Genomic DNA, 115,343 nt, shown 5'->3' with positions numbered 1-115,343 from the left:
CAGTACTTAATTTTGCTAATTGGAATCCGTTTAGTCCAACGAGTCCACTAAATTTCATGCGGCCCGCAGAAACTTTAGCGGTCCATATTTGGAAAATTAATTCTGAAGGTATTATGCCAGATGCGAGTGCCGTTTCAGCCGGGGCTTCGGCTGTGCTCATTTTGGCTGTTTTGATTTTTAATGTTTCAGCGCGCTGGTTAGGAAACCGAATTTATCGAAAAGTAACAGCATCTAAGTAAGGCGGGGTGACAAAAATGAAGACTTATAATTTAGAAGAAACTTATATTCACAAATTTGATCCGATTGAGACACCCCTCGGTTTAGAAACCAAAGACTTACAGGTGTTTTATGGAGACAATCATGCCATGTATAACGGTTCGCTCCAGTTTCCTAAAAATGCTATCACAGCTTTAATCGGGGCATCTGGATCTGGGAAATCAACTTTTTTACGGAGTCTGAATCGTATGAATGATGATATTGCGACGGTAAAAGGAAAAATTTTGTATCAAGACGTGGATATTAACGCTTCTGAAATCAACGTTTATGAAATGCGCAAACATGTGGGGATGGTTTTCCAACGCCCTAATCCCTTTGCAAAATCGATTTTTAATAATATTGCTTATCCCTTACGTAAAGCGGGGATGAAATCTAAGTCACAACTAGCAGAACGTGTGGAGAAAAGTTTGGTCCAAGCTGCCCTTTGGGATGAAGTCAAGGATGATTTAAACCGCAGTGCACTTGCGTTATCAGGTGGGCAACAGCAGCGTCTTTGTATTGCTCGCGCCCTAGCGATGAATCCGGATGTCTTGTTGTTAGATGAACCGGCCAGCGCCTTAGATCCGATCTCTACAGGAAAATTGGAACAGGCACTTTATGACCTACAGAAGCATTACACCATTATTATGGTTACCCATAGTATGCAACAGGCTTCACGCGTGAGTGATTATACCGCGTTCTTTCATATGGGACATATTTTGGAATTTGATCGGACACAAAGAATTTTTACACGTCCGCATATTCAGGCCACAGAAGATTATATCTCAGGTAATTTTGGTTAGGAGGCAACAAATGGCAAATGTGATGACAGCGCGGAATCTGCGCTTATATTACGGCAAACACGAAGCATTACATGGCATTGATTTAGACTTTCCGAAGCAAAAAATCACCGCTCTAATTGGTCCTTCGGGTAGCGGTAAATCTACTTTTTTGCGCTGTATGAATCGTATGAATGATCTTGTGGCTGGTGTTACGATTACTGGTAGTTTAAAATTAGATAATAAGGATATTTATAGTCCGAAAACTGATGTAGTTGATTTGCGGAAGCGTGTAGGAATGGTCTTTCAACAGCCGAATCCCTTTCCCTTTTCCGTATTTGATAACGTCGCGTTTGGGCTGCGTCTAGCTGGAATTAAAGATCGTGCTTTGATTCAAGAACGTGTCGAAACTAGTCTTAAACAGGCGGCAGTTTGGGATGAAGTCAAGGATAAGTTGAACGAAAATGCATTAGCGTTTTCAGGCGGACAGCAGCAACGAATCTGTATTGCCCGCGTTTTAGCAGTTCAGCCGGAAATCATCTTGATGGATGAGCCAACCAGTGCCCTGGATCCAGTATCTGCTGGAAAAATTGAAGACTTATTATTAAGTATCCAAGACAAATTCACAATTGCGATTGTCACGCACAACATGCAACAAGCTTCACGCATTTCTGATCAGACAGCCTTTTTTCTGGACGGCAAATTGGTAGAAGTGGGTTCTACAAAACAGCTATTTATGGCACCACAAAAAGAAGAAACAAGTGACTATCTAAATGGAAAGTTTGGTTAAACTGGAGGGAACTAAAATGCGCGGAATTTTTGAGGATGAATTAAAACGGTTGCATGGTAAGTTTACAGAGATGGGAATTAATGTGAGTGAGGCCATTTATCGGGCATCTAAGTCATTCATTGATCACGACAAAGCTCTTGCCCAACAAGTCATTGAGCATGATGAAGAGATTAATGAAGAAGAAATCAAGTTAGAGGATGAGGCATTGATGTTAATTGCCCTTCAACAGCCGGTTGCTGCTGACTTTAGGCAAATTATTATTGTGCTTAAGGCCAGCTCGGACTTGGAACGGATCGGTGATCATGCGGTCGGTATTGCCAGAGAATCAATTGAATTAAAAGGTGAGCAACGTGTTCCAGAAATTGAAGATGATATTGGCGAAATGACAAACAATGTGCGTTCAATGTTGGAAGAAGTTTTGGATGCCTACGTTAAGGAAGATGAAGTCGGGGCCAAACAAATCGCAATTGCAAATCAACAAATCGATAAAGCGTATGCCAATGTACGTGAGAAGACAATTGAAATGATGAAACAAGATTCCAAGGTCATTACAGGTAGTGCCAGCTATTTGATGGTGGCTAGCTATTTGGAACGTATAGGAGATCATATTAGTAATATTGCTGAATGGGTTGTTTATAATAAAACCGGACATTTAGCAGAACTGACACCCGACCATCATCCCGAAGAAAACTAATTAAAAAGATTGACTTGATAGGTGAAAGTTTAAGAATCTATCAAGTTTTTATTTTTAAAGCTTTAGTTTGCCAATTAGTTGCTCCAAGCTGTAGAATATAAGTAATTAACAACTTTGAGGTGAATAATATGAAATCAAATTCTAAACGAAAATTTGCAAAATCGAATCGCCGAATGGTGAGTGGTGTTCTAGGCGGAATTGCTGATTATTTTGCTGTTGATGCCTCTATTGTGCGTATCGTTTTTGTCGTTCTAACTTTGCTCACGCACGTTTTTCCTGGTATTTTGGTATATGCTTTGTTGGCTTGGTTAATGCCAGAAAATCCAGAGCCGCGGACAAATGGATTTACTGAGAACTTCTTCACGGGATTTGGACAACCGGGACAAGAAACTAAAACACGTAAACGAAAAATCATTAAAAATGTCCAAGAAGAAGACGATCCATCTTCGAAGCATCATGAATAAGACGCACTAATTTAAAGGAGTGAAACCAAGAATGAAATTTTGGCAAAGAGTTATCGTGGATGCCATCTTATTTATTGCATTGGCCGGTTTTTACCGTAATAGCGGTAATTTTGTGGTTACAAATGTGTGGGTTGCGCTCGGGGCAAGCTTGGTTTTGGCACTGCTTAATGCTTCCATCAAGCCTTTTTTGCAACTTATCTCACTACCAATTACAATTTTGACTTTAGGGTTATTCAGTATTGTGATTAACGCGGTCATTTTACAATTAACTTCATTTTTAGTGGGACCGACAAGTTTCTATTTTTCATCGTTTGGAATGACGATGTGGATTGCGTTATTGATGTCCATTTTAAATGCCATCATTTCAAACTATTTTATGAATCGATAAATTGCCACCAATTGGCAGGAGGTAAGTATTTTGGCAGATAGTGTAAAAGTTGCAGAGTTAGTAAAATCCATTCGCTTGGATGTATACTCAGGCAAAGAATTTTTGGATCAACGTGCCATCACAGTTAGCGATATTTCAAGACCCGGTTTGGAGTTAACCGGGTATTTTAATTTTTATCCCCATGAGCGGGTGCAATTGTTCGGTAGAACCGAAATTTCTTATGCGAAGGGAAGTATGACGAGCGAGGAACGTCAAGATGTCTACCAGCGTATGTCGCACGATGATACACCTGCGTTTGTGATTTCGCGTGGATTGCCCATTCCGGAGGAGTTAACTAAAGCTGCCAAGGCCAAAAATATCCCTGTGTTAGGTTCGGCGTTACCAACGTCACGCTTGTTGAGTAATATGACTAATTTCTTGGAAGGAAAACTAGCAGAGCGTCAATCAGTTCATGGCGAATTAGTGGACATATACGGTTTAGGGGTCCTAATTACTGGTGATTCTGGCGTAGGTAAAAGCGAAACAGCCTTAGAGCTTGTCAAACGCGGGCATCGCTTAATTGCGGATGATCGGGTTGATGTCTATCAACAGGATGAACAGACCTTGGTAGGGGAGGCACCCAAAATTTTACGGCACTTATTGGAAATTCGTGGTGTCGGAATTATTGATGTGATGAACTTGTTTGGTGCCGGTGCGGTTAGAACAGAGACGGATATTAATTTGATTGTCCACTTGGAAAATTGGGATGATGACAAGCAGTTCGACCGTTTAGGCAATGGGCAACAAACACGTAAGTTCTTTGACGTTGAAATTCCACGAATTGCGATTCCAGTTCGTACAGGACGTAACTTGGCCGTCATTATTGAGTCAGCGGCAATGAATTTCCGTGCTAAAAATATGGGTTATGATGCGACCAAAGTGTTTGACGAGAACTTGAATGAATTAATTAAAGATAATTCGAAGAAAAACTAGCAGGAGATGACGGGTGTGAGGTTATTATTAGGCGCATTGAATCCAATTGCTTTAAAATTAGGACCTTTCGAGGTTCATTGGTATGGCGTAATTATTGCAAGTGCCGTGGTGATTGCAACAATCCTTGCCGTGCGTGAGGGAAAAAGGCGGCGCATCAATCCTGACGATATTTATGACATGATTTTGTGGGCACTTCCGGTAGCCTTGATTTCGGCACGCGCATATTATGTCATTTTCGAGTGGCCATATTATGCGCAACATCCGGATCAAATAATCGCCATTTGGGATGGTGGTATTGCCATATATGGGTCTTTGATTGGGGCAGGTTTGGTGGTTTACTTTTTCTGTCGCGCCAAGTGGATTCCTGTTTGGTTGATGTTAGATGTGGCAGGGCCAGTTGTTTTAATGGCACAAGGCATTGGTCGGTGGGGCAATTTTATGAATCAAGAAGCTTTTGGCCGGATAACGTCCCTACAATTTCTCCAAAATTTACATATACCACATTTTATTATTCAACAAATGTTTATTGATGGCGCGTATCGTCAACCTACGTTTTTATATGAATCCATTTGGGATCTATTAGGTTTTGTTCTTTTAATGAGTTTTCGTCATCGGCACCACTTATTTAAACAAGGCGAAGTTTTTCTTAGTTATGTTATTTGGTATTCGTTTGGACGTTTCTTCATTGAAGGAATGCGCACTGACAGTTTAATGATTGGTAACATTTTGCGGGTATCACAGTTATTGTCTGTAATTCTTTTTGTAGGCGGAATCATTCTATGGTATATTCGTCGTAAGAGGAACCAAACTAACCCTTGGTACTTGGATGGAAATGAATTAAATCCGCGGAAAAGTTGAGTAATCGCTGTGAGTGTTAGATAATAGAAAAGTAGATCAGAAAATGATTAATTATAAGGAGTCATATTAATGTCTGAGAAAATTGCGGTATTAGGTGCTGGTTCGTGGGGAAGTATTTTAGCTAATCTTTTGACGGAGAATGGAAACGACGTTCGCGTTTGGTCCAATGCTCCCGAACAGGTTAAAGAACTAAATGAAAAGCATACTAATGAACATTATGTTCCAGGATTCAAGTATTCAGATAAGTTAGTTGCTTATGATGATTTAAAAGCTGCTTTAGACGGGGTATCAGTTGTTTTGTTTGTGGTTCCGACTAAAGTAATGCGCCTAGTTGCCAACGAGATGGTAGCTGTTTTAGAAGAAACAGGCAACAAGCCAATTATCGTACATGCTAGCAAGGGATTAGAACTAGGAACACATAAGCGACTTTCTCAGGTTCTGGAAGAAGAGATTCCTGAGAAAAATCGCGAGGCAATTGTGGTCTTATCAGGACCTAGTCATGCTGAAGAAGTTGCTAAAAAAGATATTACTTTAGTTACAGCAGCAAGTGAAAACGCTGATGCTGCCAAGAAAGTTCAGCAACTCTTTATGAACAAATATTTCCGTGTTTACACTAATCATGATGTGATTGGGGTTGAAATGGGAGCCGCTTTGAAGAACATTATTGCACTTGGAGCGGGGGCTTTACATGGGTTAGGTTATGGTGATGATGCCAAAGCCGCTTTGATGACGCGTGGATTAGCTGAAATTAGTCGTTTAGGGGTGGCATTAGGTGCCAAACCATTGACGTTTATTGGTTTATCTGGTGTAGGTGATTTAATTGTGACGGCAACTAGTGTCCACTCACGAAATTGGCGAGCTGGTAATGAACTCGGACAAGGCATGCCTCTAAAAGAAGTGATTGATACCATGGGAATGGTGATCGAAGGAATTCCTTCAACACAGGCGGCTTACGAGTTAGCTGAACAAAATCACATTGATATGCCAATTACACGTGCTATTTATGACGTTTTGTATAATGGCAAGGATGTCAAAACAGTGATCGGTGAGTTGATGGACCGTGAAGGCAAACCAGAGATTGATTAAGGTATTTAAATAAAAATTTTTTATACTAAAGGAGCGTTATTTATGTCAGAAAGAGTTAGAAAAGCGATTATTCCAGCAGCCGGATTAGGAACAAGATTTTTGCCAGCTACAAAGGCTTCGCCAAAAGAAATGTTACCAATTGTGGATAAACCAACTATTCAATTTATTGTTGAGGAAGCTCGTAAATCTGGAATTGAAGATATTCTGATTGTGACCGGAAAAGGAAAACGGGCTATTGAAGATCACTTTGACTCCGTTCCTGAATTGGAAAATAACTTAAAAGCTAAACATAAAGACAATCTTTTAAAGTTGGTCGAAGAAACGACCGATATTAATCTTTACTTCATTCGTCAGTCTCACCCTCGTGGTTTAGGTGATGCCGTATTGACCGCTAAAGACTTTGTGGGTGATGAACCATTTGTTGTCATGCTGGGTGATGATTTAATGGATGATAAAGTGCCATTGACCAAACAACTTATGAACTCTTATGAAGAGACCCATGCTTCTACTTTAGCTGTTATGCAAGTTCCTCATAAAGAAGTTTCTAAATACGGCGTTATCAAACCACAGGCAAAAATAAAGCCTGATCTCTTTAACGTGGAAAGCTTTGTTGAGAAGCCAAGTCCAGAAGAGGCACCTAGCGATTATGCCATTATTGGGCGCTACCTGTTAACTCCTGAAATCTTTGATATTCTCGAACATCAAAAGCCAGGTAAAAGTAATGAAGTTCAATTAACAGACGCCATTAATGAATTAAATAAAACACAACGCGTGTTTGCTCATGTCTTTACTGGCGAGCGGCATGATGTAGGAAATAAATTTGGCTTTTTGAAGACCAACATTCAGTATGGTCTCCAGCATCCGGAAGTTCGAGATGATCTTCGTGAGTATATCAAGCAATTAGGTGCACAACTCATCGAAGAAGATAAGACAGATAAGAAAAAGAAGTAGATTGGTTTTTTAAATAGTGTTTCTAGGAACTGGCAATTACCGGTGATTTACTGGCATTGCCAGTTTCATTATTTTATAATAGTTGCAGCTAACTTTTTGTAAGCAAAATAGTAGACATTCTGGTAAGAAGATAGTATATTTATTATCAAAATAGGAGAGAGGGGAAGACATTTGGCAAAAGAGTACGACGTTATTGTAATTGGCGCAGGGCCGGCAGGAATGACAACCGCTTTGTACGCGTCACGGGCAAACTTATCTGTGCTTATGTTAGACCGTGGTATTTACGGTGGGCAGATGAATAATACGGCAGCAATTGAGAATTATACTGGATTCAAATCTATCTTAGGACCGGATTTGGCAAAAGATATGTATGACAGCTCGATTCAATTTGGTGCCGAGTATGCATACGGCAGTGTGCAAGAAATTGAAGATCACGGTGATTTTAAAACGGTTAAAACGGATACGGATAGTTTTAATGCTAAGGCTGTGGTAATTGGCACGGGTTCAGAATATAAGAAGTTAGGCGTAACCGGAGAGGATACTTATAGTGGCCGCGGTGTTTCCTACTGTGCGGTTTGTGATGGAGCCTTTTTCAAGGGCATGCACCTGATTGTGGTTGGTGGCGGTGATTCTGCGATTGAAGAAGGTATCTACTTGACACAGTTAGCTTCTAAAGTCACGGTTATTCATCGGCGGGATCAATTACGTGCGCAAAAGATTAGTCAAGAACGTGCTTTTGCTAATCCGAAGATGGAATTCGTTTGGAACAGTAATGTGACTGAAATTGTGGGTGATGATCAAAAGGTTACCGGCGTGAAGGTCAATAATAATAAAACTGGTGAAGATAGTTTTATTGATGCTTCTGGTGTTTTCATTTATGTGGGAAACCATGCAATGACCGATAATTTGCATAACTTACCAATTCTAGATGAAAATGGCTGGATTCCAACTGATGACCATATGCAGACAAACGTCCCTGGCATTTTTGCTGTCGGAGATGTTCGTCAAAAAGATCTCCGTCAGATTGCAACTGCAGTTGGCGAGGGTGGTATTGCAGGACAACAGGTCTTCTCGTATATTCAAGATTTAAAGGCTAAAACAACAGTTAAATAATTCTTAAAGTTTCGTGGAGTGAACTCTGCGAAACTTTTTTATTATTAAAAAATAGATAGGCTGCTGTAAAGGTGAGGAAAACGTTTTAATCCTGGGTGTGAAATGTTGTATACTTAAAGTGTTGAAAAATTTCGCCAATATTTGGGGGTAATGACTTGGATTGGAAAGATACATATCAAGAGTGGACGACACGTCAGGATCTAGAGCCGAGTTTAAAGGCTGAATTAAACGAATTAGCAGGACAAGATAAAGAACTTGAGGAAGCTTTTTATGCGCCAATGGAATTTGGTACGGCAGGTATGCGTGGTGTAATGGGCCCCGGAATTAACAGGATGAACATTTATACAGTTCGTCAAGCAACCGAGGGGTTAGCTAACTTCATGGATGAATTGAATAACAAAACGAAACAACGTGGCGTCGCGATTAGTTTTGATTCAAGATATCATTCAGAAGAGTTTGCACATGAAGCAGCTCATGTTTTGGGAAAGCATCAAATTCCTAGTTTTGTTTTTGATGATATGCGTCCGACACCCGAACTTTCATTTACGGTTCGCCATTTACATGCTTATGCTGGCATCATGATTACGGCCAGTCATAATCCTAAACAGTATAATGGTTATAAAATCTATGGACCTGATGGCGGCCAGATGCCACCAACAGAATCAGATAAAATTACCCAGTATATCCGTAAGGTAACTGACATTTTTGATATTCCAGTTGCTCGTGAACATGAGCTGAGACAAAACGGGCTTATGACACTAATTGGTGAAAATGTGGATGCCGCTTATCTTGCAAAAGTAAAGACGGTGACCATTGATACTGATCTAATCCGTAAGTACGGTTCGGATATGAAATTGATTTATACACCTTTACATGGAACTGGGAAAGTTTTAGGCAATCGTGCTTTACAAAATGCTGGATTTAACGATTTTACCATTGTGCCAGAACAAGCAATTGCAGATCCCGAATTTATCACGACGCCATTTCCCAATCCCGAATTTGCGCAAACCTTTGATTTAGCGATTAAATTAGGCAAAAAACAGCAAGCTGATTTGTTGGTGGCCACAGATCCAGACGCCGATCGATTGGGAGCGGCAGTGCGGCAGCCTAATGGTGACTATCGCTTGCTGACAGGAAATCAAATGGCGGCGTTGATGCTGAACTACATTTTAACAGCACGGCAAAAAGCGGGAACTTTACCTGAAAATGCCGTGGCAGTCAAATCAATTGTTTCTAGTGAATTGGCAACTAAGATCGCAGAAGCGCATGGGGTTGGCATGGTCAATGTGCTGACAGGATTCAAGTTTATTGCTGATCAAATTCAGCACTATGAAGAAACGCAGGCACACACTTTCATGTTTGGCTTTGAAGAAAGCTATGGCTATTTGGTTAAACCTTTTGTACGCGATAAAGATGCAATTCAGGGTATTGTGTTATTAGCTGAAATCGCGGCTTACTATCGCAAACAAGGCCAGACTTTGTATGATGGTCTCCAAGCGCTTTTTGAGACGTATGGCTATTACGCTGAAAAAACCATTTCCAAAGATTTTCCTGGGGTGGACGGTCAACAACAAATGGCGTCCTTAATGACCAAATTCCGTGAGGAACGTCCTACTGATTTTGCTGGGCATCGAATTACGGCTTTAGAAGATTTTGAAAAACAGTTAACAATCTTTAGTGATGGTAGCAGCCAAAAAATTGCCTTGCCTGTCGCAAATGTGCTTAAGTATCAGTTAGATGATGGTACTTGGATTGCCATTCGGCCGTCTGGAACGGAACCTAAAATTAAGTTCTATGTGGGGACTGTAGGCAAAAGTAATCAAGAATCAAAGGAAAAGATTGCTGCTTTTGAGCAAGCGATTGATCAGTTCATCAAAGCATAAATAAGAATTGTTAAGCAGAGGTTCAGTTTAGTTAAGGAGGCCACTGATGGGAATTCATCAATACATCAAAAGTTTAAGTAACTTAGAGACTTTAGTACGCGCGCCGGGAATTTTTAAATATCAAAAGCATTCGGTTGCTGAACATTCATTTAAAGTTACGCAGATTGCCCAGTTTTTAGGGGATGTTGAAGAAAATAGTGGTCAAAAAGTAAACTGGAAATCATTATATGAAAAAGCACTGAATCATGATTATAATGAACGTTTCATTGGTGATATCAAAACACCGGTGAAATATGCCACCCCTAAATTACGGGCAATGCTAGCCGACGTGGAGGACTCTTTATCCGAAAACTTTGTTAATAATGAAATTCCAAGTGAGTTTCGTAAGGCCTATCGTCGCCGTCTATCAGAGGGAAAGGACGGAACGCTAGAAGGAAAAATTTTGTCTGTGGCTGATAAAATTGATTTATTATACGAGTCTTTTGGTGAAATTCAAAAGGGAAACCCTGAAAAGACTTATGAAGAGATCTATAAGGAGAGTTTAAGTACAATTGTGCAATTCAAAGATCTGGCATCCGTGCAGTATTTCTTACATGAAGTTTTGCCTGATTTGTTGAAAGAAAAGTTTACTGATCAGGCCAAATTAGGCGAAATTACTCGAAAAATTATCGATTAAACAAGTTGATGGCGAAAGTATGTTCGGTGTGTTAAAATTGAAACATTGTTTAAAAGGGAAGGCAATTGCTTTCCTTTTTTTGTGAACGAAGTGGAGGGCTTTGCAAATGATAGATCGTACTGATAATAATAGGTTTGAGCTGATTTCTCACTATAAACCAACGGGTGATCAGCCTAAAGCAATTCAACAATTAGTTTCAGGAATTAATACCGGAGAAAAGGCACAAATTCTCTTAGGGGCGACCGGTACTGGAAAAACGTTTACCATTTCCAATGTGATTCAACAGGTCAATAAACCTACTTTAATTTTGTCCCATAATAAGACTTTGGCAGGGCAACTTTATGGAGAGTTTAAGCAATTTTTCCCGAATAATGCCGTTGAATACTTTGTCAGTTATTACGATTACTATCAGCCCGAGGCCTATGTGCCATCCAGCGATACTTATATCGAAAAAGACTCTTCAATTAATGATGAAATTGATAAATTACGCCATTCTGCGACGAGTTCTTTATTAGAACGCAACGATGTTATTGTGGTGGCATCTGTTTCAAGTATCTTTGGTTTAGGTGATCCCAAAGAGTATAAAGATCATACCGTTTCGTTACGAGTGGGACAACAAATTGAACGTAATCAGTTACTACGAAAATTAGTGGACATTCAATTTGAGCGTAATGATATTGATTTTCAACGGGGCCGTTTTCGTGTCCATGGTGATGTGGTTGAAATCTTTCCAGCCTCTCATGACGAACATGCGCTTCGTGTGGAATTTTTTGGGGATGAAATCGACCGTATCCGTGAAGTCGATGCTTTAACTGGTGAAGTGGTTGGTGATCGAGAACATGTGGCAATTTTCCCAGCGACCCACTTTATGACGAATGAGGATCAAATGGACGTTGCCATCCGAGGCATTGAAGCCGAACTTAAAGATCGGTTGAAAGTGTTAGAAGGGCAGGGAAAATTACTTGAGGCTCAGCGACTAAAACAACGGACAACTTATGATGTGGAAATGTTACGAGAGATGGGCTATACAAATGGCATTGAGAACTATTCAAGGTTTATGGATGGGCGAAAACCAGGAGAACCACCGTATACATTATTAGACTTTTTCCCGAAAGACTTCTTGATGGTTGTGGACGAATCCCATGTGACGATGCCCCAAGTGCGCGGAATGTATAATGGTGATCGCGCCCGCAAACAACAACTAATCGATTATGGTTTTCGTTTGCCGAGCGCTTTAGACAATCGACCCTTAACATTACAAGAATTTGAAAAACACGTGAATCAAATTGTATATATGTCAGCGACTCCTGGACCTTATGAAGAGGCACAAACTAATCATGTAGTTGAACAAATTATTCGACCAACCGGGTTATTAGATCCGGAAATCGAAGTACGTCCTATTATGGGACAAATGGATGATTTAGTTGGAGAAATTAATAAGCGCGCAGAACGTAACGAACGTGTTTTTGTCACGACTTTAACGAAAAAAATGGCTGAAGATTTAACGGATTATCTAAAAGAGCTTGGCATCAAGGTCGCTTATCTACACAGTGACATCAAAACTTTAGAGCGAACCAGGATCATCCGTGATTTACGTACGGGTAAGTATGATGTTTTGGTAGGAATCAATTTGTTACGTGAAGGGATTGACGTTCCCGAAGTATCATTGGTTGCCATTTTAGATGCCGATAAGGAAGGCTTTTTACGCAACACCCGCTCTTTAATCCAGGTGTCTGGGCGTGCTGCTCGTAATGAGCATGGACGCGTGATTATGTATGCAGATACGATTACTGACTCTATGCAGGCAACCATTGATGAAACCGCAAGACGACGTAAGATTCAGGAAGCCTATAACGAGGCCCATCACATTACGCCGCATACAATCAAGAAATCAATTCGTGACTTGATTGCACCCACTAAAGAAACTGAAGATACGGGCAAAAAAGATAATTTCTTGGAAACTGATTTTGAAGACATGTCTAAGAAGGATCAAAAGCAAATGATCGCCAATCTAACCGAGCAAATGCGCTCAGCGGCTAAAAAACTTGACTTCGAGACGGCAGCGACTTTGCGTGATACAATAATGGAACTAAAAGCTGAAATAGGCTAGGGGGAATTGAATTGGCGAACGATAAAATTGTCATTCATGGTGCAAGAGCACATAATTTAAAAAACATCGACGTGACAATCCCAAAAAATAAAATGGTTGTGATTACCGGGTTATCTGGTTCGGGAAAGAGTTCATTGGCGTTTGATACATTGTACGCTGAGGGACAACGGCGGTATGTTGAAAGTTTGTCTGCCTATGCACGACAATTTCTAGGACAGATGGATAAACCCGATGTAGATTCGATTGATGGATTGAGTCCTGCAATTTCTATTGATCAAAAAACAACTTCCAAAAACCCACGTTCAACGGTGGGGACGGTCACTGAAATTAATGATTATCTACGTTTGTTATGGGCAAGAGTGGGTCATCCTATTTGTCCAAATGATGGGACGGAAATTACGAGTCAATCTGTTGAACAGATGGTGGATCGTGTTTTAGAATTGCCAGAGCGAACTAAATTACAAATCATGTCACCAATTGTGCGCGCTAAAAAGGGACAACATAAAAAAATCTTCGAAAAAATTAAACGCGAAGGTTTTGTTCGCGTTCGTGTGGATGGTGAAATACATGATATTGAAGAAGAATTAGATCTCAATAAAAGTAAAATGCATACTATTGAGATTGTCATTGACCGAATCGTAGTCAAAAAGGAGATTCGTTCTCGCTTATTTGATTCTTTTGAAGCTGCCTTACGATTAAGTGGTGGTTATGCGACAGTGGACGTAATTGGCGGCGAACCATTACTTTTCTCAGAACACTATTCGTGTCCAATTTGTGGTTTTACGGTTGGCGAATTGGAACCACGTTTATTTTCGTTTAATGCACCATTTGGCGCTTGCCCAGATTGTGATGGGTTGGGAATCAAATTAGAAGTGGATATGGATTTGGTTGTTCCAGATCCAACCAAAACCTTGCGTGAGGGCGCTTTGGCACCTTGGAATCCAATTAGTTCCCAGTATTATCCTAGTTTATTGGAACAGGCATGCAAGGCTTTTAAGATCGATATGGATACACCTTTCGAAAAGCTGAGCAAGGCTGATCAAAAGTTTGTTTTACACGGATCAAATGGTAAGAAATTTCATTTTCACTATGAAAATGATTTTGGCGGAGTACGTGACGTGGACGTTGCATTTGAAGGTGTGGTTGAAAATGTGGCGCGTCGTTATAAGGAAACAAATAGTGATTTTACACGTGATGTGATGCGCAGTTATATGCGCGAATTAACTTGTCAGACATGTCATGGCTATCGATTGAATCGAAAGGCACTCAGTGTTAAAGTGATGAATCAGCATATTGGTGAAGTTTCTGCTTTGCCAATTGATGATGCAATCGATTTCTTTAACCACGTGACCTTGTCTGAACAAGAAACCTCAATTGCAAAACCTATTTTAAAAGAAATTCGTGATCGGCTGACTTTCCTTCGAAACGTGGGTTTAGAGTACCTTACATTGAGTCGTGCTTCTAGGACACTTTCTGGAGGAGAAGCTCAGCGTATTCGTTTGGCAACCCAAATTGGATCTAATTTATCAGGTGTTTTATACATTTTGGATGAGCCTTCGATTGGACTCCATCAACGTGATAACGACCGTCTGATTGGGTCGTTAAAAAAAATGCGTGATTTAGGGAATACTTTAATCATCGTTGAACATGATGAAGATACTATGCGTGCGGCTGATTATTTAATTGATATTGGTCCAGGAGCTGGTGATAATGGCGGTGAGGTTATGGCTGCTGGCACACCAAAACAGGTGGAAAGAAATAGAGCTTCCTTAACGGGACAGTACTTAGCTGGTAAAAAATTCATTCCTGTTCCTCTTGAACGCCGAAAGGGAAATGGAAAAAAGATTACAATTAAAGGCGCAGCAGAAAATAACTTGAAGAAAATTAATGTAGATTTTCCATTAGGAAAGTTCATTGCTGTGACCGGTGTTTCTGGTTCGGGAAAATCGACACTTGTGAATATGATTTTAAAACGGGCGTTAGCACAAAAGTTAAATCATAATTCAGAAAAGCCTGGCAAATACCGCTCAATTGCGGGTGTCAACAATATTGAAAAGATCATTAATATTGATCAAAGTCCAATTGGGCGTACACCGCGGAGTAATCCCGCTACCTACACGAGTGTTTTTGATGATATTCGAGGGTTATTTGCGCAAACAAATGAAGCAAAATTACGAGGATATCATAAAGGCCGCTTCAGCTTTAATGTGAAGGGCGGCCGTTGTGAAGCATGTAAAGGCGACGGTATTCTAAAGATTGAGATGAATTTTTTGCCTGACGTTTATGTGCCCTGTGAGGTATGTAAAGGGAAACGCTATAACTCTGAAACTTTAGAGGTCAAATACAAGGGAAAGAATATTGCGGAAGTTTTGGAAATGACTGTTGAAGAAGCCTTAAACTTCTTCGAACCAATTCCAAAGATTCGTCGTAAGCTACAAACAATTGTTGACGTGGGTCTAGGGTATGTTCAACTTGGACAGGCGGCTACAACCCTGTCTGGTGGAGAAGCTCAACGAATGAAGTTAGCGTCTGAACTACACAAACAATCTAGTGGTAAAAGCTTTTATATTTTAGATGAACCAACAACTGGCTTGCACACAGATGATATCAAACGCTTATTGGAAGTTTTGCAACGCTTGGTTGATAAGGGCAACACGGTGTTGGTAATCGAACATAATTTAGATGTTATTAAAACGGCCGACTACCTGATTGATTTAGGACCAGAAGGTGGTGCTGGTGGTGGTTCTGTAGTCGCGACCGGTACACCTGAGCAAATTGCGCAAGTTTCAGAAAGCTATACAGGAAAGTATTTAAAACCTGTTTTGGAACGCGATAAGCAACGGACAATGGCAGTATCTACAAACAACAAAAAAGTTTCAAATTAGATGCTTAAAAGAGTTGAGACTGGGGAAATCCCCAGTCTTTTTCTGTTTCTGAATCTCAATAGTCGAAATCGAGGGCAACCGGATGATTCGTTGTTTTTTTAGACTTTAAAAATAAATAAGTAATATTTCAAAAAATGGCACGCCCGGTGTGTTATAATTAGCTATCGCGAATGGGGGATAAAAAAATGACAGACGAAAAAATGCAATTAGTGATTGTGACCGGAATGAGCGGTGCCGGTAAAACGGTTGCCATGCAAAGCTTTGAAGATTTAGGCTTTTTCTGTGTGGATAATATGCCACCAGCACTTTTACCCAAGTTTTGGGAACTGGTTAAAGAGTCAGGGAAAATCAATAAAGTGGCGTTGGTTGTCGATTTACGTTCCCGTGCATTTTACGATCAAATTCTGCACATGCTAACCGACGAAGATAATGAACTGACTGGCATTCAATCCCAAATCCTGTTTTTAGATACTTCTGATCAGGAACTGGTTTCGCGTTACAAGGAAACACGGCGTTCACATCCTTTAGCCATGGAGGGTCGTGTGGTTGATGGTGTTCGAAAAGAGCGAGAACTCTTAGCGCCAATTCGTTCAAATGCGAAATTTGTGATCGATACAACGGCAATGACGCCACGTGAATTACGTGAACAAATATTTGAAGCGTTTGGTTCAGATGGTGTTGTTGGCAAATTTCATATTGAAGTGGTTTCGTTTGGCTTCAAATATGGCTTGCCAATTGATGCTGACATTGTGATGGATGTCCGTTTTTTGCCTAACCCTTATTATATTCCCGAACTAAAGGCAAAGTCTGGTTTAGACCAGCCGGTTTATGATTATGTCATGAACCAGCCAGTTACCGAAAAATTTTATAATCATTTTATTTCGCTACTGCGATATGTCATGCCTGGGTACCAAAAAGAGGGTAAATCAACCGTTACGATTGCAATTGGCTGTACCGGTGGACAACATCGTTCGGTGGCGATTGCGCAAAGAATTGCAGATGATTTAACTTCAGATTATACTGTTCACGTCCAACATCGGGATGTGAAAAAACGAAAGGAAACTGTGAATCGATCATGACAAAGAAACAGGCAGCACGGAATCGCCCTAAATTTGTGGTGATTGGTGGAGGAACCGGGTTACCGGTGATCCTTAAAAGTTTAAAAAAACAAAATGCAGATATTACAGCCATTGTGACTGTTGCGGATGATGGTGGCTCATCGGGCGTCATTCGAAATTATGTGAATGTGGTTCCGCCTGGTGATATTCGTAATGTCATTGTGGCGTTATCAGAACTTCCAAAGATTAATTTGGATATTTTTCAATACCGGTTTAAGAGTGATGATAGTTTCTTGGCTGGGCATGCTATAGGTAATTTAATAATTGCGGCCTTGTCAGAAATGAAATCGGGCATTTTTTCAGCCGTACAGGAACTTTCAGAAATGATGAAAGTTGATGGTCACATTTACCCAGCTTCAAATGAGCCCTTAGTTTTACATGCGGAATTTACAGATGGGACACAGTTGGCTGGTGAATCTGAAATTACCGCGGCTCACAAAACGATTAAAAGAGTATGGGTAGAGCCAACTTCTTGGAATGCGGGACAAAAACCACATGCTGTCCAAGAGGCGATTGATGCCATTTTAGATGCTGATGAAATTGTTTTAGGACCGGGGAGCCTATTTACAAGTATTTTACCCAACCTTATGATCTCAAACATTGGGGATGCCGTGCTCAAAACAAAAGCAGAAGTGGTCTATATCTGTAATATCATGACCCAGAAGGGTGAGACAGATCATTTTACCGATTCGGATCATGTAGCGGTCTTAAATCGACATTTAGGACAAAATTTTGTGGATACAGTGTTGGTGAATACAGCTAAAGTACCTGATAATTACATGGATTATAATCGTTATGATGAGTACTCGACTCAAGTACGGTCCAATTTTAAGGGCTTACGGGCGCAAAATTGTCGTGTGGTTTCTGATAACTTCTTGTGTTTACGTGATCATGGGGCGTTTCATGATGGTGACCGCGTGGCACAGGAATTGTTTAATGTTGCGGGGAATCCCAAAGCGTGTGATTAAACTAACTTGAAAGGAGGGGCTTTCGTGTCTTATGCAAGTGAAGTGAAAAAAGAGTTAACTGGCTTGGACGTTCGCTCGAAAAATGCCAAGGCAGAGTTAATGGCGTTGATTCGAATGAATGGGTCAATTAATTTGGCTCATCGCCAGTTAGTTTTAAGTATTCAAACCGAAAACCCTGCCATTGCAAGGCGAATTTATGCACTTTTAAAGAAATTTTATGACGTTGAAGCTGAATTGATCGTCAGACGTAAAATGAAATTGAAGAAAAATAATTTGTACATTGTACGTTTAATGACCAAGTCCCAGTTTATTTTAGAAGATTTAGCCATTTTGGCAGATGGGTATCAAATTAATGAAAAGGTTCCGGATGAATTGTTGACTACAGAAGGCGAAATTCGTTCTTATTTGCGGGGCGCATTTTTGGCGGGTGGTTCAGTCAACAATCCGGAGACCAGCCGTTATCATTTGGAAATTTATTCCCTGTATGAAACGCATAATGCCATGTTGATGGAATGGATGAATCGTTACGATTTAAATGCGCGATCGACGCAGCGCCGTAGTGGATATATTGTCTATTTAAAAGAGGCAGAACGTATTGCAGACTTTTTGTCTTTAATCGGCGCAACCAATTCTATGCTCAAATTCGAAGATGTTCGTATTTTACGCGATATGCGTAATTCTGTGAATCGGTTAGTGAATTGTGAAAATGCAAACCTAACCAAGGTAGCTAATGCTTCTACTAAGCAAATTAACAATATTAAATATATTGATGAGGTGGTTGGTCTGAACAACTTACCTCCCAAACTACAAGAAGTGGCGCGTGTTCGGTTAGATAATCAAGAAGTCAGCTTAAAAGAACTAGGGGAGTTGATTCCTAGCGGTGCAATTTCAAAATCTGGGATCAACCATCGACTTCGTAAATTAAATGAATATGCGGAAAAGTTACGCGCATAACTTGATACAAAAAAATGGTGCACCCAGTTTTGAGTGCACCATTTTAATTTGTCTATTATTTTAACTCAGCGTTGTTTTCCATAATCGCATCGATGAGACCGTAATCTACAGCTTCTTGAGCTGAGAAGTAATGGTCACGTTCAGTATCACGATTGATAGTTTCCAAAGGCTGACCAGAATTGTTTGCCAAAATTTGGTTTAATTCTTCACGAGTCTTCAAAATTTGAGTTGCTGCAATTTCAATTTCAGTTTGTTGTCCTTGGGCACCACCAGAAGGTTGATGAATCAAAACTTCTGAATGTGGTAAGGCAAATCGTTTCCCCTTTGTTCCAGAGGATGCCAAGACACTTGCCATAGAAGCTGCCATTCCCATAACAATGGTTTGTACATCCGACTTAATAAAGCGCATGGTGTCATAAATGGCAAGTCCTGCAGTGACAACCCCACCTGGAGAGTTGATGTACAGATAAATATCTTTATCTGAATCCTGAGCATCTAGGAATAACAATTGGGCAATAATTGAGTTAGCAACATCATCATCAATCGGGCCAGAAAGCATAATAATGCGATCCTTTAGTAAACGAGAGTAAATATCATAAGCACGTTCGCCACGTGATGATTGTTCAATAACTGTTGGAACCAAGTTCATAACTTAGTAGCCTCCCTTTAATTTCATCTTTAGTTTTATTAGCTCATCACTAATATGTTTACAGCTTACCGCTAAGGTCAATAAAGGTCAAACAATTTAACTTGTAATTCAAATTTTGATTCATAATGGGGTAAAGTGAACTTATCCCATCGAAAGATATCACTTATAAATGGTTTTGGTTGACTTATAGTGTCCTGTGCTGAATAATTAATTAAGTAATGAATCCCTTTTCATGACGATCATCGACTTTCAATCTAAGCAGATGATCAAAAAAGTTATAAATTACTTAAATGAGTGTACAAAAAAATGCGCCATGCGGGAGTCGAACCCGCGTTTCAAGAACCGGAATCTTGCGTGCGATCCACTACACTAACGGCGCAAACTACTTCATTAATTTTACTGTATTAACTTTAAAAAAACAAGTTTATTTAAGCGAGGTGAGCAACATGGCGCTTCAACAAGGCCTACATCAACAACAAAAACAAGTTCAGCGTTTGGCAATGACTCAGACGTTGCAACAATCGATTCAAATCCTTCAATATAATGTTGAAGAACTTCAAAAATTTTTAGACCAGAAGGCGCTAGAAAATCCTCTAATTAGTGTCACAAATAGCCGTGAAGAATCGGCTATTCCGGTTCACCACAATATGGTGGATGATAATTATATGAGTCAAATTCCTGATGATAGTCGACGCTCACTTTTTGAATATTTGCTAGATCAAATTCACTTAACCATGCGTGACACGCCATTGCGCAACCTTGTATTATTTTTGCTAGAGTACATTGATCAAAATGGATATCTAAAAATTTCGATTGATGAGGCTATCCAAAAAACAAAGGCTAGTAAAGTCGAGGTTGTCGATGCCATTACGTTAATTCAACAGCTTGATCCACCTGGTGTTGGGGCTAAAGATTTACAAGAATGTTTGTTACTACAAGCAGAGAATGACGACTGGGCGCCTGCAGCAGCCGTTGAAATTCTTAGAGAAGACTTTGAAGCCTTAGCTAATCGAAAGTGGCAGCAAATTGCTAAGAAAAGAGAAATGGACTTAAAAGAAGTTCAGAAGGTTTTTGATTATGTTCGGACGTTAACACCTAAGCCTGGTGCACTGTTTCATTCAGAAGCTTCTCAATATGTCTTTCCAGATCTTATTGTCGAAAATGATAATGGGGAGTTAAGTATTCGGACGTCAAAGGCAGCCAAACCACAGGTCCATTTCCAAAAACGTTATTTTCAGCAAATGTTGCAGCGCAAGGATGATGAAGTCACAGACTATGTGAAAGAAAAGAAACGCGAATTTGATTGGATTGCGCGTAGTCTGGATCAAAGAGAAAGCACAATTTTGCGAGTAGGTCGTGTATTAGTCTCTTATCAGCGAGACTTCTTCTTGGAGAGGACGAAAGAATTACGTCCACTACTTTTACAAGATGTGGCGTTAAAGTTGGGGTTACATGAATCAACAATTAGCCGTTCGGTCAACGGTAAGTATCTGCAAACACGCTTTGGAACTTTTGAGTTAAAATCATTCTTTAGTAGCGCGGTTGCCAAAACAGATGCTTCTCCTGAGGGCTTGTCTGTTGATTCAGTAAAGCGCTTATTACAAAAATTTATTCATGAAGAGGATAAAAGAAAGCCGCTTTCAGATGCCAAAATTGTTAAAAAATTGGCAGATCAAAAGATTGAGGTTTCGCGTCGGACGGTTGCCAAATATCGTGAGAGTCTGAACATCGCTTCCTCGTCGGCACGCAAACGTTTTGAGTAATGGCAGTATTGTTTTGAGTTGCATTGAAGGGCAGCACCTGATATAATACAGTATGTAAGTGAGAGGTATACAACTAAAGAATTTCGGCGGTTGTGTGCCATTTATTTTGAATTTGTTGGGTCGTCTAATGACACATATGGTCGTTTTATGTCCCGATTAGGAGCAATAAATCATGCAAAATGAGTTGAAATGGCTAGAAGCAATTGCGCCTGACATGGTGGATGTGTTTTTAAAGCGTTTTTCAGTTCTACGAAGTATTGCTTTGATGGCTCCGATTGGTAGGCGCGGCTTATCTTTGCATCTTAATATGAGTGAGCGTGGGTTACGAACACATACCGACATGCTTCGACAGTTAGGATTAATTGATATTTCGCCTGCTGGGATGACATTGACTAAAGAGGGCACATCTGTCTTAGAAGGTTTAACTGATTTAGTTAATGATTTGCTCGGATTGCAACAGTCTGAACGTGATTTAGCAAAAATCTTGGGCATTGACCGGTGTTTTATTATGACAGGCGATTGTGATTTTCAAGATCGTGTGTTAGATAATATGGGCACAATTCTAAATGATACACTTGCAAAAATCTTGCCGGAGGGTAATAATGTAATAGTGGTGATGGGGGGTCATACAATGGCTCAAGTTGCTTATCAATTTACCCCCGAGCTATCCACGAAGCGACAACTTACATTTGTTCCCGGACGTGGTGGTATGGGACAATCACTTGCTATGCAAGCTAATACAGTTTGTTCAATTATGGCTGATCGTACACATGGTGAAAGCCAGTCGATGTATGTGCCTGAAACGCTAAGTGAAAAAACCTATCAACCGTTGTTAGAGGAACCAAGTGTTCAAATGGTTTTAAAACTAATTGAACAAAGCAATGTTGTTGTTCATGGAATTGGACGAGCCGATGAGATGGCTGAAAGAAGAGAAGTTGATCCTAACATTATGCATCTTCTTGAACAAAAGAAAGCTGTCGGTGAAGCATTCGGATGTTTCTATAATCAGGCGGGTGACATCGTCTATAAGGTACCTCGAATTGGATTACAATTAGAGCGTATCCATTCAATCGATCATGTATTTGCAGTTGCGGGTGGTCATACGAAGGCGCAGGCAATTGTATCTTACATGAATTTAGCACCACATCAGACATGTTTAATAACTGATGAAGGTGCCGCAAACTTGATTTTAAAAAAGTAATGTTTGGTTACAAACGTCACTTTTTAAAATAAAAATTATTTTTTAGATTCCTAAAGGAGGAAATCTTAGTATGACTGTAAAGATTGGTATTAATGGTTTTGGACGTATCGGTCGTTTAGCTTTCCGTCGTATTTATGAATTAGGCGCAAAGTCAAATGATATCGAAGTTGTGGCTATCAATGATTTGACAAGTCCAGCAATGTTGGCACACTTATTGAAGTATGACTCAACACATGGTACTTTCCCTGGTGAAGTTAGCGCAACAGAAGACTCCATCATCGTTGATGGCAAGAAATACCGTGTTTACGCAGAACCTAAAGCACAAGATATTCCATGGGTTAAAGAAGACGGTGTTGACTTTGTTCTTGAATGTACAGGTTTCTATACATCAAAGGCAAAATCACAAGCTCATTTGGATGCTGGCGCAAAACGTGTTCTGATTTCTGCTCCTGCTGGTAACGACCTTAAGACTGTTGTTTACAACGTTAATGATGACGTTTTAACTGCAGATGACAAGATTGTTTCTGCTGGTTCATGTACAACAAACTGTTTAGCACCTATGGCTTACTTCTTAAACCAAGAATTTGGTATTGAAGTAGGTACAATGACAACTATCCATGCTTACACAAGTACACAAATGTTACTTGATGGCCCAGTTCGTGGTGGAAACTTACGTGCTGCTCGTGCTGCCGGTGTTAACACTATTCCTCATTCAACTGGTGCTGCAAAGGCTATTGGTCTTGTAATCCCAGAATTGAATGGTAAGTTACAAGGACATGCACAACGTGTTGGTGTTGTTGATGGTTCATTGACTGAATTAGTATCTATCTTAGGTAAGAACGTTACAGCTGACGAAGTTAATGCTGCAATTAAGAAACATACTGAAAACAACGAATCATTTGGTTACAACGATGATGAAATCGTATCTAGTGACGTTATCGGCACAACATACGGTTCAATCTTCGACCCAACACAAACTGAAGTTACAACCGCTGGTGACAAGCAATTAGTTAAGACTGTTGCTTGGTACGACAACGAATACGGCTTCACTTGCCAAATGGTACGTACTTTATTGAAGTTTGCTACTCTCTAAGATTAAATAAATCTTTAAGTTTGTAAATTTCAAAACCGTCTAACGGTTTAAGGCGGAGGGAGGCAAACTTCCTCCGCCTTTTTTAATAGAAAAAACTAAATTTCTTAAACAGGAGGAACAAATTTTGGCTAAATTAACAGTTTCAGATTTAGACGTTAAAGACAAAAAAGTTTTAATGCGTGTTGACTTTAATGTCCCTGTAAAAGATGGTGTGATCGGCGACGATAACCGTATCGTTGCAGCATTACCAACAATTAAATACATTATTGAACATGATGGTAAAGCAATCCTATTTTCACATCTTGGTCGTGTAAAGACTGAAGACGACAAGAAAGCTTTGACAATGCGTCCAGTTGCACAACGTTTGTCAGACTTATTGGGCAAACCTGTCACATTTGTTCCAGCTACACGTGGTAAACAATTGGAAGATGCCATTGCTGACATGAAAGATGGCGATGTGTTGTTATTTGAAAACACTCGTTTTGAAGATCTTGATGGTAAAAAAGAAAGCGGAAATAACACTGAATTGGGTCAATACTGGGCTTCACTCGGTGATGAATTCGTCAACGATGCCTTTGGTACAGCTCACCGTGAACATGCTTCTAATGTGGGAATTGCTACAGCTATGAAGGCTGAAAATAAACCGGTTGCTGCTGGTTTCTTAATGGAAAAAGAAATTAAATTCTTGGGTAATGCCGTTGACAATCCTAAGCATCCATTTGTTGCTATTTTAGGTGGTGCTAAGGTTTCTGATAAGATCGGCGTCATCGATCATTTACTTGATAAAGCTGATAAAGTGATTATCGGTGGTGGTATGACATATACCTTCTATGCAGCTAAAGGTCTTAAAATTGGTAACTCACTTGTTGAAAAAGACAAGATTGAATTAGCAAAACAAATCTTAGAAAAGGCTGGCGACAAGATCGTCCTTCCTACAGATAATGTTGTTGCAGAAAAATTCGATAATGATGTGCCAAGCAAGGTTGTCGAAGGTGATATTCCTGATGGTTATATGGCACTTGATATTGGACCTAAATCAGTTAAAGCATTCGAAGATGTCTTGAAAGATGCTAAGACTGTTGTTTGGAATGGCCCAATGGGTGTCTTCGAAATGAGTAACTATGCTAAAGGAACTCTTGAAGTAGGTAAATTCTTGGGTACTTTAACTGATGCAACTACAATTGTTGGTGGTGGTGACTCAACTGCTGCTGTTAAACAACTTGGTGTTGGCGATAAGTTGACTCATATTTCTACTGGTGGTGGTGCTTCCCTTGAGTACCTTGAAGGTAAGACCTTACCAGGAATCGCAGCTATTTCAGACAAATAGATAGCAGCAGGCTTGAAAACTTTTTCAAGCTTTTTGCTGTTATATAAACATGGTTTGTCATATATGAAAGGAAGTATTATTGTGCGTACACCAATCATCGCTGGAAATTGGAAAATGAATAAGAACCCTAAGGAAACAACTGAATTTGTTAATGCTGTTAAGGATCAACTTCCTGAAAGCAATAAAGTAGAATCAGTTATTGGTGCTCCTGCGGTTGATTTACAAGCTTTATTAGATGCTGCTAAAGGGTCTAATTTAAAGGTTGCTGCTGAAAATTGTTATTTTGAAGATGAAGGTGCTTTCACAGGTGAAACTTCACCTAAAGTTCTTTCTGAAATGGGTGTTGACTATGTCATTATCGGCCATTCAGAACGTCGTCAATATTTCAAGGAAACAGACGAAGATATTAATAAGAAAGCCAAAGCAATTTTTGCTAACAACATGTTACCAATCATTTGCTGTGGTGAGACTTTAGAACAACGCGAAGCCGGTCAAACTAATGACTGGGTTTCAGGCCAAATCACAAACGCACTTAAAGGTTTATCAGCAGAGCAAGTGGCTTCACTTGTTATTGCTTATGAACCAATCTGGGCAATTGGAACTGGAAAGACTGCTTCAAGCGATCAAGCACAAGAAGTCTGCCAAGTTCTTCGTGAAACTGTTGCTAAGTTATATGACCAAACAACGGCTGATAAAGTTCGTATTCAATACGGTGGTAGTGTAAAACCTGCTAACGTTAAAGAATTGATGGGTAAAGAGGATATCGATGGTGGCTTAGTCGGTGGTGCAAGTCTTGTCCCAGATTCATTCTTGGAATTAGTTCGTTTTAATGCTTAATTTTAAAGCAGTTTTGTAATACAATTAAGTTGTAACAGAATTTACTAAATTTAGTGAGGAGAAATTACAATATGTCACTTATTACTGATATTTATGCACGTCAGGTTTTAGATTCACGTGGTAACCCAACTGTTGAAGTTGAATTATACACAGAAGATGGCGGCTTTGGTCGTGGAATCGTTCCTTCTGGTGCTTCAACTGGGGAACATGAAGCTGTTGAACTTCGTGATGGCGACAAAAGCAAATTCATGGGCCAAGGTGTCACCAAGGCTGTTGAAAATGTTAACAAATTAATTGCTAAGGAAATTGTTGGTTATGAAGTAACTGACCAATTAGCAATTGACCAAGCTATGATTAAGCTTGATGGTACTCCAAACAAAGCAAAATTAGGTGCTAACGCAATTTTAGGTGTTTCTTTAGCTGCTGCTCGTGCTGCTGCTGATGAACTCCAAATTCCTTTGTATAACTACTTAGGTGGATTCAACGCACATGTTTTACCAACACCAATGTTGAACGTTATCAATGGTGGAAAACATGCTAATAACGATGTTGACTTCCAAGAATTCATGATTATGCCTGTTGGTGCACCAACAATTACAGAAGCAATTCGTTGGTCTTCAGAAACATTCCACAACTTAAAGAACTTGTTAAACGAACAAGGTTACTCTACAGCTGTTGGTGATGAAGGTGGATTTGCTCCTGACTTGAAGAACAACGAGGAACCATTTGAAATCCTTGTTGAAGCTATCAAGCGTGCTGGTTACAAACCAGGAAAAGATATTGCAATTGCCTTTGACTGTGCTGCTTCTGAATTCTATAATACAGAAACAAAGAAGTATGACTTAAAGGGTGACGGCAAGTCATATACTGCTGAAGAATTTGTTGACTTACTTGATGGTATCGTTGACAAATACCCAGTTGTTTCTATCGAAGATCCTTTGGATGAAAACGAATGGGAAGATTGGCAAATGGCTACTGAAAAACTTGGTAAGAAAGTTCAAATCGTTGGTGACGACTTGTTCGTTACAAACACTGACTACCTTGCTAAGGGAATCAAGATGGGTGTTGGTAATGCTATCTTGATTAAATTGAACCAAATTGGTACATTAACAGAAACTGTTAATGCAATTGAAATGGCTAAAGAAGCTGGCTACACAGCAATCGTTTCTCATCGTTCTGGTGAAACAGAAGATACAACCATTGCTGACTTAGTTGTTGCTTTGAACGCTGGCCAAATCAAGACTGGTTCAATGAGTCGTACGGAACGTATTGCTAAATACAACCAATTGATGAGAATTGAAGATCAATTAGGTGAAGTTGCACAATACAAAGGTATCCATGCATTCTACAACTTAAGTGAACAAGCACGTAACGCAATTACAAACAAGTAATTTTGTGCTTACTTAGAAAAGTTCTCAAAGAGAAAATTCTCTTTGAGAACTTTTTTGTTTATCAAAATGTACTAACAAGGTGTCAGCTAGATTAGTTAGTGTGATTTAATGATGGTGGTTAACTAATCGTTTATTTGAAAATAGATATTCATACTTTTGATTAGCTTTAAAAAGTGTAGAATTATATTAGATTACAATAAGCAGGTGAATGATAATGTCAGAAAATTTGGCTCTGTTGGATTTTGATGATCAACAAAAAGCTGTTTTAATGCCAGATCATGATGGTCCCTTTGAGTTTCATGCTAAGGCGATTTTTCCATTCTTAACGGATTTAGAAATTACACAATTTGTTAGAAACCATCATGGCCAACAAATTGGCTTTTTTGAAACGATTACCAAAACTTATGCCGTGTATGAGTGCCGTTATCATGATGAGTGGATTACTGTCGCACAGGCGCCACTTGGGGCTCCGGCGGCTACCCAATTCTTAGATTTTTTAATTTATTTTGGCGTTCAAAAGGTGATTAGTATTGGTAGTTGTGGCGTCTTGACCAATATGCCTGAGAATCAATTTTTAGTACCCACAAGTGCCTTACGTGATGAGGGAACTTCTTTTCATTACGTAGCCAAAAGTAATTTTATCCAACTAAATAAGGCCGTTGTGAATCAAATTGAAGGAACGCTGTCGACCTTGGCATTACCTTTTTGTGAAGTGAAAACTTGGACAACTGACGGTTTTTTTCGTGAAACACCTAACTTAGTACGTAAACGTAAAGCACAAGGATGTGAAGTTGTGGAAATGGAGTGTGCGGCATTGGCTGCCTGTGCTCAGTTCCGAAAAATTTCGTTTGGACAAGTGTTTTTCACAGCGGATTCATTGAGTGACCTTGAAAAGGATGAACCACGAAATTGGGGATTAGGTGCTCATGAAAAAAGCCTTACTTTGGCGGCAGATTTGGTAACCAATTTAAATTAAGAATTGAGGTTTTTAGATGATGGAGAAATATATTTTATCGATTGATGAGGGGACCACAAGTACGCGCGCAATTATCTTCAATCATCAGGGGCAAAAAGTGGTTGAAGCACAACGAGAAATTACCCAGATTTTTCCCAATCCAGGTTGGGTTGAACATGACGCAAATGAGATTTGGGAAGCTGTGTTGTCTACAATTGCCAATGCACTAATTAAATCACAAATCCGACCTTCCCAAATTAGCGGTATTGGAATCACAAATCAGCGTGAGACGACTGTGATTTGGGATAAAGCAACCGGCTTACCCATTTACAACGCTATTGTGTGGCAATCTCGGCAAACAGCTGATATCGCAAACCAATTAATCTTAGCGGGTTATCAAAAGCAAATTCATCAAAAAACGGGTTTGATTGTTGATGCTTATTTTTCGGCCACCAAAATTCGCTGGATTCTAGATCGAGTGCCTAATGCGCAAGAACGTGCTGAAAACGGTGAATTATTGTTTGGCACGATTGATTCTTGGCTGGTATGGAAATTGACAGGTGGTGCAGTTCATGTCACGGACTTCTCAAATGCGAGTCGTACAATGTTATTTAACATTCATGATTTGAAATGGGATCAAGATATTTTGAAATTGTTGAATATTCCTCAAACACTCTTACCAAAAGTTAAATCTAATTCTGAAATTTATGGGTACACCAAAGACTATCATTTTTATGGGAGTGAAGTTCCGATTTCTGGGATGGCAGGAGATCAGCAAGCGGCACTGTTTGGGCAAATGGCTTTTGAACCGGGAATGGTGAAGAATACATACGGTACGGGGGCTTTTGTAGTTATGAATACGGGCAAGCATCCTCAATTATCCGATCATAATCTCCTAACTACGATTGCCTATGGGATTGATGGGCAAATCTATTACGCCTTGGAGGGCAGCATTTTTGTAGCAGGTTCAGCAATTCAATGGTTACGAGATGGTATGCAGTTACTTAAAGCTTCATCTGAATCGGAACAGGCTGCTAATGCGTCTACTGATCATAATGAAATTTACGTAGTACCCGCGTTCACAGGGCTGGGTGCACCTTACTGGGATTCCGTTACAAGAGGTGCTGTCTTTGGAATTACTCGGGGAACAACGAAAAATGATTTTATAAAAGCGACGTTACAAGCATTGGCGTATCAAACACGAGATGTTGTAGACACAATGAAAAGTGACGCGAACATCAACATTCCCGTCCTCAAGGTAGACGGTGGCGCTTCTCACAATAATTATTTAATGCAGTTTCAAGCAGATATTTTAGGCATTGAGATTGATCGTGCCTCAGATCTGGAGACAACGGCACTTGGCGCTGCTTTTTTGGCCGGTTTAGGGGTTGGTTTTTGGCGAGACATAGCGGATATTAAAAAGGTATTTCAGCCTGGAAAAATTTTTTTACCGGCAATGAATGAAGCGCAAAGACATAACCTGTACGAGGGATGGCAGGAAGCCGTGCAGGCGGCACAAATGTTTAAACATCAGCCTTATCGAAAAAAATAAATCATAAGACTTCAAAGAAGAGCGAACTCATTTTTGAAGTTTTTTTGTGTGCAAAATTGATGGTACACTATTAGATATAAGAAAAAAAGAATTGAGATGGTATGATGCAGTGGAAGGGGACCAAAAGTACTCAAAAAAATAAGCCCGATCAGACGAGATTGCTCTCTATTTTAAAAGGTTGTCTAATAGGGATTTTGGCCGGGTTTGTGGTGAGTGCTTTTCGACAAATGATTGTGCAAAGTTTGAACTTTGTGGTGTTTATGTATAAGCAAATTGCTTTAAATTGGTGGTTATTACCAGTTTGGATAATTTTGATGATTAATTTAGCGATATTTGTCGGATATTTGGGGAAACAATTCCCTGAAATCAAAGGATCTGGAATTCCACAGGTTGAGGGGCAACTCTCAGGGAACCTTGAGTATGCTTGGTGGCCTGTACTGTGGCGAAAGTTTGTTGGCGGTATTTTAGCAATTGGGCCCGGTCTTTTTTTGGGTAGGGAAGGCCCTTCAATTCAGTTAGGGGCCACCATTGGTCAAGGGTATGCCGAGCTATCTCACGAATCAGAAGTAGACCGCCGTGTATTTATCGCAAGTGGTGCTGCTGCCGGATTGTCAGCAGCTTTTAATGCTCCCATTGCAAGCACGTTGTTTGTTTTGGAAGAGGTCTATCATAATTTTTCGCCTCTAATTTGGACTACGGCTTTGGCAAGTGCGATAACTGCCAATTTTGTGTCGACCGGTTTCTTTGGGTTAACACCAGTTTTACATATTGTTTATGCAAGAGCTTTACCACTGACCATGTATCCTCATGTGTTATTATTAGGAATTTTCTTAGGTGTGATGGGATTTGTGTATCAGCGCGTACTATTAAAAATGAATGATTGGTATAAGGCACTTTTGAGATTTCCGGACTGGCTTTTTGGGATCGTCCCATTTTTGTTAGTCATTCCACTTGGATTTTTAGTTCCCCAACTTCTGGGGGGTGGTAATAGTGTCATTTTACAAATTGCGACACAACTGCCAGGACTAAGTCTTTTAATTGGTATTTTTCTCATTCGCTTTATATTTTCGATGATTTCGTATGGTTCTGGTCTTCCAGGTGGTATTTTTTTGCCAATTTTATCACTGGGTGCCATTTTAGGTGCCATTTATGGCCAGACAATGATTTCGTTAGGCCTCTTTCCGCCTGCATATTTGACGAACTTCATTGTTATTGCAATGGCTGGCTATTTCGCGGGAATTGGAAAGGCACCATTTACTGCTATTCTGCTAATTACGGAAATGGTGGGAACTCTGCATCACTTAATGCCTCTTGCAGTGGTGTCCATTACGGCTTATCTCGTGGTGGACTTGTTAGGTGGTGCTCCAATTTATGAGTCTTTGCTGCATCGAATTGTGAAGCCCACAATGCCGCATAGTGGTGGAAAATTAGATCGAATTGAATTCCCTATTTTTGCTGGCTCTTATTTGGCTGGACACCAGGTGAGAGATTTTAAATGGCCCCAAAACAGCCTCTTAGTTGCTGTGCGTCGTGGAGAGCGAGAAATTATTCCCCACGGAGATACGTTACTTTTGGCTGGTGACACTCTAATCATTTCAACTGATCATCGAAATCGGGGACATCTATTTCATTTGCTGAACCAGCTACCAATTGAGACTGGCTAGTCAAACCAAGAATAAAGTTAAGGGTAAGACTGGAAAAAAACGAAAACTGTGATAAAATATAGAGGATATACTACAAGTTTAGGTAGGAGGTCGCTACTTGTATAATTTATTAATGACTATCTTATTAATCGTTTCAGTTTTGATTATCATTGCGGTGATGATGCAACCGGCAAAGACTGATAATGCCCTATCCTCTCTTACGGGTGGTGCGGATGACCTTTTTGCCAAATCAAAGCCACGTGGATTTGAAGCATTTATGCAAAAAGTCACGTTAGTTTTAGGAATTGTCTTCTTTGCGACTGCAATTGCAATGGTTTACGTTTCCTCACACTAACGACTAAGCCTCCTGTAATTTTTGCAGGGGGCTTTTAATTAAGTAAAAAACACTAAAAAATTTGAGGTAAAGTATGGAGACAAACAAATTACAGGCTTCAGTAAGTCACTTTTTGAATCAACACCCTAAGGAAAGTTTCACAGCTGAAGAAATCTTTCAAAATCTAAATTTAGAAGGCGCTAGCGTCTTTAACATTTTGGTCAAGGAATTGGCAATTATGGAACGTTCAAATCGTGTTCATATTACGGAACAAGGCAAATTTTCTTTGCCAATTCAAGCAAATCAACAAGTTGTCCATGGTGTATTCCATGCCAATGATCGTGGTTTTGGTTTTGTGGCGGTCGATCCCGCTGTTCCTGATATTTATATCAGTGATGAGCATACAGCGTTTGCCCTTAATCAGGACGAAGTAGATGTTCGAATCACTAGAGCTGCTAAACCGGGAGACGATCGTGGCCCAGAGGGTGTTGTGACCAAAATTACGGAACGACACTTTACGCAGGCAGTGGGTGTTTTTCAAAAAAGTGGTGCTGATCCTGAAAAGGGCATCATCGGTGAAATTGAATTAAGAGATAAAAAATTAGCGTCTTACCATTTTGATGTGTTGTCTTCTGGTATTAGTCCACAGGAAGGTGCCGTTATTACGGCAACTGTGACCCAATATCCTAATCTAAAACATCCTAAATTAATGGCTGGAGTGGCCACTGAAACAATTGGTTTCAAAGACGATCCTGGTGTTGATATTCTGCAAGTCATTTATCAACATGAAGTTCCGTATGAATTTCCAGACGATGTTAAAGAAGAAATCAAGGCAATTCCTGATGTCGTGACAGATGCCGAAAAAGTTGGACGAAAAGATTTAACAGGTGAAACTGTGGTCACGATTGACGGCGACGATTCTAAGGACTTTGATGATGCTGTTGGTGTTTATAAGATGGCTAATGGGCATTATCATCTAAGCGTCAATATTGCCGATGTGAGCCATTATGTGAAGGAGGGCTCTCCCTTAGACCATGAGGCCTATCGACGCAGTACGAGCGTCTATTTGACGGATCGTGTGGTGCCAATGTTGCCTCGCAAGTTGTCTAACGGTATTTGTTCTTTAAATCCTGACGTAGAACGTTTAGCCATGACCTGTGAAATGGAAATGGATAGCGAAGGGAAAGTTGTTGATCACAAAATTTATCCAAGTGTCATTAAATCAGACGCACGGATGACTTATTCAGATGTCAATAAAATTTTGGAATCTCATGATGAAAAAACACGTGCCCGGTATGCAGATTTAGTACCAATGTTTGAAACAATGGCTGAGTTACACAAGCTCTTGCTGAAACGTCGTAAACACCGTGGCGCCATTGAATTTGATGATAACGAAGCTCAAATCATTGTGGATGAAACCGGACATCCTATCGATATTAAGGTCCGAGTTCGAGGCACTTCTGAACGCATGATTGAGTCCTTTATGTTGGCAGCAAACGAAACGGTTGCTCGTCACTATTCAGAATTAAAGGTACCATTTTTGTATCGGGTGCATGAAACACCAGATAGTGAAAGAATGCTTAGTTTCTTTGAGTTCTTAACCAACTTTGGCTATTCTGTAAAAGGTAGCTCTAAAAACATTAAACCTAAAATGCTCCAAAGTGTTCTAAAACAGGTTTCAGGAAGTAAAGAAGAGACCATGATTTCGGTTATGATGCTGCGAAGCATGAAACAGGCTAAGTATTCTGAAGATTCTCTTGGTCATTTTGGATTAGCAGCCAAGTACTATACGCATTTCACTTCACCAATTCGACGTTATCCAGATATGTTTGTGCACCGCTTGATTCGCCATTACGCTGAAGATGGTATCGGTGAAGATTCTCAAGCGCAGTATGTGGATAAGATCCCTGAAGTAGCTGCCCATACTTCCAAATTAGAGCGGCGTGGGATTGATACTGAACGAGATGTGGATGGTATGAAAAAAGCAGAGTATATGGGTGACCACATTGGTGAAGAATTCAAAGCGGTGGTTAGTTCTGTCATGAAGTTTGGCTTGTTTGTAGAACTTGATAATACGGTCGAAGGACTTGTGCATATTAGTCAGATGAAGGATGACTATTATGAATATGTTGAGAACCAAATGGCATTGGTTGGGCGTAACACCCATCGGACTTACCAAATTGGCCAGGAGCTTGAGGTTAAACTTTTGCGAGTGGATAAAGATCAAAGTGAAGTTGACTTTGCTCTCCTACATCCTGAAAAGACACCTACTAGTGAAATTCAATTACCGCCACGACAATTTAGAAACGGTGGTAACTACAAATCTGGCAGTCGGCAAGGCAGTCATAATAAAAATTTTCACAAGAAGACAACTTCCACATATCGAAATAATTCAGCTAAGAAATTCCACTCAACAAATTCGCATAAGCCTTCGTCAACTTCAAAGGCGTATGATCGTAAAAAGTAGGAGTGATGTAAATGGCAAAAGCCAAACAGAAGCAAACATCAGCCTTAGCTCAAAATAAAAAAGCACGACATGACTACTCGATTTTAAAGACGTACGAGGCAGGCATGGTTTTGACGGGGACTGAGATTAAGTCGGTACGAGCTAGCCGGATCAACTTAAAAGATGGCTATGTCCAGATTAGGAATGGAGAAGCAATTTTGATGAATATTCATATTAGTGAATATTTAGAGGGAAATCAGTTTAACCATGATCCCTTAAGAAATCGAAAGTTGCTCCTGCATAAAAAGCAGATTGCGGAGTTAGCTGAACAGACACAAAATAAGGGCATTACCATTGTTCCTTTAAAAGTGTATCTGAAACACGGTTTTGCTAAAGTTTTAATTGGCGTAGCTAAAGGTAAACATGAATATGATAAGCGTGAGACAATTAAGCGACGTGATCAAGAGCGTGAAATTGCTAAAGCGGTCAAGCGTTATCGTTAAAGAGGCTGGGGGAATCTCCTGGTCTTTTTTTGTCTCTGAATTTTAATAGTCAAAACCGAAAAAGGCTAATTTTTCCACTTAGCTATGAAAAAAGCGCTGCAAAGGAACGACTCATTTATTTTCTTAGGCTGCCATAGTTTTAGTAATCTTAGTTGCATGCGTAACGTCGCCTGTGCAAAGTCAAAACATCTTTTTCACTCTCCAATTTAAATCATATTTGTGCGATGACAGTGGGGGATGGCTTTTTGTGTTTCGGACTCGAAGTTCTGGAGAGCTTGGAACAGTCTTGACTTTACTTTCAGTATAAACAAAAAGTTCTGAAATTAATCAAATGTCATTGATTAACTTCAGAACTAATCTTAGATTGTTTTAGTTAGGCCTATTTTCCTTTAGCTTGTTGACGATGTGCAATGGCGGGCATGATAAGTCCTAAGGCCAATAAAATGAGTGGCGTGACAATATTCATAATCAGCTCTTGCCAGTAGGTAAATGAAGTTGGTGGGACATCTTGTGGGAACACACCAAACGTGGCAGCTGCGAACGTCACAATAAAACACCATAGTGCAACCAAGTAAGCTGCACGGTCATTTTTTATGAACACGTAGTCTGACTGGAACTTGTGAGAATTCTTACGCATTTGCATAAATGCAAAGAAAATCCAACAAGTGACGTAGGGAGAAACAATACCATTTAAATTTAATAACCAATTGAAAATTTCATTCATATCTGGTAAGAAAACACCCATAAGTAAAATTCCAGCTGATAAACCGGATGTCAGAATGTACCCATTAATCGGTCGGCCGTTTTTATTCAATTTTAGAAGTTGCTTCGGCATGAATCGTTTACCAGTATCCAGTATAAGCATTCGTGTCATGGCATCTAGAAGTAAAGCAAGGAGGGCAAACATATATAAAAGCTGTGCAATCGAAAATAGGAACATCATCGAGTGACCTAATCCAATATGGCGGCCTACATAATCAAAAGCGTAGTAACTGCCGTTCATTTTTAAATCTACAGGCAAATGATGATCATTAAAGAACACTCCAAGGGAAAATGAACCAAAGATAGTCAAAAATCCTGCCATGATGGTTAACATCATGATGGCTTTTGGAAAATCTCGTTTTGGATGACGCATTCTGGTTACATATGGTGCAACCAATTCGGAACCACTAGTTGCATAAATCAGGAGCCCCAAAGTTGAAAAGAAATGCAAATTAATTTTGGGGGTAAAACTGGATACATGTAAAGGAGCAGAAGCAATAGATTCCCCGTGCATTAAATTGACAACGGTGAGGACCACGAAAAGAATGGTCATAATGAACATGGCGCCACCGCCAAGGGCGTTTAAAAATTGTAACGAGTTTTTGATACGGTTTTGCAACACTATAAAAATGATAAAAACTAAAAAAGTTAAGAATGCAAACATGGCGTTGGACATATGCTGTTCCATTGAATTATCGCCATTGATTAACCATCCGAAAGCTACGACTACTGTATTAGCAGTATCAACGACGTATGGAATACTGGCTGCCCAATATGTCCATGCCGTAAAATAGCCGAGCACGTCGCCACTAGTTGCGCGCACCCACGAACTTAAACCGCCACCGGCATTACTGAAAGTGGAACCGAGTTGACCAACCATGAGGCCATAGGGGATAACATATAAGGCAAATAGAATAACCCATGTGGTAATCACACCTAAACCCTGGTTTTTAAAGTTGTAAATAATATCGTCAAAACCAATGACGTTAACAAAGGCCATAAGTCCTAAAACTGGCCAACTAATATATTTTGTATTTTTCATATCCCAAATCCTATCTCAAAAATCATTTAATTTTAGCATAGTTTGAATCCAAAACGCTATAAAAACTTGAGGCAAAAAAATAAAATTTTCACCTCAAGTTTTTGAGTCGTTCAGATTCAATTAGGAATTTATTAAACGCGTTTTTTTAGATGATAATAATGATGGTTAGCGACCACTTGCACGCGCTCATTTTTGAAACCAACACGTTCATAAAGCTTGGCAGCCTCGGGGTTCTCGAAATCAACCAGCAAGCCAACTTCTTTAGTATGTGCTTGTTTCGCCACAGTTGGTAAATAATTGAGTAGTTTTGTGCCAATCCCTTTTCCACGATGGGCTTCAGCCACACATAAGGTGTTCAGATACCATTCATCTGCATCCGCTTCAGGCTCCCAAAAAATTTTTGTGGTTTTAGGAATTTGTAGTGCGGCATAGTAACGAGGAAAAACGTCAAAGAGTTGTTGCTCGTACTTTCCTACGTAGCCAAACATCATGCCAAGAACCTCGTCGTCTTGCTTTGCTACTATAAGATCAGCGAGTTGTCCTTGATACTCTGGTGAAGAAAATGTCTTTTCAAATAACTGGGTGAGTTGACTATCAGATAATTCATGAAGTGCGGGAAGTTCCATCTCTTCTAAAACCACTTTTACGAGTTCGATGATTTGTGGGACATCCTTGAGTTGTGCTGCTTGAATTTGCAAAATTTGACCTCCATTATTCAGTTAATTTATTTTTATTTGGTTTCTTTTCGTGAATGTTATTGAAACTTGTTTCGCCATTGGATAACCGCCAACCCGGAATTGAAGTTCTTTTTTTGAGCCCGGACTTTGAAGAGCCACGGAACCAATGATCTAAAATAGCAGCCACGCAAATGCAAACGGGTTCGGTGGATTGCCGATTGATGCTTAATTCATTATACAAGGCGCCGTTCAAATTAACCGGTGTCACCGTCATGATTGATTGACCACCATTATAAACGTGGTGGCGGCCCGTTCGCAAGTTGCCAGTAATAAACCATTTCAAGGTTTTAACGTACATAAATTCGTGAACGAAACCACAAGTTTTTGAAATGGATCCTACTTTTTGGCCATTAAAAAAAATATCGAACTTAGGGAAAATTCCCACTGAGGTTTGTTTAATTTCAGCTAATAGGTGACCATCTATTGCATAGACGGACAAAGCATCATGCCTAATTCCCCATTTGCCAACTAGTAAATAACAGGCGTTGTTATGATCATCACGTACCACAGTTGCACCTTTATTACTGGCGTCTTGGTGTCTTACATAAAGTTTGCGCATAAGTTTCCTACCCCCACACCCTCAAACTTTACTGGCGATTAGTTTTGAGTTGCTCTAGAATGGCTTTTCCAACACCATTTTCGTTATTTGTGACCGTTAAATGGTTAGCAATCTTTTTGATTTCTGGAATGGCGTTTCCCATGGCGTAACTTGTGTCCGCAATTTTTAACATTGAGGCATCGTTTAAGTTGTCGCCAATAGCCATGACTTGAGACATGGGAATATTTAGTTCATCCGCATAATGCTGCAGCGCGATTCCCTTTTGCGCACGAATATTATTGATTTCAATATTAGTCTCAGAAGAGGAGGTGATAGCCACTTCAACTTTATCGTTGATTTTGTTTGCGACTGTTTGTAATTTTTTTTGACCTTCATTAGCAAACGCAATAATTTTTAAAATGCGAACGTTATGATCATCAATTAATTCTTGATAATTATCTACGTAAGAAATATCCATTAGTTCTACACGAGCGGAAGCCAACGAAACGGCTAGCTTAAACGGCGTTTGTGGATTTAAATTTGATAATAACTGAGCCAAATTTTGAATATGCATGGCCCGACTGTTAGAAACCACACCATCTGCAGTAACCACTTCATAGTACAAATCAGCTAAATTAAGCTCACGCATAATTTGAGTAACGGTTGCGCGGTGCAGGGGAACCATATCTAGTGCTTTACCATCAACATCATAGACAGCAGCACCATTTAACGTAATCATAGGTACTTGAATACCAAATTGTTCAATTAGCGGCTGAGCTTCAGAACGTTGACGTCCCGTCGCTACAATGAAATGAACACCCTCACTTTGTGCCTGCTTGATTGCAGCAGCATTTTCTTCAGAAATTTCCATTTTTTCGTTGAGCAACGTTCCATCCATATCAGAAGCAATTATTGAAATCATATTTTCACGTCCTCATAAGGTTTTTTATATCTTCAGTTTAACATGAACGGGTGTATTTTTTTAGTCATAACTCGTGGCATTTAATGTTATTAAAACAATTATGGCTATGCTAGAATATGGAGGTGAGGTGTTAAAATGAAAACGTTTATTCATAATGACTGGCAACAAGTTTTAGGGCCTGAATTTGAAAAGGCCTATTACAAAGATTTACATGATTTTTTAAAGACAGAGTATCGTACGCAACTAATCCACCCAGATATGTTCCATATTTTTGAGGCTTTTGAATGGACGCCTTTTGATCAAGTTAAAGTGGTAATTTTAGGTCAGGATCCTTATCATGAGCCTCATCAAGCACATGGGTTGAGCTTTTCCGTTTTGCCTGGTGTAAAAATTCCGCCGTCGCTACAGAATATTTATAAGGAATTACAGGATGACTTAGGAATTAAACCCGTATCGCATGGTTATTTGGAAAAATGGGCCAAACAAGGAGTTCTAATGCTGAATACGGTATTAACGGTTCGTAATGGCCAGGCTTTTTCGCATAAAGGGAAGGGCTGGGAACAATTAACTGATGTGGCCATTGAAAAACTTTCCGAGCGTGAAACTCCCGTCGTGTTTATTTTATGGGGAAAAGCAGCCCAAGAAAAAATTAAGTTAATTGATACAAAACGAAATATTATTATTAAGTCTGCTCATCCCAGTCCTTTTTCTGCTCGCTATGGCTTTTTTGGGTCGCATCCATTCTCAAAAACAAATGCGGCATTAAAGGCACTTGGCGAAGAACCAATTGATTGGCAGTTACCAGAGCATGTTGAAATTTCCGATGAAGCCAGCAATCATTATCAGCAAACGAGGTAGAATATGTTTACAATTAAGACAACAACCGCACAGCAAACAGAAGATATTGGCTTAAAGTTAGCCTCCTTAGTGACACCTAATGATGTTATTTTATTGGACGGTGATTTGGGTGCTGGAAAAACGACACTGACGAAAGGGCTTGCCCAAGGGCTTGGTATTAAGCGATATGTTAAAAGTCCAACCTTCACGATTATTCATGAATATCATGAGGGACGGATGCCACTATATCATATGGACGTTTACCGGCTTGAAGATGGCGGTGGTGATGATCTAGGCTGGGATGAATACTTCTTTGGTGGAGGTGTTTCGGTCATTGAGTGGTCACAATATATCCAAGACTATTTGCCTGATACTTTTCTACGCATTAAACTCGAACGACGAGATGAGCAGGCGGATGAACGGCAGTTAACTTTTCAGGCGCAAGGGACACATTATCAGCAATTACTTGAAACCATAAAGGAGCAGCTTCATGAGTGAAGAAGTCACAATTGCTCAAGCAACTAGTGAGGATGCGCAACAAGTTTTGACACTGTTAAAAAAGTTGGATCAGCAATCAGATACTTTTGTGGTTGAAGAGGACTTAACACAACTTACGCCGGCTTACGAAAGTCAACAACTGCAGTTGATTCAACAAAGCCGTGAAAATCTCATTTTATTAGCCAAATATGAGCAACAGGCGATTGGCTTGGTTAGCGTCATCAAGAATGAAGAAAATGACTTAGGTGAAATTGGTGTTGCAGTTTTGAAGGAGTTTTGGAATCAAGGTTTGGGAACAGCGTTAGTTGAAGAGGCGATTACTTGGGGTAACACCTTTAGTTGGTTAGATGGGCTGTTTCTAACTGTCCAAGAGCGTAATGCTGCAGCTTATCATATTTATCAAAAATTAGGGTTTACAGAAATTAAGCGTCAAAAAATGGGATTCCGCAGTAAAAACGGGATCCCATATCCAACAATTGACATGCAATTGCGATTTAATTTGCAACCCTAACAAACGGTTTGAGTTGCTCAGCACCAAAATTGTTGGCTTCGTAGAGAAGAATGTTGGCGCAAGCTAAACTGTCATCGAGTGCGTTGTGATGATGTTCAAGTTCAATGCCCAGATGTTTGCAAACTGTATCTAGTTTATGATTTTCAAATTCCGGAAAAAATTTGCGACTGGAACGGACCGTGTCCAAGGTTAGGTAGTGGCTACGTTGCAAATCATAGTGTTCCAAACAACTTTTTAAAACGCCATTATCAAAAGGGGCATTGTGGGCCACAATTAACTGATTAGTCTGAAATAAGGGATTGATAACTTGCCAGATTTCAGGAAAGCTGGGAGCATCAGCGACATCTTCTTCGTGAATGCCATGAATTTGGACATTACGCCAGCTAAATTCTGTGTCAGGTTTAATTAAAGAGTAAAATTCATCCGCAACTTGATTATTACGGACAATAGTTAGGGCAAGTGAACAAGCGCTATAACGTTTGGCAGAAGCTGTTTCAAAATCCATTGCAACAAAATTCATAAGAAAAATCCTTTCAAAAATACGTTCTTAATAAAGTGGGTAATCACCGAAAGTTACTAGTGCATTCATTATAAACGGTCATTTGTGAGAAAGATAGTATTAAAACTTGTGTGAGGCTTTGGGGTAAGTTTAGTTAAAGGGTAGGAGGCTACTAGGATGAAAAAAATTGGAGTTATGGGACTTGGTAATATTGCCCAAAAAGCATATCTCCCTGTAATGACGAAGTTGCAGGATACTTATGAGTGGCATTTTTGTACGCGCAATGCAGTTAAAAGAACCCATCTGCAACATCAATATGGGATAACACACGGTGAAGCTGATTTAGAAGAACTGCTTGATCAACAGCCAAAAGCAGTGTTTGTCCATACACCAACAGAGACACATTATGCGATCATTAAAACTTTACTGCAACACGGTATTCATGTTTATGTGGATAAGCCGGTTTCAGAAAATTTTGCTGAAGTTGAAGAGTTATACCGTTTGGCTGCTAGCAAACACCTTATTTTGACTTGTGGATTTAATCGTCGCTTTGTTCCTTTCAATCAGCGGCTAAAGGCATTGCCAGACAAGCAAATGATTCAAAGTGCTAAAATTCGGGTTCAAGATCCACAAGAGGCTAAATTTGCCATCTATGATCTTCTCATTCATGTGGTGGATACAATTTGTTATTTGCTTGATGAACCTGTCCAAAAGCAAACAACTAAGTTATTTACGGATGGTTCAGATTTGCGGCAAGCAATTGTTGCATTAGAGACGGCACACAGTCTGGCAACTGCTGAAATTAATCTCATCGGTGGTGTCAATCAAGAAACGACGACAGTTCAAACCGAACATGGGTTGGCAACGGTAGAAAATTGTCAAACTTATAACATGAAGACACCAGAGGGTGAGCAAAAAATGCTTTCTTCAGATTGGCAATCAACATTAGTGACACGCGGATTTGAACCACTTATTAATCAATTCTTAGCTGCAATTGATGGGAAACAAGCTAATCCAGTTTCGCCAGAGTCTTCATTGCTCAGTCACCGAATTTGTCAAGATGCCGTTTCTCACTTGGAAGTGGTAAAATAGAGCTTAATTGTAATTTGTAATTGAAAGGAACAGAATGATTTTGCAAACGATAACGGAAACATTTCCAAACATCCAGATTCTTCAACATGAACCATTATCTAAATATACCAATACTAAAACGGGTGGTCCTGCTGATTACTTAGCCTTTCCACAAACTGTGACACAAGTGGAACAATTATTAGATTGGGCAAATCAACAACAGATGCCGTTAACCGTTATTGGTAATGCCAGTAATTTAATCGTTCGAGATGGTGGTATTCGTGGGTTAACTGTCATTTTGACTCGTATGAAAACTATTCATGTCCTGGGCAATCAGGTAATTGCAGAAGCTGGGGCAGCCTTAATTCAAGCAACCGAAGTGGCTTATCAAGCAGGGTTGACGGGAGTTGAATTTGCTGCTGGTATTCCAGGCAGCGTTGGTGGGGCTGTTTTTATGAATGCTGGTGCGTATGGTGGTGAAATTAGTGAGGTTGTGAGTGAAGCAAAAATTTTGACGCGCAAAGGACAAATCAGAACTTTAACAAATCACGAATTGAATTTCGGATATCGACACAGTAGTATTCAGGATTATAACGACATTGTGTTGTCCGCAACCTTTAATTTAAAACCTGGAGATAGCGAAAAAATCCGTGCCAGAATGGATGAGTTAAATCGTCTAAGGGCTTCTAAACAACCTTTGGAATATCCGTCATGTGGCAGTGTTTTTAAAAGACCAACCGGGTATTTTACAGGTAAATTAATTCATGAGTCTGGTTTGCAAGGCTTTCAAATTGGTGGCGCACAAGTCTCTAAAAAACATGCTGGATTTATTATTAATGTTGGTGGTGCAACAGCAACCGATTATTTAAACGTGATTCATCATGTACAAGAAACAGTTTTTGAAAAGTTTGGGGTTCATTTACAAACGGAAGTTCGAATTATTGGAAAAGCTTAAAATCAATTGTCCCACTTAAAATGAGTCGCCAGAGCTGAATGTTAATTCAACTTTGACGACTCATTTTGATTTCCATTAATATTTAGAATTGCGAATGACACGTAAAACTAAGTAAATCGTGCTTTGTAAAAGAGTCATAAGGATGACAAAGGCCAGCATCTGCCAGGACCACATATTAAAAATTGGTTTCAACACCCATTCTGGGCTGATTAATAGGTAAATGGAGTGCAACCTTAAGAAACGACCGATGAAAATACCAACTGAGGATAACGTTGTAAAAATTCCAACAATTCCAATTTCAAACCAATGTCGAAAATGATAACGACTCACGATTGAGCGGGTAACTTGAGTCATGCTCCACATACCTAGTAAAACACTTGGAATGACAGCAATTAACATATAAATATAATAAATCCACATCGAAATGGAAAGTCGAATTAGTCCAGTATCTGCATAGGGATGCAAGAGACTCAGATGAAAGAGATCGGTTAGCAGATAAGGTGCATTAGGATAAAATAGCAACCAGATTAAAATGCCTAGCCAAAATAAAAGCGTATTTTGGGGACGTTTGGAACTAATATGAAAAGCTAGTTCGATTGGAATATAGGCCAAAAAAGTGTTAAGAAGTAAAAAATGATAAGGCGGCTGTACGAATAAGGAGATATAGAGTAATCCCAACCCGTAGCAAAGCCGGATAATCCACTTAGTTTTTGTTGTCATAATTGTTTTCCTCGCTGGCTTTATTGTAGCAGATGAAACAATTAATTTGCCAGATTTTCGCCTAAAATTCACTTAATAACAAACTTTTATTAAGGACCTCTGTGCTATAATTATTTTTGTATTGGTTTGGAGGAAAAATAAATGGATTTTGCTTGGGATCGACTGATTACTTTACACAATTTTATGAACCTAATTGACATTCTAGTGGTTTGGTTTGTTATCTATGAATTAATCATGTTATTGCGAGGAACAAAAGCCGTTCAACTTTTTCGGGGAATTATTGTTATTATCCTGATTAAAGCGGTGAGTGTGTTGCTTGGTCTTAGCACCGTCTCATGGATTATGGACCAGGTTATTAACTGGGGTGTCATCGCTATGGTGATTATTTTTCAACCAGAAATTCGACGCGGGCTGGAGCATTTGGGTCGAGGATCAATTTTTACGAAAAATAAGTCCCAGAATGAGGCTGAAATGAAAATGATTGGGGCGTTAGATAAAGCTATTCAATACATGTCTAAACGACGAATAGGTGCTTTAATCACAATTCAAATGGATACAGGACTAGAAGATTATATTGAAACTGGAATTGCCTTAGATGCAGATATCACGGGTGAGCTCCTAATCAATATTTTCATTCCCAATACACCATTACACGATGGCGCTGTCATCATCAAGGATAATAAAGTGGCTGTGGCAGCCGCTTATTTGCCACTTTCACAAAGTACAATGATTCCAAAAGAATTAGGGACTAGGCACCGAGCAGCAGTGGGAATCAGTGAAGTGACGGATGCAGTGACAGTTGTGGTTTCTGAAGAGACTGGTGAAGTGTCAATTACCAAGGACAATGAGTTGTTACGAAACATGACACAAGAAGATTATTTGCGTTATTTCCGTGATCAATTCTTAAGTGAAGAGGAACCAGAAAATCATAATATCCTTCAAGACTTCTTGGAAGGTTTGGTTACTTTCTTTAAAGGAGGTCCCAAAAAATGAAAAATTTTTGGAAAGAACGTTGGGTATATCGAATTCTAGCTTTAGTTTTGGCTGTGCTCCTATTTGGCTACGTGAAGTCGGATCGAATGAATTCTGGAAATATCTCTTCAGGTAGCGGCTCAAATGAAACGACTTTGATGGCAAACAAGGCAAAAACGTTGACTGTTCCTCTCGAACTAGATGTGAATAGTAGTAAATACCTTGTGAGTGGGTATCCTTCTAAAGTTAAGATAAGAATCGCCGGACCAAGTGCGCTCGTGACAACAACGACTAATACGCAAAATTTTAAAGTTTATGTTTCTTTGCGCAAACTGGGAGTTGGTAAGCATAAAGTGCAGATTAAAGAGGAGGGGCTAAACAAAGAGCTTTCTTATAGTTTTGACCCCGCCACAATTGAAGTGACAATTGCAAATCGCCGGACGAAAACTTTTGCCATTCAACCTGAAGTCAATCAAGATGCGATCGCTAAAGGTTATGAGAGCAAAGCTGCTATTTTACGGTCTCAAACGGTTTCGGCAACTGGATCGGTTTCTGAAATTAACCGAATCACGCAGGTTGTGGCCAAGATAAACTTACCGAATAATACGAAACAAGACTTCACGAGTCAGGTTTTGTTACAGGCAGTTGATAATCAGGGAGATACGGTAAATGTGATTTTAAATCCACAAACAGTTAGTGTCACGATTCCAGTTCAAAAATCCACGAGTTCGTCCAGTAGCAGTGGTTCGAATTCGGAATCGTCTAGTGAACCAGCAGATAATCAGCGCACAAAAAGCTCGTCAGATTCCAGTTCGAAAAGCACAAGTGCTTCTTCAACAAGTGAATCCAGCGATAAGAGTAGCGAAAATAACTAAAAATCAATTAATAAAGAAGAGGAATAGATAATTATGGCTTTGAAATATTTTGGAACAGATGGTGTACGTGGAATTGCAAATGAAAGTTTAACGCCTGAATTGGCTTTTCAGTTGGGACGTACTGGCGGATATGTATTAACGCAACATGCAGAAAATGCCAATGAAGGTCCGCGAGTTTTGGTCTCACGTGATACTCGTATTTCCGGACAATTATTAGAATCCGCGTTGATTTCTGGTTTACTTTCGGTAGGAATCGAAGTCTTAAATATGGGTGTTGTTACAACTCCTGGCGTAGCTTATTTGGTTCGTAAGCAAGAAGCTGATGCGGGTGTCATGATCACTGCATCTCACAATCCAGTTCAGGATAATGGTATTAAATTTTTCGGATCTGATGGCTATAAACTTTCTGATGAATTAGAGGGTGAAATTGAAGTTTTGCTTGATAGAGAAACGGATAGTTTACCTAGACCGTCAGCTGAAGGTTTGGGAACCGAAAATGATTACCCCGAAGGAGCTTTGAAATACACACAGTTTCTTGAACAGACTATTCCAGATGATCTGACAGGTTTACACATTTGTGTAGATTCAGCGAATGGTGCTACTAGCGGTTTTGTATCACAAATCTTTGCAGATTTAGGTGCCGACTTTGATACTATGGCAACTACGCCTAATGGTCTAAATATTAATGCCAATGTTGGTTCAACCCATCCAGAACAACTCCAAAAATTTGTGGTGGAAAAAGGGGCCGATCTTGGTGTGGCTTTTGATGGCGATGGCGATCGCTGCATTGCAGTTGACGAATTAGGTAATATCGTTAACGGAGATAAGATTATGTACATCTGCGGCAAGTATTTAAGCAAGCGTGGACGTTTGAAGAAAGATACAGTTGTGACGACTGTTATGAGCAATTTGGGCTTATACAAAGCACTAGAGGCTAATGGGTTGCATTCTGTGCAAACAAAAGTTGGTGACCGATATGTCGTTGAGGAAATGCTTAAAAATGGGTATAACGTTGGTGGCGAACAGTCTGGTCACGTAGTTTTCCTTGACTTCAATACAACCGGTGATGGGATGCTGACAGCTTTACAACTGATGCACATTGTCAAAAAAACAGGCAAAAAGCTATCCGAGTTGGCTGCCGAAGTGAAAACTTATCCACAAAAATTAGTGAATGTGAAAGTTCAAGATAAGAAAGCCGCTTTAAATAATGAAAAAATTCAAGGCATTATTAAAACGGTCGAAGATGAAATGCATGGGGATGGTCGCGTGCTTGTCCGTCCTAGTGGGACTGAAGATTTATTGCGTGTAATGGCTGAAGCACCTACTAAAGAAGAAGTGTCGGCGTATGTTGATCGTATCGTAGCAGTTGTTAAATCTGAGGTTGGTACCGAAGCTTAAGTATGAGTTTGAAAAATTCCGGGTCTGAAAAGATCACGGAATTTTTTTGTCAGCATTTATTTTCATACCAATCATGAATAAAACCAATACCAAACAGTTTTTTTAATTTGACATTCCTATTATTGTGAGGTAAATTTATAGATATTCAGTGTATACCAATTTGTGAAATTTATATATACCAATTATAACTTATTTGTAAAGGATGTTGACTATGTGCGGAATTGTGGGAGTAACAGGACGATCAGATGCAACGGAAATTTTGATTTCAGGATTAGAGAAACTTGAGTATCGTGGTTATGATTCAGCGGGCATTTACTTAAATAATGCTCACAAAGAAGACCATTTAGTAAAAACGCAAGGAAAAATTGCAGATCTTAAAGCCAAACTAACTCCGGAAATTAAGGGAACCACTGGAATCGGGCACACAAGATGGGCTACTAACGGTGCACCAAGTGTAAAAAATGCGCATCCACAGTTTTCAACTGACGAACGCTTTTACTTGGTGCATAATGGTGTGATTGAGAACTATGAGGAATTAAAAGCGCAATATTTGAGCGATGTTCGTTTAGTCAGTCAGACCGATACTGAAGTCGTGGTTCAGTTAGTGGACCATTTTGTAATTCAAGATCAGATGACCACACAACAGGCATTTGAAAAGACGATCAGTTTGTTAAAGGGGTCTTCGTACGCGTTCTTGTTGATGGACCGGGAAGATCCAGAGACGCTTTATGTCGCTAAGAATAAGAGTCCTTTGCTAATTGGACTGGGTAAGGATTTTAACGTGGTATGTAGTGACGCGTTAGCTATGCTAAACGTCACAAAAGATTTTCTAGAACTTCACGATGGTGAAATGGTCGTTGTGACACCTAAAACGGTAAAAATCACCAATCAAAGTGGCCAACGTGTTGAACGAAAAGCTTTTCATGTTGATTTAGATCCTAAAGCGGCAGATCGCGGTGCTTATCCCTATTACATGTTAAAAGAAATTGATGAGCAGCCGGCTGTTTTACATCGGATTCAAGAAACCTATTTGCAGGATTCTGGAATACCTGTTTTAGATCAGGAAATGCTAAATGCGATGGCAAAAGCGGATCGGATTTATATTGTGGGTGCAGGAACAAGTTATCACGCGGGGTTAGTCGGGCAAACATTATTCGAAAAATTGGCACAAGTACCAACCCAAGCTGTTTTGGCCTCGGAATTTGCGTACACGGATCCAATTCTTTCTAAGCATCCATTTTTCATTTTCTTAACTCAAAGTGGTGAGACAGCAGATAGCCGCCAAGTTCTAGTACGGGTCAATGAAGAATGGCAGGCACCAAGTTTAACGATCACCAATGTTGAAAACTCGACATTGTATCGAGAAGCCAGTTATCAATTGCTCTTACAAGCAGGACCAGAAATTGCCGTTGCTTCGACAAAAGCTTATACAGCTCAAATTGCGGTTGAAGCTGTTGTTGCCAAGGCTCTTGGTACTCGTAAGCAGGTTCCGGCCGCTGATGCTTTTGATTTACAGCACGAGCTGAGTCTGGCTGCAAATGCCATCCAAGCAATTGTTGACGATAAAGCCCAAATTAAAACTGTGGCTCATAAAGATTTAGCTACAACCAGAAATGCTTTTTACATTGGTCGAGGTGTTGATTATTTCGTGGCTTTGGAAGCAGCTTTAAAACTTAAAGAAATTTCTTACATTCAGGCTGAAGGATTTGCTTCTGGAGAATTGAAACATGGCACGATTGCATTAATTGAAGACCAAACGCCGGTAATAGCGCTGATTACGCAAGCACGGACCGCCAGTCACACCAGAGGAAATATCCAAGAGGTTCAGTCTCGCGGGGCACAAGTGCTGACCATCGTCTCTGAGAATTTGGCCAAAACCAGCGATCAATTGGTTATTCCATCAATTTCAGAATTATTGATGCCATTGATTAGTGTTGTGCCGGCTCAACTGCTAGCCTATTATGCCAGCCTAGAACGTGGGTACAATGTGGATCAACCAAGAAACTTAGCAAAGAGTGTGACCGTAGAATAATAAATACAGGAAATCTAGTTGATGGACACGTCAACTAGATTTTTTTAATTTAACCAAAATTTAGATGCTACAAATGTTAAGTTTTTATTACAAGTAAAAAAAGTGTGTTGCTAAAGCTTGATATAACAGGTTTTTAGGAATGTGGTTAATATTCGTATATTTCAATCCAGTTAAAGGCATTAAGATTTAGTGGATTTCATTATATACTAATACTAAGATCATTAAGATACGGGGGAATGAGCATGCATAAACGTTGGTTACCATTTGTCTCATTAATAATTTTATTTTCGACAGTGGCCGGCTTTGGATTTCATTCAAAGACTGTGCACGCAGACTCACCACAGGGCTTTATTTCGCGGTTAACGCCCGATGTCAGAAGCGTTTCTTCCAAATATAATTTATATGGATCTTTGATGATGGCACAAGCGGCTTGTGAAAGTGCTTGGGGTCAAAGTCAATTAACAGTTAAGGCAAATAATTATTTTGGAATAAAAGGTACATATAAGGGTAAGTCGGTCACGATGCGAACGGCTGAATATACAGCTGGTGGCACGTTGTATTACACTAATGCAGCATTTCGTAAATATCCAAATGCTAAGGCTTCTCTGAATGATAATGGTAATCTGTTACGTAATGGGTTAGCTTGGAATCATTCTTACTATAAGGGAACTTGGAAAGAGAATGCCAAAACACCTGAAGCTGCTGCCAACTATTTGACAGGACGTTATGCGACGGCACCAACTTATGCAAGAACTTTGATTAGTTTAATTAAAGGTTATAATCTTCATAGCAAGCTAGATGGGACGGCAGTCAAATATACTAAAAAGAATTTACGAATGCAGGTTAAGTTGAATCCGGGACATAACTTCTATAATCATATTCCTGGAAGCACCTATTCATCTAAGCTTAAGCACTATGGTAAGACGTATAAGGGTAAGACCATTACGATTGATAATCAAGGCGTCAAAAAGGGTGCTAAAACGCCGTATTATCGTTGTTATTATAATGGTAAATTAATTGGTTGGATTTATTCAACTGCAGTTGTACAGGTGGCTACATATAAGACCGTGTATAAAGTGGCTACAGTGAGTACAAACCCTAAAAATGACTTCTATAACCATTTGACTTACAGTGTTTATGCCAATAAACGATTGCACTACGGTAGAACTTACAGTGGTCAAAATATTACGATTGATAAGCAGGCACAGCGCGCAGGTACGAAAACACCGTACTATCGCTGTTTTGTGAATGGTAAAGAAATAGGTTGGATTTACGGCGGCGCTTTAGACAACGTCCGCTTTTTAGATACCAAGTATACAGCCACAACATTAACCAAAAAGGTGAAGGCTGTACCTGGGCATAATTTCTTTAATCATGTCCCTAAAAGTAGTTATACAGCTAAACGCAAAAATGATGGAAAAAAGTATGCAGGAAAAGCGGTTCAAGTTGATATGACAGCTAAATTAGAGGGTGTGCGTACTTTGTACTACCGTTGTTACTATAATGGCAAGCTGATCGGTTGGATTTATGGCGGCGCGCTGACAGATTAAGATTATTAGATAAAAATAAGAAAAAGTTAAAATGATTATAGACTTATGAGAAAAAGTGGCGTATATTATAGGTACCATTTATTTACTTCCTCTCCCTGTTTACCCCAAATGAACACAGAAGAGGGACATCTCTATGGTGTATACATCAGATGGCACGGGATCGAAAGCAATTTCGATCCCTTTTTTTGTGTAATTGAGTTTTGGAGACAACAAAAAAGCTCAGTCTTAGTTAAGACTGAGCTTTTTATCTTTACTGCTCCGGCTGGGTTCGAACCAGCGACCTCTTGATTAACAGTCAATTATTCTACCACTGAACTACGGAGCAATGACTATGCTTAACATTATATTATGAAAACCACAGATTTGTCAACCAAATTTTAATAATTTCTAATTTGCACATTTAAACTACTGCTAGCATTTAGGAAATGTGATTTTCTTTTAACACAGCATTAAAATCAACCATTATTTTATCATCTTTTTCCCATTCTTCCCAGTGGTCCATATCTTCATCGGGAATGGCATAGCGTTCATTAATATAATTTTCGTAGTTAATGACGTGAGCAGAATGGGGAATATTAAGTTGCAAAATCCGAACTTCTTCAATAAAACCGCGTTCGGCGGCTAATTCAGCGCGACCGTTCATGACCATATTGGCAATTTCAAGGTACTTTGAATGATCTTTACGCGTGATTTCCTCAATTAAAGTAAAAATTTGATGTCCCATAGCTATCAGCCTCCGTCTCCCTAGTATAGCGAAGACTGGCAGGAAGATGCAAGCTAGAATTAGTGGTCTAAATAAAAAAATGTGTTCTGAACAACTGTCCAGAACACACTTTTTGGCATAAGAGAGAAAGAGAATTGATTAAAGGTAGAGGAGATGCACTACTACCTTTCAAAGTTAAGGATACCTTTTTATGTAAGCGGTGTCAAATGTTTTTTCTGAAAATTTTTAAATTTAGCAAAAATAAGGAAATCCTTTTCAAAATGTGATAGTATATACTAAAAAGTACATACTATTTTGAAAGGGTGGATGCCATGCAAGAAGCAAAGTTCAAACAAGTAGCCAAAGTCATTAAAAATCGTGTAGACAATGGTACTTATGGCACAAAACAAAAGCTGCCTTCAGAGTATGATTTAGCAGATGAGTTCGAAGTAAGTCGCCTCACGATTCGTAAAGCAGTTGCAGCGTTAATCAATGCGCAAGTTTTGGTCAAGAGCCGTCAAAAGGGAACCTATGTGATGGAACATCCCAAAGTAGAAAGCGGTCGTCTGGGCTTGCAGGGGTTTACAGAAGTTTCTAAAGCATACGGTAAAAAAAGTCATACAGAAGTTCTAGAATTCAAGCAATTAATCAATCCTGACAAACGAATTTTAGCTAAGTTAGAGATGAATGAGGGATTATCTGTACCGATTTACAAGCTTGTTCGCCGACGCTACTGGGATAGTGAGCCAATGACGGTTGAACAGATTTACATCCCGGAACCTTTAGTTTTCGGTTTAACGCCTAAAGATTTTGAAGGATCCCTGTTTGCTATTATTGAATCTCATGAACAAATTGCTTATTCACAACAAGAAATTGAAGCGCTTCTTGCACCAAGAAAAATGGCCGATTTATTGCAGGTTTCAACACAAGAGCCGTTGATGAAAGTGGAATCTGTAACTTATACTGCGGAGACTAAGCCGATTTTTTTTGATACTTCGTTTTATCGGGCTGATAAATATCGCTTCAAGACGACCTTAGTTCGCCATAAACTATAGAATAGGGGGTAAAAAATTGGCAATAAAGATACAGACTATGATTGCTCAACATGAAAATGAGTTTTTGCGAGATTTACGGAAAATGATCCAAATCCCAAGCGTGAAAGGTCCTGCCAAAGAAGCAATGCCATTTGGAGAAGGGCCTCGACAAGCTTTAAATTTGGCGCTCAAGTTTGGACAACAATATGGATTTAAAACAGGAATGGTTGATGATGCTGCCGCATATGTGCAGTGGGGAAATGACGATCAAAATTACGTGGGAATTTTCGGGCATTTAGATGTTGTTCCAGCTGGCAGCCATTGGTCTGTGCCACCGTTTGATTTAACCAAAAAAAATTCTCGGTTATATGGGCGTGGCATTTTGGATAACAAAGGCCCTAGTATGGCTTCCTTGTTTGGCATGAAGCTTCTAAAGGATATGGGCATTCAACTTCCTTATACAATTCGGTTAGTTTTTGGATCTGACGAGGAAAGCGGCAGCGCGGACATGCGACGTTATCTTGCTAATGAGGCCGCACCAACACTTGGATTTACTCCTGATGGCAAATATCCAGCAGTGTATGGGGAGCGCGGCATTGTTAACTTTATCGTACGTACGCCAATTCCAGCTAATCAGCTTAGTCGTTTTGAAATTTTAAATCCTGAAGAACAATCTTCAGATCATGTCCCTGATTCTGTCATCGCCTCTGTTGGTGACCAGGTCATTCATGCGCATGGAAAAAGGTCACCATCCAACGCTCCTGACTTAGGATGTAACGCATTGACAATTTTAGCTCAAGAGATAGATACAAGACAGGTTTTGTCGGATGAAATTGGTGTTTATTTCCATTGGCTGGCCAACCTTCATGATGACCACTATGGCAAACAACTGGGAATTGATTTTGCTGATGTAGACAGCGGCAAATTGATTATGACGCCCTATCAACTGCAAAAGGCCGGCAATAATCTTGAACTTGCGATTGCAGTTCGCTATCCAGTTTCAGTTACGGAAGAACAGGTTATAAGCAATGTTAAGCAACATCTCATCACACAAAGTAAGCTTAAAATCGTGCGCTCGATACCTAGTGTGATGCATGATAAAACCTCATGGTGGATTCGTAAGTTGTCACAGGCCTATGAGCAGGTAACGGGCTTAGATGGCACGCCAGTGACGACCACAGGGGCAACTTATGCACGGGTGGTGCCTAATATCATTGCCTTTGGGCCATCATTTCCTGGACAAAAAGGAATTGCACACAAACAAGATGAGTATATGGATGAAAAGGATCTCTTAATGAATATGGAAATAGATATGCGCGCGATGATCGCATTAGGACAAAGAAAGGATGATGATTAGATGACTTACGGCACAATTGCAACATGGCGGATGGCACATGAAGGTGTGATCAAGGCGACTGAATTGTTAAAAAAACAAAAATCTGCTGGAGATGCGGTCGAAACCTTGATTAATAGGGTTGAAGCTTATCCGTATTATAAATCGGTGGGTTACGGGGGCCTTCCCAATGAACAAGGAGTAGTGGAAATGGATGCCGCATTTATGAATGGAGACGATCTAGCAATCGGAGCAGTTGCTGGTATCCAGAATGTGAAACATGCGGTATCGGTAGCCCGTAAGTTAAGTAAATTACATTTTAATAGTTTTCGTGTCGGAGAGGGAGCCACCCGTTATGCCATACAAAATGATTTTGAAATGGTTAACATGCTGACTCCGCGTGCAAAGAAAATTTGGCAAAACCGACTTTTGGAAATACAAGAAAAAAAACTTGATCCTTATGACGGACACGATACTGTGGGGGCGATCACCTTAGACCAGCAGGGGTCCATGGCGGCTGCTACATCAACCTCAGGGTTATTTATGAAAAAGCCTGGACGTATTGGCGATTCACCGCTTTCTGGTTCCGGTTTTTATGTTGATAGTGAAGTTGGCGGTGCAGCAGCAACCGGATTGGGAGAAGACCTCATGAAGGGGTGTTTGTCCTATGAAATTGTGCGGTTAATGGCAGAAGGCAGGACACCGCAACAAGCTTGTGATCAAGCCGTCTACCCGTTTATTGAAAAGCTCCAAAAAAGATATGGGAAAGCAGGCGAATTTTCATTAGTAGCTATGAATAAGGCCGGTGCTTGGGGGGTGGCTACCAACGTGGAATTTACATTCAGCGTTGGTAATGATAAACAAGTTCCTGTGATTTTAATGGCTAATCCTGGTCCAGATCAGACCACTTGTATTGAACCCATTACACAAGCCTGGTTAGATGCCTACGAAAAACGGATTAAAGCACCAATTAAGTCCCTGTAATATAAGGAGGAGGTGAGCATATGAAAGTTATTGTGATCTTAGACCAAATTCAAGCAGGATTAGGTGGCAAAGAACGCGCAGACACACCATTGGGTGGCAAACGCCTAGCAATGGGCAGTGCAGACACGCTCGAAAAGAGTTTGAAAAAGATTGATGGTGAAATTATTGGTACCTTTTACTGTGGCACAACCTATTATCAAGATAATGCCGATTTGGTTCAGGAAAAATTCGCTAAAATGGCTGAAAAAATGGCGGCTGATGTTGTGGTGATTGGTCCTACTTATGATTATCCAGAGTTTTCGAAGATGGGGTGTGAGCTTGCAACTTACTTTAATGAGCATACTAGTGTGCCCGTATTAGTAGCTACAGCGATAGAAAAAAATGAAGCTTTAATTACGCAATATAAAGCTTCATTGATGATTGTAAAAGTGCCTAAGAAAGGTGGTACGGGACTGTCTTCAGCTTTGAACCACCTAGTTGAAGGCTGCCAGTTGGCGACTAAAAAGGAAGATATGCGTGAATTTAAACAACAATATTGTTATTCATAGATTGGAGTGAGATAAATGCAAAATAAAGCTGAAAAAATCTTAATGCCGATTGCCACGAAGCTTGGTAATAACGTTGTTTTACGTTCGTTACGAGATGGCTTTTTGATCATTACCCCATTAATCATTGTCACTTCTTTTTTCTTATTAATTGGAAATTTTCCAATTCCAGGTTGGAATGAATTCTGGACGGGTGTTTTAGGTTCTAAATGGAGTGGATGGTTTAGTGCCGTCTCAAATTCCGTTTTTAGTTTTACTGGATTACTTGGTTGTTTTGGTATCTCTTATGCGTATGGGAAAAATCGCGGCTTGCAGGCCGTAAATGCCAGCGCAGTTGCAATCATTTCTTTTTTGATTTTGACACCAACCAGTTTGACGGTGGGTAAAAAAACGGTTAGTGCCATTCAAACACTTTACTTAGGTCCTAATGGCATCTTTTTAGGCATTTTCATTGCTTTAATCAGTGTGGAACTCTATCGTTTTGCTTTAAAACGTCATTGGACAATTAAAATGCCAGAGGGAGTCCCACCGGCAGTTTCGCAATCTTTTGATGCGCTATTGCCCAGTGCGCTAGTTATTTTTGCCTTCTTTCTGATTCGCATTGTTTTTAGTTTAACTAGTTTTGAAACGGTTTATAACTTTATTTATACTTTGCTTCAAGCTCCACTCAAGAATGTCGGCAACACGTTGCCATCTGCACTTTTGTATAACTTTTTAGCTAGCTTACTTTGGTGTTTTGGTATCAATGGGCCAACCATTACCAATTCAGTTTGGTCACCAATTTTCTTTGTTCTTACTCAGGACAACTTACAGGCTTTCCAAAATCATTTACCTTTACCACATGTTTTTACGCAACCATTTATTGATATCTTCACAACATATGGTGGCGGCGGTAGTACGTTATCACTTTTAATTGTGATGCTGATTATTTGTAAATCTAATCGTGTTCGTCAATTAGGAAAACTGGCTATTATTCCGGGAATTTTTGGCATTAACGAACCAATTATTTTTGGATTACCAGTGGTTTTAAATCCAATCATTGCCATTCCGTTTATTGTGATTCCAACCTTGAATACCTTGATTTCTGGGCTAGTGATGACTTGGGGATGGGTTCCACATACTAATGGTGTCTTATTGCCATGGACCACACCACCTATTATTTCAGGGTGGCTGTCCACGGGAAGTTGGACAGGATCAGTCTTGCAGTTATTTGAAATCATTTTAGGCATTTTAATTTACTATCCATTTATTAAAATGCTAGATAATCAGTATTTACGCGAGGAGGCTGCAGCTTCTAAAGATTTAGATATTGATTTTAGTGAAGTTTAACGCTTAAGCAAACGCAAGTGAATTTAGTAGGTACGTTATTAAAAATAAGCAATTAGAAAAATCTGGAGTCAAGGACTTGAGATTTTTCTAGTTGCTTATTTTTGAAGTTCAGTTGATTACATTAGGAAATTTATGAACACACTTTGTTTTCCTGAAAAATGTTAAATATTTGTAGTTATTTATTAAATATTAATATCAAATGATAGTGTGAAAACTATCTTTCTTTGATATAATGGAATCATCACAAGGAGATGATGGGATGACAATTACTGTTAAAAATCTAGGTAAAAGCTATGGCAGCCTTAAAGCGTTGGATATTGATCAGTTAACAATTGAACCTGGTCATACGTATGGCATAGTTGGTGCCAATGGGGCGGGGAAAACAACTTTTTTCAAATGTTTGACTAATATTATTACGGATTATTCTGGAGAAATCATTTTTGATGGACATGATCCCAAAAAAGAAAATGCTATTTTAACCAAAATGGGTATTGTCCTGGATGATCTTTCGGTGTATAAGGACTATACGGCGAGATTCAATATTCAATATTTTGCTGGTTTGCGTGGACTTTATGATGTCAAAAAGGTTGAACAGATGGCAGACGAGATTGGCTTGTTGTCTGTTCTAGATCGTCCTGTTAAAACTTTCTCATATGGTATGCAGAAAAAATTGGTGCTATTAATTGCGTTGGTGAATTCAGCGGAAGTTTTGATTCTAGACGAACCCTTTCGCGGGTTAGATCAGGATACAGTTAAATGGTTTCAGACATATTTACGGCAGTGGACTAAACAGGAAGCACACACTTTGCTAATTTCTAGTCATGTCCAATCTGATTTGGAGAGCTTGTGTGAAACAGTTTTTGTGATTGATCACGGACGAATCATTGAGACATTGGACTTGACGGCCCAAAGTACACATGCTTACCGTTTAATTGCAACTAATAATGACGAAGAGTTTGAAAATCTATTGGCTTCTGAAGCTGTTTCCTTTGTCAAGACAGAAAAGGGTATCAAAATTGATATTAATTCTGAGTCTTGGAAAAAGTTGTATCCACAATTGGCGGAACATGAGATTGTCATGACGTCAATGACCAATGTATCTATTTTGGATCAACAAGGAGGGGTTGCCTAATGAATGCAAGATTAATTTTTAAGATGGAAATATTTAAGTATTTACGTGATAAATATTATTTGATAGCAAACTTAATCTTGTTGGGATTAAATGCAATTGCCACGATTGCACTCGTTAATTATGAACATCTTAGTTCTTCATTATTAATTACAAGTATTACTTCAGCCATCTTATTGTTTGTGAGTAACTTGGTATTTCTGGGAATCATTTACCCCTTTCATTTGTTAGCCATTGATTATAAAAATCGTGTGTTGGCTTTGATGGTAGCATCGGGTGTGAATCGAAATAAATTATTCTTTGCCAAAATTGGTGCTGTGATTTTAGCGAATATTGTGGTTAGCTTTATTTTATTGGTGGTACCAATTGCCACGATCCTTTATCAAGTGGGTAACCTTGGCGGCTGGGATGAACTGTTTAGAGATATGGGAGTGTTGTTGGTTCCTCAAATGATCCCGCTAAGTATTAATGCAGTACTCAGTTACGTAGCTGGTTTATTTATTTTAATGACGGCAGTAATTATGACACAGGGAAAGACCTTAAGTATTTTACTGTATTTTGGCTTCAATATCTTGGTCGGCATAATCACTTCATTTGTGAACACGTTAGTATCTAGTGATTACGCCTTTACGCGGCAATTGAATGGTGATGGCATTTTTGGTAGTGTGATCGAACTTGTTGTTATCTTGGTTTTTGGTTTGATTGCCTTACAGCAACTTAGGCATCAAAATCTCTAATTTTTGATTTTTTTGAATTTGCAAATAATTTGCATTGAAAATACCGTTATTTCTGTATTTTAAGAGAAATAACGGTATTTTTATGATCAATCTTTGGTTATGCTGTTTTTATTTGGTACAAGGTTGAAACGGTAATGGAATACCAATTATGTGAGTTGTGGTTTTTTTGTAATTCGGCATAAAATTTAGTTAATCAAACGGCCACCACGGAATTTTCTTACCCGTCCTGGAACCTTCAGTTTTATAATTATATTTGGTGTAAATGTTGCCAGCTTGTTCACGCATGACTAATGGAATCTGTGCTTTTTTCAACAAACGGGTGTTAGAAACATAAGAACCCTTATGTTGAACTACAGCCCAACGTTTCTTTGCGGTGTATTGACCTGTAGAAAATTGTAGCCAACTGCCGCTGCCAAAAACATTATCAGAAACAAATGCATCTACACGTGTGCCTTGTTGATGATTTTTAGTTGGCGTGGGTAAAACCGTGTACCCAATTTGCGTTTTAAGAAACGGATTTAGACGATCAATATCTGCATTTTGTGTAGCACGACCATAGCCTAAAAGAATCAAGACTGTTAACATTAGTAGAAATAAACTAACAAGTGCGACAAATAGATGTTTGTACCTTTGCTTGGAACGGACATCAGTACTGATTTGTTTGACAACTGGATTTTTTTCACCTTTCAATAAAGTATCTAACGAAAGATTTAAAATGTGGCTAATTTGAACTAAAGTATCTAGATTAGGATAGCTCAAATCGTTTTCCCACCGTGACAATGTTTGTCGAGTTACATGAAGTTGGGCTGCTAAATCTTGTTGGGTTAAATGTAATTGTTTCCGGGATGCGCGTAATTGATCAGATAATTTCATTATTTTCTCCTCCATTTCTATCGTACCTGCTAAGAAGCGAAAAGTAACGCAATTATCCTGTTACATTTGTCCGATTTTAGGAATATTCTTAAACTTAAATTGATTAGACACAAAATGTAAGTGAGATTTTGGAAGTAAACAAAAATGAAATGAATTACCTAAGTTTGAGTAATTCATTTCATTTTTTTATTTGGCTTCAGTCCAATATTTAAGGAGATAAATGTTAATTAGTGAAAACAGGATGACCCAGAGAAGCATGAAACCACTTAAAATAAAGATGGGTCCTATAATCTGATAAAGAGTACCCATAGAGTAAACAGGTGAGAAAAAATTATTTACATAGTTTCCAATTGTATTATCAATGGTACTTAAAACGAAAAAGAGGAGAAAGAAGACGACAATGTAAAGTACAAGTTGGATAAAGCCTTGTTTAGTCTCAGGTAGAAAAGTACTGATCATTTTACCCAAAAGATGCACCATGCTAATAAAAGTCCAACCAACTAGTAGTAAGGTAAAAATCAACGCAAGTCCACTGGTCACATAACCAAATAAATGACTAGTGTTGGGCATGTTAAAATCAGCTAAATCAAGTGAACCTAGAAGACCTGTAATGATAGTTTCCAGAATTAAGAAATACACAAAATTTAAAAAAGTAGAAAGCAGGTTAGAAATATATAAGCGCGTGTCTGTAATCGGGATAAGGCGGAAAACACTGTTTGTCCAAATGTGCTCAGTTCTTAAGGCTAGCAGAACAAAGAGCACCATGGTAGCCAACATACCATATGATGCGAAAAAACCGGCTGGGTCTAAAGCATCTAAATGACCTTGCTGCCATAACTGAATAATTAGTGTAATTACCAAGGCAAGTAATTGAAGACCAATTACTTTGTGGACACTTGAGCTTTTTTGTCTGATCATCGTTCTCATGAGTTTTATTGAACTAGTCATTTTCTTTGCCCCCTGTATAGATGCTTTCGTAGTAATCCTCAATACTTTGACCGTATTCTTCGCGAATTTTATCGGCCTTTTCTGAAACAACCATTTTTTTATCTTTAATAATCAAAACGGCATCCAAAATATTTGCCACGTCATCAACATGATGATCACTGATTAAAATTGTGGCATCAACGGGCTTCCATTGAAGAATACTTGCAATAATCTTTTTGCGACTCATACTATCGATTCCGTCAAACGGTTCATCCAGTAGATAAAGTTGAACTTGACGTGACAGTGTGATTGCAATAATAAATTTCATTCGATTTCCTTTAGAGAGATTACCTAATCGTTGGTGCAGATCTAATTCAAGAAATTCTGCCAATCTTTTGAAGGCACTCTCGGAAAAGTCTGGATAAACGGCCTGATAAAACTCAGCAATTTTTTCCATACGATCATGACTGTTAACGCCATCCAGCTGATGACTAAAGCTGACCAATTGTTTACGTTCAATATCTTGGGTATTGCCGTTGATACTAATTTCTCCATGAAACCCTTTAGCTGCGCCACTTATTAATCGCATGAGGGTCGTTTTACCAGCTCCGTTAGCACCTAGAAGGCCAATAATACTGCCACTTTCTGCTGAACAATTTACTTGTTTAAGGATACTAGTTAGGTTTCTTTTGTAAGAAAGATTGTTAATCGATAATATTTCAGTCATGGTGGACTTCCTTTCGCGAATTAATATATGTTTTTAGATAAAGCAACATTTCATCTGGCGAAATGTTTAGAGCAGAAAGCTGATCATAAAGCTCACGAACCTGTGCTTCAACTACATCATTTTTAAGCTTCACTAATGTTCGTGTATTTGTAGTGACAAAGTTGCCTTTTCCACGTTGAGTGACTAAGACACCCTCATCAATAAGCTCACTTAGTGCACGTTGAATTGTATTAACGTTGACTGTCAAGCTGACCGCTAGTTGACGGATGGCCGGAATTTGCTGGCCTGGTTTGAGTTCTTCAATGATGATTTCACGGTAAATGTACTGCTTGATTTGATAGTAAATCGGGATCTTATCATCGAATTTCATGGTGTTCCTCCTTAATAGTGTAATAGATTACTATTACACTATATCTCTTTTGGCTTTATTTTACAAGAAGTTGATTATAAGACATCAAAAATCTTTTGATAAATGCTATTAATCAGAATCAAAATTCGGTATGCTAAGGTAAATAAAGAGGTATAGGAGAAAATCAATGTCACATAAGTTTCGAATATGTGGTGCTATGGTCATTGTGCTTTTTGGAGTCACAAGTGGTTTTTTGGTTGTAAAAGACCGTCACGAGCACCAGGCGGTTGAACAAACAATTCAAACTTATCAAAAGTAGTTTTTTGCCCTTACAACGGCTAACTAAAGTTAAAGTTCCGAAAGTGGCTGGGTTGGTAGTGCGTCAGAGGTGTCTCCGTAAGTATAAAAATTCCAGTCAACGTGATTTACTTGGAACTGTGAGTAGCGTAAGCGATGCTGAAATGAACCGCGATCCAACGCTAAATCAGTTAGACCGTACTGGAAGAAGTGGCATTGAAAAAAGATATAATGCCAGATTGGCTGGTACAGATGGGGGACAATTGTATTTTAAAAATCCTAACGGCGACATTGTATATCAATTGAACAATAAAGTTGTCAATGGTCAGAATATAAAACTCAGTGAAGTTATGAAATGACACAAGAATTAAAGTTCGCTATAATTAAACTCATATAAGTAGCCGGTTTATGACCGGACAGATGGACGAAAGAAAAGAGGTAAAGCAAATAAAAACAAAAGCATTTGTGAACGCTGTAAAGGGGTTCTTAATCGGGATTGCGTTAGTGATTCCAGGATTGTCTGGTAGTATGTTTGCCATTGTGGTTGGGTTATACGAAAAAATGGTAGCAGCCATTTCAAGCTTTCGTAGCCATCCTCGGCAAAATATCAAATTTTTGTTGCCGATTATGGTCGGCGCAATTGTCGGCGTTTTAGCCTCAACCAAGCTGGTACTATGGCTTTGTGAGGCATTTCCGGTGATGAGTTATGGCTTTTTCATTGGTTTAGTCATTGGTGTTTTACCGTTTGTTTATCAGAAAATCAGGTTTCAAAGGTTGCATTTATTTGATTTTGTTCTGATTGTTCTAGGGTTTGTGTTCATTATGCTTGTGAGCCATCAAGGCAGCACAGGGCTTAGTGATTTTGTGGCATTGACGAGACTTAAAAGTGTGAGTGATTGGTTCACAATTGGATTTGCAGGTCTTTTCGCCATTTCTATGATGATGATTCCCGGAATTTCTGGAGCCGTCATGTTAATGATGGTAAATCAATATGGGACAATCTATAATTCGGTTGCTAAACTGGTGGACACCGCCTTATTTATTTTAGTAGGCAAGTTTGATCAAGCAAGGGCGGCTTTTGGCTCCGTAATCATATTACTACCCTTTATTATTGGTGCATTCATTGGTGTTATCCTCATGGCCAAAATTCTGAATTACTTATTGCACCGTTATGCACATCGTGTGTATTGTGCAGTACTTGGTATTATTTTGGCCGGTATTTGGATTCTGACGGAACTTGCCTTAAAAGGTGCAAGCGTCAGTGTGCAAGATGGGGGAACATGGTTGAGTGCTGGGTTTGCCTTAATTATTTTTATTGTGATTGGTGTTTTGGCTACAATCTTTTTGGATAAACAGGATTCCTCTAATGTGTAACTGAAGTGGGAATCGAAAGGCGTCTTTTGTGAGATGCCTTTTTATTTTTTACTTGTAAGCGCTTGCTAAAATTGAACAGACATGCTATTCTATTCATAGATTTAAATATTTAAATGTATGGATAGAAGGTGAGCCAATGAGTAATAGTGAAATGGAGCCGAAGCAAAAAGCGGCGCTAGATGAATTTATTAACGATTTAGATATTTTAAACGCCTTAGCTGATAAACATCGGCAACAGATCATTATTTTACTAGGCGCACGTTTGAAACAGGGGATGACAGTTGGAGACTTAACTGCGCAGTTGGATATTTCTCAACCCGCTGTTTCTCATCATTTAAAAATATTACGCGGCGTGCATATTGTGGATTCTTTGAAGAATGGTTTGGAAAATAACTATTTCTTGACCTTGGACGATACGTTAGAGCGCTTAGAGAGAATTGTGAAATTGATCCGGGAATCTAATGCATAGCTAGGGTTTAACTGAAGTTAGAAAGTGAAAAGATTGGAGAGGATATTATGGCAAAAGCTTATATGATCGGTAGCGGAGTAGGTAATTTAGCGGCCGGAATTTATTTAATCCGAGACGGCGGTTGGAGCGGTGACCAAATTACGGTGTTTGGACTCGAAAAACACGGTGCTAATGACGGTGCCAAGGTTGCTGACTATGAGTCAGAATATGGTAATTCCACTTTGAGTAATCATAAAGGTTTTCTTGCTAAAGGTGGCCGAATGTTGAACGAAGAAACCTATGAAAACCTGTGGGACGTATTACGTTCGGTACCTTCACTGGATAATCCTGGGCAGTCAGTTACAGATGATATCTTAAACTTTGATCATGCACATCCCACCCATGATGTGGCACGTTTAATGGATCGTGTGGATGGCATTCGCAATAAAGGGGATCAAAAAGATTACAATCACATGCAATTTGATAACCAAGATCGATTCTGGTTAACAAAATTGATGATGTTGCCTGAAACCAAAGAATCCCAGCTAAATGATGTCAGCATTGAGCAGTGGTTTGCTAAAACGCCTCACATTTTTACAACCAATTTCTGGTACATGTGGCAGACTACCTTTGCTTTTAAGAAAGAAAGCTCAGCAATGGAGCTGCGACGTTATATGAATCGAATGATTTTGGAGTTTAGTCGAATTAATACTTTAGCCGGTGTTACCCGAACACCGTATAATCAATATGAAAGTATCATTTTACCAATGCGTAAGTATTTGAAAGACCATGGTGTTAACTTTGTAAACAATCGCAAAATCACCGCGTTTGAATTCAAAGATACGCCGTTACGAGATGATATTATCGTTACTGGTTTGAAATATGAGGATGTTGATAAAGACAATCAAGAAGGCAGAATCGATATCGATGAAAACGACTTTGTTTTTGACACAAACGGATCAATTACGGATAGTTCTTCGATTGGTGATTTCAATACACCCATTGAAGAAAATTTGGAATATGCACCAAGCGCGGCACTCTGGAAACAGGCTACCGAACACTTCTATAATTTAGGAAATCCAGATAAATTTTTTGCAGATCGTAAACAAAGTGAGTGGTTGAGTTTCACGGTCACGACAAATAATCATTTCTTGTTAAATGAGATTTCACGAATTACGCAGCAAGAACCTGGCAATGCCTTAAATACCTGGGTGGATAGCAATAACTTATTATCCATTGTGGTTCATCACCAGCCACATTTTCACGCTCAAAAGGAAAATGAAACCGTCTTTTGGGGCTATGTCATGTATCCACGACGTAAGGGCGATTATGTGGACAAACCATTTATCCAAATGACTGGTAAAGAAATGTTAGAGGAGCTCTTAGGACATTTAGCCGCTGTGGATCCGGCTCGCGATAATATTGCGGACCATAAGGAAGACATCATGGCTAGCATTGTGAATGTGATTCCTGCTTATATGCCATATGCAAGTGCGCTGTTTAATCGACGTGCAGTTGGGGATCGTCCAGCAGTTGTGCCGAAAAATTCCAAGAATTTGGCCTTCATTAGTCAATTTGCTGAAATGCCATTTGATATGGTCTTTACTGAACAATATTCTTTCCGCTGTGCACAAGTTGCGGTTTATCATTTCATGGGCATTCCAGACAGTGAACTAACGCCCTTGCACCATTATGAAAAACAGCCAAAGGTTTTAGCTAAAGCAACAAAGACAATGTTTAGATAAATCAAATTTTATCATCCGTACAGAGAGACTGATGAAAATAAACAGGAGTTATAAATACTGGTAGATCCGGTATTTAGAGCTCCTGTTTTAGTTTAATCGATGTGCTTACCATTCACGATTAACACATCTACATGTTTTTCTTTTTGATCTTTTTCTGGAGGTAACGTCATGTAATCATCGTACATGCGTCTTAAAATGCGGTCGTAGGCTTCAGGAATTTTTACTTTGATATCTTCAAATTGGTGCGAAATGAGTTCTGTGATTTCTGCCTGGCTCATGACTTCTTTGTCATAAGCATATTGCGAAGCGTAATTCTTATAGTGATGAAAAGGTTCATGGTTGTACAAACGCATAATGTTTTCACGCTTCTCTTTAAGCTTTGCCACTGACATGTAGTGATTTAGATCGTTAGTTTCTGGATCTTTTCGAAAGGGGGTCTTGATAATGTTGTAGCCTAATCTCAAAAGAATCCTAGCGTCAAAATAACGAAAGCGGCTATAAACGGCACGGCGAATTTCAGGTTGTCGAGGGACTTTGTCAAACGGAAAGATATCCACAAAAACGCCTTTTTTTGCATCATTAACGTTGTTCCGCTCTTCAATGTAGGTGTCCGTATCAATAAGTTTCATGTAACTGAAGGCAAAATTAGGGTCTGTGTCTGCTGTTTGCATAAAATAGTGGGTATGTTGTAATAAACCGGGTGCAATTGACGCAAAACGATCGTAATCATCACGACGCATGCCAATATCAACATCATCATCCCAAGGAATAAAACCATTGTGACGGATCGCCCCCAGTAAGGAACCTCCAATGAGAAAGTACTTAATGTGATGTTGGTCACAGATTTTGACCACTAATTTTAAAATATTTAGTTCAATGCGATGCAACTCACTAATTTGCGACATAAAGTAAAACTCCTTGTTTATCTAATACCTTAAGTGTACACTGTCCGGTGACTCTATGCCAAGCTGATTTCATTAAGATTTGAACATATGCCAAAGGTTGATTGTGGCTTCTAACAACATTCCGATTGCCATCATGTACATAGCAATCATATTCTGGTGTATGAATACAAAGTAAGTCAAAATTAAATAGAAAAGAAAAAATAGAATTGCGGTGAATTTAGAATTCCCAGTCATGTTAATGCCTCCCTTGAATATTACTACTACTATTTTAGTTTAAAATGATTCTAATTACCACCCGAAAATGAAACCGATCACATTGAATGTTAAACTTTTTTAAATGTGTCCCCTAAATAGTGGGGTTCTTGGTTGACAATTGTCTGATGAACCCTTATATTGGTACCTAAGATAGGGTTTAAATGGAGAGAGCCATAGGAGGATTTTACAATGAGAAAAACCAAAAATGCGTTATTAGAGTATTTGCTTAAAAATGTTTCGAATGCGGACCTTGTGAACAAATTATTAGTTACGATGGTTTCTCGTGGTCAAATTGCCTTGGTTCCCGCATCTAATTCTGGAACCCAGTCACAAAAGTGAGCTAGATAATTGCTTTTGTATTAGGCTGTGGTATATTAGTAGTGTTGTTTTGGGGTCGTTATGGATTCGACAGGTATAGGTTGAGTCTGGATTGCGCTTCGTAGGTTACGTCTACGTAAAAACGTTCAGTTTAAATTATAACTGCAAAAAATAATAACAATTCTTACGCTTTAGCTGCTTAATAACAGCTTAACGTAGATCTGCCTGGCATCGTCCATGTGTTAGATACAGGTCTTAAATTTAGTGGACTCACGCAAGGTACTCCCATCTGAAGTGACTTGAAGAGACTAATCAGATTAGCTGGTCAAGAGAACCCTGACATACGGTGTTTTGATTAGTGAAATTTAAATAGTATGCCTATGAGCGTAGATATCTGGGTGGCAATATGCTTGGACGCGGGTTCGATCCCCGCCGACTCCATTAAGTGAATAAGATAGCTGTCAATAGTCTTCAGAATGCCGTTTTTATGCGGTTTGTTCTGAAGGCTATTTTCATTTGAAATAATTGCCTAGTTCAAAATAAGATTCGCCAACTAATTTATGATTGACAACAGATGAAATTCTCAGTGTCATTAACTAGCTGTTCATTTTAAATCAGTGGAGCAGTTATTTTTGTTTAAGGAGCGTTTTTTTATGGCCTATCGTGTAAAAGATACGAAAAATAATAAATTTGTTTGGACCTATTTAGATTTAGTGGAAGTTAGTGTTTCTGAGAAAGATGCGACAAAAATTGCAACTTATGAAGAGGCATCAGATTATTTAGGAATAGCAAAGATCTTAGTCAAAAATACTGATGAACGGCATTCATTTGTCAGCGAAGAAATCTAGTGAGGATTGGAAAGAAACTACTAATTGGCTGGTAACTTTATTCGTTGTTATTACGGCTTTGTTGGGTGTCAATCGATAATCGGTCAAGAATTATATAGATCAAGGATTGGGACAAAATTTATCTGAGCAGATCAGAATAACCAATAAAAGCAACGGTATTCAAAATGTTAAAGATGATAATTTACGTAGTTTGACATTTAAAAGTGTTGGTACCGCATATTTAAAAGTAAATGGTAATAAAAGTACTTTGAATACGGCTGCTTGGAAAATAAGTTATGGAAGTTTAGACAACTTGAATCGAACAATCACGGTAACTGGGTATTTGGAACGACGTAATTTGGTTCAATCAAGCACACGTACTAGTCAAGATTGGTGACCTATAGGAGTATTAATGGCCGGCAAATTGAGGTACTTCACGGTGGACATCTCCTAGCTTATTCAATTACAGGCAAATTTAATAAGGACGGTCAATATGATGTTAATGAGTTGGGATTGCTGGACAATCCTAAAAATTTATCAACTCAAACGGAATTTAGTAATCAAAAAACCATGCAACTATTTGAAGAAAGAGTCCGTAATACTTTAGAAGCGAATAAAAGAGTGATTTATCAGGTTTCAACTGTTTTTAAGAATCAGGATTTAATGCCAATTGGTTATCATTTACAAGCATTATCAACAGATAAATCACTTGATTTTAACGTGTTTTTTTGGAATGTCGAGTCAGGAGTTAAATTTGATTATACGACTGGACGTTCCAAGATTGATCGGTCAATGAAAGTAAGTGACTCAACCGAATAGTTATATAACAGTGGAAGCTTGAAAAAAAGTTTCTACTTCTTTAATTAAACGTAAGAAATAGTGCCTTGAAATATTAGTTGCTTAATATTAACTAACTTCCAGGGGAGAAATCGTGATTGCTGATTTGAAAAACACGAAATGGTGTGTTACCCTTTTCATCGAAAGCGATAATGTCAGTTATCAGTGTTTACAATATTAGTTACAAAATTTTTTCGGGGGGAATTAAGATATGTTAAATAAAAAAGGTTTAATTGGGATAGTTTCAGTGGTAACAATTTCATTATTTATGAATTTTGGTAGCGTAGCAGATGCAGCTACCACGAGTGCAAGCTCAAATAATTCGTCTGACTCAGAAAGTATCGATAGTTCAGAACAAGGCGCCACAATGAAGGATCCAACTTCGAACATAAAAATAACAATGGAAAAAGCATCTTCTTCAAACGTGAATAACTCGTCTCTAGATTCTTCTGAAAATGATGCGAGAGAAGAAAGTCTTGAAAAAGGCGCCACAATGGGAGACCCAAGTTTTTATATGGAAGAAAACAAGAAAACACACGTAATCAGATGGAGCAGAACGCCGTTTCCAAAATCAATGGAATCTTCTGATTGGGTAGGCCTTGATAGCATAGATGATTCATCTTCAAAATCTTCGAATAATAAGGATGATGCCCAAACGGATAGCAAGGCAGATAAAACAAAGTCCGTTACAAATGCTAATACTACAAGCACGACAAACAAAACGAGTGTTGTTGCTAAAAAGGCAAATAAAATTAGTACGATAAAAAGCACTTCTAACAAAGATATTTCTAATAAATCGAGTGTTTTACCACAAACGTCTGAAAAGAATGGTAGTTTCATATCAGTGATTATGGGTATGTTGTTCTGTGTAAGTATGTTTTGGTGGATATTTGATTATAAATTGGTAAATAAATATAAAATATAATTAAATGTCCAAAAATTAGGCTGTTCTTAATGAGTTGAATATTTTATACCGTAATAGAAACTATGAAAATAGTTTCTATTTTTTTGAAGCGGTATGTAAATAATCGAAATGATGAGTAAAGTAACTCAGATTGTTAAGCTTCATAAATAAACATGTATTTTCATCTTTACAATTTGGATTCACATAAAGATGTGAATTAAATTCGTATAAAAAAATAATGCATTTCATTTTAACTGGCGGTATGCTACTAATACAGGGCGCCTGAGTATTAGAATCGGAGTAGCGTAAAAATGAATATTGAATGTTTAAGACCAACAAGAGTCGCCTATTTTAGACGAATAGGTCCTTATGGAATAGAAAATAACAAATTAATGACATCTTTTAAAAATTGGGTTAGATCTGAAGGCCTTTTTAGAGGATCAACCATTTTAGGGATAGCGTTGGATGATCCCCAAATAATTGCTAATGAGAATTGTCGTTATGATACGTGTCTTATTATCAATAAAAGTAAATTTAGAACGGCCGTTGAACAAAGAATTTTGCCGGGAGGAAAATACGCTGTTTTTTTAATTAGTCATGACGAAAAATCGATCAATGAATTTTACAGGAATATGTGTCAAATAATTGATGATCATCATGTAAATATGGTTAAGCAACCGGTCATTGAACGTTATCAACAGACTTTCGTTGATAGAGGATATTGTGAAATTTTAATTCCAATCAAATAAGTGCTAGTGAATAAGCTTAGCAATTCTTTTAATAAATAATGTGAGAGTGCCACTATTGAGAACAGCTTAAAATTTCATTGTATTTAACTATTGGGAGATGTATATTAGCAATATGGCGAACATACATTCGCAAATGGAGGATTATATAATGAAAAACGCAATTTTTGTGATGTTAGAGGACTATGCGGATTGGGAGTATGGTTATTTGGCAAGTCAGTTAAATAAAAGTGTCGCTTGGAACGTAAAAACCTGTTCAACGACTAAACTAGTGGCATCAATTGGTGGTTTTGAAACTAGAGTGAATTATTTAATTGATGAACTGGCCGAACCATGTGACCTTCTCGTATTGATTGGTGGCAATTCATGGAAGATTAAAAACGAACCATTAAAAAAGTTCATTGCAACTCACTTAGCTGCGAATAAACCGACCGCAGCCATTTGCGGTGCAGTAGATTATTTGGCTGAGAATGGACTGTTACTGCATTATAAGCATACTGGCAACGCCCAGTATTTATGGCATGATTTTAAAGAATATACGAATCAAACTGAATTTATTCCTGTACAAGCTGTGCATGATCGTAATCTTGTCACGGCTAATGGCACTGCTGCGTTGGAATTTACTAATCTTGTATTAAAAATGATCCATTTTCTTCCCAATTCAGAGGCAGATAAAGCTACAGATTTGTATAAATTAGGTTTTTACAAATATTGTGATAAATATGGAAATCCGTTTGCGTAGTGCAATTTAGAAATCATGTGGAGATGAGCTGACGATAGCTGTATTAATTGACAGTGGTCCTTGTGAGACGTGATGATTTACAGTAAAATCAACCAAGAATTAGAAATAAATTTAAATGAGTTGGAAATTGATAAATGGCCTTTTGTGTTTGTAAGAGAAATTTGATTTAAATCGTAAATCAGAACAATTACAATTTTCGGGGCGGATGAATTATTTTGTAGTAATATATGCAGTTTCTAATTGGTCTAAGGAGGATTGACCAGATGACTAAAAAATACCATCGTGCTTTTGGTGTATATGGTGTAATCACACACAAAAATAAATTAGTAGTCATTAAGAAAAATGGTGGGCCTTATATTAATCGCTACGATTTACCAGGAGGCAGCTTAGAAGATGGAGAATCACTTGAAAAAGCGATTGGACGTGAAATTGAAGAAGAAACAGGCCTACAAGTTATCAAGCTAAATCAACTCGGAACGACGAGCTTTAAATATCCTTGGCATTATGAAAAATGGTTGTATAATCAGCATATTTGTGTGTTTTATCGTGTGAATGAGTGGCAAGGAACAACAGTTGCATATGCTTCTCAATTTGTGGGGCAAGATTCTTTAGGAGCCAAATGGCTGTCGTTAGACCAATTGAATTCCAGCAATGCTTCGCCACTGGTTTTAAAAGCAAAGGCGTATCTTGAAAATGATGAGCAATTTGACGTTTCCGACCAGGTATTTCGTGATTGGAAAGTTTTACAGTCACAGGTGTTTGATAAGAAATAGATTTTATTAAAAAAGCGAGAGCTGGGAAAATACCCGCTCTCGCTTTTATTTACGATCAGGAAATGTCTTGCCAATATTGCGTGTGCTTTGGAATTTCTTTTAAACCTTGGAAGACATTGGGCTGGATGTCAATGTGCTGTAATTCAGTAAAGGATTGCCACGCCAATTTGTGGTGCTTGTTGGTGTACTTCGGAATAGTATCTTGGGTCCTAACTAGATATAAGAGTACTACTTGCTGAAAGTTATTCGGCATGCGATGTTCAATGACAAATAATAGGCGATCAATCTGCACATGAATGTGCAATTCTTCCCAAAATTCTCTTAGAATGGCATCTTTTGATGATTCATCAAATTTAACTTTACCACCAATAAATGTAAAATGAGCTGCCGAATCCTGCGTGACATGCACTAAGTAACGGTGGTGGGACTCTAGTAAACCAGCCGATCGAAAATTGAATTTGTACTTTTTGTTTGTAAAAATAATGTCATTTAAATTTGGATCCATGTGCACACTTCCTAGTGGATTAGTTCCAGCGTCCTGGTTTTCCAGGTAAGAGCATCAAGATGAAAAACCAGATCGTACCAATAAGGGGAATGATTTGAATGAGTATCCACCAGCCGGAACGATCAGTATCATGCAAACGCCGAATCGAAACCGATAAAGTTGCAATCCAAACGATGAATAACACGATATTTCTGATCGAGGAAACACCAACGTCTTGCCAAGTATAAATCTCAGATATAGGATGGCCCATGATTAACTGAATAATTGTCACAATAAGTGAGCCAAGAATCCAGTTAATGATGGCTGGCCACCAATATTCGCCACGTTTCGCAACTCCTGAAAAATCAGTAATATTGCGCCAAAATTTTCCGTATGCTTCTATCATAATATTTCCTCCTAAGACGTTATCTAGTAAAAATGACTTTTGAATGATTTAAATTGCCAAGATAACTGTCCGATATTAGTTTTGAATAACTATAAGTTGATTATAGCCTTTTCAAACTAAATAATTAAGTTTTTTACTCTGTTATGAATTAATTGTAGAACAAGACACTATTTGATGAAAAGATGACGTTAAACTTCATTCGTGGCTAGGTTTAAGCGACACTTTGAATTATACTAAGAACATGGATAAATTTGGAGGAGGGGCCAGGATGAAAATTTTGATGATTGAGGATAACAAGTCCGTATCTGAAATGATGGGGATGTTCTTCAAAAAAGAACAGTGGGATGCCTCGTTTGCTTACGATGGTAATGAGGCCGTTGAAATGTTCAAACAATCTCCAGATGATTGGGATATGATTACGCTGGATTTAAATTTGCCCGGTAAAGACGGCATGGAAGTGAGTTCGGAAATTCGTGAAATTTCGAAAACAGTGCCGATTATTATGTTGACCGCCAGGGATTCTGAGAGTGATCAAGTTTTGGGATTAGAGATGGGTGCGGACGATTACGTGACCAAGCCCTTTAGTCCCATTACCTTAATTGCACGAATTAAAGCCTTACACCGCCGCGCACAAATGGGTGTCGCGAATGAAAACGAAACGCAAACTGGAAAAAACCATTTCGATGTCGAAACACACAACTTTAAGTTAAGTTCATCTACTAGAGAAGCTTATTTGGATGGCAAATTGATTCCTGATTTAACACCTAAAGAGTTCGATTTACTAAAGACTTTAGCACAAAAGCCAAGGCAAGTTTTTTCACGCGAACAGTTACTGCAATTGGTTTGGAATTATGAGTTTTATGGGGATGAACGTACAGTTGATGCACATATAAAAAAATTACGGCAAAAAATTGAAAAGGTAGGACCGCAGATTATTCAGACGGTTTGGGGAGTTGGCTATAAGTTTGACGATAGCAAAGCGAGGGATTAGGAATGAAATTAAAACTCCTTTACCAACAGATGCTTGCCTTTTTTGTGGTAATCTTCACGACGGTAATTGTGTTTGGAATCGCCTTTATTCAGTTTTCTAATCGTATGGTGTATCGAGATACTTGGAAACAGTTGGAGGGGTATGCGGATAGCGTCTTTCAACAATCCGTTGTGGTCAATACAGATGGGGAGTTTGCAGGTATCCAAATTACTGGCTTGCAAAATAGTGAACGCCTGTTGGCTAATCAGGCTATTCACTTCACTATTTATAACAAGCAAAATACGATTGCCTATCCGAAAAATGATTACTCGCCGGCCATTACTAATGCGCAGTGGAAAAAATTAAAACAAGGTGAAACACTAACGACCAAGTCTGACCGACGATTAAATCAAGTGGGGCGCAAACAACATCCCACGACAGATATTATAAAGCCGTACCGCAATGAGGACGGCACTTTAATTGCCGTGATCTCAGTAGGGTCTCCGGTAGCTAATATTGAGTCTAACATGCGAAAAATTCAACACAATCTTTTAATTGCTTTTTTGATTTCTGGATTGGTTTCAATTCTAATCGCGTACGCGCTAGCCAAGTATTCGGTTTCTCGAATTGACCGTATCCGCAGAGCAGCACACAAAATTGGTGAAGGAAACTTCGACATTACGGTTCCTACAAAAGGTAATGATGAAATTGATGGGCTAGCATCTGACTTTAACCATATGACGGAGTCTCTCAAAGCATCCAACGAAGAAATTAAACGACAAGAGCAACGGCGACGTGAGTTTTTAGCGGATGCTGCCCATGAAATGCGCACGCCGTTAACCACCATTAATGGTTTACTCGAGGGGCTTACGTATGATGCAATTCCAGAAGAGAGCAAAGAAGAAAGTTTGCAGCTGATGAGTAACGAAACGAAGCGTCTCATCCGATTGGTTAATGATAATTTGGATTACGAAAAAATTCGGACCAATCAAATTGTGTTGAATCGACATGAAATTTATGTCCATGAAGTGATAAATAATTTGGTAGAGCAACTTCAGAAAAAAGCAGATGAGGCCAAAGACCACTTTGTCATTCAAGTCGCTACTAATGTGGTGGCATACGCAGATTATGATCGATTTGTCCAGATTATGTTTAATATTATGCAGAACGCGATTCAGTTTACGACCGGTGGGACAATTTCGGTACATGCGAAAAATGATGATAAGAAAAATTGTATTGTTACCGTTTCAGATACAGGAATAGGTATGTCTGAAGACCAAATGAAAAATATTTGGGAGCGGTATTATAAAGCAGATGTTTCTCGTAAGAATACCAAGTACGGTGAGTCTGGACTCGGTATGGCAATTGTTCATCAATTGGTTAAAGCTCATGATGGGCAAATTAAGGTATCTAGTCAGTTGGGAAAGGGTACAACTTTTACGGTGCGGCTACCAGGTAAAAAATGACAACAAAAAAAGCAGAATCCAAACGGATTCTGCTTTTTACTTATCAAAAATTATTTAACAGCTGGTGTACCGAACCATTCGATACGGCTTTCAACTGTATCTTTAATAGCTTTTGTACCAGGTGCAAGTAACTTACGAGGGTCATAACCTTTAATATCATTTTGGTCATGTCCTTCTTCAATGTACTTACGAGTTGCAGCTGCGAAAGCCATCTGGCATTCAGTGTTAACGTTAACCTTAGCAACACCCATTGAGATAGCTTTTTGGATTTGTTCCTTAGGAATTCCTGAACCACCATGTAATACAAGTGGTGTAGAAATAACGTCAGCCAATTCCTTCAAACGGTCAAAGTTAAGACCCTTCCAGTTTTCTGGGTATTGACCATGGATGTTACCAATTCCACAAGCAAGGTAATCAACGCCAGTTGCAGCGATTTGTTTAGCTTCTTCAACATCAGCTAATTCGCCTTCACCAATGATACCGTCTTCTTCTCCACCGATTGAACCAACTTCGGCTTCAACAGACATACCTTTAGCATGTGCCAACTTAACAATTTCCTTAGTTTTTTCTAAGTTTTCTGCAAATGGTAAATCATGACCATCAAACATAACAGAGTTGTAACCAACTTCGATACATTCTTTAGCAGCTTCGTAGTTACCATGGTCTAAATGCATGATAACTGGAACTGTGATGTTCATTGACTTCATGGTTTGTTGAACTAAGTTTAAACAAAGTTCATAGCCACCCATGTACTTTGCAGCTCCCATAGAAGTTTGGATCAAAACTGGTGTGTTTTTTTCTTGAGCAGCGCCAAGAATTGCACGAGTCCATTCCAAGTTGTTAGTGTTAAAAGCACCAACTGCGTAATGACCTTTGCGAGCTTCAGCAAAGATTTCGTTACCGTTAACTAATGACATAAATAAAATCCTCCCAAAATATATTACAACGATGTGTAAAAAGGTTGCATTAAACGAACATTTCTATTTTAACACATTTAATTTAGAAAATGCAGACCATTTTTGATTGATAAGAATGGGAGAAAAATAGTTGAATCCAGAAAACGTTATCATAGAGAAAAGATAACAAAAGTAGTGACTAAGTATAAAAATTAGCCAATTATTTGGCCTATACCGATATTTTACAAACAAAAAACAAGTGGCCTCAAATGTAGACATGACGGGCGTTACAGTTGAATTTAGAGTATATATCAATTAAATTTAATAATTTAGCCCTTGTAAAAACGGTTACTTTCCTGTTAAAATGTTTCTTTGTCTTGGTATAGACTTTAATTTTTAGAGAATAAGGAGAATTTATAATGGGTATCATAATTGCGCTGATTCCAGCGATTGCTTGGGGGAGTATTGGACTTGTGTCAGGTCGCCTTGGTGGCACGGCACCACAACAAACACTTGGAATGACCATGGGAGCTGTTGTGTTCGCTATTTTTACTTGGTTTTTGTATCAACCAACGCTCTCTGCTAAAGTGTGGATTGCCGGTGTGGTTTCTGGACTGTTCTGGGCAGTTGGTCAGGGGATGCAGTTCACCTCAATGAAAAAAATTGGTGTGTCTAAGACAGTTCCTTTATCAACAGGTCTCCAGTTAGCTGGAAATGCCTTAGCGGGTGTTTTGATCTGGCATGAATGGACGACTGGTAAAACTATTACCATGGGAACAGTTGCCGTCATTGCACTAATTGTTGGGGCTACATTTACATCTTTGCGTGATAAAAGTGACAAGGAACATAACAAAGATGAAGATATGGGCGCAGGAATTCGGGCCTTAGTTATTTCAACAATTGGCTATATTGGTTATACGGTAGTGGTTCGATTTGCTGATGTGAATGCCAAAGCAGTTATTTTACCACAGGCAATTGGCATGCTTGCAGGTGCAATTGTCTTTGTTTTCCTATCTAAAGCAGCAGTGACTGCTTTCAAAGATCAACATACATGGGCAAACATCATTACTGGGTTAGTTTGGGGCATTGGAAATATCTTCATGTTTCTGGCGATTCCAAGTGTTGGATTGGCAATTAGTTATTCATTAGCACAGGCCGGAATTGTGATCTCCACCTTTGGAAGTATCTGGTTCTTGGGTGAGCACAAGACACATCGTGAAATGCAATATGTTATTTTCGGTTCTATCTTAATTATTATTGGCTCAACGTTGTTGGCATTAATGAAATAATTGCGTTAATTTGAGGAACAGTAGAGATGCTGTTTTTTATTTTGAAAAAAAGTAACTTTTCTTGAATTCGTGTACGTTAATTTTGAAAAATGGTTCGATCCTAATTTGGACAACTTGTGAGGCGTCTAACGAGTTTATCTTCTAAAGACAGCCCGCCTGGTTACGCTTCAAATTTTAGGGATCGGGTGTATAATAAATTAGTGAACATTAAAAATATAAAGTGAGGTAAAAAAGCAATGGCACATATTTCGTTTGATGGTTCAGCTGTTTCAAAGTTTGTTCATTACAATGAACTTACTGAAATGCAACCACTTGTTACTGCAGCAGATAAGGAATTACGTGAGGGTACTGGAGCTGGAAATGATTTCCGTGGCTTCATTGATTTGCCTGTAGACTATGATAAGAGTGAATTTGCACGTATTAAAGCTGCTGCAAAGAAGATTCAAAATAATTCAGAAGTCTTTGTTGCGATTGGTATTGGTGGTTCATATTTAGGTGCACGTGCAGCAATTGATTTCTTGGGAAATACTTTCTATAACTTACTTCCTAAAGAACAACGCAATGGCATCCCACAAGTATTCTTTGCTGGAAATTCAATCAGTTCAACTTACTTAACTGATTTGGTTAATTTGATTGGCGACCGTGACTTTTCGATTAACGTGATTTCTAAGTCAGGGACGACCACAGAACCTTCAATTGCATTCCGAGTACTGAAAGAAAAATTAGTTGCTAAGTATGGTAAAGAAGGCGCTAAGGAACGAATTTTTGCCACAACTGATAAAGCTAAAGGCGCTTTAAAGACTGAATCTGATGCTGAAGGCTACGAAGAATTCGTTGTTCCTGATGACATTGGTGGACGTTTCTCTGTACTTTCTGCGGTTGGTTTATTACCAATTGCGGTTGCTGGTGGCGACATTGATCAATTAATGCAAGGTGCTGCTGATGGTCGTGACGCTTATAAGGATCCTGACGTAACCAAAAATGATGCTTACAAATACGCAGCATTGCGTAACATTTTGTATCGTAAAGGCTACACCACTGAATTATTAGAAAACTTTGAACCAACTTTACAGTACTTTGGCGAATGGTGGAAACAATTAATGGGTGAATCAGAAGGAAAAGATCAAAAGGGTATCTATCCTTCATCTGCAAACTTCTCAACTGATTTACATTCACTTGGTCAATATATTCAAGAAGGTCGTCGTAACCTGATGGAAACGGTTGTGAATGTGGATAAGCCTAATCATGACTTGAACATTCCTAAGGAAGAAAAGAATCTTGATGGTCTTAAGTATCTTGAAGGCCGTACCATGGATGAAGTTAATAAGAAGGCTCATCAAGGAGTTACTTTAGCTCATAATGATGGTGGCGTTCCTGTTATGAATGTAAATATTCCTCAACAAGACGCTTATACATTGGGCTACTTGATCTACTTCTTTGAAATTGCTGTTGGTATTTCAGGTTACTTAAATGGGATTAACCCATTCAATCAACCTGGAGTAGAAGCATACAAGAGCAATATGTTTGCTTTGCTTGGCCGTCCTGGTTATGAAGCACAAACACAAGAACTCAATCAACGCCTTGGTAAATAAAGAGTTGTAGAGCTTGTTAAAAAATAAAATAAGTCCTGTAGAATTTAGCAAATTTCCTTTCTAGTGAAGTGAGGTATATTTGAAAGTTCTCAGGGCTTTTTTATTTGGATTTTTCTTGACTTTTAAGGCAAAAATCTTTACGATTAGGTTGATATCAATGTGATATTGAAATGAGGTGACCAATTTTATGGCGGGAAATTCAAAAGACAAACGGTTTCTGCTACGCATGGACCAATCCTTGTATGATCGATTAGCGGAGGAAGCTGATCGTGCCAACCAGAGTGTCAATATGTATATTGTGAGTTTATTGAGTGCAAATCATGGCACTAAAAATTTCGAAAAACGCCAGATAATTGGCAAAACAGTTTTAGGAAAGGATATCAATCCAGACAATGGGTTAGTATTGGTTTCAGGAATTTACTACCGATATTTGATTAATGATAATAGTGAAGTCGATGCTACCGCGGAATATGCGGTCATTGAGGCAAACGGAAATATTTTAACCTTACAAAAAATTTAGCCATTTGGGGGAGATAGGATGGCAAACCAACAGAAACAGGCCCATGGTTTCCTTAACGAAATGATGGGTTCAGCGTTGAGCGGTAATTATACAGATCAGTATAAAAAGGTTCAACAAAACGTTATTGCGGCACGAAAACGCGCCACTAAGAAACAAAATAAGCGTGATGAAAATCGACAGCCAGAACGAACCATTCATGCACGGATACCAGAAAAACGGAGGAGTGTTAACATGCCATTTGGATTTAGAATTGTACCTCAGAATAATCGTGGATTAGTAGAAACTTTAGGAAAGTACAAACGTAGTGTAGAGCCAGGATTTCATTTTTATTGGCCTTTCTTTCAAAAAATTAGGAATGTGAGTTTGGCTATGGAACCTTTGGCATTGCCAAATTATTCAATTATCACCAAAGATAATGCGGATGTTTCAGCTAGTTTGACACTAAACTTTCATGTTACGGATCCTGTAAAATATCAATACGAAAATACGGATTCCGTGGAATCGATGGCCCAACTTGTACGTGGACATTTGCGGGATATTATTGGGCGAATGGATTTAAATGAGGCTTTAGGTTCAACGGCCAAGATTAATCAGGAGTTAACACTTGCGATTGGGGATCTCACTAACACATATGGTATTAATGTTGATCGAATCAATATTGACGAATTGACTCCTTCACGCGCAATTCAAGAAGCGATGGACAAACAGTTGACGGCCGATCGTGAACGGGTAGCTGCGATTGCTAAGGCCGAAGGGGAAGCTAAATCCATTGAATTAACAACGAAGGCTAAAAATGACGCGCTAATGGCGACTGCTAAGGCGGAAGCTGATGCTACCAAAACGCGTGCTAATGCGGAACGTTATCGAATCGACACTGTGCAAGCTGGTTTGTCTGAAGTAACTGACAAGTATTTCCAGAACCAATCTATTAATGCTTTTTCAGATTTGGCAAAATCAAACACAAACATGGTTGTGGTACCTTCTGATAGTTCGGATGAGTTTGGCAAGATTCCGGTTATTGGAAAATTATTAGGGACTAGAGACGATCAAAAACATAATTTATAAACGACACTAAATTTATGATGGAAAGCTACCTCGAATTGTTCGGGTAGCTTTTTGTGTTTGATGATACAAAATTAATTCATAACTAAAATATGAAGGAGTGTGCGCACACAGATACAATGGACGGCGCACAAGGTTTAAGCGAAGCAGTGGGGCTATTGCCTTTTTAATATTAGAGTTAACGATGATTATCAATTGACTCATACATGGATTACCACCGGTACCAGCCAATGTTGATTTTATTTGATCTCGTTGTGACGTTTGGTAACGTGAATGGTTTTGATTACGGTGATTTTTTTCACATGCCAAGATGGGAGCGTCAATCGCATTAAAATGTTTAATCGGTTGCAGAATCGACAAGCTTTTTTCGTTTTGTGCATGATGTAAATGGTGATGAAACGATGAAATTCCCATTAAATAAAACAGGTCTAAAACATTGTGATAACAGTGTTTTAGACCTGTTTTATTATGAATTATCACCCGCACGGGGTTCGAACCCGTAGCTCCGCCTTGAGAGGGCGACGTCTTAAACCAATTTGACCAGCGGGCAAAATTAGTACTGTTCTAATTTATCTTATTTGAGCCACAAAGTCAATACCTTAGCCCTCAATTATCGTTTGTAAGTTAAAATGGTTAGATAAACAAAAGTTATAAATAGGTAAAGCCAATAAATAAAAATAGCGATCATCATAAACGGAAGAAAAGAAAGCTGTATCAGATTTTCACTGACTAAACACAAAACAGCGATAACTGCCCAAATGACCAATTTTTGTTTAGTATCGGCTAGTGCGATCTTCAATTCTCGTTTATTCATAAGTTAGCTCAAGCATATAGGATTTTTGCTCTAAAATGTGAGAGGTCGTAATCCAGACTTCATGGTAAGACTTCATTGGTCTTTTGGTTAGGCTATTAAAATAATCAAGGAGTACGTTATATTTGTCCACAAATTCGTCTGATAAGCGATCTACTAATAAAGTTTCATCAGGGAAATAGATTTCTGGATTAGCGACTGCCATGCTATCAGGCATATTTAACTGCACAACGTTTGTGTAACCCAACGTATTAATTTTGGCACGATCAGGATGTTTTCGAATTTGGGATAACACGTTATAGATTGAATCTGAATTTGTTGCCATAGATTTCACCTCACAACAGTATATTGTAGCAAAAAGCCCGTAGTTTGTCAGTTTATAGGAAAGATTTTGAATCATCTGTTGACAGTTCTTGAGAAAGACGGTAATATAATATAGGTAAAATTAATGGGCATTCGCCAAATGGTAAGGCCACGGACTCTGAATCCGTAATTTACTGGTTCGATCCCAGTATGCCCAATAACTTAAACAAAGAAGAGCCGTTACATCAACGCTTTTATTGATGTAACAGCTCTTTTTTTGTGTACATATAAGTTAGTTGAAAATTGAACCCTGATTCAAAGGCGAACGAACATAACCAGAAATAATACCCATATGTGCCAAAAATGAAACAACAAATTATTCAAGTTAAATAAACATAAGTGTCCGAAATGACGGTAAACCAATGCTAATGCATGCTGGTTTATCGTTATTTTTAGTTTTTGTCATTAAATTACATAGAGCTACTATGTGGTTTATTTTCATCTTGCAAATGCATAGATTAAGCGTATAATCATCAATTATGACAGTGTGTCATTTTTGAGGAGGAAGAAATGCCAACAGCAACTTTTTTTAATTTAAATGAAGCCAAAAAGAAACGTCTTATGCTAGCTGCACAGCATGAATTTTCACGAGCACCTTTAGCTGAAGTTTCAGTTAGTGCGATTGTCGCAGATGCCCAAATTCCTCGTGGGAGTTTTTATCAGTATTTTGAAGACAAAGAAGATCTCTATTTTTACTACATCGGCACGCTGGTGACCGACATGGAGCATCATTTGTTAGAACTTATTCACGAAACACATGGCGATTTGTTTAGCTCTATGAAGCGTTTCTTTGAGTATGCAGTGGCAGAAGTAGTTGAAGGGCCAAACGCTGATATTTTTAAAAATGATGTGGCAACGAATTTTCAACATGCACAGAATTCGCCGCGATTTAGTAAGAATAAGGCAAGCTATCCTTTTTTTAAGACTATGCGAGATATTGAAGACCAGGTCAGCACATCCGTGGATCGTTCAAAATTGCGGGTCAATAGCGATACTGAGTTAAAAGCTTTGCAACGTTTAGTTTTCATGATTTTGGTGCATTCGATAGGGCATTACTTCCATTCTCAAAAAGAAGACTCACCAGAGACCATTGCTGACCTAAAAACGGGTTTTGCTATAAATCTGGATTGGATTGCAAATGGGGCATTAAGAAGAGAAAAGGAGCTTGGTTAAATGTTTAAATTATCATGTCGATACTTAGCCTGGTGGGCAGTAGCCATTGGAACCGTATTTTTAATCGTACAAGTTATGTGTGATTTATGGCTGCCTAATATCACATCAGATATTATTAACAACGGGGTTGCCAAAAGTAACATCCCTTATATCTGGCATTCTGGATATAAAATGTTGGCTATATCGTTTTTGGGTGTGCTTGCAGCTGGAGGAAATGTCTATTTTGCGGCCACACAATCACAACGAATGGGTAGTAAAATTCGTGATGCACTTTTTAAAAAGGTTTCTTTTTTATCTAATCATGAATTTGAACAATTTGGGGATGCATCATTAATTACGAGAACCACAAATGATGTCATTCAGATCCAAAATGTCATGGTAATGGTTTTAAGAATGATGTTACAATCGCCAGTTATGCTGGTTGGTGCAGGCTTTATGGCATACAGTAAGCAACCGGCATTAACGGCTGTTTTCTTGGTTTCTTTACCAGTCTTAGCCGTTTTTGTGGGCATTATTATGTACTTTGCAGTGCCTCTGTTTCAGAGTATGCAAAAAAAGATTGATCGCATTAACTTAGTATTTCGTGAAGGTTTGACCGGTGTTCGTGTGATCCGTGCGTTTAATCGTGATAAGTTTGAACAGGATCGATTTGGGGGTGCTAACAAGGATTACACACAAACCGCCATTAAAGTCTTCACAATTGTTTCGTTTATGTTCCCAATCATGACGTTAATTATGAGTGGTACAAATATGGGAATTATCTGGTATGGTGCTAAACTCATTTCGAATCAGACGATGCAGGTTGGTAACTTGGTTGCCTTCATGACTTATGCAGCTCAAATTCTGATGAGTTTTATGATGCTTTCCATGGTCTTTGTATTTATACCACGTGCTTCGGCTTCTGCAAAACGAATTAATGAAGTTTTAGAAATGAAAAATAGTGTTTTGGATCCAGACCAACCCTTGGCAAAGGATGCGGCTTCGCAAACAGCTTCATTAGAATTTGACCATGTTGACTTTCGGTATAAAGGTGCTGAAAAATTAGCAATCGATGGGGCAAATTTTAAGGCACATGCGGGCCAAACAGTGGCCATTATCGGAGGTACCGGTTCAGGAAAATCCACGTTAGTCAGTTTAATTCCACGTTTCTTCGATCCTGAAAAGGGTGAGGTACGTATTAATGGCACAGACGTTAGAGCAATGGCTCAAGAAGAAGTGCATGATCAAGTTGCTTTGGCACAGCAAAAATCAGTATTGTTCCGTGGGACGGTTCGAGAGAATATGCAATTCGGGAATCCGGATGCGACTGATGACCAAATTTGGCGTGCTATGGAAATCGCACAGGCTACAGAATTTATTCATAAAGATGAAGACGGATTGGATGCTTGGGTTGAACAAGATGGGGATAACTTCTCAGGTGGGCAAAAGCAACGGTTGACGATTGCTCGAACCTTAGTTAAACAGGCACCGGTATATGTTTTCGATGATTCGTTTTCTGCGCTAGATTTTAAAACAGATGCCGAATTGCGTCACTCCTTAAGAGAAGATAAACAAATTCAAAAGAGCGTTGTGGTGATTGTGGCACAACGTATTGCAACGGTGGCAGATGCTGATTTAATTCTAGTTATCGATGGTGGTAAGATCGTGGGTCAAGGCACACATCAAGAATTAAAAGCAAATAATGAAACTTATCGTGAAATCATTGATTCACAAATTAAGAAAGGAGATCAAGCAAATGGCTAAAAATCCAGAAAAAAAGCCTCAACGTACCGGCGGTCATAGTGGTCGCCGAGTGGGAATGGGAATGCCAGTTGAAAAGCCACAACATTTTTGGAAAACAACTGGGCGTTTGCTTCGTTACCTCTCTCCGTGGATGGTGATGGTCGTTATCGTGCTCATTTTGGCTGCCGTTTCGGTTATTCTTCAAATTCGGGCACCTAAAGTTTTGGGTGAAGCCACAACCCAGATTTTTGCTGGCGTTATGAAGGGATCAGCACAAATGAAGGCCGGTATTGGTCTTCATACACTGCCAATTAACTTTACGAAGATTATTCATATCTTGACGACCGTGGGGATTTTATATGGGTTGTCTGCGCTGTTTAGTTTTGCACAACAGGCCATTATGACACAGGTTTCACAGCGCGCTGTTTACCAAATGCGAAAAGATTTTAAAGATAAGTTGCAACGCGTTCCGGTTTCCTACTATGATACTCATTCTAATGGTGACGTGATGAGCCGGATGTCTAATGATATGGATAATATTTCAGGGACATTGCAGCAAAGCTTGACGCAGTTGGTGACAAGTGTCCTTCAGTTCGTTGGCGTTCTCTACATGATGCTGACCATTAGCTGGAAATTGACTTTGATTGCCGTTTTGACAGTGCCATTAAGTTTAATTGTGGTGGCATTTGTGGCCCCTAAATCACAGAAGTTTTTTGCAGGGCAACAAAAGCATTTAGGTCTTTTAAACGATCAGGTTGAAGAAACGTATGCGGGACATACCGTTATCAAAAGTTTTAATCACGAAAATAAGGCTATTCAAGATTTCAAAAAAGAAAATGATCAGTATTTAAATTATGCTTGGAAAGCACAGTTTGTCTCTGGTTTAATCATGCCTTTAATGAATTTTATTAAGAATCTTGGGTATGTTTTTGTGGCAATTATTGGTGGCGTTCAAGTTGCCCATGGCCAAATTACATTAGGTAATGTTCAGGCCTTCTTGCAGTATACACAGCAATTTTCACAACCAATTACTCAAATTGCCAACTTGACGAATACCATTCAGATGACAATTGCTTCTGCAGAACGAATTTTTGCGGTTTTAGATGAACCAGAAATGGAAGAGACACATGTGGAAATCCCAGATGTGAAGAATCCGGATGCTGAAGTCATCTTTGATCATGTCGATTTTCGTTACGTTGAAGATACGCCTCTTATTCAAGACTTTAACTTGAAAGTTAATTCTGGCGAAATGGTGGCAATTGTGGGTCCGACTGGTGCTGGAAAAACGACGATTATTAACTTATTGGAACGCTTCTATGATATTAAAGATGGATCGATCAAGTTAGATGGTGTGGATACACGTAATTTGAGTCGTGAAGCATTACGCTCCGATTTTGCAATGGTTCTTCAGGACACATGGCTATTTACGGGGACAATTCGAGAGAATATCAAGTATGGTCGTGAAAGTGCCACCGATGAAGATATGGTGGCTGCTGCTAAGGCTGCCCATGCAGATACGTTTATTAGACAGCTTCCAGATGGTTATGATACCGTCTTAAATGAAGCCGCAAGCAATATCTCCCAGGGACAACGCCAATTACTGACAATTGCGCGAGCCTTCTTGGCAGATCCAAAAGTTTTGATCCTGGATGAAGCGACAAGTTCAGTGGATACACGGACCGAAGTTTTGATTCAGCATGCTATGAATAAGTTGTTGAAAAACAGGACGAGTTTTGTGGTTGCGCACCGCCTTTCTACGATTCGTAACGCACAAAATATTGTGGTGGTTAACCACGGTCAGATTGTTGAAACAGGGGATCATGACAGTTTGATGGCCCAAAATGGGTTTTACGCTGATTTGTACAACAGTCAGTTTTCAGGTAATGAAGTGATTTAAAATTTAATTTAAAAAATACCATTATTCGCGGTTCTCGTTATAGAAGAGTGAGACAATAAGTGAATGATGGTATTTTTAGATTATGGACAGGAGATTGGCAATGCAAAATCAGTATCAACATATCGCCAAACAAATTGAAAAAATGGTGACGGATAAAATTGTTCCTGGCGTTTCGTATGCCATTATTGACCATGACCGAATTGTGAAAAACGTTTTAGGTGAGGCGGAAATTAAACCGCATCATGAAAAATTGCGCCCCGAAATGATATATGACGTAGCCTCCTTAACTAAAGTTGTAGGAACGGAAATTTTAATTGGTCAGTTAGTGGAAGCAAATCAGTTGTCATATGATCAGCCAGTTGTGGAAATTTTACCTCAATTTTTCGATAGCCGTGTGACTATTCGGCACTTATTAACACACACTTCAGGAATTACCGGTTATATTCCTCACCGTAACGAATTAGGCACGCGTGAACTTTTAAGGGCGATATATACACTTAAAATTGGGCCTGATTTTAATCAAAAGGTTGTTTATTCTGATTTGAATTACATTTTTCTTGGCTTGATTGTGGAACGGCTATTGCATGTACCAGTGCAAACGGCCATTAAAAAAAAGGTGTTGGAGCCACTGAATCTGAGACATTCTACGTTTCATCCAGATCCATTAAGCTGTGTCCCAACAGAGTGGACTCTTCAAACGGGGCTTACACGTGGCATGGTTCACGATCCTAAAGCCCGAATTTTAGGAGCACACTGTGGGTCGGCTGGTCTATTTTCTACTTTGAATGATCTGACCCAATTTGTGTCCTGGTTGTTAGCTCCTGAGAAGCAGCCCGGCGTTTTAAAAAAGCAGACTGTAAATGCCCTATTTGCGAATCAAACTGCAAATTCCAACTTAACTAGATCGTTTGGATGGGGACTTATCAAGCAATCTGATCATTGGATTTTAAAGCATAGTGGCTTTACAGGAACGATGCTGTTGGTTGATGCTGTCCAGCATCGTGGCCTCATCTTTTTATCGAATCGTGTTCATCCTACGGCTAAGAATCAAATCTACTTTAAGTATCGGCAAGCTGTGATTGAAGCTTTTTTACAAAATAATTAGGTGACTACCATGATGGTTTTTCCCTATAAAGGATTACATTGCGCTTTGAGTAGCTAGAAAAAAGCGCTTTAAAATTTGTATAGACATTTTTTAATCAGTACTGAAAGCGCTTCGGTTTTATGGTAAACTATTCCTGTAGTAGCGAAAGGAGAGATAGTTTTGAGTGAACCATTATTTTTGGAACCCGTATTTCATGAAAAAATCTGGGGTGGCAAGAAATTAGCAACTGAATTTGGGTATCAAATTCCAAGTGACCAGACTGGAGAATGCTGGGCCATTTCAGCACATCCACATGGACCAGCCACAGTTAAAAACGGCCCGTACAAAGGCTTAACCTTGAATCAAGTCTGGGATCAACATCGAGAAGCTTTTGGCGACGCAAAGGGAGACGTGTTCCCACTGCTGACCAAAATCTTAGATGCAAATGATGACCTGTCTGTTCAAGTTCACCCAGATGATGCGTATGCTGCGGAGCATGAGCATGAATTAGGTAAAACAGAATGCTGGTATGTTATTTCCGCAGAACCCGGTGCAGAACTTTATTATGGCCATAATGCGAAAACACATGAGGAATTGGCAGATTGGATTAACCACGGTCAGTGGCAAAAGCTATTCCGACGCGTACCAGTAAAGGCAGGAGATTTCTATTATGTGCCAAGTGGGACGATTCATGCTTTAGGAAAAGGAATCGTGGTACTAGAAACGCAACAAAGCAGTGACACTACATACCGTTTATATGATTTTGATCGTGTTGACAAAAAGACGGGACAGAAACGTGAATTGCATTTGAAGCAGTCTATTGACGTGACGACAGTGCCACATCAAGATCCCAAGCTAAATATTGAGAAAACACAAGTGGGAGATGCGGAAGTGACTACTTATGTCAAACCGCCAGTTTCACCACACTTCTCAGTTTATCAGTGGCAATTGAATGGTGGCACGGCTACATTCAATCGTCAAAGTGCCCCTTACACATTAGCGTCTGTATTGAAGGGCGAAGGAACGCTTGATGTGGACGGAACAGAATATAAAATTAAAAAGGGAGATCATTTCATTCTTCCTTATCAAGTGAAAGATTGGACTTTAAAAGGAAACTTACAAATTATTGCGAGTGAACCAGGCGAAGACTAAATAAAAAGGATGGTTGAGAAAAATGTTCTCAACCATCCTTTTATTTTAAAATGTTTCTGAAATTTTGAGGGCTTTTTGCGCACTTAAATCTGCCTGTGGATATTTGCGTGTTAGTGCAGTAATTAAAAGGCGTTTTGCTAATGAACCGTTACGCGTCAAGATCGGACCATGAAAGTAGGAGCCATAAACATTCTTATAAATGACACCCTCGGTTTTGTCGGAGCCATTATTACCATGGCCGCTTTCGACAACTCCCAGTGGTTTCTCGCCCTGGCCTAAAAAGGTCATGCCATTATGATTTTCAAAACCATGGTATTCTTCATTGGTTTCTTTATTTTTAATTAAGATATTGCCGATAAAGCGGTTATGATCTTGGCTTAAGGTGTAATGATCTAAAGCGCCAATGCCAGGAATCTTTTCTCCTTGGGCACCGATATAATAGTGGCCTAAAAGTTGATAACCACCACAAATGGCAAGCATTGGGCCACCCTCGTCAATATATTTGGTTAATTCTTCTTTTTTTGCAGGAATATCTTTAGAGACAATTAATTGTTCATAATCCTGACCACCACCGAAGAAAACGAGATCGTAATCACTAGCCTTAAAATCATCACCGAGACTGACCACCTTGATGTTGAGATCCGTATCCATTTGTTTTGCGTAGTATTTTAAAGCAAGAAGATTTCCGTTGTCTCCGTAGGTATTGAGTAAGTTGCCGTAGAGATGGGCAACGTCTAAGGAATATTTCATTTTAAATTCCCTCCTTAATATAGCCGTCCTCTGCCAATTGTTTGCGTAATTGGAGCATCGCAGTGTATGTGGCAAATACGTAGACCCGTTTGGTTGGTAAATCTTTGAACTTAGCAATGACATCTTGTAAATTGGGTTCCACCAGTAACTTATCATCGGTGACACCAGCTACTTTGAGTCTAAACGTAATGTCTTTGTATCTCTCGCCACCGGTCATGAATTGTTTAATGTTCATTTTAGGAAGCTTCTCAAATTCGCCGTCCCAGATCCAGCTTGTATCAAGACCGTCCGCGTAATTAGCATTTAGTAAGCCTACCAGCGAAAAAGGTTGTGTTTCAGTTCCCACCATGTCAATCACTTGGTTAAGACCAACGGGGTTTTTAACTAGGACGATTGTAATTTCTTTATCACCAACTTGAATTTGTTCTTGACGCCCAAAGACTCGCTCGTCGGGATCATTCAATGCTGTGGCAATGTCAGCTGAATCTACTCCCATAAATTTACCAACAGCGTAAGCGGCAAGTGCATTATACACATTATATAAACCGCCAATGTGAAGATTAAAGGCTGTGCCGTCAATGGTGAAGGACGAACTAGCGGGTGTCAGCTGGTCAATACTAGTCAGTTGATAATTGAGTTCTGGACGGTTAAACCCGCAATTAGGGCAGTAATATTTACCTAAATTGCTATAAACGATAAATTTATAATGTAAAATGTGTTGACAGACCGGACAAAGAATCCCATCAGTGTTGACGTCAGCCATTTTTTCACCATCCGGCTGGTTATTAAAACCGTAGTACTGAATGGGATTAGGGAGTTTTTTGGAATTAAAAATTGAAGCGTCTCCGTTAGCAATGATGGTGGCCTCTGGTGCTAAAGCCACGCCATCTAGAATTTTTTGGTAGGTTGTATAGATTTCACCGTAGCGGTCCATTTGGTCTCGGAAAATATTTGTGAAAACAAAAGCTAGAGGCTTAATGTACTTGGTCACTTTAATAACATTGGCTTCATCCACTTCGAGTACCGCAATTTGACGCCCTCGTTTAGATTTTTTGGCAGTCAAAAAAGTGGTGACAATTCCTTGTTCCATGTTTGAACCACTGGGATTTGTTAACACATGATCAAATTTTTGACCTAATACTTTGACCGTTAAGGCGGTCGTCAGTGTTTTTCCGTTAGTACCAGTGATGACGATAACATCATAATTTTGGCCTAACACTTTGAGTATGTCAGGATCAATCTTTGTGGTTAATTTACCTGGAAGTGAACTTCCACCATTTCTAAATTTGTGCAAAAACCAATAGGCTGATTTTCCGGTTGTAATTGCAAGCGAGCTTTTAAGTGACATGAGACTCCTCCATTAAATTGTTGGAAAGGGTACGTGACCCATAAATCCTAGAAGTTAATTTTAAGCCCATTGACTAAAAAAAGAAAGTTTGAAGTGAAATGAAGGCTTTTTCTTAAACTTTTGACCATCACTGCACCGTGAGTTCCTTTTTATTCTGATGATGGATTGTATGACATAAGATGAGAAAAATAATTGAAGATGAAATTTTTTTAGTAATCAGCTATACTATATAGGAAGTAAAAACAAGGGAGAAACTACTTTGGCACAGTTATTTTTTCACTATGGCGCGATGAATAGTGGTAAATCAATCGAAATTTTAAAAGTTGCCCATAATTACGAGGAGCAGCATAAATCAGTTATTTTGATGACCAGCGGGATTGATACACGAGAAAAGGTTGGTGAAATTGCCAGTCGAATCGGACTGCATCGTAATGCCGAACCTATTTTTGATGATACAGATGTCTATCAGCGTGTTTCAGAATTAAATTCGGATGCAGCTTGTGTTTTAATTGATGAAGCTCAGTTCTTAAAAAAGCATCATATCGTTGAACTGGCCAGAATTGTGGATGAATTAAATATTCCAGTGATGACTTTTGGCTTGAAAAATGATTTTAGAAATGAATTATTTGAGGGGTCTAAATATCTTTTAATTTATGCTGATAAAATTGTGGAAATGAAGACGATTTGTTGGTTCTGTAAACACAAAGCCATTATGAATTTGCGCTTTGCCGATGGTAGACCTGTTTACGAGGGAGAACAAGTGCAAATTGGCGGGAATGAAGCCTATTATCCGGTTTGTCGCCGTCATTATATGAATCCCCCTTTGAATGAAATGAGGAAAGATAATTAATGAATGATTTTATTGATAAATTACAGTCAGTTGCAGATCGATACGATGAATTAAACGAACTTTTGGCTGATCCAGAAGTCATTTCTGATTCGCAAAAATTTACAGAGTTATCTAAAGAGGAAGCTAGTATCCGTGAAACGGTGGCCAAGTTTCGGGAGTACAAAAAAGTTGTAGGGCAAATTGCTGATGATGAAGAAATGCAGCGAGAAAAATTAGATCCTGAGATGGACGAGTTGGTAAAATCCGAGCTGAGTGCTTTAAAAGAACAACGAGATAAGCTTGAAGAACAGATCAAAGTGCTCATGTTACCAAGTGATCCCAACGATGACAAAAATATTATTATGGAAATCCACGGGGCGGCTGGTGGCGATGAGGCCAGTTTGTTTGCAGCAGATTTGTTTAACATGTATTCACGTTATGCCGAAAATCAGGGATGGAAAGTTCAAATTGTCGATGAAAACCCAACCGAAGTGGGTGGCTTTAAAGAAATTGTTCTAATGATTTCAGGCGATCGTGTGTACTCTAAGTTAAAATATGAAAATGGCGCGCATCGAGTGCAACGCGTGCCAGTGACAGAATCAGCTGGACGAGTTCATACGTCAACAGCAACAGTGGGGGTTATGCCCGAAGCCGAAGATGTTGATATTGATATTGATCCGAAAGATATCAGGACCGATGTGTATCGTTCATCCGGTGCCGGTGGTCAGCATATTAACAAGACTTCTTCAGCGGTACGAATGACGCATTTACCTACAGGTATAGTGGTGGCAATGCAAGATGAACGTTCGCAACAGCAAAACCGAGTTAAAGCCATGCAAATTTTAAAAGCGCGAGTTTACGATTATTATCAAACGCGTGAACAAAATGCATATGATGAAGAACGTAAAAATGCGGTTGGTACTGGAGATCGTTCGGAGCGGATTCGAACTTATAATTATCCGCAAAATCGGGTAACTGACCATCGGATTGGCTTAAGTTTAAATAAATTAGATCGTATTATGAATGGTGAGTTGGATGAAATTATCGATGCTTTGATTTTAAACGATCAAGCTAAGAAAATGGAGCAACTTCGTAATGAGTAAAACGACAATTGAGGCCCTTAATTGGGCTTTTTTGTATTTAAAGCCATATGAAAAAATGGGAATTGATGATTCCGGTGCCAAGTTATTATTGGCTAACATGATGCACTGGGACAACACCCAGTTAGTTTTACACTATCGCCAAAATTTATCACCACAAATTTGGCAGCAGTTTCAGGTAAATGTAAAACGTTATGCGAAGGGAGAACCAGTTCAATATATTACTGGGCAGGCCACTTTTTATGGCAGTCAATTATTTGTGGATCGACGCGTTTTAATTCCTAGATTCGAAACTGAAGAACTTGTGGAATGGGTATTAAAGGATAATGATCAGATGGTACGTGACGTGTTGGATCTAGGGACCGGTTCTGGTGCGATTGCAATTGCCCTAAAGAAGCAACGCCAAGCCTGGCAAATAACAGGTTCGGATATTTCTCAAGCGGCACTAGAAGTTGCAAAACTAAACGTCAACCAACAAAAAGTTGACATTCACCTGGAACAAAGTGATCTGTTTGAAAATCTTGGAGACAAGCGATTTGATGTCATTGTTTGTAACCCACCTTATATTGCGGAGTCAGAAAAAAATGTGATGGACCAAAGTGTGCTGACTTATGAGCCAAATCAGGCCCTTTTTGCCAAGAATGATGGGTTGGCTATTTATGAAAAACTCAGTCAAAAAGCTGAAAAATATTTAAAGGTTGGCGGCCGGTTATACTGTGAATTTGGTTATCATCAAAAAGCGGATTTGAGTCAGTTGTTTGGACAAAAGTATCAAGTCGTATTTAAAAAAGACGTGACCGATCATGATCGTATGATGCGAGCTATCGTTAATTCTGAAGGGAAGTCATAATTTGGAAACTGAAATTTATCATGCAGATACAATAAAAGAGGCTGCAAGGAAGATTCAGGCTGGTGAGTTAGTCGCTTTTCCAACTGAAACTGTGTATGGTTTGGGGGCAGATGCAACGAATGAAGCAGCTGTGAAAAAAGTGTATGCTGCGAAAGGACGCCCAAGTGACAATCCGTTGATTGTGCATGTGGCCGATGTCGAAACGGTAGAAAAATATGCACAACCCTTATCGGATAAAACGCGGCTATTAATGAAAACTTTTTGGCCAGGACCACTAACAATCATCTTAAACTTGAAGCCTAAGGCATTGTCCAAAAGTGTGACAGGAGGACTAGCAACAGCAGCTTTCCGGAATCCCCGGAATGACGCAACTTTAGACTTGATTCGTCAAGCCGGTGTCCCGATTGTGGGCCCTTCCGCAAATACTTCGGGAAAACCCAGTCCCACGAAAGCAAAGCACGTTTATCATGATTTGCATGGTAAAATTGCCGGAATTTTGGATGATGGTCCCACCCAAATTGGCGTAGAATCAACTGTAATTGATATGTCAGGAGAAATTCCAAGTATTTTACGTCCAGGAGGTATCAGTGAGGAACAATTAACCTCAGTTATCGGCACTGTTCAATCTGATCACCATAAAGTGGGAAAAGACGAGATACCTAAGGCTCCTGGTATGAAATATAAGCATTATGCACCAAATGCACAGGTTCTTATTGTGCGCGAGAGGCAATGGCAGGCTGCTATGCAATGGGCTGCTCAGCGAACAGAAAGAGTTGGCATTATGACTACGGCGCAGGTGAAGGCTGATTATCCGTTACCTAGTAATGGTGAGTGGTACTCGTTAGGAACTGATGTGGCAACGGCAAGTCGGCACTTGTTTGCTGGTTTACGTCATTTTGATACCGAAAGTGAAGTTGCATATATTTTAGCTCAAGGTTTTGATAGAATAGGACTTGGCGAAGCCTACATGAATCGTTTGGCAAAGTCAGCAGGGCAACAATACTTTGAAATACCTAAATAATAGGAGGCGTTTTTAATGGATTTTAAAAAAGCAGACCCAACTTTGTGGGACGCAATTGCAGGTGAACAGGAACGGCAACAACATAACATCGAGCTAATTGCATCAGAAAACATTGTTTCTAAAGCAGTTCGAACAGCACAGGGTTCCGTTTTGACCAATAAATATGCAGAGGGTTATCCAGGTAAGAGATATTATGGTGGCTGCGAATATATTGATATTGTGGAACAGTTGGCAATTGATCGTGCTAAACAACTTTTCGGAGCGGAATATGCGAATGTACAGCCACATTCAGGTTCACAGGCTAATGCAGCCGCTTATGCTGCCTTTATTAAACCTGGGGATAAGATTCTAGGTATGGATTTGAATGCCGGCGGACATTTAACACATGGTGCTAAGGTGAGTTTCAGTGGGAAGTTCTATCAATCGGTGAGTTATGGTATTGATTTGGAAACGGAACGCTTAAATTATGAAGAAATTCGTCAAATTGCGCTTAGAGAAAAACCACAGATCATTGTAGCGGGTGCTTCCGCGTACAGCCGGATTATTGATTGGCAAGCTTTTCGTCGAATTGCGGATGAAGTGGGAGCATATTTAATGGTTGATATGGCTCACATTGCGGGATTAGTAGCAGTCGGGTTACATCCTTCGCCGGTTGGCATTGCTGATGTCGTTACGACTACAACACATAAAACATTACGTGGACCACGAGGTGGCATGATTCTTTCTCAAGCTAAATATGCCAAGAAAATCAATTCGGCTGTTTTTCCCACGACTCAAGGCGGGCCTTTAGAACACGTTATTGCAGCTAAAGCCGTTGCATTAGGTGAAGCACTGCAGCCTGAATTCAGAGACTATATGCAACAAGTAAAATTAAATGCACAAAAAATGGCGTCTACATTTAATGCATCTAATTTGGTGAGAGTGGTTTCTGGTGGAACTGATAATCATCTGATGACTTTAGATTTAACGCAAACGCAGTTGAATGGTCAAGAAGCACAGGATCTCTTGGATACCATATTTATTACCACTAATAAGGAAGCTATTCCTAATGAAAAACGGAGTCCTTTTAAAACAAGTGGTCTACGGCTAGGAACTCCTGCAATCACGACAAGAGGATTTAATGAAGCAGATTGTGAACAGGTTGCTAAAATCATCTTATCCGCACTTGAGCACTATGAGTCTCCAGATAAACTAGCCGAGCTTAAAGAAAAAGTTTTTGCTTTGACGGCAAAACACCCAATTGAAGTAAATTAATTGGATTTACACTAGTTTTTTTGTGTCAAGTTAGCTACAATTGATAGAGATATTGAAGGGAGAGTGTAATTCATGGGTAAGTTCCAAGTTCTTGACCATCCGTTGATTCAACACAAGTTAACCATTATTAGAGATAAGAATTGTGGTACGAAGGTATTTAGAGAAGTCGTAAACGAAATCTCGGAGCTCATGGCTTATGAAGTTTCACGGGATATGCCGTTAGAGGATGTTAAAGTTGAGACACCAATTGGTTGGACAACCAAAAAAACACTTTCGGGTAAAAAAGTAGCTATTGTGCCAATATTGCGAGCTGGATTAGGAATGGTTGATGGAATGCTTGAGCTCATTCCGGCGGCTAAGGTGGGACACATCGGGATGTATCGCGATGAAGAAACCTTAAAACCAGTTGAATATTTCGTTAAACTACCAAGTGACATTAGCGAACGTCAGATTTTCGTGGTGGACCCTATGTTGGCAACTGGTGGTTCCGCGATCATGGCAATGGATGCTTTAAAGAAACGTGGTGCAAAGGATTTAAGGTTAGTATGTTTGGTTGCAGCTCCTCAAGGTGTGAAAGCCTTACAGGATGCCCATCCGGATGTTGATATTTATACAGCAGCTTTGGATGAAAAAATAGACGAAGATGGTTACATTGTACCTGGTTTGGGTGATGCTGGCGATCGGTTGTTTGGAACTAAGTAAATTCAGTAGAAAAAGAGCGAGAAATAGGTAGGTTGTTTTTTACAAAACGCATGTCGATTTTCGATCTCTTTTTTATTTTTTTGAATTGGTTTATGTGCCCATTTGTGTGTATAAAAATAGAAAGCGCTTTAATTGAGAAGCGCCGATTTGACGGGCTTAGCTCTACTTTCATAAATCACAATTTTTTTGTTACCTTTTTTGTGTTTTTTTCGAATTGGTGTTATTATTTCATTTGTATTTTGAATAGGCAGTGTGCTCTATTTATATATAATCATTGATAATTTCAATTCATTGTAAATGTTCAGTGATTCACTAAGGCTATGAAAAGAGGTGATCTTCTGTGGAAGACTCTGTTGCTACTTTTCAATTTTTAGGACTCACCTTTAACCCGACCAATATTATTTCTGGATTGCTTGCTGCAATTATTGTCTTGGTAGTTGTTTTTGTGTTTTCAAGGAATCTTAAGTTAAAGCCCACTGGCAAACAAAATGCTTTGGAATGGGTAATCGACTTTACGAATAAAATTGTGCGTGGTTCTGTGACCAATGGTGATGCACCAAATTTTGGGTTGTATGCATTTACTTTATTTTTGTTTATTTTCGTTTCTAACCAACTTGGATTATTCTTGCAAATTGGTTGGAACGGTGTAACGTATGTACGGAGTCCAACTTCAGATCCAATTGTAACATTGACATTATCATTGATGACGTTAATGCTGGCACATTTTTCTGGGGTCAAAAAGCTCGGATTTAAGGGGTATTTTAAACACGCGTATTTAACGCCGTTTACATTTTGGCTACCAATTAGTGTTTTTACCGAATTGATCGACTTCCTTACGTTAGGTTTACGTATTTATGGGGTTATCTTTTCAGGAGAAATGTTGCTGAAAATTATCGGAAATATGGCCTTTTCTGGCGGTATTGGTATGACAATCGTTGCTGTACCAGTTGCATTTATTTGGCAAGGATTTTCATTGTTCTTAGGTAGTATTCAGGCGTATGTTTTCGTCACTTTGACATCGGTTTACATTTCTCAACAGATTCAAACTGAGGAATAATTAATATTTTTAGGAGGATTTAAAAATGGGAGCTATTGCAGCAGGAATTATTATGTTCGGAGCCGCTATTGGTGGTGGTATCGGTGATGCCATTGTTATTTCAAAAACACTTGAAGGAATGGCACGCCAACCAGAATTATCCGGTCAATTAAGAACAACTATGTTTATCGGTGTTGGTCTTGTTGAAGCTATGCCTATTATTGCTTTCGTTGTGGCCTTATTAGTCATGAATAAATAAGCTAACGAAATGCGGAAACACGATAATAGGATAAAAGGAGGTGTCAATAGATGCTCTCACATTTAGTGTTGGGTGCTTCAAATTCACTTTATCTTGGTGATATGTTGTTCTATGCAATCGTCTTTATTATCCTAATGTGGGTAATTAAGATCGTCGCTTGGGGACCTGTAACGAAGATGATGCAAGAACGTGCAGACCGAATTTCTAACGATATCGATTCTGCCGAAAAATCACGTCAGGATGCTGAGCAATTAGCAAAAAAACGTGAAGAAGCACTAAAAAGCTCACATGCTGAAGCGACAACGATTGTAGCCGATGCTAGAGATAATGGCAAAAAGCAACGTGAACAAATTGTGACTAATGCCCAACAGGAAGCACAAACACTCAAGCAAAATGCTCAAAAAGACATTGAACAAGAGCGAAAAGATGCACTTAAGGGTGCTCAAAATGATGTGGCTAGTTTATCTATTGAGATTGCTTCTAAGATCATTCAAAAGGAATTAAACGCGCAGGATCAAAAACAGTTAATTGATTCTTACATTGAAGGGTTGGGGAAGCAAAATGAGTCTAGATAAGATGACAATTGCGAAACGATATGCAAAAGCCCTTTTCGATTTAGCTGTTGAAAAAGATCAAGTTGAACCGATTTATAACGACTTGCAACAATTGGAGCAAGTTTTTTCTGATGTACCGAATTTGAGTCAGGTGCTGGCAGACGTTCGTCTTAAAGATGAGCAAAAAGCAAGTATTGTAAAAAGCTTGAAAAAGGATGCTTCTGAATATGTTAAAAATCTGATTCAAATGATTTATGATTATGGTCGGATAGGCAATATGCTTGATATCATTACACAATTTAAAGTGCTTTATGATGCCTATAATCATATTGCTTACGCCGACTTATCTACTGCCGTTGAAATTGATGCAGATCAAAAGAAACGATTGGCAGATGGATTCGCTAAAAGAATCGGAGCACAGAAAGTGATCTTAAATAGCCGTCTTGATCCAAGTATTATTGGTGGTGCAGTACTTAAATCTAATGGTTTAATTTATGATGGCAGTATTCGTACCAAAATGGCTAAGATTAAGAGAATGCTACTTAAATGAGATTTTGTAAAGAGGTGAAACTTTTATGAGCATTAAATCTGAGGAAATCAGTGCTCTAATTAAACAACAGTTAGAAAGCTATAAAGACGAGCTTAATGTCGAAGAAACAGGTACCGTTACATATGTCGGTGATGGTATTGCCCGTGCTCATGGCTTAGATAATGCTCTTGCTGGTGAACTTCTAGAATTTTCTAATGGTGTCTACGGAATGGTTCAAAACCTTGAATCTAACGATGTCGGAATCGTTGTACTTGGAAATTACGATGATATTCGTGAAGGTGACACGGTTAAGAGAACTGGACGCATCATGGAAGTTCCAGTTGGAGAAGCTTTGATTGGTCGAGTTGTGAACACGCTTGGGCAACCAATTGATGGCAAAGGCGAAATTAAAACAGACCATACACGCCCAGTTGAGCGTAAAGCTCCTGGTGTTATGGAACGTCAATCAGTTAGCGAGCCCCTCCAAACAGGGATCAAAGCGATTGATTCATTGGTTCCGATTGGTCGTGGTCAGCGTGAATTAATCATTGGTGACCGTAAGACTGGTAAAACATCATTAGCAATTGATACGATTTTAAATCAAAAAAATCAAAACATCATTTGTATCTATGTAGCTATTGGTCAAAAGGAGTCTACTGTACGTACACAAGTGGATACACTTGAAAAGTTCGGTGCTATGGACTACACCATTGTTTTGAGTGCTGGTCCGTCTGAACCAGCGCCAATGCTTTACTTGGCACCTTATGCTGGTGCTGCAATGGGTGAGGAGTTCATGTTTAATGGTAAACATGTTTTGATTGTCTATGATGATCTTTCAAAACAAGCAGATGCTTATCGTGAGCTTTCCTTAATTTTGAGACGTCCGCCTGGTCGTGAAGCCTACCCTGGTGATATTTTCTATACCCATTCTCGTTTGTTGGAACGGGCTGCAAAATTAAATGATAAGCTAGGCGCAGGTTCTATGACAGCTTTACCATTCGTTGAAACAAAAGCTGGAGATATTTCCGCTTATATTCCAACCAATGTTATTTCAATTACAGACGGTCAGATCTTCTTAGATAGTGATCTTTTCTATTCTGGGACACGCCCCGCAATTGATGCTGGATCTTCAGTTTCCCGTGTTGGTGGTGATGCGCAAATTAAGGCAATGAAACGCGTTGCTGGTACTTTACGTTTGGACCTTGCTTCATATCGTGAATTGGAATCCTTTGCTCAATTTGGTTCTGATTTGGATGATGCTACCAAAGCGAAGTTAGCACGAGGAAGTCGAACTGTTGAAGTTTTGAAACAGCCATTGCATAAACCACTTGCAGTTGAACACCAAGTTTTGATTTTGTATGCGTTGACACATGGCTTTTTGGATAAGATTGCGATTGACGATATTTTGAGATTCCAAGACGAGTTATTTGACTATGTTGATGGGTCACATGATGATCTTTTAGACGTCATTCGTAAGACTGGTGATTTACCAGATACTGACAAGTTAGATGCTGCAATTCAAGAATTTGCAGATCAATTTCAACCAACAAAAGAAGAAGACACAAGTGCTTCTAAATAATTAGTGATTTGATTGACAGAAAGTGGTGAGAAAAAATGGCAGCTTCAGAACAAGACGTTCTCAGACGAATTACCTCTACTAAGAAGACCAGTCAAATTACCACTGCGATGCAAATGGTTTCGACAGCAAAGCTAAATCAAATTCAAAAACACACTTTTGGGTATCGAGTATATGCTGAAAAGGTTGAAAGTATCGTGGCTCATCTCGCAAAGTCACACTTAATTAGTGAGAATGCAGCGGGAGACGCTAAGGATTCAGAGAATACCGAAAGTATTTCTGCAAATGATTTACTTCAGCAACGACCAGTAAAAAAAGTAGGCTTTTTAGTTATTACGTCTGATCGTGGCTTGGTCGGAAGTTATAATAGTTCTGTTCTTAAACAAACAGAAGACTTTATTCAAGCAACAGGTCATTCTGAAAAAGACAGTGTAATTTTGGCTGTTGGTGGTACGGGAGCAGACTTTTATAAGAGTCGAAACATGAATGTGGCCTATGAATATCGGGGCGTGAGTGATGTTCCGACCTTCAATGAGGTGCGAGAAATCGTGCAGACGGCGACGTCCATGTACTCTAACCAAGTTTTTGATGAACTTTATGTTTGTTACAACCATTTTGTAAATCGCTTAACAAATAGATTTCATTCAATTAAAATGTTGCCAATTAGTGATGCTTTAGTTAAGAGTCAGGATGAAAAAAAAGAGCAGGGACAAACCGAAATAATGCCCGAATACGAGACAGAGCCTTCGGAAGCAGCATTATTACAAGCTATTTTGCCCCAGTACGCGGAAAGCTTAGTCTATGGGGCTATTTTGGATGCCAAAACGGCTGAACATGCTTCAAGTTCAACGGCTATGCAGACAGCTTCTGACAATGCTAAAGATTTAATTTCGTCACTCCAATTGCAATATAATCGTGCACGTCAGAGTGCTATTACCACTGAGATCACTGAAATTACCGGTGGTCAAGCGGCACAAGAATAAATTTAGATGGGAGGAATTAACTAATAATGAGTACTGGTAAAGTTGTCCAAGTTATCGGACCTGTTGTTGATGTTGAATTTCCTCTGGATGGTAATTTACCTGATATTAATAATGCTTTAAAGGTCAAGAAACCAGATGGTAGTGTATTGGTTGCCGAAGTTGCGCTCGAATTAGGAGACGGCGTTGTGCGGACAATCGCTATGGACGGTACTGACGGCTTACAACGTGGATTGGAAGTTGAAGACACTGGTTCTTCAATTACAGTTCCTGTTGGTGATAAAACATTAGGTCGGGTTTTCAACGTCCTTGGAGAAACAATTGATAATGGTGAAGAATTTGGACCTGAAGTAAAACGTAACCCTATTCATCGTGATCCACCTAAGTATGATGACTTAAATCCAAGCATGGAGATTTTGGAGACTGGAATCAAAGTTATTGATTTATTAGCTCCATATATTCGTGGTGGTAAAGTTGGACTTTTCGGTGGTGCCGGTGTTGGTAAAACTGTTTTGATTCAGGAATTAATTCATAATATTGCACAAGAACACAATGGTATTTCTGTATTTACGGGTGTGGGTGAACGAACTCGTGAAGGAAATGATTTGTACTTCGAAATGAAGGCATCGGGTGTTCTTGAAAAAACGGCCATGGTGTATGGTCAGATGAACGAGCCGCCTGGTGCTCGTATGCGGGTTGCTTTGACTGGCTTAACGTTAGCGGAATATTTCCGTGATGTTGAGGGACAGGATGTGTTGTTATTTATTGATAACATTTTCCGTTTCACACAGGCTGGTTCTGAAGTATCTGCATTGCTTGGACGAATTCCTTCTGCCGTTGGTTATCAGCCAACGTTGGCTACTGAAATGGGCCAGTTGCAGGAGCGAATTACTTCCACTAAAAAAGGATCAATTACTTCGATTCAGGCGGTTTACGTGCCTGCAGATGATTATACTGACCCTGCTCCAGCAACGACATTTGCTCATTTGGATGCCACAACTAACTTGGAACGTAGTTTAACACAACAAGGAATTTATCCTGCTGTTGACCCGTTGGCTTCTACTTCAAGTGCTTTGGACCCATCGGTTGTGGGTGAAGAGCACTATAAAGTGGCAACTGATGTTCAACATGTGTTGCAACGTTATCGTGAGTTGCAGGATATCATTTCTATTTTAGGAATGGATGAACTATCTGACGAAGAAAAGACAATTGTGGCGCGTGCCCGTCGTATTCAATTCTTCTTGTCACAAAACTTCTCAGTTGCCGAACAATTTACTGGTCAACCTGGATCCTATGTTCCGGTTGAAGAAACTGTAAAGGGCTTCAAAGAAATTCTTGAAGGTAAATATGATGATTTACCTGAAGATGCTTTCCGTCAGGTCGGCGGCATTGAAGAAGTTGTTGAAAAGGCAAAGAAGTTAACCAGTGCTGCTAGTAAGTAAGGGGGAATTCTAATTGGCTGATCAATCAGTATTAACCGTTAGTATCGTGACTCCTGATGGTCAAGTTTATGATGGCACATCCACGATGTTGGTTGTGAAAACTAAGGATGGCCAGCTGGGTATCATGCCTAACCACGTCCCTATTATTGCGTCACTAGCGATTGATGAAGTACGAATTAAACATGAGGACTCAAGTCAAAAAGAAGATGCAGTTGCCGTCAACGGCGGTTTTGTGGAGTTTTCGGATAACACAGCTACTATTGTGGCAGATACTGCGGAAAATGAATCTGATATTGATCTTGATCGTGCTGAAAATGCACGTAAACGAGCTCAAGAGACGATTCGTAAGGCACAAGAGATTCATGATAATTCGACGCTGCGTCGTGCTCAAATTTCATTACGTCGTGCGATTAATCGTATTAATGTGGCAAAGCATTAGTTACGTTAAGTTGTAAATAAAGATAGGGTTGAGGAAGCTTTAACTTCTTCAACCCTATTTTTTTATTATTTCTAAAATTGAGAAACAGACGCGAAATTTTAGGCTATATATGCTACTATTGTAATAAATCCTGTATATTGAAGGGGCTTTTATGAATTTATTTGGGATACAAGCATTACTAACGTTAATTTGTTATTTCTTTTTTATTTTGATTTCATTTTGGGCCATTCAGGGGCTTCATTTGGAGCGCATATTACGTGTATCTAACCCGGCCCAATACAAAACTTTAATTGTACTGCTATCAATTGGGTTAGGTTATTTGAGCAGTTCATTTTTTCTTGAATTAGTGAATAATATCAGAAATCTAGGGTACTTATTAAAATAGTGGAGGTTTCGTTCGTGGATAAAATTATTGTTAAGGGTGGCAATCGACTCAAAGGTGTTGTCAAAATTGAAGGTGCCAAAAATGCAGTTTTACCTATTTTAGCGGCTGGAATCTTAGCTAGTGACGGGCAGTTGAAATTAAGCAATGTTCCAATTCTGTCAGACGTGTACACCATGAATAATGTTTTACGTTTTCTAAATGTGGATGTTGAATTCACTGAAAAGAAACATGAAATTAAAATTGACGCGACGCATCACATCTCCACCGAAGCACCGTTTGAATATGTGTCAAAAATGCGTGCTTCAATCGTAGTGATGGGCCCTTTACTAGCAAGAATGGGTCATGCAAAAGTTGCAATGCCTGGTGGATGTGCAATTGGTTCACGGCCGGTTGATTTACACTTAAAAGGTTTAGCGGCTTTAGGTGCACAGATTTCACAACACGACGGATACATAGAGGCTCGTGCGCGAAAATTAGTTGGGACGAATATTTATTTAGATTTCCCAAGTGTTGGGGCGACACAAAATATTATGATGGCAGCCACTTTGGCTGAAGGAACAACGACGATTGAAAACGCGGCCTGTGAACCTGAAATTGTGGACTTAGCTATGGTGCTTGGTAAAATGGGTGCTCATATCACAGGGGCTGGGACAGAAACAATTCGGGTTATCGGTGTTTCTAAGTTACACGGCACAGAACATGCCGTTGTGCAAGATCGCATTGAAGCGGGAACTTTTATGGTGGCTGCTGCAGCTACGCAAGGGGATATCTTGGTTCAAGATGCAATTGCTGAACACAACAAGCCCTTGATTTCAAAAATGCGTGAAATGGGTGTCCATGTTATTGATGGCAATGATGGCATTCGGGTAATTGGGCCCAAACAATTACAGCCAGCCTCTATAAAGACGTTACCACACCCTGGTTTTCCAACAGATATGCAGCCACAGATTTCCGTTTTACAATTGCTAGCACACGGCACAAGCACACTAACAGAAACGGTGTTTGAGAATCGCTTCATGCACTTAGAAGAGCTGAGACGTATGAATGCGCAATATAAAATTGAGGGTGCTTCCGTTATCATGAATGGGCCAACGAAATTTAGTGGAGCAGAAGTGGCCGCAACTGATTTACGAGCAGGAGCTGCTCTTGTCATTGCTGGATTAGCGGCGAGCGGATTTACACAGGTCACAAATCTGAAGTACTTGGACCGTGGTTACTATAACTTCCATGGTAAATTAAAAGCATTGGGAGCCGAAATTAAACGTGTTTCTGATGCAAAGACAACACTGACAATAAAAAACTGATTTTAGGGACTAAAAAGAGCAATGATTGATTACACATCTGCCGTTCCGGTAGTTGAAATTAATTTTTTGCTTTTTTATTAACATTTTTAATCTTAATTAATTCACCTTTTGAGAGCATTTAGGGTGTGCTATAATAGGCTGTTGGATTAGAACAGGGAAGAAGGAGGGACAAATGAAAAGTATTTTTTTAGGATTTGTTCGTTTATACCAAAAATTTATTTCGCCACTGTTTCCGCCAAGTTGTCGTTATTATCCGACATGTTCTAATTATATGCTGGGTGCCTTAAAGAAACATGGTGCTTTAAAGGGAAGTTTAATGGGAATTGCACGAATTTTACGGTGCAATCCATTTGTACGGGGCGGTTATGACCCAGTACCGGATCATTTTACCTTGAAGCGTAATCTACATCCTGATGAAAAAATATTAAATTAACTAACCCGGAGGAAATTATGTCAAAAAGACAGCAAAGTATCAAAGTGCAGTTGACTGAAAAAGAAGTTCATGGACAAACCATTCAACAAGTCTTTATCGCTAAAAATTTGATTGGTGAAATTACACCAACTGATAAAGAATTCGCGACCCATTTGATTGGTGGCGGAGATTTTACTGCGAAGTCGCTAGATGATGCAGTTGAGTGGCTATTGCAAGAATACAATCTTCATCAGTAAACAGCTTTCGAATTAAGGAAGGACTTTTGTTTTGAAGAACGATTCACGAATTAGAAGACGAGAAGGCGATTCTCGGATTGATTATGGCATTATTTTTTCAGTTTTAATGCTGGCTCTGATCGGACTAGCATCTATTTATGTGGCAGCTGCGCATGATACTGGTGGTGTAAGTGTCCGACAGCAGGTGATTTCACAATTAATTTGGTATGTATTAGGTGTTGTGGCGGTTGTGGTCTTGATGCAGTTTGATTCTAAACAACTTTGGCAACTAGCTCCTTATGCCTATTGGCTCGGTATTTTTCTTTTAGTAATGGTTTTATTTTTTTACAGTCGCACGTATGCGGCAAGTACCGGAGCTAAAAGTTGGTTTGCGTTTAGATCCTTTACATTTCAGCCGTCTGAAGTGATGAAACCGGCGTACATTTTGATGATGTCTAAAGTGATTGCTGATTTTAATGCCAAAAATCCACGCCACACCATGGGTTCCGATTGGCGTTTGATTGGACAAATGATTTTATGGACATTACCACTACCTATCTTATTAATCTTGCAGCACGATTTTGGGACAATGCTGGTCTTTATTGCGATTTTTGCTGGTTTATTAATTGTTTCTGGCGTTACTTGGCGCATATTGTTACCTGGGTTTGTCACTGCTATTGTCCTTGCAAGTAGTACCTTAATGCTGGTTGTCAGTGAATGGGGACGAAATTTGTTATCTCACGTAGGCTTTGAAAGTTATCAGTTTGCGCGAATTGACACATGGCTCCACCCATCTGCAGATACGACTAACCAGGGTTATCAGCTCTGGCAAAGTATTAAGGCTATTGGTTCTGGTCAGTTTTTTGGCAAAGGATTTAATACATCCAATGTCTATGTACCGGTGCGTGAATCTGATATGATTTTTTCAGTAATTGGTGAAAATTTTGGATTTGTGGGTGGTGCAGTGCTTGTTTTATTATATATGCTTCTAATCTATCAAATGATCCGTGTGACGTTTGATACGAAAAATGCCTTTTATGCGTACATTGCATCTGGTACCATCATGATGATTTTGTTCCATGTTTTTGAAAATATCGGGATGAACATTGGGCTGTTACCATTAACAGGAATTCCGTTGCCTTTTGTGAGTCAAGGAGGATCCGCCTTAATTGGTAACATGATCGGCATTGGCCTCATTATGTCAATGCGATTCCATCACGATTCCTATAATACATTGCAAAAAACGGATTTTTAAAAAAATATTGATTTGCGGTTGACAGGATTCTAAGGATTGAGTATACTGCATTTAATAGCTAAACATTAAAGCAAGATGAGTAAATTAAAGCCTACTTAAAGAGAATTTCCGGTTGGTGTGAGGGAATAGCTGGTTTAATTGAAGATGGTCTTGATGAAAAATGACATTTGCGAGCATTAAGTAAGCAGATGTTGGGTGCGCCCATTATAGCGTCAGAGTTAAGATTATTTGACTTGTTAAGGCTGGTTTTGAAAAAAATCGGTGAATTTGGGTGGTACCACGGAAGAAAGTCTTTCGTCCTTATTGATTGTAAACAATTAGGATGAAGGACTTTTTTATTTGGCTATAAAAAGGAGGTTGATGATTTGATTGAATTTAAGGATGTTTCAAAAACCTTCACCACAGATAAGGGTAATGTCACAGCCATTAAAGATGTCAATATGAAAATTGAAGATGGGGAAATCTTTGGTATTGTAGGTTATTCTGGAGCTGGAAAGACGACCTTAATTCGTATGTTAAATGGTTTGGAAACACCTACAACTGGTGAAGTGGATGTCAATGGTACCAAAATTTCTGATTTAGAGCGCGGCGGGTTAAGGAAAAAAAGGCATAAGATTGGAATGATTTTCCAACATTTCAATCTCCTTTGGTCACGAACAGTTCGCAAAAATATTGAATTCCCACTTGAAATCGCTAAGATTTCTAAGGCAGAGCGCCAAAAGAAAGCTGAGGAACTGATCAAGTTGGTTGGTCTAGAAGGTAAGGAAGACGCTTATCCTTCGGAATTATCAGGTGGTCAAAAACAACGAGTGGGCGTTGCACGTGCTTTGGCAAATGATCCAGAAATCTTACTTTCGGATGAAGCAACCAGTGCACTGGATCCCCAGACAACTGATGAAGTTTTGGATCTGTTGATGGATATTAATAAGCGATTAGGTATCACAATTGTCTTGATTACCCATGAAATGCACGTGATTCGTAAAATTTGTGATCATGTTGCTGTTTTGGATGGTGGTAAGATTATTGAGACCGGTGAAGTCCTTGAGGTGTTTAAACATCCAAAGCAACCGATTACAAAACGGTTTGTCTATTCTGAAGTGGCGCCGTCGCCTGAGGATACCAACGTTGTTGTGGAACAGCTTTTAAAGGAATATCCTAACGGACGGATCATTCAGTTAACTTTCCATGGAAATCAAGCTAATTTGCCAATCGTATCGGAAATTATTCATCAATTTCCCAAGCTTCGGATTAGCATTATTGAAGGAAATATTCATCAAACTGCTGAAGGAGCCATCGGTTCGTTATTCTTACAACTGATTGGTGATCAGGAAGATATTGATGGGGCACTTGATTATCTCAAAACAATGCGTGTAGAAACCGAGGTGATTGAACATGGGCGGTAATACAGGATATTTTGAATTCAACAACGTAGATTGGAATCAGATGTGGAGTGCAACTTGGGAAACTATTTGGATGACTGTGGTTTCAATTGTTGTAGTTGCGATTCTTGGTTACTTTATTGGTTTGTTGTTGTTTGAAACAAGTGGCAGCCAAAACTTTTTAGTTAAAGTGATCAACTGGCTTGTGGCACTTTTTGTGAACGTTTTTCGTTCAATTCCATTTATTATCTTGATTGTTTTGTTATTGCCATTTACGAAACAAGTAGTGGGAACCATTATTGGTCCGGTTGCAGCGTTACCATCTTTGATCGTATCTGCGGCTCCATTTTATGGTCGAATGGTTGAGTTAGCCTTTCATGAAATCGATCGTGGTGTTTTAGAAGCCGCCGACGCCATGGGAGCCAGTCAATGGCAAATTATTACGAAGGTGCTTTTACCAGAGAGTTTACCAGCTTTAATATCTGGTATTACAGTTACAGCCATATCTTTAATTGGGTACACGGCAATGGCTGGAGCAATCGGTGCTGGTGGTTTAGGAAATCTTGCTTATCAAGAGGGTTTTGAAAGTAGTAACAACACCGTTACCCTAGTTTCAACGGTAATTATTGTTTTGATTGTGTTTGCATTCCAATTTATTGGAGATTTTGCCACTCGAAAAGTGGATAAACGAGTTGTTTAAATATAGGAGGAGTAGAAAATGAAAAAAAGTAAAATTTTTAGTTTATTAGCAGTCGTCGCAACAGCATTTTTATTGGTATCATGTGGAAAGAAGTCTAGTAGCAGTCAAAAAACAACCACAATTACAGTCGGGGCTTCCGCTGTACCGCATGCTCAAATTTTAAAACACGTGCAGCCGCAGTTGAAAAAAGAAGGCGTAAATTTAAAAGTCAAAGTTTTTCAGGATTACGTTCTTCCCAACAAGGCTTTAGCTAATGGTGATATTGATGCTAACTACTTTCAACATATTCCATTTTTAAAGCAATGGAATGAAAAGAATAAGGGTAATTTAGTGGATGCCGGTGCAGTTCATTTAGAGCCTATTTCCGTATTTTCTAAGAAAGTTAAGAATTTAAAGAATCTACCTAAAAATGCAACGGTGTTGGTAAGCAGTAATACACCAGATTATGGCCGAATTTTAACAATTTTTAAGGATGCGGGCTTAATCACAATTAAGAAGGGTGTCGACATTACTAGTGCCGACTTTACAGATATTGCGTCTAATCCAAAGCATATCCAATTTAAACACAGCTATGAGCCAAAATTAATGCCTCAATTGTATAAAAACAATCAAGGGGATGCAGTTGTTATCAATGCCAATTACGCTGTTCAAAGTGGTCTGAATCCAATCACGCAGTCAATTGCAATTGAAAAATCAACTTCACCATATAAAAATATCATTGCAATTCGTCCTAACGAGAAGAACAATAAAGCAATCAAAAAATTAGTGAAAGCTTTGCAATCAGAAAGCACACAATCTTGGATTAAAAAACATTACAAAGGCGCTGTCCTCCCCGTTGAATCAGTTAAATAAAACCAGTTTAAAAGTCGAGAAATTTCTCGGCTTTTTATTTTTAAAATGATTGGTTTTACTAATTTAGTTGGTAAAGTGTCACGAGTGAGTTTAGATGGTCTGATTTGATGGTTGACCGGTTTATAGAAAATGGTAGGATAAAGTTAATAAAGAGAAAAGGGTGTTAAGATGCGAAAATTTGGAATTATTGGATTGGGAAATGTTGGCCGAACGGTTGCTTACACGTTAGTCACTAAAGAAATTGCGGATTCATTGGTTTTAATTGATAAGGATCAAAAAAAGGCGCGTGCTGAACAGTTAGATTTACAGGATGCACAAGCTCGGTTGAACACAACGACACAAGTAACTATCCAAGACTATGCCGACCTTAAAGATGTTGAAATTCTTTATATTACGGCTGGTGATATTGCCATTTCAACCAATGGTGGTGACCGATTTGATGAATTTAAATTCACGGCTGCAGTTGTAAAAGAAATCGCACCAAAGATTGTAGCTTCTGGGTTTAAGGGCATCATAATCGATATTATGAATCCTTGCGATGCTGTGACAAGCTATTTACAAAAGTTAACTGGTTTTTCAAAACAACGCGTTTTTGGAACTGGGACTTTCTTAGATACGGCTCGTATGCAACGAGTTGTGGGTGAGAAACTTAACGTTAATCCTCGCAGCGTTGAAGGCTATGTTTTGGGTGAACATGGGAATACGCAGTTTGTCGCTTGGTCAAGTGTACGTGTTCAAGGACAGGCCATCGAAAAATTACCACAAGCTGAAAATTTCGACTTCGACGAGTTGGCAGATGCGGCTAAACAAGGTGCGTGGGAAGTAGCTTCCGGAAAGGGATTTACTTCTGATGCAATTGCAACTTGTGGTGTTAGTCTAGGACAAGCCGTTTTATCTGACGCACGTTTAGTTTGTCCTGTATCTGGGTATAGTGAACGTTTTGATACTTATGTAGGAATTCCAGCAATTGTGGGTAAAAATGGGATCGAACAAATTGTAGAACTTCCCTTAAGTACTGATGAACAGGATAAGTTTGCAAGCTCGGCGCAAATGATTCACGATAGTGTGGCTAAGTTAGTTTAATAAATATATTTGAAAACTTTTGAACCGATCTATGGGGAACATAAATCGATTTGAAAGTTTTTTATTGACAATAAAATAGCTCCTTGATATAGTTAGTTACATTAGTAATTAACTAATTTACCTAGGGGGAAACAAAATGAATGAAACAACCGTTATCGATGTTCAAAATGTCACTAAGGTGTATGGCAAGCAGAATGAGAAGCAATACACAGCCTTAAAAAACGTTAATTTTAAAGTGAAAAAAGGCGAATTTGTGGGGATTATGGGTGCCTCAGGTTCGGGAAAGACGACATTACTGAATATTCTAGCGACGATGGATAAACCTACTGAAGGGAAAGTCGTCATTGGAGATCAGGATATTTCGGAATTAACCCAAAACCAGTTATCAGACTTTCGTGCCAAACAAATTGGGTTTATTTTTCAAGATTTTAATTTGTTAGAAAGTTTAAATAATGCTGAAAATATTGGGTTACCCCTTACCTTGCAAGGCGTCAAAAAAAGACAAATCAATGAATTAGTTCATCAAATTGCTGGCCAATTAGGGATTAATGCTTTACTAGACAAGTATCCAGTCGAAATTTCTGGAGGACAAAAGCAACGGGTTGCCGCTGCACGTGGGCTTATTTCACGACCGCAAATTATGTTTGCAGATGAACCAACTGGTGCTTTAGATTCCAAAAGTGCGCGCGAATTGTTAGAGACACTCAAACAAGTGAATGAGGAAGAGCAAGTTTCTGTTTTAATGGTAACGCATGATCCTTTTTCTGCGAGTTATTGTGAGCGGATTTTGTTCATTAAAGACGGGCAGATCGGGGAACAGCTCGAAGCCAATGGTCAAAAGCGGGCAGATTTTTATCAAACTATTTTAAATAAATTAGGAACTTTCGAAGATCAGGAGGGAAGAACCGATGTTATTTAAATTAGCGTTTATCAATGTTAAAAATCGTTGGCGAGATTACCTTGTGTCATTCTCAGGACTAATCATTTCAGCGGCCATTTTCTATATGTTTGAAGCAATTGCGACCAATCAAGCCTTGATTAAGGGAAATATTTCCTTTGGGGTAGCCTCTATCGTCTTTCAATTTGGTTCAGTACTGCTGGGGATCATTACACTTGTCTATATTGTGTATGCGAACTCATTTTTAATGACCATGCGTGAACATGATTATGGGCTGTTTATTATGTTAGGTGGAAAAAAGTCACGGTTAGGATTCTTGATTTTTTTAGAAACCCTATTAATCGGAATCGTCTCGACAATCATCGGGGGTCTGATTGGTATTGGGTTAACTAAGGCGCTGGGAAACCTGCTGATGCAGTTGCTCGGTGTACAAATCACACACTTCAATTCATTTAGTCCGTCAGCTGTTTTCGTCACACTGATCTTTTTTGTGGCTATCTTTTTTGTGGCTTCCTTAATTAACCAGCATAAATTATTACACAAACCAGTTTTAAGACTTTTAAGAAATGACACAGAAGCAGATAAGCCGATGAAAATTACAGCTTGGCGATACGTAGAAGGATTTTTAGGTCTTCTTCTTTTGGGCATTGGGTATTGGGCAATGGCAGCTGTGAACACGCTTGTCCTAATGTCCATTCCGATTGCGCTTGTCACAATTGTGCTGGGTACGTATTTTTTATACAATGCTTTTTTTCAACTGTTAATCGCAGCTTTGAGAAAATCACATTTGGCAGCTAAAGGGTTGAATAATTTTACGTTAGGACAGTTGAATTTTAGGATTCGTGACTACACTAAAATGTTGACCATTGTCAGTATTCTGTTTGCATTGGCACTAGGCGCAATTACAGTTGGAATGGGTTATCATCGCCTGATACCGACAATTGCGAGGGGAAATACAGCGTATGATTTGGTTGTCTACAAAAAAACGGCGCAGACTAAAGAATTGATGACTAAATTAGATTTAAAGCAACAAACTACTTATCAACGTAAAATAATTGGGAAGACTGCATACTTTGATCAGAGTGAATTTCAGGCTCAGCCATTTCAAATAGCGGACTCAAAAAATGAAAAGGTGACGATTCGACAGATTTCCGCAAATCAAGTTACAAAACAAAGCAAAGCTCGAGAACAGCTCTTTTCTTTACAAGCCAACTATGCGATTGATAAGCTAAAAATGGTGAGTCATCAAGACTTCCAACAGCTAACCGCGAAAGCCAGTTCATTAACTTTATTGCAAACAACCAGTTTAGCGAAGAGTGCACCAGTTTTGGGGAAAATTGCTAACGATCAATTAAAGCAAATGAATCAAACTGCCGAGTTACAAGAATTAGGAGGTGCATACCCTGTATACCAAATGGCTAATCTGATGTTTGGTGGGCTCGAGTTCATGGGCTTCTTCTTAGGGATAGCCTTCCTGACCATGTTAGCAAGTTGTTTGATGTTTAAAATTTTATCGGGCGCACAAGCTGATCAGCGTCGTTACTGGATGTTAAATCGGTTGGGTGCACGGCGGTCCTTAATTCGTAGTTCGATTCGTCGAGAATTAGGGGTGTTGTTCTTATTACCAGGTATACTGGGAATTGTGCATGTTTTGTTTGGCCTTAAGCTGTTTGTGCCGTTAATGGGAGGGAATCCTTATGCTGGTTTACAGACGCCGTTTATCATTTTCTTATTACTCTATCTCGGTTATTATTTAGTGACACTTTTTATTTATAATAAATTAGTAGTTCCTGCTGTCAGTATGCAGTCCTAGGTGGTGAGTATATGCAATTTGATTTTACGGGTCAGGAACCGATTTATTTACAAGTTGCCAATCAAATTGAAGAGGGCATCTTTACGGGAGCCTTTGAAGAAGAGACTCAGGTTCCCTCAACGACTGAAATGTCACGCGAGTTTCATATTAATCCGGCAACGGTACTCAAGGGTATGAATATACTCGTGGATGAAGGTTTAATTGAAAAAAGGCGAGGGCTTGGGATGTTCGTTAAAAATGGCGCTTATCAACTTATTTTAACTAAACGACAGGCTTCATTTTATAAGGATTACGTTAAACGAATTATCGTAGAAGCCAAGAATATTAAGTTGACGGAAGCGGAACTCGTTCAGTTGATCAAAAGGGGGTTTCAAACCAATGGGGATTAAAGTTTCTGAAGTAACAAAAAAGTTTGTCCGCAAGACAATCTTAAAAAACGTGAGCTTCGAATTAGAACCTAATCGCATCTATGGGCTGTTAGGACGGAATGGTGCTGGCAAGAGTACTTTGCTGAATATTATGACCGACCGCATTTTTCCCAATGATGGTGTCGTGACACTTAATGGCGTTGCGATTCATGAGCACGATGCTCAGTTAGGCAAGATTTATTTGATGAGCGAGGTCAATCTTTATCAAAAACGGCAGCGAGTCGCAGCGCTTTTTAAGGCCTCTAAACTGTTATATGGCGGTTTTAACGAGTCTTATGCCAAACAGCTGTGTGAAGCTTTTGAGTTAAATCCCAAATTACGATTTGGTCAACTTTCAACAGGGTATCGAACCATCTTTAAACTTATTATGGCGCTATGTTTACCAGTAGATTACGTCTTTTTGGATGAGCCAATTTTGGGGCTTGATGCTAATCATCGGGAGTTATTTTATAAGGAATTGTTAGATAGTTACAGCCGTCACCCACGGACGTTTGTGATTTCCACCCACATCATTGAAGAGGTGGCAAATATGTTGGAGCATGTATTTGTCTTAGAAAATGGTAAGATTTTGATTGATGATGATGTCGACCGCATGTTGTCACAAGCATACGTTATTACAGGTCCAGGGGCCACTGTGGATGCCTATACACAAGGGCTAAATATCATTGGAACTGAATCATTGGGGAATTTAAAGGGTAATTATATATTTGGTAATTTGAATGATGATCGTGAAATCCCAGATACTATTCAAATTTCGCGAATGGATCTACAGAAACTATTTATTCATTTAACAAGTGAGGGGAGCACGATCAAATGAAAACCAAAATAGTTATGAAAAATAAATTGAAGTACTATCTGAAAGGCATTATTTATACGTATCTTCTCACTATTTTAGTTATTTTTGTGTTGCCAACTTTGTTTGCGTTAGTTTTTACTGGCGGATTAATGGGTGTTACAGTTACAGGACTATTGCGAAATGACTTGCTACCTTTTGCGTCCGTATTTTACTTGTTTGTGGCTTGTTATCGTGTTTATGAACCATTTAAATTCTATATTCAAAATGGTATTTCTCGTCGAACTGTTTGGAAAGCCACAATCGTTGTAATGGCAGTCTGCAGTTTGGTAATGAGTCTCATTAATTTTGGCTATTATTATGGCGTTATCTTACCTGTAACAGGTCAAGCGGACCAAACCTTTTATCACACCTTGTTTGGCAACTTTTTTGGTGTTGGTGGCTTGGGTAATATGTTTGGAGAATTAATATTTGAATGGTTATTATTATGGTTTTTCGCGGTTATCGGAATCTTTATGGGCAGTTTGGCTGCACTAGTTAAAAAAAGAACACGTCGCATTCTTTGGATCGTAATTCCAATTGCTTGGGTCGTCTTATTCAGATTCTTAGTTCAATATCAAGATAACATGGACCTGCACTGGATTGAAGACTTTGTTAAATTTGCTGTTGGGTACACACCGCATGCGGCTTTGTGGAATCCATTATATCCAATTGGCATGCTAATTATTCTCATTATTATAGGAAATGTTATAAACTACGTCATACAACAACATTTAGTTTTAAAAAATCAGTAAAAAAAGAGTTTTACTTTTGTTTTCCAATAGGAACTGAAGTTATAATTTGATACAAAC

General features: G+C 39.1%; 120 protein-coding genes, 4 tRNA genes and 1 other RNA gene (1 of these 125 running past the window's edge). 101 read left to right on the top strand and 24 right to left on the bottom strand.

Annotated elements, in window-relative coordinates:
• From pstA to whiA, 18 genes are all read left to right on the top strand, one after another.
• Window positions 1-239, top strand: the 3' portion of a protein-coding gene (pstA, locus tag IV80_RS04980) for a phosphate ABC transporter permease PstA (RefSeq protein ID WP_057750439.1). The gene continues 649 nt to the left of window position 1, outside the view; 239 of the gene's 888 nt are visible here — the last part of the coding sequence; the start codon falls outside the window, past its left edge; it ends in the stop codon at window positions 237-239.
• Between the two features lie 15 nt (window positions 240-254).
• On the top strand, window positions 255-1,058 hold the full coding sequence (gene pstB / locus IV80_RS04975; RefSeq protein ID WP_057750436.1) for a phosphate ABC transporter ATP-binding protein PstB: 804 nt from the start codon (window positions 255-257) through the stop codon (window positions 1,056-1,058).
• A 10-nt stretch (window positions 1,059-1,068) separates the two neighbouring features.
• Window positions 1,069-1,824, top strand: a complete 756-nt coding sequence (pstB, locus tag IV80_RS04970) for a phosphate ABC transporter ATP-binding protein PstB (protein WP_057750433.1) — start codon at window positions 1,069-1,071, stop codon at window positions 1,822-1,824.
• A 16-nt stretch (window positions 1,825-1,840) separates the two neighbouring features.
• Window positions 1,841-2,518 (top strand): phosphate signaling complex protein PhoU, encoded by a 678-nt coding sequence (gene phoU, locus IV80_RS04965; RefSeq protein WP_057750430.1) that lies wholly within the window; start codon window positions 1,841-1,843, stop codon window positions 2,516-2,518.
• Window positions 2,519-2,646: 128 nt separating this feature from the next.
• Window positions 2,647-2,982 (top strand): PspC domain-containing protein, encoded by a 336-nt coding sequence (locus IV80_RS04960; RefSeq protein WP_057750428.1) that lies wholly within the window; start codon window positions 2,647-2,649, stop codon window positions 2,980-2,982.
• 31 nt (window positions 2,983-3,013) lie between these two features.
• Window positions 3,014-3,370, top strand: a complete 357-nt coding sequence (locus IV80_RS04955) for a phage holin family protein (RefSeq protein WP_057750425.1) — start codon at window positions 3,014-3,016, stop codon at window positions 3,368-3,370.
• A gap of 30 nt (window positions 3,371-3,400) precedes the next feature.
• Window positions 3,401-4,342 carry an HPr(Ser) kinase/phosphatase gene (gene hprK / locus IV80_RS04950; RefSeq protein WP_057750422.1) on the top strand — a complete coding sequence of 314 codons (942 nt, stop codon included), beginning with the start codon at window positions 3,401-3,403 and terminating at the stop codon, window positions 4,340-4,342.
• A 15-nt stretch (window positions 4,343-4,357) separates the two neighbouring features.
• Window positions 4,358-5,200 (top strand): prolipoprotein diacylglyceryl transferase, encoded by an 843-nt coding sequence (gene lgt, locus IV80_RS04945; protein ID WP_147186304.1) that lies wholly within the window; start codon window positions 4,358-4,360, stop codon window positions 5,198-5,200.
• Between the two features lie 69 nt (window positions 5,201-5,269).
• Entirely contained in the window at window positions 5,270-6,286 is a 1,017-nt protein-coding gene (locus IV80_RS04940) for an NAD(P)H-dependent glycerol-3-phosphate dehydrogenase (RefSeq protein WP_057750416.1), read from the top strand.
• Between the two features lie 42 nt (window positions 6,287-6,328).
• Window positions 6,329-7,237 (top strand): UTP--glucose-1-phosphate uridylyltransferase GalU, encoded by a 909-nt coding sequence (gene galU, locus IV80_RS04935; RefSeq protein ID WP_057750414.1) that lies wholly within the window; start codon window positions 6,329-6,331, stop codon window positions 7,235-7,237.
• 171 nt (window positions 7,238-7,408) lie between these two features.
• Window positions 7,409-8,350, top strand: a complete 942-nt coding sequence (gene trxB / locus IV80_RS04930; protein WP_057750411.1) for a thioredoxin-disulfide reductase — start codon at window positions 7,409-7,411, stop codon at window positions 8,348-8,350.
• A 155-nt stretch (window positions 8,351-8,505) separates the two neighbouring features.
• On the top strand, window positions 8,506-10,233 hold the full coding sequence (locus IV80_RS04925; protein WP_057750408.1) for a phospho-sugar mutase: 1,728 nt from the start codon (window positions 8,506-8,508) through the stop codon (window positions 10,231-10,233).
• 46 nt (window positions 10,234-10,279) lie between these two features.
• Window positions 10,280-10,909, top strand: a complete 630-nt coding sequence (locus IV80_RS04920; protein WP_057750404.1) for a YfbR-like 5'-deoxynucleotidase — start codon at window positions 10,280-10,282, stop codon at window positions 10,907-10,909.
• Window positions 10,910-11,015: 106 nt separating this feature from the next.
• A complete protein-coding gene (gene uvrB, locus IV80_RS04915) occupies window positions 11,016-13,019 on the top strand; it encodes an excinuclease ABC subunit UvrB (RefSeq protein ID WP_057750400.1) in 2,004 nt (667 codons plus the stop codon).
• Window positions 13,020-13,030: 11 nt separating this feature from the next.
• Entirely contained in the window at window positions 13,031-15,904 is a 2,874-nt protein-coding gene (uvrA, locus tag IV80_RS04910; protein WP_057750397.1) for an excinuclease ABC subunit UvrA, read from the top strand.
• Window positions 15,905-16,089: 185 nt separating this feature from the next.
• Window positions 16,090-16,983 (top strand): RNase adapter RapZ, encoded by an 894-nt coding sequence (gene rapZ, locus IV80_RS04905; protein ID WP_057750394.1) that lies wholly within the window; start codon window positions 16,090-16,092, stop codon window positions 16,981-16,983.
• Window positions 16,980-17,990, top strand: a complete 1,011-nt coding sequence (locus IV80_RS04900; protein WP_057750391.1) for a gluconeogenesis factor YvcK family protein — start codon at window positions 16,980-16,982, stop codon at window positions 17,988-17,990. The genes rapZ and IV80_RS04900 overlap by 4 nt, the downstream gene beginning before the upstream one ends.
• Window positions 17,991-18,014: 24 nt before the next feature.
• The gene (gene whiA, locus IV80_RS04895) at window positions 18,015-18,944 is read left to right on the top strand and encodes a DNA-binding protein WhiA (RefSeq protein ID WP_057750388.1); all 930 of its coding nucleotides are present in this window, start codon (window positions 18,015-18,017) and stop codon (window positions 18,942-18,944) included.
• A gap of 55 nt (window positions 18,945-18,999) precedes the next feature.
• On the opposite strand, the gene clpP is transcribed toward whiA, so the two are convergent.
• Both clpP and IV80_RS04885 read right to left on the bottom strand, forming a co-directional pair.
• Window positions 19,000-19,593 carry an ATP-dependent Clp endopeptidase proteolytic subunit ClpP gene (gene clpP / locus IV80_RS04890; RefSeq protein WP_057750385.1) on the bottom strand — a complete coding sequence of 198 codons (594 nt, stop codon included), beginning with the start codon at window positions 19,591-19,593 and terminating at the stop codon, window positions 19,000-19,002.
• Between the two features lie 307 nt (window positions 19,594-19,900).
• A tRNA-Arg gene (locus IV80_RS04885) sits at window positions 19,901-19,972 on the bottom strand.
• A 67-nt stretch (window positions 19,973-20,039) separates the two neighbouring features.
• Here IV80_RS04885 and rpoN point away from each other — a divergent pair.
• From rpoN to smpB, 12 genes are all read left to right on the top strand, one after another.
• Complete coding sequence (gene rpoN / locus IV80_RS04880; RefSeq protein ID WP_057750698.1) at window positions 20,040-21,356, top strand: RNA polymerase factor sigma-54; 1,317 nt, start codon at window positions 20,040-20,042, stop codon at window positions 21,354-21,356.
• Window positions 21,357-21,528: 172 nt separating this feature from the next.
• A complete protein-coding gene (locus IV80_RS04875; protein ID WP_057750382.1) occupies window positions 21,529-22,557 on the top strand; it encodes a sugar-binding transcriptional regulator in 1,029 nt (342 codons plus the stop codon).
• Between the two features lie 70 nt (window positions 22,558-22,627).
• Entirely contained in the window at window positions 22,628-23,650 is a 1,023-nt protein-coding gene (gap, locus tag IV80_RS04870; RefSeq protein WP_057750378.1) for a type I glyceraldehyde-3-phosphate dehydrogenase, read from the top strand.
• Between the two features lie 124 nt (window positions 23,651-23,774).
• On the top strand, window positions 23,775-24,977 hold the full coding sequence (locus IV80_RS04865; RefSeq protein WP_057750375.1) for a phosphoglycerate kinase: 1,203 nt from the start codon (window positions 23,775-23,777) through the stop codon (window positions 24,975-24,977).
• Window positions 24,978-25,055: 78 nt separating this feature from the next.
• On the top strand, window positions 25,056-25,814 hold the full coding sequence (gene tpiA, locus IV80_RS04860) for a triose-phosphate isomerase (RefSeq protein ID WP_307723479.1): 759 nt from the start codon (window positions 25,056-25,058) through the stop codon (window positions 25,812-25,814).
• Window positions 25,815-25,885: 71 nt separating this feature from the next.
• Window positions 25,886-27,205: a phosphopyruvate hydratase gene (eno, locus tag IV80_RS04855; RefSeq protein ID WP_057750370.1), complete on the top strand. Its 1,320-nt coding sequence runs from the start codon at window positions 25,886-25,888 to the stop codon at window positions 27,203-27,205.
• A gap of 214 nt (window positions 27,206-27,419) precedes the next feature.
• The gene (locus IV80_RS04850) at window positions 27,420-28,181 is read left to right on the top strand and encodes a nucleoside phosphorylase (RefSeq protein ID WP_057750366.1); all 762 of its coding nucleotides are present in this window, start codon (window positions 27,420-27,422) and stop codon (window positions 28,179-28,181) included.
• Window positions 28,182-28,197: 16 nt separating this feature from the next.
• Window positions 28,198-29,712: a glycerol kinase GlpK gene (gene glpK / locus IV80_RS04845; RefSeq protein ID WP_057750363.1), complete on the top strand. Its 1,515-nt coding sequence runs from the start codon at window positions 28,198-28,200 to the stop codon at window positions 29,710-29,712.
• Window positions 29,713-29,816: 104 nt separating this feature from the next.
• The gene (locus tag IV80_RS04840; RefSeq protein WP_057750360.1) at window positions 29,817-31,376 is read left to right on the top strand and encodes a ClC family H(+)/Cl(-) exchange transporter; all 1,560 of its coding nucleotides are present in this window, start codon (window positions 29,817-29,819) and stop codon (window positions 31,374-31,376) included.
• Window positions 31,377-31,473: 97 nt separating this feature from the next.
• Complete coding sequence (secG, locus tag IV80_RS04835) at window positions 31,474-31,710, top strand: preprotein translocase subunit SecG (protein ID WP_057750357.1); 237 nt, start codon at window positions 31,474-31,476, stop codon at window positions 31,708-31,710.
• Window positions 31,711-31,783: 73 nt separating this feature from the next.
• Window positions 31,784-34,156, top strand: coding sequence for a ribonuclease R (gene rnr / locus IV80_RS04830; protein WP_057750354.1), 2,373 nt, complete (start codon window positions 31,784-31,786; stop codon window positions 34,154-34,156).
• Window positions 34,157-34,167: 11 nt separating this feature from the next.
• Window positions 34,168-34,638: an SsrA-binding protein SmpB gene (smpB, locus tag IV80_RS04825; protein WP_057750351.1), complete on the top strand. Its 471-nt coding sequence runs from the start codon at window positions 34,168-34,170 to the stop codon at window positions 34,636-34,638.
• Window positions 34,639-35,017: 379 nt separating this feature from the next.
• Here smpB and IV80_RS04820 read toward each other — a convergent pair whose 3' ends face one another.
• The 4 genes from IV80_RS04820 to IV80_RS04805 all read right to left on the bottom strand — a co-directional run bounded on the left by IV80_RS04820 (window position 35,018) and on the right by IV80_RS04805 (window position 38,639).
• Complete coding sequence (locus IV80_RS04820) at window positions 35,018-36,442, bottom strand: APC family permease (RefSeq protein ID WP_057750348.1); 1,425 nt, start codon at window positions 36,440-36,442, stop codon at window positions 35,018-35,020.
• Window positions 36,443-36,573: 131 nt separating this feature from the next.
• A complete protein-coding gene (locus IV80_RS04815; protein ID WP_057750345.1) occupies window positions 36,574-37,140 on the bottom strand; it encodes a GNAT family N-acetyltransferase in 567 nt (188 codons plus the stop codon).
• A gap of 13 nt (window positions 37,141-37,153) precedes the next feature.
• On the bottom strand, window positions 37,154-37,738 hold the full coding sequence (locus IV80_RS04810; protein WP_057750342.1) for an LURP-one-related/scramblase family protein: 585 nt from the start codon (window positions 37,736-37,738) through the stop codon (window positions 37,154-37,156).
• A 28-nt stretch (window positions 37,739-37,766) separates the two neighbouring features.
• A complete protein-coding gene (locus IV80_RS04805) occupies window positions 37,767-38,639 on the bottom strand; it encodes a Cof-type HAD-IIB family hydrolase (RefSeq protein WP_057750338.1) in 873 nt (290 codons plus the stop codon).
• Window positions 38,640-38,774: 135 nt separating this feature from the next.
• Between IV80_RS04805 and IV80_RS04800 the strand changes: the two genes are divergently transcribed.
• The 3 genes from IV80_RS04800 to IV80_RS04790 are packed head-to-tail and all read left to right on the top strand — an operon-like array spanning window position 38,775 to window position 40,485.
• On the top strand, window positions 38,775-39,497 hold the full coding sequence (locus tag IV80_RS04800; RefSeq protein ID WP_057750334.1) for a uracil-DNA glycosylase: 723 nt from the start codon (window positions 38,775-38,777) through the stop codon (window positions 39,495-39,497).
• A 3-nt stretch (window positions 39,498-39,500) separates the two neighbouring features.
• Window positions 39,501-39,974, top strand: a complete 474-nt coding sequence (tsaE, locus tag IV80_RS04795) for a tRNA (adenosine(37)-N6)-threonylcarbamoyltransferase complex ATPase subunit type 1 TsaE (protein ID WP_057750331.1) — start codon at window positions 39,501-39,503, stop codon at window positions 39,972-39,974.
• Entirely contained in the window at window positions 39,967-40,485 is a 519-nt protein-coding gene (locus IV80_RS04790; protein ID WP_057750328.1) for a GNAT family N-acetyltransferase, read from the top strand. The genes tsaE and IV80_RS04790 overlap by 8 nt, the downstream gene beginning before the upstream one ends.
• Here IV80_RS04790 and IV80_RS04785 read toward each other — a convergent pair.
• Window positions 40,469-41,005, bottom strand: coding sequence for a 3'-5' exonuclease (locus IV80_RS04785; RefSeq protein ID WP_057750325.1), 537 nt, complete (start codon window positions 41,003-41,005; stop codon window positions 40,469-40,471). The two genes, IV80_RS04790 and IV80_RS04785, sit on opposite strands and share 17 nt — an antisense overlap.
• A 156-nt stretch (window positions 41,006-41,161) precedes the next feature.
• Between IV80_RS04785 and IV80_RS04780 the strand changes: the two genes are divergently transcribed.
• Both IV80_RS04780 and murB read left to right on the top strand, forming a co-directional pair.
• Window positions 41,162-42,076, top strand: coding sequence for a Gfo/Idh/MocA family protein (locus IV80_RS04780; RefSeq protein ID WP_057750323.1), 915 nt, complete (start codon window positions 41,162-41,164; stop codon window positions 42,074-42,076).
• A 34-nt stretch (window positions 42,077-42,110) separates the two neighbouring features.
• Window positions 42,111-43,010 (top strand): UDP-N-acetylmuramate dehydrogenase, encoded by a 900-nt coding sequence (gene murB / locus IV80_RS04775; RefSeq protein WP_057750320.1) that lies wholly within the window; start codon window positions 42,111-42,113, stop codon window positions 43,008-43,010.
• A 75-nt stretch (window positions 43,011-43,085) separates the two neighbouring features.
• On the opposite strand, the gene IV80_RS04770 is transcribed toward murB, so the two are convergent.
• Window positions 43,086-43,730 (bottom strand): DUF1361 domain-containing protein, encoded by a 645-nt coding sequence (locus IV80_RS04770; protein WP_057750317.1) that lies wholly within the window; start codon window positions 43,728-43,730, stop codon window positions 43,086-43,088.
• 141 nt (window positions 43,731-43,871) lie between these two features.
• On the opposite strand from IV80_RS04770, the gene cdaA reads away from it, so the two are divergent.
• The 5 genes from cdaA (at window position 43,872) to IV80_RS04745 (ending at window position 50,557) form a co-directional block, all read left to right on the top strand.
• Window positions 43,872-44,723 (top strand): diadenylate cyclase CdaA, encoded by an 852-nt coding sequence (cdaA, locus tag IV80_RS04765; RefSeq protein ID WP_057750314.1) that lies wholly within the window; start codon window positions 43,872-43,874, stop codon window positions 44,721-44,723.
• Window positions 44,720-45,577 (top strand): CdaR family protein, encoded by an 858-nt coding sequence (locus tag IV80_RS04760; RefSeq protein ID WP_057750311.1) that lies wholly within the window; start codon window positions 44,720-44,722, stop codon window positions 45,575-45,577. The genes cdaA and IV80_RS04760 overlap by 4 nt, the downstream gene beginning before the upstream one ends.
• 33 nt (window positions 45,578-45,610) lie before the next feature.
• On the top strand, window positions 45,611-46,975 hold the full coding sequence (glmM, locus tag IV80_RS04755; RefSeq protein WP_057750308.1) for a phosphoglucosamine mutase: 1,365 nt from the start codon (window positions 45,611-45,613) through the stop codon (window positions 46,973-46,975).
• 211 nt (window positions 46,976-47,186) lie between these two features.
• Window positions 47,187-49,007 carry a glutamine--fructose-6-phosphate transaminase (isomerizing) gene (gene glmS / locus IV80_RS04750; RefSeq protein ID WP_057750305.1) on the top strand — a complete coding sequence of 607 codons (1,821 nt, stop codon included), beginning with the start codon at window positions 47,187-47,189 and terminating at the stop codon, window positions 49,005-49,007.
• A 242-nt stretch (window positions 49,008-49,249) separates the two neighbouring features.
• The gene (locus IV80_RS04745) at window positions 49,250-50,557 is read left to right on the top strand and encodes a glucosaminidase domain-containing protein (RefSeq protein ID WP_057750302.1); all 1,308 of its coding nucleotides are present in this window, start codon (window positions 49,250-49,252) and stop codon (window positions 50,555-50,557) included.
• A 253-nt stretch (window positions 50,558-50,810) separates the two neighbouring features.
• Here the strand turns inward: IV80_RS04745 and IV80_RS04740 are convergent.
• Window positions 50,811-50,882: transfer RNA gene (locus tag IV80_RS04740), tRNA-Asn, on the bottom strand.
• Between the two features lie 93 nt (window positions 50,883-50,975).
• Window positions 50,976-51,281: a hypothetical protein gene (locus tag IV80_RS04735; RefSeq protein ID WP_057750299.1), complete on the bottom strand. Its 306-nt coding sequence runs from the start codon at window positions 51,279-51,281 to the stop codon at window positions 50,976-50,978.
• A 311-nt stretch (window positions 51,282-51,592) separates the two neighbouring features.
• Between IV80_RS04735 and IV80_RS04730 the strand changes: the two genes are divergently transcribed.
• The 7 genes from IV80_RS04730 to IV80_RS04700 all read left to right on the top strand — a co-directional run bounded on the left by IV80_RS04730 (window position 51,593) and on the right by IV80_RS04700 (window position 58,351).
• The gene (locus IV80_RS04730) at window positions 51,593-52,315 is read left to right on the top strand and encodes a GntR family transcriptional regulator, LSA1692 subfamily (protein ID WP_057750297.1); all 723 of its coding nucleotides are present in this window, start codon (window positions 51,593-51,595) and stop codon (window positions 52,313-52,315) included.
• A 37-nt stretch (window positions 52,316-52,352) separates the two neighbouring features.
• Window positions 52,353-53,651 (top strand): Sapep family Mn(2+)-dependent dipeptidase, encoded by a 1,299-nt coding sequence (locus tag IV80_RS04725; protein WP_057750294.1) that lies wholly within the window; start codon window positions 52,353-52,355, stop codon window positions 53,649-53,651.
• Window positions 53,652-54,611 carry a glycosylasparaginase gene (locus IV80_RS04720; protein ID WP_057750291.1) on the top strand — a complete coding sequence of 320 codons (960 nt, stop codon included), beginning with the start codon at window positions 53,652-53,654 and terminating at the stop codon, window positions 54,609-54,611.
• Between the two features lie 20 nt (window positions 54,612-54,631).
• Complete coding sequence (locus tag IV80_RS04715) at window positions 54,632-55,159, top strand: GrdB-related putative oxidoreductase (RefSeq protein WP_057750288.1); 528 nt, start codon at window positions 54,632-54,634, stop codon at window positions 55,157-55,159.
• Window positions 55,160-55,174: 15 nt separating this feature from the next.
• Window positions 55,175-56,485, top strand: a complete 1,311-nt coding sequence (locus IV80_RS04710) for a PTS sugar transporter subunit IIC (protein WP_057750285.1) — start codon at window positions 55,175-55,177, stop codon at window positions 56,483-56,485.
• 259 nt (window positions 56,486-56,744) lie between these two features.
• Window positions 56,745-57,617, top strand: coding sequence for an ABC transporter ATP-binding protein (locus IV80_RS04705; protein ID WP_057750282.1), 873 nt, complete (start codon window positions 56,745-56,747; stop codon window positions 57,615-57,617).
• On the top strand, window positions 57,617-58,351 hold the full coding sequence (locus IV80_RS04700; protein WP_057750279.1) for an ABC transporter permease: 735 nt from the start codon (window positions 57,617-57,619) through the stop codon (window positions 58,349-58,351). Before IV80_RS04705 ends, IV80_RS04700 begins: the two co-directional genes overlap by 1 nt.
• 189 nt (window positions 58,352-58,540) lie before the next feature.
• Here the strand turns inward: IV80_RS04700 and IV80_RS04695 are convergent, their stop codons facing one another.
• From IV80_RS04695 to IV80_RS04680, 4 genes are all read right to left on the bottom strand, one after another.
• Window positions 58,541-59,224, bottom strand: a complete 684-nt coding sequence (locus IV80_RS04695; RefSeq protein ID WP_057750276.1) for a helix-turn-helix domain-containing protein — start codon at window positions 59,222-59,224, stop codon at window positions 58,541-58,543.
• Window positions 59,225-59,410: 186 nt separating this feature from the next.
• A complete protein-coding gene (locus tag IV80_RS04690; RefSeq protein WP_057750274.1) occupies window positions 59,411-60,172 on the bottom strand; it encodes a hypothetical protein in 762 nt (253 codons plus the stop codon).
• Window positions 60,165-60,878 carry an ATP-binding cassette domain-containing protein gene (locus tag IV80_RS04685; protein ID WP_057750271.1) on the bottom strand — a complete coding sequence of 238 codons (714 nt, stop codon included), beginning with the start codon at window positions 60,876-60,878 and terminating at the stop codon, window positions 60,165-60,167. The genes IV80_RS04690 and IV80_RS04685 overlap by 8 nt, the downstream gene beginning before the upstream one ends.
• Window positions 60,871-61,248, bottom strand: a complete 378-nt coding sequence (locus IV80_RS04680) for a GntR family transcriptional regulator (RefSeq protein WP_057750268.1) — start codon at window positions 61,246-61,248, stop codon at window positions 60,871-60,873. The genes IV80_RS04685 and IV80_RS04680 overlap by 8 nt, the downstream gene beginning before the upstream one ends.
• 166 nt (window positions 61,249-61,414) lie before the next feature.
• Between IV80_RS04680 and IV80_RS10235 the strand changes: the two genes are divergently transcribed.
• From IV80_RS10235 to IV80_RS04660, 5 genes are all read left to right on the top strand, one after another.
• Window positions 61,415-61,546, top strand: coding sequence for a hypothetical protein (locus IV80_RS10235; protein WP_261763744.1), 132 nt, complete (start codon window positions 61,415-61,417; stop codon window positions 61,544-61,546).
• Window positions 61,515-61,883: a hypothetical protein gene (locus IV80_RS04675; protein WP_083490517.1), complete on the top strand. Its 369-nt coding sequence runs from the start codon at window positions 61,515-61,517 to the stop codon at window positions 61,881-61,883. The genes IV80_RS10235 and IV80_RS04675 overlap by 32 nt, the downstream gene beginning before the upstream one ends.
• Window positions 61,884-61,932: 49 nt before the next feature.
• On the top strand, window positions 61,933-62,898 hold the full coding sequence (locus IV80_RS04670) for a DUF368 domain-containing protein (RefSeq protein WP_057750262.1): 966 nt from the start codon (window positions 61,933-61,935) through the stop codon (window positions 62,896-62,898).
• Between the two features lie 136 nt (window positions 62,899-63,034).
• On the top strand, window positions 63,035-63,367 hold the full coding sequence (locus IV80_RS04665; RefSeq protein ID WP_057750259.1) for an ArsR/SmtB family transcription factor: 333 nt from the start codon (window positions 63,035-63,037) through the stop codon (window positions 63,365-63,367).
• Window positions 63,368-63,414: 47 nt separating this feature from the next.
• Window positions 63,415-65,091, top strand: a complete 1,677-nt coding sequence (locus tag IV80_RS04660) for an oleate hydratase (protein WP_057750257.1) — start codon at window positions 63,415-63,417, stop codon at window positions 65,089-65,091.
• Window positions 65,092-65,183: 92 nt separating this feature from the next.
• On the opposite strand, the gene IV80_RS04655 is transcribed toward IV80_RS04660, so the two are convergent.
• Window positions 65,184-65,996: a LicD family protein gene (locus IV80_RS04655; protein WP_057750253.1), complete on the bottom strand. Its 813-nt coding sequence runs from the start codon at window positions 65,994-65,996 to the stop codon at window positions 65,184-65,186.
• Window positions 65,997-66,440: 444 nt separating this feature from the next.
• Between IV80_RS04655 and IV80_RS10160 the strand changes: the two genes are divergently transcribed.
• The 9 genes from IV80_RS10160 to IV80_RS04625 all read left to right on the top strand — a co-directional run bounded on the left by IV80_RS10160 (window position 66,441) and on the right by IV80_RS04625 (window position 71,398).
• Complete coding sequence (locus IV80_RS10160; protein ID WP_164481732.1) at window positions 66,441-66,590, top strand: hypothetical protein; 150 nt, start codon at window positions 66,441-66,443, stop codon at window positions 66,588-66,590.
• A 51-nt stretch (window positions 66,591-66,641) separates the two neighbouring features.
• Window positions 66,642-67,013: a transfer-messenger RNA gene (ssrA, locus tag IV80_RS09985) on the top strand.
• Window positions 67,014-67,222: 209 nt separating this feature from the next.
• On the top strand, window positions 67,223-67,417 hold the full coding sequence (locus IV80_RS04650) for a hypothetical protein (protein ID WP_057750250.1): 195 nt from the start codon (window positions 67,223-67,225) through the stop codon (window positions 67,415-67,417).
• A gap of 106 nt (window positions 67,418-67,523) precedes the next feature.
• The gene (locus tag IV80_RS10180) at window positions 67,524-67,793 is read left to right on the top strand and encodes a hypothetical protein (protein ID WP_236699572.1); all 270 of its coding nucleotides are present in this window, start codon (window positions 67,524-67,526) and stop codon (window positions 67,791-67,793) included.
• A complete protein-coding gene (locus IV80_RS10175; protein WP_236699571.1) occupies window positions 67,790-68,215 on the top strand; it encodes a DNA/RNA non-specific endonuclease in 426 nt (141 codons plus the stop codon). The genes IV80_RS10180 and IV80_RS10175 overlap by 4 nt, the downstream gene beginning before the upstream one ends.
• Window positions 68,216-68,444: 229 nt before the next feature.
• Window positions 68,445-69,158, top strand: a complete 714-nt coding sequence (locus IV80_RS04640) for a hypothetical protein (protein ID WP_057750248.1) — start codon at window positions 68,445-68,447, stop codon at window positions 69,156-69,158.
• A gap of 290 nt (window positions 69,159-69,448) precedes the next feature.
• Complete coding sequence (locus IV80_RS04635; protein ID WP_057750246.1) at window positions 69,449-69,886, top strand: AraC family transcriptional regulator; 438 nt, start codon at window positions 69,449-69,451, stop codon at window positions 69,884-69,886.
• A gap of 148 nt (window positions 69,887-70,034) precedes the next feature.
• The gene (locus IV80_RS04630; RefSeq protein WP_057750243.1) at window positions 70,035-70,625 is read left to right on the top strand and encodes a DJ-1/PfpI family protein; all 591 of its coding nucleotides are present in this window, start codon (window positions 70,035-70,037) and stop codon (window positions 70,623-70,625) included.
• A 263-nt stretch (window positions 70,626-70,888) separates the two neighbouring features.
• Complete coding sequence (locus IV80_RS04625) at window positions 70,889-71,398, top strand: NUDIX hydrolase (protein ID WP_057750241.1); 510 nt, start codon at window positions 70,889-70,891, stop codon at window positions 71,396-71,398.
• A gap of 55 nt (window positions 71,399-71,453) precedes the next feature.
• Here the strand turns inward: IV80_RS04625 and IV80_RS04620 are convergent, their stop codons facing one another.
• Both IV80_RS04620 and IV80_RS04615 read right to left on the bottom strand, forming a co-directional pair.
• On the bottom strand, window positions 71,454-71,903 hold the full coding sequence (locus tag IV80_RS04620; protein WP_057750238.1) for an NUDIX domain-containing protein: 450 nt from the start codon (window positions 71,901-71,903) through the stop codon (window positions 71,454-71,456).
• Between the two features lie 19 nt (window positions 71,904-71,922).
• Complete coding sequence (locus tag IV80_RS04615; protein WP_057750235.1) at window positions 71,923-72,288, bottom strand: DUF805 domain-containing protein; 366 nt, start codon at window positions 72,286-72,288, stop codon at window positions 71,923-71,925.
• Window positions 72,289-72,556: 268 nt separating this feature from the next.
• Here IV80_RS04615 and IV80_RS04610 point away from each other — a divergent pair, with 268 nt between their 5' ends.
• Window positions 72,557-73,279 carry a response regulator transcription factor gene (locus tag IV80_RS04610; protein WP_057750232.1) on the top strand — a complete coding sequence of 241 codons (723 nt, stop codon included), beginning with the start codon at window positions 72,557-72,559 and terminating at the stop codon, window positions 73,277-73,279.
• A gap of 2 nt (window positions 73,280-73,281) precedes the next feature.
• Entirely contained in the window at window positions 73,282-74,724 is a 1,443-nt protein-coding gene (locus IV80_RS04605; RefSeq protein WP_057750229.1) for a sensor histidine kinase, read from the top strand.
• Between the two features lie 50 nt (window positions 74,725-74,774).
• Here IV80_RS04605 and IV80_RS04600 read toward each other — a convergent pair whose 3' ends face one another.
• Window positions 74,775-75,641, bottom strand: coding sequence for a class II fructose-bisphosphate aldolase (locus IV80_RS04600; protein WP_057750227.1), 867 nt, complete (start codon window positions 75,639-75,641; stop codon window positions 74,775-74,777).
• Window positions 75,642-76,039: 398 nt separating this feature from the next.
• Here IV80_RS04600 and IV80_RS04595 point away from each other — a divergent pair, with 398 nt between their 5' ends.
• From IV80_RS04595 to IV80_RS04580, 4 genes are all read left to right on the top strand, one after another.
• Window positions 76,040-76,909: a GRP family sugar transporter gene (locus IV80_RS04595; RefSeq protein WP_057750224.1), complete on the top strand. Its 870-nt coding sequence runs from the start codon at window positions 76,040-76,042 to the stop codon at window positions 76,907-76,909.
• Between the two features lie 236 nt (window positions 76,910-77,145).
• Window positions 77,146-78,501, top strand: coding sequence for a glucose-6-phosphate isomerase (locus IV80_RS04590; RefSeq protein WP_057750221.1), 1,356 nt, complete (start codon window positions 77,146-77,148; stop codon window positions 78,499-78,501).
• A 187-nt stretch (window positions 78,502-78,688) separates the two neighbouring features.
• Window positions 78,689-79,021, top strand: coding sequence for a toxin-antitoxin system HicB family antitoxin (locus IV80_RS04585; RefSeq protein ID WP_057750211.1), 333 nt, complete (start codon window positions 78,689-78,691; stop codon window positions 79,019-79,021).
• A 231-nt stretch (window positions 79,022-79,252) separates the two neighbouring features.
• Window positions 79,253-80,086 (top strand): SPFH domain-containing protein, encoded by an 834-nt coding sequence (locus IV80_RS04580; protein WP_057750695.1) that lies wholly within the window; start codon window positions 79,253-79,255, stop codon window positions 80,084-80,086.
• Window positions 80,087-80,098: 12 nt separating this feature from the next.
• Here IV80_RS04580 and IV80_RS04575 read toward each other — a convergent pair whose 3' ends face one another.
• The 4 genes from IV80_RS04575 to IV80_RS04560 form a co-directional block, all read right to left on the bottom strand.
• A complete protein-coding gene (locus IV80_RS04575; protein ID WP_162259297.1) occupies window positions 80,099-80,569 on the bottom strand; it encodes a hypothetical protein in 471 nt (156 codons plus the stop codon).
• Window positions 80,560-80,633, bottom strand: a tRNA-Glu gene (locus tag IV80_RS04570). The genes IV80_RS04575 and IV80_RS04570 overlap by 10 nt, the downstream gene beginning before the upstream one ends.
• A 60-nt stretch (window positions 80,634-80,693) precedes the next feature.
• Complete coding sequence (locus tag IV80_RS04565) at window positions 80,694-80,897, bottom strand: hypothetical protein (RefSeq protein WP_057750184.1); 204 nt, start codon at window positions 80,895-80,897, stop codon at window positions 80,694-80,696.
• The gene (locus tag IV80_RS04560) at window positions 80,890-81,219 is read right to left on the bottom strand and encodes a hypothetical protein (RefSeq protein ID WP_057750181.1); all 330 of its coding nucleotides are present in this window, start codon (window positions 81,217-81,219) and stop codon (window positions 80,890-80,892) included. Before IV80_RS04560 ends, IV80_RS04565 begins: the two co-directional genes overlap by 8 nt.
• Window positions 81,220-81,343: 124 nt before the next feature.
• On the opposite strand from IV80_RS04560, the gene IV80_RS04555 reads away from it, so the two are divergent.
• From IV80_RS04555 to manA, 6 genes are all read left to right on the top strand, one after another.
• A tRNA-Gln gene (locus IV80_RS04555) sits at window positions 81,344-81,415 on the top strand.
• Window positions 81,416-81,767: 352 nt separating this feature from the next.
• Window positions 81,768-82,430 carry a TetR/AcrR family transcriptional regulator gene (locus tag IV80_RS04550; RefSeq protein ID WP_057750179.1) on the top strand — a complete coding sequence of 221 codons (663 nt, stop codon included), beginning with the start codon at window positions 81,768-81,770 and terminating at the stop codon, window positions 82,428-82,430.
• Window positions 82,431-84,173 (top strand): ABC transporter ATP-binding protein, encoded by a 1,743-nt coding sequence (locus tag IV80_RS04545; protein ID WP_057750177.1) that lies wholly within the window; start codon window positions 82,431-82,433, stop codon window positions 84,171-84,173. It abuts the gene before it with no gap.
• Entirely contained in the window at window positions 84,166-86,049 is a 1,884-nt protein-coding gene (locus tag IV80_RS04540; RefSeq protein ID WP_057750176.1) for an ABC transporter ATP-binding protein, read from the top strand. The genes IV80_RS04545 and IV80_RS04540 overlap by 8 nt, the downstream gene beginning before the upstream one ends.
• Window positions 86,050-86,149: 100 nt before the next feature.
• Window positions 86,150-87,154, top strand: a complete 1,005-nt coding sequence (locus IV80_RS04535; protein WP_057750173.1) for a serine hydrolase domain-containing protein — start codon at window positions 86,150-86,152, stop codon at window positions 87,152-87,154.
• Between the two features lie 159 nt (window positions 87,155-87,313).
• Window positions 87,314-88,285 (top strand): mannose-6-phosphate isomerase, class I, encoded by a 972-nt coding sequence (gene manA / locus IV80_RS04530; RefSeq protein ID WP_057750171.1) that lies wholly within the window; start codon window positions 87,314-87,316, stop codon window positions 88,283-88,285.
• 45 nt (window positions 88,286-88,330) lie between these two features.
• Here manA and IV80_RS04525 read toward each other — a convergent pair whose 3' ends face one another.
• Window positions 88,331-89,035 (bottom strand): type 1 glutamine amidotransferase, encoded by a 705-nt coding sequence (locus tag IV80_RS04525; RefSeq protein WP_057750168.1) that lies wholly within the window; start codon window positions 89,033-89,035, stop codon window positions 88,331-88,333.
• A 1-nt stretch (window position 89,036) separates the two neighbouring features.
• The gene (locus tag IV80_RS04520) at window positions 89,037-90,383 is read right to left on the bottom strand and encodes a Mur ligase family protein (protein ID WP_057750165.1); all 1,347 of its coding nucleotides are present in this window, start codon (window positions 90,381-90,383) and stop codon (window positions 89,037-89,039) included.
• Window positions 90,384-90,642: 259 nt separating this feature from the next.
• Between IV80_RS04520 and IV80_RS04515 the strand changes: the two genes are divergently transcribed.
• The 28 genes from IV80_RS04515 to IV80_RS04380 all read left to right on the top strand — a co-directional run bounded on the left by IV80_RS04515 (window position 90,643) and on the right by IV80_RS04380 (window position 115,286).
• Complete coding sequence (locus IV80_RS04515) at window positions 90,643-91,233, top strand: thymidine kinase (RefSeq protein WP_057750162.1); 591 nt, start codon at window positions 90,643-90,645, stop codon at window positions 91,231-91,233.
• Window positions 91,233-92,315, top strand: coding sequence for a peptide chain release factor 1 (prfA, locus tag IV80_RS04510; RefSeq protein WP_057750158.1), 1,083 nt, complete (start codon window positions 91,233-91,235; stop codon window positions 92,313-92,315). Before IV80_RS04515 ends, prfA begins: the two co-directional genes overlap by 1 nt.
• Window positions 92,308-93,162: a peptide chain release factor N(5)-glutamine methyltransferase gene (gene prmC, locus IV80_RS04505; RefSeq protein WP_057750155.1), complete on the top strand. Its 855-nt coding sequence runs from the start codon at window positions 92,308-92,310 to the stop codon at window positions 93,160-93,162. The genes prfA and prmC overlap by 8 nt, the downstream gene beginning before the upstream one ends.
• A 1-nt stretch (window position 93,163) precedes the next feature.
• Entirely contained in the window at window positions 93,164-94,183 is a 1,020-nt protein-coding gene (locus IV80_RS04500; protein WP_057750153.1) for an L-threonylcarbamoyladenylate synthase, read from the top strand.
• 15 nt (window positions 94,184-94,198) lie between these two features.
• A complete protein-coding gene (gene glyA, locus IV80_RS10085) occupies window positions 94,199-95,437 on the top strand; it encodes a serine hydroxymethyltransferase (RefSeq protein ID WP_057750150.1) in 1,239 nt (412 codons plus the stop codon).
• Window positions 95,438-95,509: 72 nt separating this feature from the next.
• On the top strand, window positions 95,510-96,139 hold the full coding sequence (gene upp, locus IV80_RS10080) for a uracil phosphoribosyltransferase (RefSeq protein ID WP_057750147.1): 630 nt from the start codon (window positions 95,510-95,512) through the stop codon (window positions 96,137-96,139).
• Window positions 96,140-96,479: 340 nt separating this feature from the next.
• A complete protein-coding gene (atpB, locus tag IV80_RS04485; protein ID WP_057750145.1) occupies window positions 96,480-97,196 on the top strand; it encodes a F0F1 ATP synthase subunit A in 717 nt (238 codons plus the stop codon).
• Window positions 97,197-97,221: 25 nt separating this feature from the next.
• Window positions 97,222-97,434, top strand: a complete 213-nt coding sequence (gene atpE / locus IV80_RS04480; protein WP_046872489.1) for a F0F1 ATP synthase subunit C — start codon at window positions 97,222-97,224, stop codon at window positions 97,432-97,434.
• A gap of 50 nt (window positions 97,435-97,484) precedes the next feature.
• Window positions 97,485-98,009 carry a F0F1 ATP synthase subunit B gene (gene atpF, locus IV80_RS04475; protein ID WP_057750142.1) on the top strand — a complete coding sequence of 175 codons (525 nt, stop codon included), beginning with the start codon at window positions 97,485-97,487 and terminating at the stop codon, window positions 98,007-98,009.
• Entirely contained in the window at window positions 97,996-98,538 is a 543-nt protein-coding gene (atpH, locus tag IV80_RS04470; protein WP_057750140.1) for an ATP synthase F1 subunit delta, read from the top strand. The genes atpF and atpH overlap by 14 nt, the downstream gene beginning before the upstream one ends.
• A 25-nt stretch (window positions 98,539-98,563) precedes the next feature.
• The gene (gene atpA / locus IV80_RS04465; RefSeq protein ID WP_057750137.1) at window positions 98,564-100,096 is read left to right on the top strand and encodes a F0F1 ATP synthase subunit alpha; all 1,533 of its coding nucleotides are present in this window, start codon (window positions 98,564-98,566) and stop codon (window positions 100,094-100,096) included.
• 35 nt (window positions 100,097-100,131) lie between these two features.
• On the top strand, window positions 100,132-101,076 hold the full coding sequence (locus IV80_RS04460; protein ID WP_057750134.1) for a F0F1 ATP synthase subunit gamma: 945 nt from the start codon (window positions 100,132-100,134) through the stop codon (window positions 101,074-101,076).
• A gap of 26 nt (window positions 101,077-101,102) precedes the next feature.
• Window positions 101,103-102,515: a F0F1 ATP synthase subunit beta gene (gene atpD / locus IV80_RS04455; protein ID WP_057750131.1), complete on the top strand. Its 1,413-nt coding sequence runs from the start codon at window positions 101,103-101,105 to the stop codon at window positions 102,513-102,515.
• A 13-nt stretch (window positions 102,516-102,528) separates the two neighbouring features.
• Window positions 102,529-102,954, top strand: coding sequence for a F0F1 ATP synthase subunit epsilon (locus tag IV80_RS04450; RefSeq protein ID WP_057750128.1), 426 nt, complete (start codon window positions 102,529-102,531; stop codon window positions 102,952-102,954).
• Between the two features lie 151 nt (window positions 102,955-103,105).
• Window positions 103,106-103,339: a DUF1146 family protein gene (locus IV80_RS04445; protein WP_057750124.1), complete on the top strand. Its 234-nt coding sequence runs from the start codon at window positions 103,106-103,108 to the stop codon at window positions 103,337-103,339.
• Between the two features lie 14 nt (window positions 103,340-103,353).
• The gene (gene murA, locus IV80_RS04440) at window positions 103,354-104,643 is read left to right on the top strand and encodes a UDP-N-acetylglucosamine 1-carboxyvinyltransferase (protein ID WP_057750121.1); all 1,290 of its coding nucleotides are present in this window, start codon (window positions 103,354-103,356) and stop codon (window positions 104,641-104,643) included.
• A gap of 172 nt (window positions 104,644-104,815) precedes the next feature.
• The gene (yidD, locus tag IV80_RS04435; RefSeq protein WP_057750118.1) at window positions 104,816-105,076 is read left to right on the top strand and encodes a membrane protein insertion efficiency factor YidD; all 261 of its coding nucleotides are present in this window, start codon (window positions 104,816-104,818) and stop codon (window positions 105,074-105,076) included.
• A 17-nt stretch (window positions 105,077-105,093) separates the two neighbouring features.
• Entirely contained in the window at window positions 105,094-105,312 is a 219-nt protein-coding gene (locus tag IV80_RS04430; RefSeq protein ID WP_057750115.1) for a DUF2969 domain-containing protein, read from the top strand.
• Between the two features lie 31 nt (window positions 105,313-105,343).
• Complete coding sequence (locus IV80_RS04425; protein WP_057750112.1) at window positions 105,344-106,546, top strand: FtsW/RodA/SpoVE family cell cycle protein; 1,203 nt, start codon at window positions 105,344-105,346, stop codon at window positions 106,544-106,546.
• Window positions 106,547-106,911: 365 nt separating this feature from the next.
• On the top strand, window positions 106,912-107,949 hold the full coding sequence (locus IV80_RS04420; RefSeq protein WP_057750110.1) for a methionine ABC transporter ATP-binding protein: 1,038 nt from the start codon (window positions 106,912-106,914) through the stop codon (window positions 107,947-107,949).
• Window positions 107,939-108,625, top strand: a complete 687-nt coding sequence (locus IV80_RS04415) for a methionine ABC transporter permease (RefSeq protein ID WP_057750107.1) — start codon at window positions 107,939-107,941, stop codon at window positions 108,623-108,625. The genes IV80_RS04420 and IV80_RS04415 overlap by 11 nt, the downstream gene beginning before the upstream one ends.
• Before the next feature lie 18 nt (window positions 108,626-108,643).
• Window positions 108,644-109,477, top strand: coding sequence for a MetQ/NlpA family ABC transporter substrate-binding protein (locus IV80_RS04410; RefSeq protein ID WP_057750104.1), 834 nt, complete (start codon window positions 108,644-108,646; stop codon window positions 109,475-109,477).
• A 168-nt stretch (window positions 109,478-109,645) separates the two neighbouring features.
• Window positions 109,646-110,560 (top strand): L-lactate dehydrogenase, encoded by a 915-nt coding sequence (locus tag IV80_RS04405; protein WP_057750101.1) that lies wholly within the window; start codon window positions 109,646-109,648, stop codon window positions 110,558-110,560.
• 136 nt (window positions 110,561-110,696) lie between these two features.
• Window positions 110,697-111,479 carry an ABC transporter ATP-binding protein gene (locus IV80_RS04400; RefSeq protein ID WP_057750098.1) on the top strand — a complete coding sequence of 261 codons (783 nt, stop codon included), beginning with the start codon at window positions 110,697-110,699 and terminating at the stop codon, window positions 111,477-111,479.
• Window positions 111,469-113,271 carry an FtsX-like permease family protein gene (locus IV80_RS04395; RefSeq protein ID WP_057750096.1) on the top strand — a complete coding sequence of 601 codons (1,803 nt, stop codon included), beginning with the start codon at window positions 111,469-111,471 and terminating at the stop codon, window positions 113,269-113,271. The genes IV80_RS04400 and IV80_RS04395 overlap by 11 nt, the downstream gene beginning before the upstream one ends.
• An 11-nt stretch (window positions 113,272-113,282) precedes the next feature.
• Window positions 113,283-113,660, top strand: a complete 378-nt coding sequence (locus IV80_RS04390; RefSeq protein ID WP_057750093.1) for a GntR family transcriptional regulator — start codon at window positions 113,283-113,285, stop codon at window positions 113,658-113,660.
• Complete coding sequence (locus tag IV80_RS04385; RefSeq protein WP_057750090.1) at window positions 113,650-114,516, top strand: ATP-binding cassette domain-containing protein; 867 nt, start codon at window positions 113,650-113,652, stop codon at window positions 114,514-114,516. The genes IV80_RS04390 and IV80_RS04385 overlap by 11 nt, the downstream gene beginning before the upstream one ends.
• Window positions 114,513-115,286, top strand: coding sequence for a hypothetical protein (locus IV80_RS04380; protein WP_057750086.1), 774 nt, complete (start codon window positions 114,513-114,515; stop codon window positions 115,284-115,286). The genes IV80_RS04385 and IV80_RS04380 overlap by 4 nt, the downstream gene beginning before the upstream one ends.
• The last annotated feature ends 57 nt before the right edge of the window (window positions 115,287-115,343 follow it).

The sequence above is a fragment of the Pediococcus cellicola genome (assembly GCF_001438655.1).
In the GTDB taxonomy this organism is placed as follows: Bacteria; Bacillota; Bacilli; order Lactobacillales; family Lactobacillaceae; genus Pediococcus; species Pediococcus cellicola.
The sequence above is the reverse complement of the archived record's forward strand: the minus strand, read 5'-3'. Positions and strand labels throughout refer to the sequence as shown.

What these genes read in the sequence shown, in the direction of transcription:
- pstB (WP_057750436.1), top strand. Translation starts at nt 255, where the DNA reads ATGAAGACTTATAATTTAGAAGAAACTTATATTCACAAATTTGATCCG.
- pstB (WP_057750433.1), top strand. Translation starts at nt 1,069, where the DNA reads ATGGCAAATGTGATGACAGCGCGGAATCTGCGCTTATATTACGGCAAA.
- phoU (WP_057750430.1), top strand. Translation starts at nt 1,841, where the DNA reads ATGCGCGGAATTTTTGAGGATGAATTAAAACGGTTGCATGGTAAGTTT.
- IV80_RS04960 (WP_057750428.1), top strand. Translation starts at nt 2,647, where the DNA reads ATGAAATCAAATTCTAAACGAAAATTTGCAAAATCGAATCGCCGAATG.
- IV80_RS04955 (WP_057750425.1), top strand. Translation starts at nt 3,014, where the DNA reads ATGAAATTTTGGCAAAGAGTTATCGTGGATGCCATCTTATTTATTGCA.
- IV80_RS04940 (WP_057750416.1), top strand. Translation starts at nt 5,270, where the DNA reads ATGTCTGAGAAAATTGCGGTATTAGGTGCTGGTTCGTGGGGAAGTATT.
- galU (WP_057750414.1), top strand. Translation starts at nt 6,329, where the DNA reads ATGTCAGAAAGAGTTAGAAAAGCGATTATTCCAGCAGCCGGATTAGGA.
- IV80_RS04920 (WP_057750404.1), top strand. Translation starts at nt 10,280, where the DNA reads ATGGGAATTCATCAATACATCAAAAGTTTAAGTAACTTAGAGACTTTA.
- uvrB (WP_057750400.1), top strand. Translation starts at nt 11,016, where the DNA reads ATGATAGATCGTACTGATAATAATAGGTTTGAGCTGATTTCTCACTAT.
- rapZ (WP_057750394.1), top strand. Translation starts at nt 16,090, where the DNA reads ATGACAGACGAAAAAATGCAATTAGTGATTGTGACCGGAATGAGCGGT.
- IV80_RS04900 (WP_057750391.1), top strand. Translation starts at nt 16,980, where the DNA reads ATGACAAAGAAACAGGCAGCACGGAATCGCCCTAAATTTGTGGTGATT.
- clpP (WP_057750385.1), bottom strand. Translation starts at nt 19,593, where the DNA reads ATGAACTTGGTTCCAACAGTTATTGAACAATCATCACGTGGCGAACGT.
- rpoN (WP_057750698.1), top strand. Translation starts at nt 20,040, where the DNA reads ATGGCGCTTCAACAAGGCCTACATCAACAACAAAAACAAGTTCAGCGT.
- IV80_RS04875 (WP_057750382.1), top strand. Translation starts at nt 21,529, where the DNA reads ATGCAAAATGAGTTGAAATGGCTAGAAGCAATTGCGCCTGACATGGTG.
- gap (WP_057750378.1), top strand. Translation starts at nt 22,628, where the DNA reads ATGACTGTAAAGATTGGTATTAATGGTTTTGGACGTATCGGTCGTTTA.
- eno (WP_057750370.1), top strand. Translation starts at nt 25,886, where the DNA reads ATGTCACTTATTACTGATATTTATGCACGTCAGGTTTTAGATTCACGT.
- IV80_RS04850 (WP_057750366.1), top strand. Translation starts at nt 27,420, where the DNA reads ATGTCAGAAAATTTGGCTCTGTTGGATTTTGATGATCAACAAAAAGCT.
- glpK (WP_057750363.1), top strand. Translation starts at nt 28,198, where the DNA reads ATGATGGAGAAATATATTTTATCGATTGATGAGGGGACCACAAGTACG.
- IV80_RS04840 (WP_057750360.1), top strand. Translation starts at nt 29,817, where the DNA reads ATGCAGTGGAAGGGGACCAAAAGTACTCAAAAAAATAAGCCCGATCAG.
- rnr (WP_057750354.1), top strand. Translation starts at nt 31,784, where the DNA reads ATGGAGACAAACAAATTACAGGCTTCAGTAAGTCACTTTTTGAATCAA.
- smpB (WP_057750351.1), top strand. Translation starts at nt 34,168, where the DNA reads ATGGCAAAAGCCAAACAGAAGCAAACATCAGCCTTAGCTCAAAATAAA.
- IV80_RS04820 (WP_057750348.1), bottom strand. Translation starts at nt 36,442, where the DNA reads ATGAAAAATACAAAATATATTAGTTGGCCAGTTTTAGGACTTATGGCC.
- IV80_RS04810 (WP_057750342.1), bottom strand. Translation starts at nt 37,738, where the DNA reads ATGCGCAAACTTTATGTAAGACACCAAGACGCCAGTAATAAAGGTGCA.
- IV80_RS04805 (WP_057750338.1), bottom strand. Translation starts at nt 38,639, where the DNA reads ATGATTTCAATAATTGCTTCTGATATGGATGGAACGTTGCTCAACGAA.
- IV80_RS04800 (WP_057750334.1), top strand. Translation starts at nt 38,775, where the DNA reads ATGAAAACGTTTATTCATAATGACTGGCAACAAGTTTTAGGGCCTGAA.
- tsaE (WP_057750331.1), top strand. Translation starts at nt 39,501, where the DNA reads ATGTTTACAATTAAGACAACAACCGCACAGCAAACAGAAGATATTGGC.
- IV80_RS04790 (WP_057750328.1), top strand. Translation starts at nt 39,967, where the DNA reads ATGAGTGAAGAAGTCACAATTGCTCAAGCAACTAGTGAGGATGCGCAA.
- IV80_RS04785 (WP_057750325.1), bottom strand. Translation starts at nt 41,005, where the DNA reads ATGAATTTTGTTGCAATGGATTTTGAAACAGCTTCTGCCAAACGTTAT.
- IV80_RS04780 (WP_057750323.1), top strand. Translation starts at nt 41,162, where the DNA reads ATGAAAAAAATTGGAGTTATGGGACTTGGTAATATTGCCCAAAAAGCA.
- murB (WP_057750320.1), top strand. Translation starts at nt 42,111, where the DNA reads ATGATTTTGCAAACGATAACGGAAACATTTCCAAACATCCAGATTCTT.
- IV80_RS04770 (WP_057750317.1), bottom strand. Translation starts at nt 43,730, where the DNA reads ATGACAACAAAAACTAAGTGGATTATCCGGCTTTGCTACGGGTTGGGA.
- cdaA (WP_057750314.1), top strand. Translation starts at nt 43,872, where the DNA reads ATGGATTTTGCTTGGGATCGACTGATTACTTTACACAATTTTATGAAC.
- IV80_RS04760 (WP_057750311.1), top strand. Translation starts at nt 44,720, where the DNA reads ATGAAAAATTTTTGGAAAGAACGTTGGGTATATCGAATTCTAGCTTTA.
- glmM (WP_057750308.1), top strand. Translation starts at nt 45,611, where the DNA reads ATGGCTTTGAAATATTTTGGAACAGATGGTGTACGTGGAATTGCAAAT.
- glmS (WP_057750305.1), top strand. Translation starts at nt 47,187, where the DNA reads ATGTGCGGAATTGTGGGAGTAACAGGACGATCAGATGCAACGGAAATT.
- IV80_RS04745 (WP_057750302.1), top strand. Translation starts at nt 49,250, where the DNA reads ATGCATAAACGTTGGTTACCATTTGTCTCATTAATAATTTTATTTTCG.
- IV80_RS04735 (WP_057750299.1), bottom strand. Translation starts at nt 51,281, where the DNA reads ATGGGACATCAAATTTTTACTTTAATTGAGGAAATCACGCGTAAAGAT.
- IV80_RS04730 (WP_057750297.1), top strand. Translation starts at nt 51,593, where the DNA reads ATGCAAGAAGCAAAGTTCAAACAAGTAGCCAAAGTCATTAAAAATCGT.
- IV80_RS04725 (WP_057750294.1), top strand. Translation starts at nt 52,353, where the DNA reads ATGATTGCTCAACATGAAAATGAGTTTTTGCGAGATTTACGGAAAATG.
- IV80_RS04720 (WP_057750291.1), top strand. Translation starts at nt 53,652, where the DNA reads ATGACTTACGGCACAATTGCAACATGGCGGATGGCACATGAAGGTGTG.
- IV80_RS04715 (WP_057750288.1), top strand. Translation starts at nt 54,632, where the DNA reads ATGAAAGTTATTGTGATCTTAGACCAAATTCAAGCAGGATTAGGTGGC.
- IV80_RS04710 (WP_057750285.1), top strand. Translation starts at nt 55,175, where the DNA reads ATGCAAAATAAAGCTGAAAAAATCTTAATGCCGATTGCCACGAAGCTT.
- IV80_RS04705 (WP_057750282.1), top strand. Translation starts at nt 56,745, where the DNA reads ATGACAATTACTGTTAAAAATCTAGGTAAAAGCTATGGCAGCCTTAAA.
- IV80_RS04700 (WP_057750279.1), top strand. Translation starts at nt 57,617, where the DNA reads ATGAATGCAAGATTAATTTTTAAGATGGAAATATTTAAGTATTTACGT.
- IV80_RS04695 (WP_057750276.1), bottom strand. Translation starts at nt 59,224, where the DNA reads ATGAAATTATCTGATCAATTACGCGCATCCCGGAAACAATTACATTTA.
- IV80_RS04690 (WP_057750274.1), bottom strand. Translation starts at nt 60,172, where the DNA reads ATGACTAGTTCAATAAAACTCATGAGAACGATGATCAGACAAAAAAGC.
- IV80_RS04685 (WP_057750271.1), bottom strand. Translation starts at nt 60,878, where the DNA reads ATGACTGAAATATTATCGATTAACAATCTTTCTTACAAAAGAAACCTA.
- IV80_RS04680 (WP_057750268.1), bottom strand. Translation starts at nt 61,248, where the DNA reads ATGAAATTCGATGATAAGATCCCGATTTACTATCAAATCAAGCAGTAC.
- IV80_RS10235 (WP_261763744.1), top strand. Translation starts at nt 61,415, where the DNA reads ATGTCACATAAGTTTCGAATATGTGGTGCTATGGTCATTGTGCTTTTT.
- IV80_RS04670 (WP_057750262.1), top strand. Translation starts at nt 61,933, where the DNA reads ATGACCGGACAGATGGACGAAAGAAAAGAGGTAAAGCAAATAAAAACA.
- IV80_RS04665 (WP_057750259.1), top strand. Translation starts at nt 63,035, where the DNA reads ATGAGTAATAGTGAAATGGAGCCGAAGCAAAAAGCGGCGCTAGATGAA.
- IV80_RS04660 (WP_057750257.1), top strand. Translation starts at nt 63,415, where the DNA reads ATGGCAAAAGCTTATATGATCGGTAGCGGAGTAGGTAATTTAGCGGCC.
- IV80_RS04655 (WP_057750253.1), bottom strand. Translation starts at nt 65,996, where the DNA reads ATGTCGCAAATTAGTGAGTTGCATCGCATTGAACTAAATATTTTAAAA.
- IV80_RS10160 (WP_164481732.1), top strand. Translation starts at nt 66,441, where the DNA reads ATGAGAAAAACCAAAAATGCGTTATTAGAGTATTTGCTTAAAAATGTT.
- IV80_RS04650 (WP_057750250.1), top strand. Translation starts at nt 67,223, where the DNA reads ATGGCCTATCGTGTAAAAGATACGAAAAATAATAAATTTGTTTGGACC.
- IV80_RS04640 (WP_057750248.1), top strand. Translation starts at nt 68,445, where the DNA reads ATGTTAAATAAAAAAGGTTTAATTGGGATAGTTTCAGTGGTAACAATT.
- IV80_RS04635 (WP_057750246.1), top strand. Translation starts at nt 69,449, where the DNA reads ATGAATATTGAATGTTTAAGACCAACAAGAGTCGCCTATTTTAGACGA.
- IV80_RS04630 (WP_057750243.1), top strand. Translation starts at nt 70,035, where the DNA reads ATGAAAAACGCAATTTTTGTGATGTTAGAGGACTATGCGGATTGGGAG.
- IV80_RS04625 (WP_057750241.1), top strand. Translation starts at nt 70,889, where the DNA reads ATGACTAAAAAATACCATCGTGCTTTTGGTGTATATGGTGTAATCACA.
- IV80_RS04620 (WP_057750238.1), bottom strand. Translation starts at nt 71,903, where the DNA reads ATGGATCCAAATTTAAATGACATTATTTTTACAAACAAAAAGTACAAA.
- IV80_RS04615 (WP_057750235.1), bottom strand. Translation starts at nt 72,288, where the DNA reads ATGATAGAAGCATACGGAAAATTTTGGCGCAATATTACTGATTTTTCA.
- IV80_RS04610 (WP_057750232.1), top strand. Translation starts at nt 72,557, where the DNA reads ATGAAAATTTTGATGATTGAGGATAACAAGTCCGTATCTGAAATGATG.
- IV80_RS04605 (WP_057750229.1), top strand. Translation starts at nt 73,282, where the DNA reads ATGAAATTAAAACTCCTTTACCAACAGATGCTTGCCTTTTTTGTGGTA.
- IV80_RS04600 (WP_057750227.1), bottom strand. Translation starts at nt 75,641, where the DNA reads ATGTCATTAGTTAACGGTAACGAAATCTTTGCTGAAGCTCGCAAAGGT.
- IV80_RS04595 (WP_057750224.1), top strand. Translation starts at nt 76,040, where the DNA reads ATGGGTATCATAATTGCGCTGATTCCAGCGATTGCTTGGGGGAGTATT.
- IV80_RS04590 (WP_057750221.1), top strand. Translation starts at nt 77,146, where the DNA reads ATGGCACATATTTCGTTTGATGGTTCAGCTGTTTCAAAGTTTGTTCAT.
- IV80_RS04585 (WP_057750211.1), top strand. Translation starts at nt 78,689, where the DNA reads ATGGCGGGAAATTCAAAAGACAAACGGTTTCTGCTACGCATGGACCAA.
- IV80_RS04580 (WP_057750695.1), top strand. Translation starts at nt 79,253, where the DNA reads ATGCCATTTGGATTTAGAATTGTACCTCAGAATAATCGTGGATTAGTA.
- IV80_RS04565 (WP_057750184.1), bottom strand. Translation starts at nt 80,897, where the DNA reads ATGAATAAACGAGAATTGAAGATCGCACTAGCCGATACTAAACAAAAA.
- IV80_RS04560 (WP_057750181.1), bottom strand. Translation starts at nt 81,219, where the DNA reads ATGGCAACAAATTCAGATTCAATCTATAACGTGTTATCCCAAATTCGA.
- IV80_RS04550 (WP_057750179.1), top strand. Translation starts at nt 81,768, where the DNA reads ATGCCAACAGCAACTTTTTTTAATTTAAATGAAGCCAAAAAGAAACGT.
- IV80_RS04545 (WP_057750177.1), top strand. Translation starts at nt 82,431, where the DNA reads ATGTTTAAATTATCATGTCGATACTTAGCCTGGTGGGCAGTAGCCATT.
- IV80_RS04540 (WP_057750176.1), top strand. Translation starts at nt 84,166, where the DNA reads ATGGCTAAAAATCCAGAAAAAAAGCCTCAACGTACCGGCGGTCATAGT.
- IV80_RS04535 (WP_057750173.1), top strand. Translation starts at nt 86,150, where the DNA reads ATGCAAAATCAGTATCAACATATCGCCAAACAAATTGAAAAAATGGTG.
- IV80_RS04525 (WP_057750168.1), bottom strand. Translation starts at nt 89,035, where the DNA reads ATGAAATATTCCTTAGACGTTGCCCATCTCTACGGCAACTTACTCAAT.
- IV80_RS04520 (WP_057750165.1), bottom strand. Translation starts at nt 90,383, where the DNA reads ATGTCACTTAAAAGCTCGCTTGCAATTACAACCGGAAAATCAGCCTAT.
- prfA (WP_057750158.1), top strand. Translation starts at nt 91,233, where the DNA reads ATGAATGATTTTATTGATAAATTACAGTCAGTTGCAGATCGATACGAT.
- prmC (WP_057750155.1), top strand. Translation starts at nt 92,308, where the DNA reads ATGAGTAAAACGACAATTGAGGCCCTTAATTGGGCTTTTTTGTATTTA.
- glyA (WP_057750150.1), top strand. Translation starts at nt 94,199, where the DNA reads ATGGATTTTAAAAAAGCAGACCCAACTTTGTGGGACGCAATTGCAGGT.
- upp (WP_057750147.1), top strand. Translation starts at nt 95,510, where the DNA reads ATGGGTAAGTTCCAAGTTCTTGACCATCCGTTGATTCAACACAAGTTA.
- atpE (WP_046872489.1), top strand. Translation starts at nt 97,222, where the DNA reads ATGGGAGCTATTGCAGCAGGAATTATTATGTTCGGAGCCGCTATTGGT.
- atpF (WP_057750142.1), top strand. Translation starts at nt 97,485, where the DNA reads ATGCTCTCACATTTAGTGTTGGGTGCTTCAAATTCACTTTATCTTGGT.
- atpH (WP_057750140.1), top strand. Translation starts at nt 97,996, where the DNA reads ATGAGTCTAGATAAGATGACAATTGCGAAACGATATGCAAAAGCCCTT.
- atpA (WP_057750137.1), top strand. Translation starts at nt 98,564, where the DNA reads ATGAGCATTAAATCTGAGGAAATCAGTGCTCTAATTAAACAACAGTTA.
- IV80_RS04460 (WP_057750134.1), top strand. Translation starts at nt 100,132, where the DNA reads ATGGCAGCTTCAGAACAAGACGTTCTCAGACGAATTACCTCTACTAAG.
- atpD (WP_057750131.1), top strand. Translation starts at nt 101,103, where the DNA reads ATGAGTACTGGTAAAGTTGTCCAAGTTATCGGACCTGTTGTTGATGTT.
- IV80_RS04445 (WP_057750124.1), top strand. Translation starts at nt 103,106, where the DNA reads ATGAATTTATTTGGGATACAAGCATTACTAACGTTAATTTGTTATTTC.
- yidD (WP_057750118.1), top strand. Translation starts at nt 104,816, where the DNA reads ATGAAAAGTATTTTTTTAGGATTTGTTCGTTTATACCAAAAATTTATT.
- IV80_RS04430 (WP_057750115.1), top strand. Translation starts at nt 105,094, where the DNA reads ATGTCAAAAAGACAGCAAAGTATCAAAGTGCAGTTGACTGAAAAAGAA.
- IV80_RS04415 (WP_057750107.1), top strand. Translation starts at nt 107,939, where the DNA reads ATGGGCGGTAATACAGGATATTTTGAATTCAACAACGTAGATTGGAAT.
- IV80_RS04410 (WP_057750104.1), top strand. Translation starts at nt 108,644, where the DNA reads ATGAAAAAAAGTAAAATTTTTAGTTTATTAGCAGTCGTCGCAACAGCA.
- IV80_RS04405 (WP_057750101.1), top strand. Translation starts at nt 109,646, where the DNA reads ATGCGAAAATTTGGAATTATTGGATTGGGAAATGTTGGCCGAACGGTT.
- IV80_RS04400 (WP_057750098.1), top strand. Translation starts at nt 110,697, where the DNA reads ATGAATGAAACAACCGTTATCGATGTTCAAAATGTCACTAAGGTGTAT.
- IV80_RS04395 (WP_057750096.1), top strand. Translation starts at nt 111,469, where the DNA reads ATGTTATTTAAATTAGCGTTTATCAATGTTAAAAATCGTTGGCGAGAT.
- IV80_RS04390 (WP_057750093.1), top strand. Translation starts at nt 113,283, where the DNA reads ATGCAATTTGATTTTACGGGTCAGGAACCGATTTATTTACAAGTTGCC.
- IV80_RS04385 (WP_057750090.1), top strand. Translation starts at nt 113,650, where the DNA reads ATGGGGATTAAAGTTTCTGAAGTAACAAAAAAGTTTGTCCGCAAGACA.
- IV80_RS04380 (WP_057750086.1), top strand. Translation starts at nt 114,513, where the DNA reads ATGAAAACCAAAATAGTTATGAAAAATAAATTGAAGTACTATCTGAAA.